The organism is Algoriphagus aestuariicola (assembly GCF_017254835.1).
In the GTDB taxonomy this organism is placed as follows: Bacteria; Bacteroidota; Bacteroidia; order Cytophagales; family Cyclobacteriaceae; genus Algoriphagus; species Algoriphagus aestuariicola.
Map to the genome: position 1 here is coordinate 572999 of NZ_JAFKCW010000003.1, position 115343 is coordinate 688341.

At 48.5% G+C, this 115343-nt stretch carries 103 protein-coding genes and 1 riboswitch (2 of these 104 running past the window's edge); of the genes, 44 read left to right on the top strand and 59 right to left on the bottom strand.

The genetic code is table 11. The features are described from left to right. Both J0A67_RS15180 and J0A67_RS15185 read left to right on the top strand, forming a co-directional pair. A protein-coding gene (locus tag J0A67_RS15180; RefSeq protein ID WP_206570214.1) for a sulfatase family protein crosses the window boundary here: on the top strand, positions 1–1151 show its 3' portion. It extends 400 nt beyond the left edge of the window; the window shows 1151 of its 1551 coding nt (coding positions 401–1551); the start codon falls outside the window, past its left edge; its stop codon occupies positions 1149–1151. A 98-nt stretch (positions 1152–1249) separates the two neighbouring features. Beyond that, positions 1250–2842: an arylsulfatase gene (locus J0A67_RS15185; protein WP_206570215.1), complete on the top strand. Its 1593-nt coding sequence runs from the start codon at positions 1250–1252 to the stop codon at positions 2840–2842. A gap of 60 nt (positions 2843–2902) precedes the next feature. On the opposite strand, the gene J0A67_RS15190 is transcribed toward J0A67_RS15185, so the two are convergent. From J0A67_RS15190 to J0A67_RS15230, 9 genes are all read right to left on the bottom strand, one after another. Continuing rightward, positions 2903–3559 (bottom strand): TetR/AcrR family transcriptional regulator, encoded by a 657-nt coding sequence (locus J0A67_RS15190; protein ID WP_206570216.1) that lies wholly within the window; start codon positions 3557–3559, stop codon positions 2903–2905. A gap of 161 nt (positions 3560–3720) precedes the next feature. Next, positions 3721–5436, bottom strand: a complete 1716-nt coding sequence (locus J0A67_RS15195) for a RagB/SusD family nutrient uptake outer membrane protein (protein WP_206570217.1) — start codon at positions 5434–5436, stop codon at positions 3721–3723. A gap of 20 nt (positions 5437–5456) precedes the next feature. Beyond that, positions 5457–8768, bottom strand: coding sequence for a SusC/RagA family TonB-linked outer membrane protein (locus J0A67_RS15200; RefSeq protein ID WP_206570218.1), 3312 nt, complete (start codon positions 8766–8768; stop codon positions 5457–5459). Between the two features lie 615 nt (positions 8769–9383). Next, on the bottom strand, positions 9384–9536 hold the full coding sequence (locus J0A67_RS15205; protein WP_206570219.1) for a hypothetical protein: 153 nt from the start codon (positions 9534–9536) through the stop codon (positions 9384–9386). Positions 9537–9646: 110 nt separating this feature from the next. Beyond that, a complete protein-coding gene (locus J0A67_RS15210) occupies positions 9647–10888 on the bottom strand; it encodes an enolase C-terminal domain-like protein (RefSeq protein WP_206570220.1) in 1242 nt (413 codons plus the stop codon). Between the two features lie 53 nt (positions 10889–10941). After that, on the bottom strand, positions 10942–12168 hold the full coding sequence (locus J0A67_RS15215; protein ID WP_206570221.1) for a glycoside hydrolase family protein: 1227 nt from the start codon (positions 12166–12168) through the stop codon (positions 10942–10944). Continuing rightward, positions 12165–13622, bottom strand: a complete 1458-nt coding sequence (locus tag J0A67_RS15220) for a sulfatase (RefSeq protein WP_206570222.1) — start codon at positions 13620–13622, stop codon at positions 12165–12167. The genes J0A67_RS15215 and J0A67_RS15220 overlap by 4 nt, the downstream gene beginning before the upstream one ends. A gap of 3 nt (positions 13623–13625) precedes the next feature. Continuing rightward, a complete protein-coding gene (locus J0A67_RS15225) occupies positions 13626–14672 on the bottom strand; it encodes a Gfo/Idh/MocA family protein (RefSeq protein ID WP_206570223.1) in 1047 nt (348 codons plus the stop codon). A 20-nt stretch (positions 14673–14692) separates the two neighbouring features. After that, the gene (locus J0A67_RS15230) at positions 14693–16288 is read right to left on the bottom strand and encodes a sodium:solute symporter family transporter (RefSeq protein WP_206570224.1); all 1596 of its coding nucleotides are present in this window, start codon (positions 16286–16288) and stop codon (positions 14693–14695) included. Between the two features lie 195 nt (positions 16289–16483). On the opposite strand from J0A67_RS15230, the gene J0A67_RS15235 reads away from it, so the two are divergent. Continuing rightward, positions 16484–18163 carry a sulfatase family protein gene (locus J0A67_RS15235; RefSeq protein ID WP_206570225.1) on the top strand — a complete coding sequence of 560 codons (1680 nt, stop codon included), beginning with the start codon at positions 16484–16486 and terminating at the stop codon, positions 18161–18163. A 93-nt stretch (positions 18164–18256) separates the two neighbouring features. Here the strand turns inward: J0A67_RS15235 and J0A67_RS15240 are convergent, their stop codons facing one another. The 4 genes from J0A67_RS15240 to J0A67_RS15255 all read right to left on the bottom strand — a co-directional run bounded on the left by J0A67_RS15240 (position 18257) and on the right by J0A67_RS15255 (position 24954). Further along, on the bottom strand, positions 18257–19057 hold the full coding sequence (locus J0A67_RS15240; RefSeq protein WP_206570226.1) for a universal stress protein: 801 nt from the start codon (positions 19055–19057) through the stop codon (positions 18257–18259). Positions 19058–19256: 199 nt separating this feature from the next. Continuing rightward, a complete protein-coding gene (locus J0A67_RS15245) occupies positions 19257–20789 on the bottom strand; it encodes a RagB/SusD family nutrient uptake outer membrane protein (protein WP_206570227.1) in 1533 nt (510 codons plus the stop codon). A gap of 27 nt (positions 20790–20816) precedes the next feature. Beyond that, positions 20817–23909, bottom strand: a complete 3093-nt coding sequence (locus J0A67_RS15250) for a SusC/RagA family TonB-linked outer membrane protein (RefSeq protein WP_206570228.1) — start codon at positions 23907–23909, stop codon at positions 20817–20819. 496 nt (positions 23910–24405) lie between these two features. Further along, entirely contained in the window at positions 24406–24954 is a 549-nt protein-coding gene (locus J0A67_RS15255) for a 2'-5' RNA ligase family protein (RefSeq protein ID WP_206570229.1), read from the bottom strand. Between the two features lie 220 nt (positions 24955–25174). Here J0A67_RS15255 and J0A67_RS15260 point away from each other — a divergent pair, with 220 nt between their 5' ends. Continuing rightward, positions 25175–26089 (top strand): universal stress protein, encoded by a 915-nt coding sequence (locus J0A67_RS15260; protein WP_206570230.1) that lies wholly within the window; start codon positions 25175–25177, stop codon positions 26087–26089. Positions 26090–26237: 148 nt separating this feature from the next. Here the strand turns inward: J0A67_RS15260 and J0A67_RS15265 are convergent, their stop codons facing one another. Next, positions 26238–27608, bottom strand: a complete 1371-nt coding sequence (locus J0A67_RS15265) for an exopolysaccharide biosynthesis polyprenyl glycosylphosphotransferase (protein WP_206570231.1) — start codon at positions 27606–27608, stop codon at positions 26238–26240. Positions 27609–27761: 153 nt separating this feature from the next. On the opposite strand from J0A67_RS15265, the gene J0A67_RS15270 reads away from it, so the two are divergent. Next, on the top strand, positions 27762–28433 hold the full coding sequence (locus J0A67_RS15270; protein WP_206570232.1) for a methyltransferase domain-containing protein: 672 nt from the start codon (positions 27762–27764) through the stop codon (positions 28431–28433). On the opposite strand, the gene J0A67_RS15275 is transcribed toward J0A67_RS15270, so the two are convergent. The 3 genes from J0A67_RS15275 to J0A67_RS15285 form a co-directional block, all read right to left on the bottom strand. After that, the gene (locus tag J0A67_RS15275) at positions 28430–30217 is read right to left on the bottom strand and encodes an ABC transporter ATP-binding protein (protein WP_206570233.1); all 1788 of its coding nucleotides are present in this window, start codon (positions 30215–30217) and stop codon (positions 28430–28432) included. The two genes, J0A67_RS15270 and J0A67_RS15275, sit on opposite strands and share 4 nt — an antisense overlap. Before the next feature lie 75 nt (positions 30218–30292). Then, positions 30293–31423 carry an N-methyl-L-tryptophan oxidase gene (gene solA, locus J0A67_RS15280; protein WP_206570234.1) on the bottom strand — a complete coding sequence of 377 codons (1131 nt, stop codon included), beginning with the start codon at positions 31421–31423 and terminating at the stop codon, positions 30293–30295. Between the two features lie 104 nt (positions 31424–31527). Then, positions 31528–32121 (bottom strand): hypothetical protein, encoded by a 594-nt coding sequence (locus tag J0A67_RS15285; RefSeq protein WP_206570235.1) that lies wholly within the window; start codon positions 32119–32121, stop codon positions 31528–31530. Between the two features lie 368 nt (positions 32122–32489). Here J0A67_RS15285 and J0A67_RS15290 point away from each other — a divergent pair, with 368 nt between their 5' ends. The 3 genes from J0A67_RS15290 (at position 32490) to J0A67_RS15300 (ending at position 34901) form a co-directional block, all read left to right on the top strand. Then, the gene (locus tag J0A67_RS15290; RefSeq protein WP_206570236.1) at positions 32490–32924 is read left to right on the top strand and encodes a hypothetical protein; all 435 of its coding nucleotides are present in this window, start codon (positions 32490–32492) and stop codon (positions 32922–32924) included. A gap of 33 nt (positions 32925–32957) precedes the next feature. Next, the gene (locus tag J0A67_RS15295; RefSeq protein ID WP_206570237.1) at positions 32958–33620 is read left to right on the top strand and encodes a hypothetical protein; all 663 of its coding nucleotides are present in this window, start codon (positions 32958–32960) and stop codon (positions 33618–33620) included. Between the two features lie 66 nt (positions 33621–33686). Next, positions 33687–34901 (top strand): tetratricopeptide repeat protein, encoded by a 1215-nt coding sequence (locus J0A67_RS15300; protein ID WP_206570238.1) that lies wholly within the window; start codon positions 33687–33689, stop codon positions 34899–34901. Here J0A67_RS15300 and J0A67_RS15305 read toward each other — a convergent pair. Further along, positions 34898–36124, bottom strand: a complete 1227-nt coding sequence (locus J0A67_RS15305; protein ID WP_241265203.1) for an FtsX-like permease family protein — start codon at positions 36122–36124, stop codon at positions 34898–34900. The genes J0A67_RS15300 and J0A67_RS15305 overlap by 4 nt on opposite strands. 12 nt (positions 36125–36136) lie before the next feature. After that, positions 36137–36514 (bottom strand): 30S ribosome-binding factor RbfA, encoded by a 378-nt coding sequence (rbfA, locus tag J0A67_RS15310; protein WP_206570239.1) that lies wholly within the window; start codon positions 36512–36514, stop codon positions 36137–36139. An 83-nt stretch (positions 36515–36597) separates the two neighbouring features. Between rbfA and J0A67_RS15315 the strand changes: the two genes are divergently transcribed. The 3 genes from J0A67_RS15315 (at position 36598) to J0A67_RS15325 (ending at position 40199) form a co-directional block, all read left to right on the top strand. Continuing rightward, a complete protein-coding gene (locus J0A67_RS15315) occupies positions 36598–37989 on the top strand; it encodes a hypothetical protein (protein WP_206570240.1) in 1392 nt (463 codons plus the stop codon). A gap of 176 nt (positions 37990–38165) precedes the next feature. Then, positions 38166–39800, top strand: coding sequence for a S8 family peptidase (locus J0A67_RS15320; protein WP_206570241.1), 1635 nt, complete (start codon positions 38166–38168; stop codon positions 39798–39800). 66 nt (positions 39801–39866) lie between these two features. Beyond that, positions 39867–40199 (top strand): hypothetical protein, encoded by a 333-nt coding sequence (locus J0A67_RS15325; RefSeq protein WP_206570242.1) that lies wholly within the window; start codon positions 39867–39869, stop codon positions 40197–40199. 126 nt (positions 40200–40325) lie between these two features. On the opposite strand, the gene J0A67_RS15330 is transcribed toward J0A67_RS15325, so the two are convergent. The 5 genes from J0A67_RS15330 to glyA form a co-directional block, all read right to left on the bottom strand. Further along, on the bottom strand, positions 40326–41396 hold the full coding sequence (locus J0A67_RS15330; protein ID WP_206570243.1) for an AI-2E family transporter: 1071 nt from the start codon (positions 41394–41396) through the stop codon (positions 40326–40328). Positions 41397–41709: 313 nt separating this feature from the next. After that, positions 41710–43113: an alkaline phosphatase PhoX gene (locus tag J0A67_RS15335; protein ID WP_206570244.1), complete on the bottom strand. Its 1404-nt coding sequence runs from the start codon at positions 43111–43113 to the stop codon at positions 41710–41712. 200 nt (positions 43114–43313) lie between these two features. Then, a complete protein-coding gene (gene rpiB / locus J0A67_RS15340; protein WP_206570245.1) occupies positions 43314–43751 on the bottom strand; it encodes a ribose 5-phosphate isomerase B in 438 nt (145 codons plus the stop codon). A gap of 4 nt (positions 43752–43755) precedes the next feature. Next, positions 43756–44625 carry a twin-arginine translocase subunit TatC gene (tatC, locus tag J0A67_RS15345; RefSeq protein ID WP_206570246.1) on the bottom strand — a complete coding sequence of 290 codons (870 nt, stop codon included), beginning with the start codon at positions 44623–44625 and terminating at the stop codon, positions 43756–43758. Between the two features lie 16 nt (positions 44626–44641). Next, positions 44642–45910 carry a serine hydroxymethyltransferase gene (gene glyA, locus J0A67_RS15350; protein ID WP_206570247.1) on the bottom strand — a complete coding sequence of 423 codons (1269 nt, stop codon included), beginning with the start codon at positions 45908–45910 and terminating at the stop codon, positions 44642–44644. A 295-nt stretch (positions 45911–46205) separates the two neighbouring features. Between glyA and J0A67_RS15355 the strand changes: the two genes are divergently transcribed. After that, a complete protein-coding gene (locus J0A67_RS15355; RefSeq protein WP_206570248.1) occupies positions 46206–46580 on the top strand; it encodes a UDP-glucuronosyltransferase in 375 nt (124 codons plus the stop codon). Here J0A67_RS15355 and J0A67_RS15360 read toward each other — a convergent pair. Next, on the bottom strand, positions 46577–46804 hold the full coding sequence (locus J0A67_RS15360; RefSeq protein ID WP_206570249.1) for a hypothetical protein: 228 nt from the start codon (positions 46802–46804) through the stop codon (positions 46577–46579). The two genes, J0A67_RS15355 and J0A67_RS15360, sit on opposite strands and share 4 nt — an antisense overlap. Positions 46805–46909: 105 nt before the next feature. On the opposite strand from J0A67_RS15360, the gene J0A67_RS15365 reads away from it, so the two are divergent. Continuing rightward, positions 46910–47818: an AEC family transporter gene (locus tag J0A67_RS15365; RefSeq protein WP_206570250.1), complete on the top strand. Its 909-nt coding sequence runs from the start codon at positions 46910–46912 to the stop codon at positions 47816–47818. On the opposite strand, the gene J0A67_RS15370 is transcribed toward J0A67_RS15365, so the two are convergent. The 11 genes from J0A67_RS15370 to J0A67_RS15420 all read right to left on the bottom strand — a co-directional run bounded on the left by J0A67_RS15370 (position 47819) and on the right by J0A67_RS15420 (position 57755). Continuing rightward, entirely contained in the window at positions 47819–48622 is an 804-nt protein-coding gene (locus J0A67_RS15370; protein ID WP_206570251.1) for an inositol monophosphatase family protein, read from the bottom strand. Positions 48623–48705: 83 nt separating this feature from the next. Continuing rightward, positions 48706–49452 carry a 16S rRNA (cytidine(1402)-2'-O)-methyltransferase gene (gene rsmI, locus J0A67_RS15375; RefSeq protein WP_206570252.1) on the bottom strand — a complete coding sequence of 249 codons (747 nt, stop codon included), beginning with the start codon at positions 49450–49452 and terminating at the stop codon, positions 48706–48708. Continuing rightward, complete coding sequence (locus tag J0A67_RS15380; protein ID WP_206570253.1) at positions 49449–49682, bottom strand: 4a-hydroxytetrahydrobiopterin dehydratase; 234 nt, start codon at positions 49680–49682, stop codon at positions 49449–49451. The genes rsmI and J0A67_RS15380 overlap by 4 nt, the downstream gene beginning before the upstream one ends. A 12-nt stretch (positions 49683–49694) precedes the next feature. Continuing rightward, positions 49695–49961, bottom strand: coding sequence for a DUF493 family protein (locus J0A67_RS15385; protein WP_206570254.1), 267 nt, complete (start codon positions 49959–49961; stop codon positions 49695–49697). A 90-nt stretch (positions 49962–50051) separates the two neighbouring features. Then, positions 50052–52160: a peptidylprolyl isomerase gene (locus tag J0A67_RS15390; protein WP_206570255.1), complete on the bottom strand. Its 2109-nt coding sequence runs from the start codon at positions 52158–52160 to the stop codon at positions 50052–50054. 85 nt (positions 52161–52245) lie between these two features. Next, complete coding sequence (locus J0A67_RS15395; protein ID WP_206570256.1) at positions 52246–53529, bottom strand: hemolysin family protein; 1284 nt, start codon at positions 53527–53529, stop codon at positions 52246–52248. Between the two features lie 2 nt (positions 53530–53531). Beyond that, the gene (locus J0A67_RS15400) at positions 53532–53744 is read right to left on the bottom strand and encodes a hypothetical protein (RefSeq protein WP_206570257.1); all 213 of its coding nucleotides are present in this window, start codon (positions 53742–53744) and stop codon (positions 53532–53534) included. Then, positions 53741–54280, bottom strand: coding sequence for an LPS export ABC transporter periplasmic protein LptC (lptC, locus tag J0A67_RS15405; protein ID WP_206570258.1), 540 nt, complete (start codon positions 54278–54280; stop codon positions 53741–53743). Before lptC ends, J0A67_RS15400 begins: the two co-directional genes overlap by 4 nt. An 87-nt stretch (positions 54281–54367) precedes the next feature. Then, entirely contained in the window at positions 54368–55672 is a 1305-nt protein-coding gene (locus J0A67_RS15410) for a tetratricopeptide repeat protein (RefSeq protein ID WP_206570259.1), read from the bottom strand. 93 nt (positions 55673–55765) lie between these two features. Beyond that, positions 55766–57049, bottom strand: a complete 1284-nt coding sequence (gene bamG, locus J0A67_RS15415) for a BamG family beta-barrel-assembly machinery protein (protein WP_206570260.1) — start codon at positions 57047–57049, stop codon at positions 55766–55768. Next, positions 57039–57755 (bottom strand): type III pantothenate kinase, encoded by a 717-nt coding sequence (locus J0A67_RS15420; protein WP_206570261.1) that lies wholly within the window; start codon positions 57753–57755, stop codon positions 57039–57041. The genes bamG and J0A67_RS15420 overlap by 11 nt, the downstream gene beginning before the upstream one ends. 92 nt (positions 57756–57847) lie before the next feature. On the opposite strand from J0A67_RS15420, the gene J0A67_RS15425 reads away from it, so the two are divergent. The 4 genes from J0A67_RS15425 to J0A67_RS15440 all read left to right on the top strand — a co-directional run bounded on the left by J0A67_RS15425 (position 57848) and on the right by J0A67_RS15440 (position 62712). After that, entirely contained in the window at positions 57848–58921 is a 1074-nt protein-coding gene (locus J0A67_RS15425; protein ID WP_206570262.1) for an anhydro-N-acetylmuramic acid kinase, read from the top strand. Between the two features lie 72 nt (positions 58922–58993). Then, positions 58994–60220 (top strand): Glu/Leu/Phe/Val dehydrogenase dimerization domain-containing protein, encoded by a 1227-nt coding sequence (locus tag J0A67_RS15430; RefSeq protein WP_206570263.1) that lies wholly within the window; start codon positions 58994–58996, stop codon positions 60218–60220. Between the two features lie 180 nt (positions 60221–60400). Then, the gene (locus J0A67_RS15435; RefSeq protein ID WP_206570264.1) at positions 60401–61915 is read left to right on the top strand and encodes a sodium:proton antiporter; all 1515 of its coding nucleotides are present in this window, start codon (positions 60401–60403) and stop codon (positions 61913–61915) included. A gap of 326 nt (positions 61916–62241) precedes the next feature. Next, positions 62242–62712, top strand: coding sequence for a hypothetical protein (locus J0A67_RS15440; protein ID WP_206570265.1), 471 nt, complete (start codon positions 62242–62244; stop codon positions 62710–62712). 54 nt (positions 62713–62766) lie between these two features. Here the strand turns inward: J0A67_RS15440 and J0A67_RS15445 are convergent, their stop codons facing one another. Next, a complete protein-coding gene (locus J0A67_RS15445; RefSeq protein WP_206570266.1) occupies positions 62767–63348 on the bottom strand; it encodes a DNA-3-methyladenine glycosylase I in 582 nt (193 codons plus the stop codon). A gap of 76 nt (positions 63349–63424) precedes the next feature. Between J0A67_RS15445 and alr the strand changes: the two genes are divergently transcribed. Further along, entirely contained in the window at positions 63425–64579 is a 1155-nt protein-coding gene (gene alr / locus J0A67_RS15450; protein ID WP_206570267.1) for an alanine racemase, read from the top strand. Here alr and purU read toward each other — a convergent pair. The 8 genes from purU to rfbC all read right to left on the bottom strand — a co-directional run bounded on the left by purU (position 64576) and on the right by rfbC (position 71873). Then, positions 64576–65430 carry a formyltetrahydrofolate deformylase gene (gene purU, locus J0A67_RS15455; protein ID WP_206570268.1) on the bottom strand — a complete coding sequence of 285 codons (855 nt, stop codon included), beginning with the start codon at positions 65428–65430 and terminating at the stop codon, positions 64576–64578. The genes alr and purU overlap by 4 nt on opposite strands. A gap of 9 nt (positions 65431–65439) precedes the next feature. Next, a complete protein-coding gene (locus J0A67_RS15460; RefSeq protein WP_206570269.1) occupies positions 65440–66177 on the bottom strand; it encodes a shikimate dehydrogenase family protein in 738 nt (245 codons plus the stop codon). Then, entirely contained in the window at positions 66177–67109 is a 933-nt protein-coding gene (locus J0A67_RS15465) for a DUF368 domain-containing protein (RefSeq protein ID WP_206570270.1), read from the bottom strand. The genes J0A67_RS15460 and J0A67_RS15465 overlap by 1 nt, the downstream gene beginning before the upstream one ends. 53 nt (positions 67110–67162) lie before the next feature. Then, positions 67163–67933, bottom strand: coding sequence for a phosphosulfolactate synthase (locus J0A67_RS15470; protein ID WP_206570271.1), 771 nt, complete (start codon positions 67931–67933; stop codon positions 67163–67165). A 109-nt stretch (positions 67934–68042) separates the two neighbouring features. Continuing rightward, positions 68043–69458, bottom strand: coding sequence for a tetratricopeptide repeat protein (locus tag J0A67_RS15475; RefSeq protein ID WP_206570272.1), 1416 nt, complete (start codon positions 69456–69458; stop codon positions 68043–68045). A gap of 141 nt (positions 69459–69599) precedes the next feature. After that, positions 69600–70559, bottom strand: a complete 960-nt coding sequence (locus J0A67_RS15480; protein WP_206570273.1) for an NAD-dependent epimerase/dehydratase family protein — start codon at positions 70557–70559, stop codon at positions 69600–69602. Between the two features lie 10 nt (positions 70560–70569). Continuing rightward, a complete protein-coding gene (locus J0A67_RS15485; RefSeq protein WP_206570274.1) occupies positions 70570–71319 on the bottom strand; it encodes a tyrosine-protein phosphatase in 750 nt (249 codons plus the stop codon). Beyond that, positions 71319–71873: a dTDP-4-dehydrorhamnose 3,5-epimerase gene (gene rfbC, locus J0A67_RS15490; RefSeq protein ID WP_206570275.1), complete on the bottom strand. Its 555-nt coding sequence runs from the start codon at positions 71871–71873 to the stop codon at positions 71319–71321. The genes J0A67_RS15485 and rfbC overlap by 1 nt, the downstream gene beginning before the upstream one ends. Before the next feature lie 203 nt (positions 71874–72076). Here rfbC and hflX point away from each other — a divergent pair, with 203 nt between their 5' ends. Both hflX and J0A67_RS15500 read left to right on the top strand, forming a co-directional pair. Then, positions 72077–73342 carry a GTPase HflX gene (gene hflX / locus J0A67_RS15495; protein ID WP_206570276.1) on the top strand — a complete coding sequence of 422 codons (1266 nt, stop codon included), beginning with the start codon at positions 72077–72079 and terminating at the stop codon, positions 73340–73342. 165 nt (positions 73343–73507) lie between these two features. Then, positions 73508–73714, top strand: a complete 207-nt coding sequence (locus J0A67_RS15500; RefSeq protein ID WP_206570277.1) for a hypothetical protein — start codon at positions 73508–73510, stop codon at positions 73712–73714. Positions 73715–73802: 88 nt separating this feature from the next. Here the strand turns inward: J0A67_RS15500 and dgt are convergent, their stop codons facing one another. Next, entirely contained in the window at positions 73803–75146 is a 1344-nt protein-coding gene (gene dgt / locus J0A67_RS15505) for a dGTP triphosphohydrolase (RefSeq protein ID WP_206570278.1), read from the bottom strand. A 109-nt stretch (positions 75147–75255) separates the two neighbouring features. Here dgt and J0A67_RS15510 point away from each other — a divergent pair, with 109 nt between their 5' ends. The 4 genes from J0A67_RS15510 (at position 75256) to J0A67_RS15525 (ending at position 78442) form a co-directional block, all read left to right on the top strand. After that, on the top strand, positions 75256–76068 hold the full coding sequence (locus J0A67_RS15510) for a DUF4382 domain-containing protein (RefSeq protein WP_206570279.1): 813 nt from the start codon (positions 75256–75258) through the stop codon (positions 76066–76068). Positions 76069–76153: 85 nt separating this feature from the next. Further along, positions 76154–76942: a DUF4382 domain-containing protein gene (locus J0A67_RS15515; RefSeq protein WP_206570280.1), complete on the top strand. Its 789-nt coding sequence runs from the start codon at positions 76154–76156 to the stop codon at positions 76940–76942. After that, on the top strand, positions 76939–77967 hold the full coding sequence (ribD, locus tag J0A67_RS15520) for a bifunctional diaminohydroxyphosphoribosylaminopyrimidine deaminase/5-amino-6-(5-phosphoribosylamino)uracil reductase RibD (protein WP_241265204.1): 1029 nt from the start codon (positions 76939–76941) through the stop codon (positions 77965–77967). Before J0A67_RS15515 ends, ribD begins: the two co-directional genes overlap by 4 nt. Then, on the top strand, positions 77960–78442 hold the full coding sequence (locus tag J0A67_RS15525) for a free L-methionine (R)-S-oxide reductase MsrC (protein WP_206570281.1): 483 nt from the start codon (positions 77960–77962) through the stop codon (positions 78440–78442). The genes ribD and J0A67_RS15525 overlap by 8 nt, the downstream gene beginning before the upstream one ends. Here the strand turns inward: J0A67_RS15525 and J0A67_RS15530 are convergent. Further along, positions 78439–79212: an alpha/beta fold hydrolase gene (locus tag J0A67_RS15530; protein ID WP_206570282.1), complete on the bottom strand. Its 774-nt coding sequence runs from the start codon at positions 79210–79212 to the stop codon at positions 78439–78441. The two genes, J0A67_RS15525 and J0A67_RS15530, sit on opposite strands and share 4 nt — an antisense overlap. Positions 79213–79223: 11 nt before the next feature. After that, positions 79224–81137 (bottom strand): 1-deoxy-D-xylulose-5-phosphate synthase, encoded by a 1914-nt coding sequence (dxs, locus tag J0A67_RS15535; RefSeq protein WP_206570283.1) that lies wholly within the window; start codon positions 81135–81137, stop codon positions 79224–79226. 176 nt (positions 81138–81313) lie between these two features. Between dxs and J0A67_RS15540 the strand changes: the two genes are divergently transcribed. The 4 genes from J0A67_RS15540 to J0A67_RS15555 all read left to right on the top strand — a co-directional run bounded on the left by J0A67_RS15540 (position 81314) and on the right by J0A67_RS15555 (position 86488). Next, complete coding sequence (locus J0A67_RS15540) at positions 81314–82060, top strand: segregation and condensation protein A (protein ID WP_206570284.1); 747 nt, start codon at positions 81314–81316, stop codon at positions 82058–82060. A gap of 2 nt (positions 82061–82062) precedes the next feature. Continuing rightward, positions 82063–83127 (top strand): lysylphosphatidylglycerol synthase transmembrane domain-containing protein, encoded by a 1065-nt coding sequence (locus J0A67_RS15545; RefSeq protein WP_206570438.1) that lies wholly within the window; start codon positions 82063–82065, stop codon positions 83125–83127. 1 nt (position 83128) lies between these two features. Then, positions 83129–85597 carry a bifunctional UDP-N-acetylmuramoyl-tripeptide:D-alanyl-D-alanine ligase/alanine racemase gene (locus tag J0A67_RS15550; RefSeq protein WP_206570285.1) on the top strand — a complete coding sequence of 823 codons (2469 nt, stop codon included), beginning with the start codon at positions 83129–83131 and terminating at the stop codon, positions 85595–85597. 69 nt (positions 85598–85666) lie between these two features. Then, on the top strand, positions 85667–86488 hold the full coding sequence (locus tag J0A67_RS15555; protein ID WP_206570286.1) for an ion transporter: 822 nt from the start codon (positions 85667–85669) through the stop codon (positions 86486–86488). On the opposite strand, the gene J0A67_RS15560 is transcribed toward J0A67_RS15555, so the two are convergent. From J0A67_RS15560 to J0A67_RS15570, 3 genes are all read right to left on the bottom strand, one after another. Further along, the gene (locus tag J0A67_RS15560) at positions 86472–87161 is read right to left on the bottom strand and encodes a potassium channel family protein (protein ID WP_206570287.1); all 690 of its coding nucleotides are present in this window, start codon (positions 87159–87161) and stop codon (positions 86472–86474) included. The two genes, J0A67_RS15555 and J0A67_RS15560, sit on opposite strands and share 17 nt — an antisense overlap. Positions 87162–87171: 10 nt before the next feature. Next, complete coding sequence (locus J0A67_RS15565; RefSeq protein ID WP_206570288.1) at positions 87172–88983, bottom strand: TrkH family potassium uptake protein; 1812 nt, start codon at positions 88981–88983, stop codon at positions 87172–87174. 69 nt (positions 88984–89052) lie between these two features. Continuing rightward, positions 89053–90270: a voltage-gated chloride channel family protein gene (locus J0A67_RS15570; RefSeq protein ID WP_317195065.1), complete on the bottom strand. Its 1218-nt coding sequence runs from the start codon at positions 90268–90270 to the stop codon at positions 89053–89055. 150 nt (positions 90271–90420) lie between these two features. Here J0A67_RS15570 and J0A67_RS15575 point away from each other — a divergent pair, with 150 nt between their 5' ends. Then, the gene (locus tag J0A67_RS15575) at positions 90421–91314 is read left to right on the top strand and encodes a TIGR01777 family oxidoreductase (protein ID WP_206570289.1); all 894 of its coding nucleotides are present in this window, start codon (positions 90421–90423) and stop codon (positions 91312–91314) included. Positions 91315–91316: 2 nt separating this feature from the next. Here J0A67_RS15575 and J0A67_RS15580 read toward each other — a convergent pair whose 3' ends face one another. Continuing rightward, a complete protein-coding gene (locus J0A67_RS15580) occupies positions 91317–91484 on the bottom strand; it encodes a PLD nuclease N-terminal domain-containing protein (RefSeq protein WP_206570290.1) in 168 nt (55 codons plus the stop codon). Continuing rightward, positions 91477–91701 carry a PLDc N-terminal domain-containing protein gene (locus J0A67_RS15585; protein ID WP_206570291.1) on the bottom strand — a complete coding sequence of 75 codons (225 nt, stop codon included), beginning with the start codon at positions 91699–91701 and terminating at the stop codon, positions 91477–91479. The genes J0A67_RS15580 and J0A67_RS15585 overlap by 8 nt, the downstream gene beginning before the upstream one ends. Positions 91702–91897: 196 nt before the next feature. On the opposite strand from J0A67_RS15585, the gene J0A67_RS15590 reads away from it, so the two are divergent. The 6 genes from J0A67_RS15590 to J0A67_RS15615 all read left to right on the top strand — a co-directional run bounded on the left by J0A67_RS15590 (position 91898) and on the right by J0A67_RS15615 (position 98437). Continuing rightward, the gene (locus J0A67_RS15590) at positions 91898–94450 is read left to right on the top strand and encodes a M14 metallopeptidase family protein (RefSeq protein WP_206570292.1); all 2553 of its coding nucleotides are present in this window, start codon (positions 91898–91900) and stop codon (positions 94448–94450) included. 92 nt (positions 94451–94542) lie between these two features. Further along, positions 94543–95667 carry an amidohydrolase family protein gene (locus tag J0A67_RS15595; protein WP_206570293.1) on the top strand — a complete coding sequence of 375 codons (1125 nt, stop codon included), beginning with the start codon at positions 94543–94545 and terminating at the stop codon, positions 95665–95667. 149 nt (positions 95668–95816) lie between these two features. Then, the gene (locus J0A67_RS15600; protein ID WP_206570294.1) at positions 95817–96590 is read left to right on the top strand and encodes a LytR/AlgR family response regulator transcription factor; all 774 of its coding nucleotides are present in this window, start codon (positions 95817–95819) and stop codon (positions 96588–96590) included. A 78-nt stretch (positions 96591–96668) separates the two neighbouring features. Further along, positions 96669–97292, top strand: coding sequence for a dioxygenase family protein (locus J0A67_RS15605; RefSeq protein ID WP_241265205.1), 624 nt, complete (start codon positions 96669–96671; stop codon positions 97290–97292). Then, on the top strand, positions 97285–97914 hold the full coding sequence (locus J0A67_RS15610; RefSeq protein WP_206570295.1) for a YceI family protein: 630 nt from the start codon (positions 97285–97287) through the stop codon (positions 97912–97914). The genes J0A67_RS15605 and J0A67_RS15610 overlap by 8 nt, the downstream gene beginning before the upstream one ends. A gap of 37 nt (positions 97915–97951) precedes the next feature. Further along, a complete protein-coding gene (locus tag J0A67_RS15615) occupies positions 97952–98437 on the top strand; it encodes a hypothetical protein (protein WP_206570296.1) in 486 nt (161 codons plus the stop codon). Between the two features lie 83 nt (positions 98438–98520). Here J0A67_RS15615 and J0A67_RS15620 read toward each other — a convergent pair whose 3' ends face one another. Next, positions 98521–100908 (bottom strand): TonB-dependent receptor, encoded by a 2388-nt coding sequence (locus tag J0A67_RS15620; protein ID WP_206570297.1) that lies wholly within the window; start codon positions 100906–100908, stop codon positions 98521–98523. 141 nt (positions 100909–101049) lie between these two features. Then, positions 101050–101146, bottom strand: a riboswitch (TPP riboswitch). Between the two features lie 221 nt (positions 101147–101367). Here J0A67_RS15620 and J0A67_RS15625 point away from each other — a divergent pair. The 4 genes from J0A67_RS15625 to J0A67_RS15640 all read left to right on the top strand — a co-directional run bounded on the left by J0A67_RS15625 (position 101368) and on the right by J0A67_RS15640 (position 105304). Then, entirely contained in the window at positions 101368–102213 is an 846-nt protein-coding gene (locus J0A67_RS15625; protein WP_206570298.1) for a fumarylacetoacetate hydrolase family protein, read from the top strand. A gap of 7 nt (positions 102214–102220) precedes the next feature. Continuing rightward, entirely contained in the window at positions 102221–102577 is a 357-nt protein-coding gene (locus tag J0A67_RS15630) for a TfoX/Sxy family protein (protein ID WP_206570299.1), read from the top strand. Beyond that, entirely contained in the window at positions 102574–103005 is a 432-nt protein-coding gene (locus J0A67_RS15635; protein ID WP_206570300.1) for a secondary thiamine-phosphate synthase enzyme YjbQ, read from the top strand. Before J0A67_RS15630 ends, J0A67_RS15635 begins: the two co-directional genes overlap by 4 nt. 85 nt (positions 103006–103090) lie before the next feature. Beyond that, complete coding sequence (locus J0A67_RS15640) at positions 103091–105304, top strand: carbohydrate binding family 9 domain-containing protein (RefSeq protein ID WP_206570301.1); 2214 nt, start codon at positions 103091–103093, stop codon at positions 105302–105304. Between the two features lie 52 nt (positions 105305–105356). Here J0A67_RS15640 and J0A67_RS15645 read toward each other — a convergent pair whose 3' ends face one another. The 4 genes from J0A67_RS15645 to J0A67_RS15660 all read right to left on the bottom strand — a co-directional run bounded on the left by J0A67_RS15645 (position 105357) and on the right by J0A67_RS15660 (position 110909). Beyond that, the gene (locus J0A67_RS15645; protein ID WP_206570302.1) at positions 105357–107762 is read right to left on the bottom strand and encodes an alpha-L-rhamnosidase-related protein; all 2406 of its coding nucleotides are present in this window, start codon (positions 107760–107762) and stop codon (positions 105357–105359) included. 423 nt (positions 107763–108185) lie between these two features. Then, the gene (locus J0A67_RS15650; protein WP_206570303.1) at positions 108186–109418 is read right to left on the bottom strand and encodes a serine hydrolase; all 1233 of its coding nucleotides are present in this window, start codon (positions 109416–109418) and stop codon (positions 108186–108188) included. After that, a complete protein-coding gene (locus J0A67_RS15655; RefSeq protein WP_206570304.1) occupies positions 109415–110476 on the bottom strand; it encodes an aminotransferase class I/II-fold pyridoxal phosphate-dependent enzyme in 1062 nt (353 codons plus the stop codon). The genes J0A67_RS15650 and J0A67_RS15655 overlap by 4 nt, the downstream gene beginning before the upstream one ends. A 10-nt stretch (positions 110477–110486) precedes the next feature. Continuing rightward, positions 110487–110909, bottom strand: coding sequence for a VOC family protein (locus tag J0A67_RS15660; protein WP_206570305.1), 423 nt, complete (start codon positions 110907–110909; stop codon positions 110487–110489). A 59-nt stretch (positions 110910–110968) separates the two neighbouring features. Between J0A67_RS15660 and J0A67_RS15665 the strand changes: the two genes are divergently transcribed. From J0A67_RS15665 to J0A67_RS15685, 5 genes are all read left to right on the top strand, one after another. Continuing rightward, positions 110969–111871, top strand: a complete 903-nt coding sequence (locus tag J0A67_RS15665; RefSeq protein WP_206570306.1) for a patatin-like phospholipase family protein — start codon at positions 110969–110971, stop codon at positions 111869–111871. Next, positions 111858–112472, top strand: a complete 615-nt coding sequence (locus tag J0A67_RS15670; RefSeq protein WP_206570307.1) for a class I SAM-dependent methyltransferase — start codon at positions 111858–111860, stop codon at positions 112470–112472. Before J0A67_RS15665 ends, J0A67_RS15670 begins: the two co-directional genes overlap by 14 nt. 10 nt (positions 112473–112482) lie before the next feature. Then, on the top strand, positions 112483–113085 hold the full coding sequence (locus J0A67_RS15675; RefSeq protein ID WP_206570308.1) for a trimeric intracellular cation channel family protein: 603 nt from the start codon (positions 112483–112485) through the stop codon (positions 113083–113085). A gap of 144 nt (positions 113086–113229) precedes the next feature. Further along, the gene (locus tag J0A67_RS15680; RefSeq protein WP_206570309.1) at positions 113230–114135 is read left to right on the top strand and encodes a YitT family protein; all 906 of its coding nucleotides are present in this window, start codon (positions 113230–113232) and stop codon (positions 114133–114135) included. Then, entirely contained in the window at positions 114135–114716 is a 582-nt protein-coding gene (locus tag J0A67_RS15685; RefSeq protein ID WP_206570310.1) for an HD domain-containing protein, read from the top strand. The genes J0A67_RS15680 and J0A67_RS15685 overlap by 1 nt, the downstream gene beginning before the upstream one ends. On the opposite strand, the gene J0A67_RS15690 is transcribed toward J0A67_RS15685, so the two are convergent. Next, positions 114717–115343: the 3' portion of a DUF4221 family protein gene (locus tag J0A67_RS15690; protein ID WP_206570311.1), read on the bottom strand. Its footprint extends 483 nt past the window's final position; 627 of the gene's 1110 nt are visible here — the last part of the coding sequence; its start codon lies off the right edge, out of view; the stop codon is at positions 114717–114719. It lies immediately after the preceding gene.

The window sequence follows — 115343 nt, forward strand, 5'->3', positions numbered from 1 at the left end:
GAAAATGGCATTTGGGTCTTGGCTCTGGGCAGACAGACTGGAATGGCAGCATCAGCCCCGGTCCTAACCAAGTGGGCTTTGACTACAGCTACATTCTGGCGGCGACCCAGGATCGGGTACCGACCGTGTATATCCACAATGACCGGGTGGACAAGCTGGACCCAACTGATCCAATCGAGGTAGATTACCAGAAAAACTTCGAAGGAGAACCCACCGGCAAAGACAATCCCGAGCTGACTACGATGAAATGGCATCACGGGCACAACAACAGCATCGTGAATGGGATCCCGAGAATCGGTTTTATGAAGGGAGGAAAGGCTGCCTTATGGAATGATACCACCATGGTTGATCATTTTCTCACAAAAGCCCAGGCCTTTGTCAAGTCCAATAAGGAAAAACCCTTTTTCCTGTACTATGCCCTGCAGGAGCCACACGTACCGCGTACGCCCAACCCTAGATTTGTCGGTAAATCCGGACTCGGTCCAAGAGGAGACGTGATCTTGGAAGCCGACTGGGCAATCGGAGAATTCATAAAAACGCTGGAAGAGGAAGGCATCCTGAAAAATACCTTGGTCATCTTCAGCAGTGACAATGGCCCGGTGCTGAATGATGGCTATTACGACGATGCGGTGGAGAAAAACGGAACTCATACTCCCGCAGGACCGCTGCGAGGCGGAAAATACAGCCTACTCGAAGCTGGAACCCGGGTACCCTTTATGGTTTATTGGAAAGGAACCGTACAGCCGCAGGTCTCTGATGCACTGGTTTGCCAGGTGGACTTTTTGAGTTCTCTTGCGGCTCTGACCGGCAGTAGCATAAAAGGCCAAGACAGCGAAAACATGTTGGATGCCTTCCTTGGAAAAAGCCACCAAGGCCGCGAAAGCCTGATTTTGGAGGCGACCGGACGGACTGCCCTGAGAAAAGGCGATTGGGTGATGATTCCTCCACACAAAGGCAACGCTGTTCTTCAGCCTGTCAATATCGAAACTGGAAATCTGGACGAGTATCAGCTTTACCAAGTGACTGCTGACATTTCCCAATCCAATAATTTAGCTGATTCCGAGCCGGAAAAACTGAAGGAAATGGTTCAGTTCTATGAGGGGATTGTTGGCAAAAAAGTCCCGGAAGCCCAAGAGATCGAGTTGAAGTGAGTTGGAAAGAAAACCGAACTAAAGCGTCATTGGGACTGAGGCAAGGACGAAGCAGACTTTGTTTATTCCTGCTGGAAAAAAAAATTAGAATCTAAAATATGATAAAATCAATCGCATCGAAATTTCCCCTGTTGGGCATTTGCTTGGCTTTTGCCTGCAATCCTTCCCAAGGAAGCAACACGCAAATAGGTCAAGATCCGACCAAACCCAACATCATCTACATCCTAGCGGACGATCTGGGCTATGGTGACTTGGGGGCATTTGGCAGCACCAAGATAGAAACCCCAAACCTCGATGCCTTGGCCAAGGGCGGCATGTTGTTTACCCAGCACTACTCCGGAGCACCGGTTTGCGCCCCGGCTCGATATATGCTCATGACCGGCCAGCACTCGGGCCATGCCTATATCCGTGGCAACGATGAATGGCGGGAGCGGGATTCTCCATCGGGTGGTGACGTCTGGAATTTTGCCGACATGGAAAAGGATTCTACTTTGGAGGGACAACGCCCGCTACCGGAAGGAACCGTTCTTTTCCCCAAACGACTCCAGTCTGTAGGCTATACTACCGGCAGCGTAGGAAAATGGGGACTCGGAGCTCCCCAGACCAATTCAATCCCGACTAAAATGGGATTTGATTTCTTCTATGGCTACAATTGCCAACGGCAAGCCCATACCTACTATCCGGTTCATTTGTATAAAAATGAAAACCGGGTACCGCTCCGCAATAAGCTGGTCGCGCCCAGCACCAAGCTACCGGATGGAGCCGACCCCAAGAAGGCAGATAGCTATTCAGATTTTACCCAGCAAGACTACGCCCCAGACCTGATGTTTGCAGAGATGATCAATTTCATTTCCGAGAACAAAGACAAGCCATTTTATTTCTACTGGGCGACGCCGATCCCACACGTGGCGCTACAGGCTCCTCAGCGATGGGTGGACTACTATGAGAAAAAATTTGGCGAGGAGACCCCATATTTGGGAAACAAGGGCTACTTCCCCCACAAAAATCCACGAGCTGCCTATGCTGCTATGGTCTCCTATTTGGACGAAAACGTGGGCAAGCTGATCGAGCATCTGAAAAAGGAAGGCTTGTACGAAAACACGCTGATCATCTTTACCTCAGACAATGGTCCGACCTTCAATGGTGGCACCGACTCTGAGTGGTTTAACTCCGCCGGGCCTTTCACCGAGGATCCCGCCAAGATCAAAGGCCACGTACACGAAGGAGGCATCCGCGTGCCAATGATCGCCAGCTGGCCAGGAAAGATAGCGCCAGGCACCAAATCGGACCTGCTTTCCTCACATATCGATATGATGGCGACTTTTGGGGAAATCGCTGGCTACGAGGTCCCACAAAATGACGGGATCAGCATCCTCCCAACCCTCCTTGGCAAAGGAGAACAAAAACAACATGAATACCTGTATTGGGAGTTTCCCGAGTATGGGGGACAGGTCGCCGTCCGCTTTGGGGATTGGAAGCTGATCCGTCAGCATCTCAGCGATAACCAAACGCCTACTTTGGAACTCTACAACCTGGCCCAAGATCCTCTTGAAACCACTAACCTTGCCAAGACACATCCTGAAATCTTAGCCCAGGCAGAATCCATATTCAATCAAGCGCACCAGCCATCGGAACTTGAAAAATTCCGCATTCCATTGTTGGAAAAGGGTCTGTTGGGTATAGAGAAGTAGCCAGAAAACAAATGGCCCAGAGTCCTAACCCTGGGCCATTTGTATTGCCGAAACCATCTGCTAAGAATTGCTTGCGACCTGCGATGCCGCCAAATCCAGGACCCTTTCGTATTCTTCCTTGCCGGCAGGGGTAAGGTAAGGCAGGATGGTATTCCAGACCAGGCGCACCATCTCGCCTTTTTGCTGGAACTTGTAGGGAGAAATGACCTCCAACTGGGAGAGCCAGAATGTGATGACCATGCGGATGGTATGGAGGATACGCTCCATCACGTCCTCCTCGGGGAAACTGACAAAGCCATCCCTCAAAAACTCTTCAAACAACTGCTGGGACTGCTGTTTTCTCAGGATCAGGGTTTCCTGGATCTTTTTGTTCACCAGAGGAAAAGACCGGCTGATCTCCAGTACATCCAGATTGAAAAAACGGTAGCGGTACTGGAATTCCTCCAGCTCAGATATCATCCGGTGGAAATGTTCAAAAGAAGAAGTGTGCGGCTTTCTGGTGCCATAGGATTCGGACGCTTCCAGCCTCATCTTCTCATAGATGGCCAAAATCAGGTCTTCTTTGGTATGGTAGTGGTAGTCCAAATTCCCGTGACTGATCCCCATTTCAGCAGCGATGTGGCGACTCGTGATGCCTTGAACTCCAGCCTCATTAAACATCCGGATTGCGACGGAAAGAATCTTGTCTTTGGTTTTTGGTTTATTTGGCTTTGTCATTTGTCAATAATTGAGAAATCACCTTTGAAATTAATGGGATTAAAATCAAGTAGAAGCCAAGTACACATTTTTTTAGGTTAAAAAAAAAGGCTAGTCTCGAAAGACTAGCCTGGGTATTGGTATGGATCTAGAGTTAATCCTCGATTAATCGATCCGGTTAATTACCAGTTCGGGTTCTGAGTCAAAGCAGGATTCAAGACCAGCTCATCCGATGGGATTGAGGTCAGATAGTCTTGATCTTTTCTAAATCCATAGCCCGCTGGCATCTGGGTTTGAAAATAATCGATACGGCCATCTTCGGAGAGCTTGGGCGTGAAGCCAGGAAACTCCGCAGGATCGAATGGATAGCCCAGCGGTCTTTTGCCGGTCACAAGTTTATGTGCAGCCCATCGCTTGAAATCATCCGACCGGTGACCTTCTAGTGCAAGCTCCACTCTTCTTTCGTTTCTGATCGCATAGAGCGCATCGTCTATGGTATAGCCATAGTCAACAAGGTTGTCCCCATACTCGGCTTGTGGAATGACCGTAAAATTGGGCATACCCACCCGAGCTCTCAGGGGGTTCAATGCCTCAAAAGCAATGGTTCCGTCCAGTTCATATTTCGCTTCGGCGTAGTTGAGCAGTACTTCCGCGTACCGGAAGTAGATTCTTCCTGTCTGGCTTAGCCCACCAAAGTCAGCTCCAGCGGCAGTAGAGTAAGGGTTTGAAAATTTTTTCACTTGAAATCCAGTCGCGGCAAGCTCCTCGGAGCCACCGTTGAGAAAAGGCTTACTGAAAGTAGTGCCTGAGCTTGCTACACGGAGATCGCCGGGTATCCACACGGTAGCAGAGAGTCGCGGATCGCAATCGGCTGCGATCTTGGCCAAAAACGCATTTCCCTTGGCTGATTTGGCCAACTCGGTGAAGTTGTATGGCATCCCATCTTTTCCCAGATAAGAGGAAACCAATGACCAGGTCAAAGACATATCTCGGGTCCGTCGTGTGGTGTAGAACTGCAATTCGTGCCCCATTTGCTCAGATGTGCTTGCAATCTTGTAGAAGAGTACTTCATTGACCGAAGACATATTGTCCAAGCCAAACAGGGTATAATAGTCAGAAGCAGGCTTGCCTGTGGAATAGAGTCCCTTGGTATAGCTGCCGGTGATCAGCTGCTGAGAGGCATCCACTGCGAGTTGAAAATACTTCTTGGGGTCAGCACCGGAAGTACCAAAGGCAGTACCTGCGTGGTATTTCTGCCAAGATCCTTCATAGAGCGCTACTTGAGATTTAAAAGCCAATACGGCTTCTTTGTTAATTTTCGCATTCCCAGTCTGCGCTCTCGCACCCACATATTGAAATGCCTTGTCCAGCTCCGCGATGATAAAATCTGCAACGGCCGTCCTGGAATCTCGGCCTTTGTATAGGTCCTCGTCTCCTGGGAAAAGCTCATGCTCGTAGATCGGAGCATCCCCATAGGTCTGAAGCATCTCGTAGTAAAACCAGGCTCTGAAGAAATGAGCTTCTCCCAAAAACTGGGCATACTGACTCACATCTGCCTGCACATTGTCCAAGTTGTCAAAAAGGATGTTGATGCTTCGGATGTTTGCCCATTCCGTGGTCCACTGTCCATTTCGCGGAGCACGGGTACCGTGCATGACCGAATTGGGGATCGCCACGATTAGATTGTCAGAGTTGTCGTCCTGTAGGGGAAGATTGGCCGAACCGTGAACTGGGAGGCTAGCATAGTACTTCTTGACGTAGTTCTCGATGTCGTTAGAAGTCTTGAAGTAGTCGTTGACGGAAATCTGGTCTTCAGGGGAGTTGTCTATAAAGCCTTCGCAGGATACAGCTCCAAAAAGAACCGCTAACAACCCGAGCTTAAATATGGATTTTTTCATAGTCGTCTAAAATTGATGGGTTAATAGGATACCTGAAGTCCAAAGGTCAACATTCGGTCAGCACCATAGGTTTTTCCGATACCCCAAGAGCTAGAGACCGCAACCGGGTCGATACCAGGGGATAGACTACTGAAAGTCAGGAGATTTTCTCCTGAAAAATACATGCGGAGATTGCTCAAGTGCATTTTGGTGAGGAGGGGATCAGGAAGCGTATACCCGACCTGCAGGTTTTGGATCCTCATATAGGCACCACTTTGAAGATAGCGGGTACTGGTCAATCTGTTTTTTGCGTTCTCATTATTGTTGAGATACGGTCTTGGGAAATAAGCATCCAAATTAATATTGGCATCTCCCTCATACAAGCCAGTATAGGTGTCACCCGGCGTATCCCGGAAGTAATCCAAATGCTCTGGGAAGAGTGAAGTTTGATTGCCTGTTCTAAAGCCCCAGAAGATGTTTTGGTTTTCGTCAAACCACAGATCGCGCTTGCCTACACCCCTAATGATCATTGAAAGGTCAAAACCCTTATAGCCTGCATTTAGGTTTAGACCATATTGATAGCGGGGAGTGCTGTTACCGATGATTCGCAAATCTCCATGGTCTTCCAGCGTATTGGTGCCGTTGTCTACTTTGCCGTCTCCATTGACGTCGATGTATTTCACGTCACCAGGTCTCCAAGCCAAGCCAGTGATGTCTCTCAGATCCACTTCGGAAGTATAGGTATCCACTTCTTCTTGGGTTCTGTAGAGATCATGCGCGGTATAGCCCCAGATTTCGCCCTGTTCTCTTCCCTCGTACCAAGTAGAAAGCACTCCGGTCGGGTTGAGGTATTTGGTGATGTGGGACCTGCTATCGTACATATTGACTCCGAGTGTGAAAAAGAGTCCATTATCAAAGGTTTGATTCCAAGTAATAGTACCTTCCCAACCCCTTGTTCTAAGTGATGCATTATTTGACTGGGGGACAGTAGAGCCCAAAACGCCCGGAGCAGGATCCACTGGACCGATCATATCCAGCGTGGTACGCTCAAACCAGTCGAAAACCAGCTTAAGTCTTCTATCCAAGAAACTCGCATCCAAGCCAATATCCGTAGAACGTGCCGTCTCCCAGGTCAGATCCGGACTGATCAGTGCCGGAGTACCCGCAAAGCCGATAGGTCTCGTACCATTTGGAGTGAAAATCCAGTTCACGGCGTTACCGGACAAGGGGATAAGGGACAAATCCTGATAGGGATCTACGTTTTGGTTGCCCAGCTCACCCCAAGATCCTCTAATCTTCAAAGTGTTGACCGCTTTGCTGATAGGCTGCCAAAAGCCCTCTTTGTCCAGATTCCAACCCGCAGAGAAAGACGGGAAAAAACCCCATCTCTTACCATCTCGGAATCGGGAAGTCCCATCGTATCTACCGTTTAGCTCGATCAGGTACTTGTCGTTGTAGTCGTAGTTGAATCGGCCAAAATAGCCCTGTGTGCTGATCGTGAGCAGCTGCTCTGTCATCTGGATTTCTCCATCGGCGGTGTTCAATGAAGGCACGTCAGGCACAAGTAGGTTCGTTCTGAATCCGCTCAAGCTACGGGTTTGGAATTTCTCAAATTGGGTACCCCCCATCACTCGGAAGTTGTTTTTCTCACCAGCTTTGAATTCATACGAGCTATAAATGTTGGAAGTCCAGTATGGATTGCTGTAATGTGTCCTTCTGGTGTTGCTCGGGACGGTGTTTCCATTTGCCAAGAGACTACCGTTGACCAAGTGATCATAGACAGTCAATTCATTGCTTTGGTAGAATTGATCCACGTTTCTCATCGCGAAGTCGGCATGGATGCTCCAGCCTTCGATAGGACGGATATCGGTGGCAAAGTTGTGCCAGTTTTCCACCGTCTCTGTCACGTCCGTACCTGCGTCGTTTACCCAAGGAATCTTCGACTGGATCATGATGTTACCAAATCCGTCGTACAAGGCATTGGTAGGCATGGTCCGGGCGATTTGGTGAAAGATCAAATCATAACTTCCCTGTCTGTCCATGTTGGGAATCTCTCTCGCCTGCTTTGAAAAGCGTGGCTGATAAGTGAAATCCCACTTGTCGGTGATCATGGTCGTGATTTTACCCATGATGTTGTATCGGTCAAAGGTATCCGTGCCATAGTTCAACACGCCCGACTGGCCATACAGCCCAGCAGAGAAGTAGTAAGATGTTCGATCCGAACCTCCTGAGATACTCAGGTCATGCTTCTGGATGAAGCCTGTTCCAAAATATTCGTCAAACCAATCTCTGTTGCCATTCCCATTCTGGTCAAATCCCCATTGGTTAAGGTTGTTTGGATTAGGAGTAGTCTCAAAGTGCGTCGCATCCGCAGGAAAATTTGCATTGCCGCGGATAAAGTCGTAGTCGCCCCGCTGATAGGCCAAGATATTGTCTATCGTCCTATTTGCGAAAAATCGTCCCCCGGCACCAAAGACCCCGGCTTCATTCACCGCTTTGGCATGGTCGTAGGAATTGAGCATTTGGGGAAGATTGGTTGGGCTTGACGAGCCCACGCTGCCTGAATAGCTGGCGGTAAGCTTACCTTTTCCTTTTTTGGTCGTGATTACGATCACGCCGTAGGGCGCTCTAGCTCCGAAAATAGCGGAAGCAGCCGCATCCTTCAATACCGAGATCGACTCAATATCGTTGGGATTCAGCCGGTTCATGTCTCCCGGTATTCCGTCAATGACCACATAGGGCTCTCCTCCATTAAGCGAGCCCATGCCCCGGATCTGAATGTTCATATTGGCACCCGGCTCGAAACCATTGTTTCCCACACTGAAGGTCAAGCCTGGGGAGGTTCCTTGGAGAAGTTGTGAGACGGAGGGAGAAGGGCGATCAGCAATCGTTTTCCCATCCACCACGTCGACGGCACCGGTAAGATTAGTCACTTTTTGGGTGCCGTAGCCTACCACCACTACTTCTTGCAAAGACGAGATGTCGGGACCCATGGCCACGTTGATAGTTGTCTGATTGCCGACAAGGATCTCCTGACTGGCATATCCAACATAGCTGAACACCAAAATGGCATCAGTACTGGGCACCGTGATCGTGTATCTTCCGTCAGCGTCCGTGACAGTTCCACTCGTTCCACCTTTCAATATGACGGTAAGTCCCGGCAGCGGCAGTCCTTCTTCCTGATCAGTCACTACCCCTGAAACGGTGATGGTTGCGGCTTGCTGGGCCTCAACCCCCAAAAAGGAGCACAAGAAGACCAGAAGAAAAAAGCACGCCCTCATTCCCAAATAGGGGGATGGTTTTCCGTTGAGGAAACTTGCTTTCCTCGGTAGCTTGCTAGTAAAGTTTTTCATGCAATGGCGTTTTATTAACTTAATTCTTTTCTAAAACCTTTCCCACATAAAGGAATTTTTAGAATAATGGCAGGAAGATATATAAAATAGTGCAATTGCTCTAAAAACTAGTCAAAAAATTTGACCATTTGGCCTATTTCTGTGTATAATTACTTGATTATGTGATGTATAAAATATCAAAAATCTTTATTGCAAATCACTAAACGACATCGTCCTCCTTGTTTCCACTGTTCTTTTTCTACCTGAATGCAAGCCACTTAGCCTTTCTTCCTACAGCAGGGTATCGGCTAGTTCAATACTCCCGGCTCACTGGGAGCTTTGCCAGTGAAAAGGTAAGGGTGGAAGCGATCTTAGGTCTTCCTGAGCCTCGACCAAAGGGAATTTGGATTGTGACCCAACTGCGGATAGTCAGATTGAATAACAGGAAGCACTCACTTTCCCTAGTTCCGGCCGAGATCTTTTCCAAACAAATGCAGGCCTCCTAGATCAGGCGACCGGAATGCAAGGTTGCTGAAATCTGTCTTTTCAAACAGGTACCTCTGAAGTATATGCCTTGTCCCGGATCAGTTCGGATAAAATAGTCATAGGTGAATCCCTTCTCCGGGGGGAAAAATCTTACCAAAACACTTCGTCAGCGAAGCTCCGGCATCGATCGGAGAAAATTCCGATTTTGCCATGAACTGTCGCTTGGAAAGCAATCTCCCAGAAGCTGGAAAGCAGTAGAAAAAGTAGTCTTCCTCTCAGTTGGGCAATTCGGATTTCTTTCATGAGGCATTCATGTTAGGTAAAATTAAGAGCAGGGATAAGTCCTTTAATTTGACTACAGTTATAATTAAATACCAATTGGAAGCTTTCGGCCAAAGGATCGGCTAATAAGACTAGTCGTGTTGCAAAAGATCCGCACTCATTCCAGGCTCCTGGGGTGTCAGGTATTTCCCGTCCACTATCGTCACCGGAAACTTGAAATAATCCCGCAAATGCGGAATATGCTCCAGAAGTAAAGCCGGATGCCCAACGGAGATATGGTTGAACAACACCAAGTGCTGGTGGATCTGCCCCATGTCTCCCACGTGTGGTACGACCGGTACATTCATTTTCTTGGACAAAAGGCTGATGAGGATAAACTCAGACACTCCGCCGACACGCACTGCGTCCACCTGATTGAAGGACATGCAGCCGGACTGGAGGAAGTTTTTGAAAATAATTTTGTTGGGTACATGTTCGCCAAGGGCAAGTGGCACATCGACCGCCTCAGCCAATCTGACGTGAGCCAAGACATCATCCGGATGGGTAGGCTCTTCGATCCAAAAGGGGTTGAGGTCTTTTAGTTGTTTACAAATCTCAATCGCCTGCGGCAGCGTCCATTGCTGATTGGCGTCAAACATGAGCGTGGCGTCATCGCCGGCTGCCTCCCGAACGATGCGGGCCCGGCGAATATCCCTTTCCGCGTTTTTGGAACCGACTTTGAGCTTCATCGCCGTGAATCCTTGCTCCATGGCTTCCTGCACATTGCGCAGTACCTGCGCATCGGAGTAGTTAAACCAACCTACCGAGGTGTCATAACCCGGATAGCCTGTCTGCACGATAAGCTCCCGCTCCAGACGGGTTTCTTTTTGGCTCTGTAGGAGTTGCATCGCCTCGGATCGGGTCAGGATATCTTCGTAATAGGAAAAATCCAAGGTATTAACGAGAGCCTCTGGACTCAGGTCCGTTAAGAGTTTCCACAATGGCATTTCCTCGACTTTTGCCCAGAGGTCGTAGCAAGCGTTGACCACGGCAGCAAGAGCAAGCTGCACTACACCCTTGTGGGGGCCCAGCCAGCGGAAGTTTGGATCATCGGCCATCTTCTTATAGACCGAGCCGAAGTCCGCCATGAGTTCATGGATTTCCCGCCCTTCTATATGCTTGACGAGGTAGTCGATGGCATCACAAACTATCCGGTTTCCCGCTCCAAGTGTAAAAGCCAGGCCGATGCCTTCCAAAGTAGAGTTCGTTTGGAGTTTGCAGACGGCGTAGGCATAGACTGGATTGACATGGACAGCGTCAGAGCCGGCACCGTTTTTCAGGTCAAAACGCATGTCACTAGACAGCCCTCTTTTGATTACCAGTATTTTTCTCATTCTTGGTTAATAGGTTTTGTAGCAAGCGTCAGCGCTTGGTAGGATTTGATTGATCAGTCTATTTTCAAGGGGATATGGACATTGAAAGAACTTCCGTCCTTTTTGCCATTGACATTGTCCACCGAAGCCGCGGCGTAGAGGTAGCGTGGAAGGCCCTTTTTGTCCAGCAGGAGCTGAGGACGCTCGAATCGATTTAACTTCTGTTGCGATCCATCGGCCAGGATGACTTCCGGCTTGAGAAACTGCGGATTTTCGCCCAGCTTCCAGTCGATCCCGTCTTCGGACTCCAGGATTGCCAAATCCTTGGGATTTCCTCCGGAGATCCTTCCGGTGAAGTCCTTAACCACGGCAAAAAAGCGTCCGTAGGCTTTGGAATACCAGACATAGGGATCCTCAGCGCTGGCAATTGAGCCATCGGGCATCCTGACGTCGAAGATAAATTGGTCTTTGGCGACAAAAGGCCCGGTAGGTGTAGGCCCAGTGGCGACTCCATGCACGCCTTTCCAATTGGGTTCATAGATATTGCCCTTGAAAAAAAGCATGTATTCCCCCGTATTCGGATTGTAGTCCACCGATGGGTTGACCACGATGAGATTGTCAGGCTTCACCTCGGTACCCGGAGGGGAAGGAAGCAACACCTGATTGGCCTTGACCCGTGTGCGGGGACTCAGCAAAGGCTTGGAGGGTCTGTCAAATTTTCCGTCCAACAAATCCTGAAACGAAGAAAACTCCAATACCCCAATCTGCTGATTCTGCTGGACCCTTGTCCGTTTGTCAAGGTCAGGAGCCATTTTTTCACCGAGATCCCTACCACCGATATAGTAGAGGTAGTACTTGTCACCAAACTTTTTCAGGTGCGGATTGTGTACGCCTTGAGCATCCCATGCCTCCGGATTTCCGTCGTAGCGGGCTCCTTTGAGAAAGATTTTTTGGAATTTAAAATCCCGATCGGGGTAATCGGATACCGCATACCCCAGCTTGCTCTCCAGCACCCATCCGTTGTTGAAAACATCCCTATCAGGACCGCTTTCCCAAAGGGAAAAAACCATGTGATACTTATCGTCGTCGCCTTGCACTACCGTTGCACCCCAGACGAAGTAGCCATCCAGCTTAAGCACCGAGGGGCCTTGGAGGTAATTGCTTTCTTCCGTGACAAGCTTTGCATCCACTGGCTTAGGCACCACACGAAGGACATTGTTGGGAACACTCGCGCCCATGCAGGCCAGCACAAGTGCTGTCAAAACGAGTTGAAGCGATATTTTGGTAGGGCGGAAGTTCATTTTTCAGTTAGATAAGTTTTGTTCAAGTCATTTTTTCTCACCTCGGTCAGCTTTTCACGAAGACGTTTTTGCATTTCTGCCACAACATTCGCATACTCCGGCAGTTGGGCCAGATTGCTGTACTGCTTGGGGTCCTGATACATGTCATAGAGCTCCATGCCCGATTTGGCGTCTTCGTCGTATTGGATGTAAGCCCAGCGATCCGTCCGTACGAGATAGGTATTTCCATTTTGACTTACAGAGAATGCCATATCCCGCACCTGGGCCTGTTTGTCTTTCAGGACAGGTACCAGACTCTTGCCTTGGAGATTGCGCGGGATTTTTCCCCCTACCAGATCCACCAGTGTAGGATAGAGGTCCAGGAGCTCTGCAAAAGAACTTGAACTCCCAGATTTGACTCCCGGGGCTTTGATCAGGAAAGGCACCTGAACGGACTCCTCATGAAGACTTACTTTCATCCAGAAGTCATGCTCTCCCAAGTGAAAACCGTGGTCGGACACAAACACGACGATCGTATTTTCTTCCAGGCCTTCCTCCTTGAGTGTTTGGAGGAGCTTGCCTACCTGCGCATCCATAAAAGAAACCGAGGCATAGTAAGCCGCAATTGCTTTTTGCTTTTGGGCATAGGACATCTGTCCATTTTTGGTAGTCACGTAGTTGATGCCGCGGGCGGGAATGTCAGCCCAATCATCCTGCACCACCGGAGGAGGCACCATTTGCTGCCAAGGGTAGGGGATAAAATACTTCTCCGGCGCGACAAATGGCACGTGAGGACGAACCAAACCCACTGCCAAAAAGAAAGGATCTTTCTTGTGAGCCCGGATCAACTCAGCGGCCTTTTCTGCCGCCATCCCATCCGCATGATCCAGCTCTGAGTCGGAAGCCTGCACGATGGTCATTACGTTGCCTCCCTTGCGGACAATGCTGCCATCGGGATTGTTTTGCACGAGTTCCGCTTTGCCAGGCGCCTGCCATTCAGGCGCTTTCACGTTGAATTTTTCTGTCCAGGAGGCGGCATCGTCCGTACCGTCAGCGCCTTTTTCAATATCTCCAGGTATTCCCATGTGGTAGATCTTACTCACGCGGGCGGTATAGTAGCCTTGGTTTTTGAACCATTGCGCCAGCGAAAGACGATCCGTCCCCACCTGCTCCCGGCCGCTCACGTAGCCATAGGTCTCCGTCGCGCTGGGATAGTACCCAAACATAAAAGAAGCCCGGGACGGCCCACAGACCGGAAACTGGCTATAGGCCCTGTCAAATTGAACTCCCTCCCTGGCCAACTGGTCAATATGGGGAGTCTGTGTGATCCGATTGCCGTAGGTACCCAAGGCAGTGGTAGTCAGGTCATCCGAGATGATCAGCAGGACGTTGGGTTTTGATTTTTTCTCCTGGGAAAAAGAAAAAAGCGGGCTAATTGCCAGCAGGAAAAATAGAAGAAGTCGGGTGCTTTTCATGTACTAAATTCTTGAGTTTTGGTAGACGAGCTCGACCAGCTCCATGGTCTGGAGGGCGTCCCCTACGGAATGAATTAGGGGTAAACTGGGATCTTGGAGGTGATTTTGGAGTACGGCCATGCTGCCCACGAAGGCCTCCGGAAACCAGTCCCCTTGCAGCGGAATCTCCTGCCAGCCGAGCTCGGAATCATTTTCAAAATATTCCATGTAGGAAGGCCGACCTTTGGGATAGTCCAAGGATAGTCCCAATTGAATAAATGCCGCCCCTTGGGTACCTTCAACTTTCAGGTAGGATTGCTGATGCTTGCCTCCAAAGGAATGGCCATGGTTGGTGAGGATGCGGGCCTGCTTTGATTCGGGATAGTCCAGCAGGATACTGCTGCGGGCATCGGCCAAGTCCGGTGACTTGGGATGTCGGGCAAGCGACGCGCTGACTCTGCTTGGGTTTCCCGCCAAAGCCCGGATGAGATCCAGGTAATGAACGCTGTGGTAAAGGACTTCCATGCGGGGCTTGGTTTTGAGAAAATCCCAGAGCTCCCAGGGTGTATGTACGCAGACCTTCAGCTCGATATCGTAGACTTCGCCAAGTATGCCCCGCTCCATCAAATCCTGAAGAGCCAGCATATAGGGAGCAAACTTTAGCTGGAAGTTGACCGCGGCAACCAGGTTTTTCTCTTGGCAAACGGCAAGGATCTTTTGGGCTTCCTCCAGCGTTTCACCCATTGGCTTTTGGATCAAAACCGCCGAGTGATCTGGGATTTTCTCCAAAACTGAAAGAATCTGATCCGCCGGGACGGCTAGGTCAAAGACTGCATTTTCTTTAAACCCCACCTGTACCAAGTCATCCAGGATAGAGAATGTCTGGCTTACAAATGGAAATCGCACTTTGGCGGCCTTCGCCTTTTCCAAATCCCGGTCGTATATCCCCAGTACTTTCCAACCAGCCTTGCTGTATGCCGGTAAGTGCGCATCAGTCACAATTCCTCCCGCTCCGATGATGACTATCGGCGATGGATTGTTGAGAAGAGGGATGGATTGCCGGAGTTGCATGGGATTTATTGTTTTTGCGATCAAAAGAAAATGAAATAAACTACACTCATACAAGCCATGAGCAAAACGCTTAGGCCTATCACTATTCGGGAACTCCCCGAAAAGCTCAAGCTGGACACTTGGACATTGAGAGCGGGCTTAGCACCCATGGTACTGGTTGCCCAGTAGATCGCCGTGGATAGCAGAAAGAAATAGACCGTCTGGCTCATCCAGTTGATGCCAAGTCCCTCGGCCGACGAGACAAAGTTTCGGACACCATTGACAGTCAAGTACTTTTCAGTCAAAAAGACTCCAGCAGCGATCCCACTCCCTAAAAGCAAGGTGAGGAAAGAGGCTTGGGATGTGCCTCTCGAAGAGACAATTCCAAAAAGAAAAACCACTACAATGGAAGGGGCGAAGATGGAAAACATCTGGTTGATCAGCTCGAAGATGGCGCCGAGATTGCCCAAAAATGGAGACCAAATCACTGCTAGAACTAGCACAAGTCCCGCAGTGATGCGTCCGATCCGGATCTTTTTCCCGTCAGTCAGACCTGGCTTCAGCCTGTCAAACACATCATAGACTACCAATGTCGAGCAGCTGGTCAGAGCTGCCGCGACACTGCTCATCACCGCTGCCAGCAGTGCGGCTACCATCAGCCCTTTCAAGCCAATGGGCAATAGCTCCATGATCAGCACTGGCAGGACACTCTTGGTATCCTCACCGATCTCACTGCGAAACAAGGCAAAAGCCAAGATCCCCGGCAGAATCATGATAAACGGCGGCAAAATCTTTAGAAATCCAGCGAAAACCGCTCCCAGGCGGGCTTGGTTTTCATCTTTGGCCCCGAGGATACGCTGCACGATCGTCTGGTCGGTACACCAATACCAAATACCCAAAATCAGATGGCTAAACAACATATCCCGAAAAGAAAATCCCTTGGCCGCCGAATCAAAGTTCACCGCGCTCAGCCGGTCAGGAGTCACGGCAGTCTTCAACTCCGCAAAAGAATGAATCCCAACTTCCGGCAGGGCGAAGAGTGCCAGCAGGGTGATCAGCAGTGAGCCGAGGATCAAGATGACGGTCTGTATGGACTCGGTCAGCACCACGGAAGAAAGCCCTCCGATGATGGTATATAGGCCGGTAGCTACCGCGATCAAGCATACAGAAAACCAAATATTCCAGCCAAAGATGGCCTCAAAGACCACTGCACCGGCATAGAAGCTAATGCCGATGTGCATAAACAAGGCCGCCAGTATGCTAAACAACGCCAGGATCATCCGAGACCGGGAGTCATATCTTTTTTCCAAAAATTCCGGAAGGGTGACCACCTTGCTCTTAAGGAAAAAGGGCACAAAGACAAAAGCCAGGATCAGCAGCTCAACCGTGGAAAACCACTCGAAATTCCCCCATAGGATTCCATCCTTGAATCCGGACTCCGCCAGCCCCACCAGGTGAACTGTAGAGATGTTGGAAGCAAAGAGCGAGGCACCGATGACCTTCCAGTCCAAGGATTTCCCCGCTAGGAAGTAACCCTCACTTGTCACTCGCTTCTTTTGCGCATACGCAATCCCTATCCAGACTATGCCGATGAGATAAGCAAAAATGGCGACTGCGTCGAGCAAATGGAGCTTCATAGGGTCTTTAAAACTAGCCAAAAATGACTTTGCAGGAGCCAAATTAAAATTATTAGGGCAAAGGCACTAAATTAGTAGCAAATTATTTTCATTTGTTCCTTCAATCGGCAAGATCTCTGGCCGTTTGACGGAAAACCTTGGCTTGAAAAGCGGCAAAAGGCTAATTTCAACCACGAATACCCTAACCAATAAACCATGCGCAAGACTCTTGTCTTTATTTTGATCTGTCTCTGCTCTGCCCAATCGGGATTCTCGCAGGCGGGCAAACAGACCTCCGGGAGGCCAAACATCATCTTCATCATGTCCGATGACCATGCCTACCAGGCCATATCTGCCTATGACGACCGCCTCATCGCGACGCCCAACATCGATCGTATCGCCGATATGGGGATTCTTTTTACCCAAGCCAGCGTAACCAACTCCATCTGCGCCCCTTCCCGGGCGACCATCTTGACGGGAAAGCACTCCCATCTTAATGGCAAGGTGGACAACCATTTTGCCTTTGACACGACCAATGTGACCTTCCCGCAACTCCTGCAGGATGCGGGCTACCAGACGGCGATGTTTGGCAAGCTGCACTTTGGCAACAATCCCAAAGGGTTTGACGAATTCAAGATCTTGCCAGGACAGGGCTCCTACTACAACCCGGAATTTATTACCAAAAAGGAAGGCAATATCAAAGTCGAGGGCTATGTCACGGACATCGTGACAGATATGACCCTAGACTGGCTGGAGAAAGACCGGGAAGAGGAAAAGCCCTTTATGCTCATGTACCTGCACAAGTCTCCGCATCGTCCCTGGCTGATGGCCGAGCGCCACATGGAAGAATATACCAACAAAAGCTTTCCCGAGCCCAAAACGCTTTTCGACGACTATGCCGAACGTCCCGCCGCTGCGGAAGCAGAGATGAATATACTGGAGCACATGAGCTGGGCCGGGGACAACAAGCTTTTCCCCGAAACCATGGATGAGCTGGGTCTTAGCGAGATCGGCCCGGACAAAGGAAGATTCAAGGGCGAACTGGCACGCTTCACCCCCTCGCAGCGGGAGACTTTCCTGAAGTACTATAGCAAGGTCAACGAGGATTTCAAGAAAAAATACCCTACCATGTCCCAAGAGGACATCATGAAGTGGAAATACCAACGCTACATGCAGGACTACCTCGGCACCATCAAGGCGGTCGATGAAAATGTGGGCCGATTGCTGGACTATCTAGAGGCCAATGAGCTGATGGAGAATACCATCATTGTATACACCTCAGATCAGGGCTTCTATCTAGGCGAGCACGGATGGTATGACAAGCGTTTCGTTTACGACGAATCTTTCAAAACTCCCCTGCTAGTGGCTTGGCCTGGACGGACCAAAGCTGGAAGCACCTCGGATGCGCTGGTACAAAACCTGGATTTTGCTCAGACCTTCTTGGACGCTGCAGGAGTAAAAGCACCAAAAGACATGCAGGGAGAAAGCATGGTGCCCTTGCTAACCGGAAATGAAAAGAAATGGACTCGTGACGAAGTGTATTACCACTACTACGAATATCCCGCCGAACACATGGTACAGCGCCATTATGCCATCATTACCCAAGAGTATAAGCTCGTCCATTTTTATTTTCCCGAGGACAGATGGGAACTTATAGACCGCAAGAAAGACCCGCTCGAGCTGCACAATTACTATGATGATCCGGCCCATGCCCAGATCCGAAAAGACCTGCACGCCCAACTGGACAAGATGCGTAAAAAATACAAGGACAGCTCGGAGATCAGTCAGAGCTACATCGACCGACTGATCGACGATGCTGAGAAAGGAAAAGTCTATGGCGCATCGAAGGAAAAAGTAGATGCCGTCATCCGACGTAGCCGTGAAAACAAGGACTAGCGAAGTAGCAGTTTTTGACAACAGAAAGCGCGGTCAGGTTTAGCTCACCTGACCGCACCTGATAATTGCAATCCAGACTAGCACCAGCTCTTGTCACGCATGCATGACCAAGAGGGGATAATGGGTAACAGAAGCCATCTCGTGGGTGAAGTGGCGTTGGAATAACCCTCCAGAATCTCGGGCGATCATCGCAACCAAGCCCGTGTCGTCATTCTTGTCAAGGTAAAAATTGATTCCGTCCATCACATTGTTATCAAAAACGGTGATGCGCTCGGTTTCGATGTTTTCCCGGAATCTTGACACCAAGGCGCTGCGCTCCATTTCTTGGGTGAATCCCAAGCTGGTGTTTTTGGGCCGGACATTGAGTATTCTTAGCCTGGGTTCGATCATCAGGGAGGTGATGTCTGCCAGTACATCGAAGGTTTTTTCCTGCCCAACTTCCATCAAATCGGTTGCCAGCACCACACGGTTTTTGCCGGCTCGATTGAAGGCTTCAAAACGTGCTGTTTCCGGAACGACGAGAACCGGGGACTTGATATGGGCTAGCACCTTCACGGTATTACTTCCGATGAAAATCCTTTTCAGGCCCGTAGCCCCTTTTGTCCCCATCACGACCAAATCGGCGTTTTGGCTCTTTATTTGGGATTCCAAAGAAGGAATCAAAGCGTCCCATAACGCGAGGGAAGAACATTGAAGTTCTTCTCCAAAGGTGTGTTTGAGGCGACTCTCCAACAGTCCCAGTCGCATTTTGGCGTCCGCTTCGCTGTCGTCTTCAGAAAGGACATGGAGGATTCGAAGCTGGCCTTGCGTCCTTTTGCACAGCTCCGCTGCAAACAGCAAAGCATTATCAACTTCGTCAGAAAAGTCCACGGGGACAATAATAGTTTTTAGCATAAAAATATTTTGGATAGGTCTAGCCTTAAGATATGCATTTTGACTAAAGATTCGAACGCTTGAGAATAAGGCCAGCCAGAATCTTTTTTTCAAAATGAGGAAAGGATATCGAGCCCTAAACAACAAAGGTGCGCCTATGATGATCAAAAAAAAGTCCGACCCTTGCGAGTCGGACTTTATCATTTAAATCAATTTGGAATTAATATCCAGGATTTTGCTCGATAGGAGCGGAGGTGTTGTTCTGAATTTCGTCCAAAGGAATAGGCCATATAAAGCGATGGTCGGTATAGAGAAGGTCATGGCTGGTAACAACCGCACGGCTCGTTGTATAGAAATCCAAGTTGTTGACAGTACGTGTTTGGGCCTTCAATGGGATACCATTCATTACTCCTGCACCCGAAAGTCTGTGGATATCAGCCCATCTGCGACCTTCCGCCAAGAATTCGATTCTGCGCTCGTTGTAGATTGCAGTCAAAACACCAGCCTGACCGCCCAAACCAGCAGCAGTGAAGGAAGGAACAGTATCAGGAAGCGCACGGTCTCTTACTGAGTTCAAAAGGGTCACAGCAGCATCCAGGTTACCCAATTGTGCATTAGCTTCAGCAGCATTCAATACTACTTCAGAGAATCTCAAGATCACGTTTGGATCAGTACGGGTCACCGGATCTATGTATTTAGCACTGTATATACCGGCTGCATTTCTGCTAGTCAAATCCACTCGTCGGGTATCTTCCGCATGCCAAAATTCCGACTTCCAGATGAGAGGAGAGATCTTTACCAGGCCACGGCCACCATTGGCAGGGTTGCCATACATAGAAGGCAGCGCACCGTTTACGGTACCGTTAGAGGCTTCCGAGTTAAGGAAAGAGAAGATGTTGTCAGAGCTGGTTCCGCCTCTGAAAGGAGTGGCGGGGTTAGGAGTCACTGCGTACAGAGACTTGATTTTCTCATACTCTGCCAGTACGCCAGCCCAATCTTCTTTGTGAAGAAGGACACGGGTCTTGAGGGCGACTACCGCACCGTAGCTCACTCTGGATACGGTGCCTTTACCTGAACCCAAGGCAGTAGCGGCAGCATCCAAGTCAGCCAGAAGTTGAGTGTAGCCTTCAGCGACCGTACCTCGACGAACTGCCTCTCCGTCTGGAACTTTAGGCACATCGTTGATGGCGAATGTTCTGTAAGGAACACCAGCAGTAGCAGGATCGTCAGAGTAAGGTCTGGCGAAGTGAATCAGGAGCTCATGGTGAGCCAAAGCTCTCATGAACAGCATTTCACCTTTGTAGGCATTGCCTTCTTCTGCCGTCAGCACACCGCCTACTACAGCAGGATCGATGTTTTCAAGAACGATATTCGCCCGGTTGATCAATCGATACAGGGAGATCCACATTCCGTTGTTGTTTGCAGACTGTGGAGTATAGGAGTTGTTGTAGGTGATTTCGTAGAAGGCCTGGTCATTGTACATGTCCTCGCCTCTCATGTCACCCTGCTCCACGTTGGCAGCCCCGAAAGGATAGCCACGACCGTTGGTCACGGAACCGTTGTAGTACCCGCGCTGGGCAGCTTCATACACACCCAGTACCGCAGACTCGATTCGAGCGGCAGTAGCAAATGCTTCCTGATCTGGGATCAAGTTGGCAGGGGTCAGTTCAGTTACCTCGCAGGCACTGACCACTCCCATCATAGCCGCACCGGCTAGGATAAGCTTGAAGTTTTTTATCGAAAATTTTGTCATTGTAATGCTTCGTTTAGGAGTTTGAAATTAGAATCCTACGTTCAGACCCAAAGTGTAAGTGCGGATCACAGGAGCTACGTTCCAGTCCACGCCAAACTGCTGCTGGCCAGAGTACTGGTTAGCCTCAGGGTCCAATCCGCTGTATCCGGTGAACGTGAACGGATTCTGAACCTGGGCAAAGAATCTGGCATTGGTGATCGCGCCGTTAAACGCTGAGGTCAAAGCCGCAGCTGGTATAGTGTAACCCACCACGATATTTTGGATTCTTACGAAATCTCCCTTCTCAATGAATCTGCTGTTGGCAGCAGAGTTCTGCCAAGTATTCTGATCCTGTCCAGAGTAAAGCTTAGGAACGTCAGTTACCTGGCCGCTTTCAGTCCATCTGTTGAGGATAGAAGCATGGTTGTTGGAGAAACCAAGCCCCATTAAACCTCTCAAAGATTCGTTCATGATGTAGTTGCCACCAGAGAATCTGGTAAAGATTTCAGCATCCCAGTTGCCGAATTTGAAGCTGTTGCTCCATCCACCCTGCCACTTGGGAAGGGTGTTCCCCAACAGTTCCGGAGTTGGGCCTGATGCAGTTGTTGAGACATCAGCAGGGTTGGAAGGATCGTAGTTCTTAAACAACAAGCCACCCTGATTTGAAGGTCTTAAGTCATACTGAACTATTTGTTCGCCTCTATAATACATCGGGTTACCGTTGGCTGAGTTCACCCCGGCCCACTTGAAGCCGTACAGTTGGGCGATCGGGCCCCCTACTACGGTCCTGTTGTAGGTAGACGTCAAGGTCTGAACCAATTCAGTTACCTCATTTTGGATAAAGGTAATGTTGAAATCGGTATTCCAAGAGAATTTACCTCTATTGATCACATTGGCAAAAGCTCTCAACTCAAAACCTTTGTTGACCATCGCACCCACGTTTTGGTTGATCTCGTTATTTGGGATACCCAAAGAAGGAGCAGTAGGGGCAGCCAAGATCAAACCATCTACGTCGTTGGAGAAGTAGTCGGCAGATACAGTTACACGACCAATAGTCATGTCAAAACCAAAGTTCATTTTCTTGGAGGTCTCCCACTGGAGGTTACCGTTTGCCACTTTGGAATAGCCGATACCTGCACCGGCACCACCCAATACTGGAGAATAACCTCCGAATGCCGCAAAGGTATCAATCCCAGTATTTCCAACTTCCGCATAGGAAGCTCTCACTTTCAGGTCAGAGATCAGCTCAGAGTTGAAGAAGGCTTCGTCAGACAGTCTCCATCCCACGGATCCTCCGAAGAAGGTACCGCGCTGATTTTCAGAAACAAGATCAGAGATCCCATCATTTCTTACGGTGAACGAAGCTAGATATCTGCCTTGATAGCTGTAGTTCAATCTACCGAAATAAGAATCGAATCCTTGATCAGCATAGCCGCCGCCAGAGAACTGGTTGTTGTAAGAACCAGAGATCAGGTTTTGAAATCTGTAGAAATTGTCAGAAAAATCAGTGCCCTCGGCACTATAGTTATAATAGTTAGTTAACTGATACTCCATACCTGCAGTCACGTTCAAGTTGTGGTCATCAGCGATCACGGTCTGGTAGTTCAGCGTATTCTGCCAGTTCCAGCGAGTTGCCGGTCTAAACGACTGGTAGACGTAGCCGTTTGTGCCACGGCCGTCACCGTGTCTTGGGTCCAAAGACTGGAAGTCATCTGCCAAGGTCAAGTCGATGCCGATTTGGGTTCTAGCAGTCAAGCCAGTGATGATATCCACTTCTCCATAGGCAGCACCCAAAATCCTATGCGCACGGCTTCTGTAGATGTTGTTGTCCAGTACAAAGGCAATATTTGGAATATTGTTGTCGGGACCTGCTAGGTTGTTGCCCCAACCAGTAGTAGAGCCATCAGGCTGCACATTGTATCCGTCAAATGCGGTGTTTTCCGGATCGTATATCAATACGTTTGGAAGCGCACGTGTGGCGTTGTAGATGGCGCCGGAGAGAGAGTTTGCACCGTTATTCAAACCATTGATCTCTGTCATAGAGTAGGAAAGGGAAGTGCCGATTCTTACCGCTTTGGAGATGCTGTGATCCACGTTAGTTCTAAAGGAATAGCGCTTCAGGTCGTTGGCTACAATAGCTGCCTCCTGATCGGTGAAGCCCAGAGAGAAGAAATATTTGGTAGCCTCAGATCCACCAGCAATGGATAGGTTGTGCTGTTGGGTAAAACCGTTTCTGAAAACGGCATCCTGCCAGTTAGTGTTTTCGCCTGGTCTTGCGTTACCGGTAGCATTCGGGTTGGTGTTGGTCACTTTCTCATTTGCGATAGTAACAAACTCGTCTCCAGTCAACAAATCAAATCGGTCTACCTCCTGATTAAGACCCATCGCCATGCTGTAGCTCACTTTTGCCTTACCAGTAGAACCTCTTTTGGTAGTAATCAAGATTACACCGTTGGCGGCTCTTGAACCGTAGATTGCAGTCGCGGAACCATCCTTCAGCACTTCGTAAGACTGGATGTCAGCCGGGTTGATGTTGGCAAGAGGGTTGGAAGCGTTGACGGCAGATCTGTCGTCATCCACTACAGGAACTCCGTCAATGATGATCAATGGGCTCGCACTGGAGCTGATGGAGTTTACCCCACGGATACGGATGATTGGTCTGGTACCCAAGACCCCACTTGGAGTGGTCACCTGTACACCAGGAGCTCGGCCTGCCAATTGGGATTCAAAAGAAGGGGTGACCAAGTTTTCGATGTCCGCGGAATTGATAGAAGTCACCGAGCCGGTGATCTCTCTTCTCTCCTGCGTACCGTAACCTGTAACAACCACTTCGTTCAAGGTCTTAACGTCAGTGTCCAACAATACGTCGATTACGCTGCTGGATCCGATAGGCATTTCTTTGGTCAAATAACCGACAAAGCTGAACACGAGCGTGGTCGCATTGTCCGGAACGGAGATCGAGTATGATCCGTCCAGGTCGGTGATTGTACCCTGGGTGGTGCCTTTGACCACCACACTGGCTCCAGGTACTCCTTCTGGCTCTTCAGCCGAAGTAACCCTACCAGTGATCGTTTTGGACTGCGCGAGTACTGACACGATGGTCAGGAAACTCAATGCAAAGCCTAATAAAACTTTCTTCATAGGTGTTTGATTTAGTTTTTTTAACATTCAGGACGCTAATATGAGATGTTCCGATGCTAGTAAACAAATCCTTAAAAATGGCCTCTTTTCTGCGAAAGGAGTATTTTATTCTGCCTATATGTGTTTTTAACAAATTTTAATAATTTAAAAAACTCGTAGATAGTCGCTAAGCCGATAAACTATGGCTTTGATTGAAAAGAGTAGAATAAAATTTTTTTATTGAATCCGTTGTATTATTTAAATTCTGAGTATCCAAAAAGTCCAATTTTTACTCAGAGTGTCTTTAGATTTAAAATTGAAATAATATTTGGATAATCTACGTCATTTCGAGACAATACAATCTATTATTCTGAATTACAAAAACTCCACCCTCGAGATTCCGAAATGTTTATAACAGGAACTGCAAATTCCCCAAATTTCCTAAATCTTGATTTTTTTTGAAAAATCTTCATTTTTTGACTTGGATTGGGTACCAAAAATAGGATATCCCTAAAAATCAGCGTTTAAACGGAATGTTCCGATGCAAATTCCAAGCTCCTCCAATCCGCTTGAGCAAGGTTAAATCCCCGGTAGAATATTCCGCTACGAAAGCCTGCTCCCTTACTCTTGACAACACTTCCGCAAAATGCACCGCTTTTAGATCTTTGAAGGCTACTGTCATGTGGGGGTGAAAGTTTCGGTCGCTTAGCTCATCCACCAAGTGAAGCCGCTTTTTGCAAAACTCTTTCACTTGTCGCTGCAATCGCAAGAGTGGCTCAGACTTCTCAATGGACAAAAAGACCACCCTGTTTCCAAAGGCCCCAACCCCCGAGATCTTTACAACAAAGGGCTCCTGTTCCCTCAATTGCTCACTCAATCTTTCTACCAACACATCCTCTTTGGCCTCATTGTAGTCAAAAGGCATCTTGACCGTGATATGGGGTGGGGACTTGAGTGCATATTTGATCCCAAATTCCTCCCGGATGCTCAATTTGATTTGATGGGCTTTCTCGAGAATCTCGGGTGGCGGTACCAAGGCCAAAAAGTATTTTTGGATGACTTTCATGGATAGGCAATTATTTTCATTCAATGCAGAGTCAGGGTGTGCCAACTTCAACTTGGGAGAATCCCGCTTGGCGGACCTACATCCGGCAATGCCGTCTGTGCGATGTCCTGATTCATCTCTACAAAAGTACCCTGAAAACATTCTCTTTGCTCCATTCTAAAAAATCTGTTCGCATTACTCGATCTATCTTTTAACTTAAGGCTGAATTAACCTAAAAACTATGAAATTCTTTTCAAAGGCTATGGTTGGCCTGGATCTTACCGAAATGGATGACAACCTCATCAAAAAAACGGCTGTTTTTATCAAGTTTCTAGGAATCGAAAAATGCTATTTTCTCCATGTCGCCAAAAACCTGGAAATCCCAAAGGAAGTTCTCGACCAGTACCCAGACTTGATCGCCCCAACGGACGAATCCGTAGAGAAGATCATCAAAGACAAGCTGAAGGAATACAATTTCCCGGAGGACATCGAGACGGAAGTGTTTGTGGAAGAGGGCAACCATCCCTTGGACACGTTCCTACGTTGGGCAAAGCTCAAAGACGTAGACCTGGTGATCATGGGGAGGAAGGACTCCCTCCCCGGCAATGGAGTGCTCGCGGACGGAGTAGCCAAAAAAGCCCCTTGCTCCGTGCTATTGATCCAGGAAAAACGCCCCGTCAAGTTTCCGAAGAAAATCCTCATTCCTACCGACTTTTCGGCACACAACCACATGATCTATGATTTTGCCGAACGAATTGCGGAAAAACTGGATGCTGAACTGATACCGATGCATATCTATGAAGTCCCGCATGGCTATTCAAAAACCGGAAAATCCTTTGAGGAATTTTCGGAAATCATGAAGGAAAATGCTCAAGCCGACTTCAAAAAATTCGTCAGCAAACACAACCATACTGATCTGGAGTGTAGCCTCGTACTAAATGAAGGCAAAAACCCAGCTCAACTCATCTTGGATTTTGCGCAGGAGATCGACGCCGATATGATCCTATTGGGATCCAGGGGTCGAACCCGATCAGCGGCAATCCTACTGGGAAGCACCGCCGAGAAGCTCATCCATGTGAACAAGTACCTTCCCATGCTGATCTTCAAGAAAAAAGGCGAAACCATGGGATTTTTCGATGCGCTTTTCCGCATCTGAGGCATTCCGCCGGACTTAACAAGCTCTTGTTCTAGACCCTCCATTATCCTTTGGAGGGCTTTTTCATGTCAAATCAGTGATGTTGTTTTCCGGCTTGGACTGTTATGTGTTCGGAGGCGCAAACTTTCCTGTAGTCAGAATTTCCCGATCAATAAGCTTTCTCTCGATTATACAGGAGTTCATACACGGTCTTGACCATGATATCCAAGTCAAGGAGAAACGACCAGTTGTTGATATAAAAATAGTCGAGCCTCACCCGTGATCGGATTTGGAAAGAACTCTCTATCTCCCCCCTATAGCCCTTTACTTGAGCCAAGCCAGTGATCCCAGGACGGATTTTGTGCCTGGAATTGTAGCGATCCATCTGGTTTCTAAAGGTCTGATTCATTGGTACCGTATGGGGTCTGGGGCCTACGATAGACATATCACCAGCAAGGACGTTGAGAAATTGGGGCATCTCATCCAAGGAAGTATTCCGCAAAAAAGCACCTATACGCGTCACCCTAGGATCGTTTTTGCTTGCCTGCAGCGTATCGGAGTAGTCGTTGGGCGTCATTGACCTGAACTTAAGGCAATCAAACACCCGATTGTTAACCCCATTTCTCTTTTGGACAAAAAATACCGGCCCACGCGATTCGATTTTGATCAGTAAGCCTACCAATGGAATCAGCCAAGACAAAATAAAGACCGTCACCAATCCAGCAAAAATGACATCAAAGGCCCGCTTCACAAAACTGTTCAGGGCGTTGTCCAGCGGGATTTCGTTCACATTGATCACGTACAACTCACCATACTTGGAAAAGGAAAGCTTCTTTTCGAGCTGGAGGCTACTTCCTGGAATTAGCTTCACCTTTATGTAATTTTCGTCGGCAAAGTCGATAATCCGCTTCACCAAAGTCGGCTCAAGCTGGTCATGCAGATAGACGATGTCCAGCGACAACTTCGGAGCTTCTTCAAAAAAATCGCCAATTCCTCCGCGGGTTTCGCTGCAGTCCGATCGGTCATCAAAATATCCGAGGAAATTGATTCCAAAGTCTTTTCGCAAACGAAAAACGTCAGCCAGTTTGGGGCTTGTTCCACCCTTGCCAACGATGATGGCATTTTGGTAGTTTTTCCCCTTGGTACGGTATTTCCTCAGCAGCAGATGGACCACCACCCGGTAGATTCCCATCGAAAATCCCATAAACAAGCCTAGTCCGACCAATTGCCCCCAGTCCAAAGACTTCCCAAGCAAGGGAGTCCATAGAACAGCCGCCGCTGCCAAAAAAGCAAGAAGGGTGATGGAAAGACGCTTCAAGGTGAAATCATACTCATCGGTCCGCCCTATCATATGGTCTTTTCTCAGCGTAGAAAGCATCAACCACAGCGCGGAAAGTACCAGCAAATCCGGAAGTCCAAGCTCGGGAAATAAGCCCGTTGGCTCAAAGAGTAGGCTGAATATCAAAAGCGAAAGCAGAGAAGCCGTAAAATCACCAGCCGCAAACAACCAGGGGAAAAAGGTGTCGAATCTTCTCTTCATAAAAATTTTTCTGCCCGAATTTTGTCTTTAATTGCAAAAACCGGACAATTTTGGCATTGAGCAGAAAGTTTTGCGGCTTAAAATTAAGAAAGAAATCCTGTAGGCTGTTTACTTTTGAATTTATTTGTATCCCCAATTGCCTCAAGGCTTCTAATGAGTATTATAAACGATCTTTTTGCACCATCAGACAATCCCAAATCAATAGGTGCCAAATTCAGAGCAAGACGATTAAAAAAGTTCGAAAAGCTGTTTTTCAGAAATTTCAATCCGGAAAAGCCGATCCAAATCCTGGATGTGGGTGGCACGGACTATTTTTGGAAGTCTAGCCAAGTCCCCAATATTCCCGGTGTGACCATCACCCTGCTCAACCTCCACCTCGAAAAAACTAGCCATCCCCACATCCGCTCGCAAGTTGGAGATGCCACGGCTATGCCGGAATTCGAAGACAAAAAGTTTGACCTGGTGTTTTCAAACTCGGTGATCGAGCACGTGTACACGTTTGAAAACCAGCGGAAGATGGCGGAAGAGATCCGGCGTGTGGGCAAGCGGCATTTTATCCAAACGCCCAACAAATACTTTCCCGTCGAAGCCCATTACGCCATTCCTTTTGCACAGTATCTGCCTAAGGGCCTTCTTCTTTTCTTTCTGACCCAGACCAGAATAAGCCGAATGACCAAATGGCAAAAAGCAGATGCACAGCAATACCTGGATGAAATCCGCCTCCTCAACGAGAAGGAAATGAAGTGTCTTTTTCCCGGTTCAAAAATTCTGAGGGAAAAAACACTGGGGATGACGAAGTCGCTGACCGCCCACAACCTCCGTTAGTCTGCAAATTGCAGGCGCACCAGATTGGCGTAGAATCCCCCTTGGTTTTCCAGCAGTTCCCTGTGGCTGCCTTGCTCCACGATTTTTCCTTCACTGAGTGCGTAGATGCGATCCACCTTGCGGATCGTCGCCAGTCTGTGGGCAATGATCAGTGTGGTACGTCCTTTCATGAGCTCATCCAGAGCCTGCTGCACTAAGGACTCGGACTCTGCATCCAAAGAGGAAGTAGCCTCATCCAAAATCAGGATCGCAGGATCCTTGAGAATGGCTCTAGCTATGGCGACGCGCTGTCGCTGACCCCCTGAGAGCTTCACGCCTCGCTCGCCGACTAGGGTGTCCAGGCCTTCGGGAAACTGTGAGATAAACTGCCAAGCGTTTGCTTTCTGGGCCGCCAAAATGATCTCTTCTTCAGTCGCTTCAGGTTTTGCATAGGAGATGTTTTCGCGGATCGATCCGCCAAAAAGCAACACTTCCTGCGGGACAATGCCGATCTTGCTTCGCAAAGCCTTAAGATCCCATTCCCTGACATCACGTCCGTCTATCCGAATGTTTCCTTTTTGGCTTTCGTAAAAGCGCAGCAAAAGCTGTATTACCGTTGACTTGCCGGCCCCAGAATGCCCCGCAAGTGCGACTTTCTCTCCTGGCTGAATTTGGAAAGAAACCTGTTTCAAAACCTCCACCTCCGGGCGCGTCGGGTACGAAAATCCAACCTGATCGAACTCGATTTTTCCGAAAAACCTATCCGCCACTGCACCAGTCTCGGCTTCCGCCTCTTCGTCCAAGATTTCGAGCACACGCTCCGAACTACCGATTGCCTTTTGTACTTGGCTATAGATGTCTCCGAGACCCGCGATTGATCCACCGATAAATGTGGTATAAAGCACAAAAGACACCAATTCGCCAACGCTCATGCTGCCCTCAGCAACCAGACTGGCCCCATACCACATCACGGCCACGATCCCGCCAAACAACGCGAAAATGATAAATGAAATAAAAGCCCCGCGATATTTAGCGGTAGTCAGCGCTACAGCGACCACGCCATGAAGGCCTTTGCCGTATCTCGCTGACTCGTATGCCTCTCCCACAAAGGACTTTACGGTACTGATAGACTGGAGCGTCTCCTCTACAATGACATTTGCCGCAGCGAGTTCATCTTGGGTTTTCTTGGAAAGATTCCTGATAAATCGCCCGAATACCATCGCAATCAATACCAACACCGGAAAAGTAGCCAGCATGAACAGCGTCAACTTTGGGGTATTGAAGAGCAAGAAACCTATCCCAGCCACCAAGGTGACTACCTGCCGGAAGAGTTCGGCTAAGGTCGTAGAAAATGTATCCTGCAGCTGGCTGACGTCTGCAGTGATCCTGCTGATCAGCTCGCCAGTTCTGCGCTTGTCAAAAAACGACATCGGGAGTCGAACAAGCTTGGAATACACGGCCAATCGGATGTCCCGCATAGATCGCTCCGAGACCAAAGCGAAAAGCCAAACCCTGAAAAACGAGAAGATGCTCTGCACCGCCAGAATACCGATTAAAATCCAGGCGATGGAATTGACATCGCTTACGATCCAGCTGCTTCCCTGGGCCGTGTCAATCAGCTTGCCCGCAACAAACGGAAAAGTAAGCAAGGTGAGGGAGGAAAAAAGCAAAAACACCAACCCCAAAACAAATGCCCATTTATAAGGAAGCAAAAACCTGAAAATCCCTCCAAGCTTACTGAGATTTTGCTTGTTTAATTTTCTTCTCTCTTCCGGATCTAGAGCACTTCCTCTTTTCTTGGCCATTTTCGGTTCTTGGTAGACAGTCGGCAAAAGTAGGCGTTTAGACAGAAAAATGACAGGAAAAAAGATAACCGGAATCTATCCCTGCATTGACAGAGTTTTCGCAAGCATTTCGCCCAGCGCAGCTGAATGTTTAAATCCGTGACCAGAACAGGCCGACACCATCAGTGCGCGAGGCATCGCCGGCAAGGGCTTGACGACGAAGCGCGCATCTTGCGTGACGGTGTAAAAACAGACTTCTGATTTGGCAAAACGAGGCCGTACGCCCAAAATCCTCCCGGCGACCTTTTCTTTCCAAAACCGAGCTTGCTCCTCTTCAGTCACCAGCCGATCCAGAAAATCCGGATGCTTGGCGTCTACGAAGGATTCTGTCGCCATCTTCACCGTCTTACCGTTCAGCGAAGGAAACCCATAAATAAAGTCCTCCGCTCTCGCCCCGAAACCCCACATCCAAACAGGATACCTCTCCCAGTCCGTATAGTCTGGATCTATCTCCAGCCAATGCAGAACTTGCCTGCAAATCTTAAATTCGGACTGCTCAGCCTCGGGCAAAAAGTCCTTTATCCAACCACCTGCGCTGAGCAAGACTTTTTCTGCCATCACCTCACCAATGGACGTACGGATCAGGATGGCATCGCCTTTTTGGCGCAACTCCTCCACTTGGCTATTCGTCACAATCTCTGCCCCATTTTTCCTCGCCAGCTCCAGCTGTGCTTGGATGCACAGCTCCGGTCTGAGAAAACCGGCCTGCTCTTCTAGATAAACTTTGCCAGAACTCTCCAGCTGAAATGCCGGAAATATTTTCCTGAGAAAATCAGATCCAAAGACCTGATGGCTGATCTGATGTCGCTTAGCAAAGGCTAGCGTCTGATCCCAAAAAGCCATTGAGCCATGTTTTCCCCATGCGTTCACTCCAGAGTCCATCAAGATCCCCGACGTAATGGTCATGAGCTTCATCCCAGTTTCGGACTCGATCTCCCTCCATAATTCATGTGATCGCTTGGCGAGTGCGATGTAGTCTTCCCCCTCGCCTACAGCCAGACGGGTAATGCGGGATTCACCGTGGCTCGACCCCAAGCTATGGGGAGGAGAGAATCGGTCGATTCCCAAAACTCTGCACCCACTTTTGCTCAGTTGATAAAGTGTCGCGCTTCCCACGGCTCCAAGACCAACTACGGCGACGTCATATTTTGAAAGGGATGCTGTCATGTCCCCAAGATAGCTTGGACATCAAAAAAGCCGAAGAGTTTCTTCGGCTGTATTCTATTTTCCCATTCTGCCCCAGTAAGCAGGGGACAAATTTCCATCGCAACTCAATTTCTACCCATTTGGGCATCGATCAATTCCCGCTTTAGTTTGCGCTCACGATCCAGTGTATTTTTGCGGTGTTGATCAAACTCCTCCTGCACTTCCAGAAAGTCTTTCTCGGCTTTTTTGATCCTTCCAAAGCTCTTGAAGTATTGCATAGCAAAAAAGGCAAGAGCGCCGGATAGGATCGCAACCAAGGTCCACATTAGTGTGGAATAGAGTGTCTTTTGTATCCCTATACCCAGAAAATTGAAATTATCCCTGTCGGCAATCGCTTGGTTTTTTTCTTCCATCTCCGCAGACAGGCGTTCCTTTACAATGCTGACGGAGTCATTGAGACTGGACATTTGGAGGTTCAGATCGGATACTTTCTTGCTCAGCGTCTGTACGGAGTCCAATACATTGGATTTGAGCTGTTCCAAATAGGCCTTTTTGACCACCTCATATTCCTGAAAGCCATTGGAGACCCGATAGATGTAGTCAAACTGACTGGTAATAGTCCCTGATCGAAGGGAATTTTGAGTGGAGGTGGTGTCTTGGGCAAAGCCTATGGAAACAACGGAAAAAAGGAAAAATACAAAAAGGGCATACTCTTTCATCGGCATTGGTTTTTTTGTTTTCGCTAGCTTTCAATAAACGTGCCTTAAATCAAACCGAATATAATTTTTTATCCAAAAAAATCAATCACAGAAGCGATCTTTTTCTAATTGATAATCAACCGATTAATCTTATATTTATTTGCTGTCCAAACAGAATTTTCTCTTGCGGCTGCTGTCATTGCCTCAATCGAGATGGTTCCGACGTTTGTCTTCGCATTTGCCAAAAGAACTCTTAGCAAGGGTCTTAAGGCTGCCAATACAGATTTCGGTCGGTACCGATTAAGCCCGAAAGTGTAGACCGAGGCACTTGAGACAAGCCAGCGCTAGATCCGTTTTAAGCGTGCTGGAGTTAAGTATTCTTTTTTACCATGAAACTCAAGACTTTTAGAATCTGGCTTTTTCTCCTGCCTCTCGTTGCAGTCATCGGAGTAATGCTCTTCGTCCAATCTACCAACAATCAGAAAGAACTGGAGCAACAGCGTATACGGATTATAACTAGCCTAAGTCGGGACGTACAATCTGCCCTCTCGGACTACGTCGCGCGCTCGGAGGCCTATATTCTGCGAAAAGGATTTGCAGAGGAAGACGGTTCGTTGGGAGAAGCTGCTGGTGATGTAAACGAATTTCAGAAGGGATTTGCTCCGGAGCTGATCCAGCTCCGATATCATCAAAAAGAGTCACTGCCGGAAGAAACCCTTTTTCTGGACAAGGGTAAAGTGAAAGTACGATTCAAAAGAATCCAATTCCCTTCTGAAATCAAAGAAAGGTTTTATGAGGCAGTCGAGAGTGCGGATTGGATATAAGGTTCGGCAGCGGACGGCGACACGCCCCTGCTGATGGATCTGGATATCCCGCTTGCCGTACTGCTTCGCAAGGTCGAGACCCAGGATTTTATATTCGGGAAATTCTTTTTGACCAATGCCAAGGGGTATGTGGTATACGCAGATACGGATCTGGGCACGCAGATATTTGATCCGGTAGGGGCAGCTGAGGATACTTCCGAATATTTCAAAACGGGTATTTCCCTCCATTCTATCCAATACAACCAGCTTCACTACCAGGCCTACGCCAGTTCCCTGATGCTGGGCAATTTGAAGCTCTACTTTCTGGGAATCTACGAGGATGCCTATTTTCAAAAAGTGGGCTTACGGGTAGACTATGGATTGCTCAGCATACTCCTATTTATGCTGGTAGCCTTGGTGTGCTCCATTCCCATATTAGCTGTAGTATCCATGTGTAAAGGCGACGTGCTGACCCAATCCAGGGTGATCCAGGTCGGTGTATCCCTGATGGCGCTGGCCGTGGTGGTGGGTTTTACCTTTTCGTATGTTAAAAATGTCCCCGATCCAAAAACCATCCTGAGTGGGGACATCGAGCAGGTCAATTCGGAATTTACCGACAACCTAGCCCAATATTACCAGCTAAAAGAGTGGGATCCCGGCGCCAAGCAGCAAGAATCCCGTTACCACAACACCAACGAGCTCTTGACGGTAGGCTAACCGAAAAAACCAGGATAAGCCTTCTCGCAAACCGACTAAATCAATAAATTGGAAACCTGTACCCGTTTGACACCTCTCTCCACATTGAAAACACTCTATCTATTCCTGATCCTTTTTTCCTGTGGCTTTCACGCTTTTTCGCAAAAAGCCAACCTTAGCCCGCTTCAATTGGCGCAAGAGGCTTTTGAGCAGCAGCGCTGGGAGAAGGCGCTGTCCATGCTCGATCTTTGGATCCAGGACAACCCCGCCGACCGGGAGGCTTATTGGATGCGTGGGCAGGCCCACCAATACGTAAACAAACTGGAAGAAGCCCTGGGCGATTTCAGCAGCCTGCTCACCCTTGACCCTCAGTTTGCCGAGGCATACTTTGAGCGGGGTAGGGTGCGCTACCTGCTGGGACACTACGAGTCTGCAATCGAGGACTTCGAAAACTTCCTCAAAATGCCGCCTGGAGAAACAAACCGCGTCCTCTACAAAGTCGCTCCCGGCTCCAATGGCGTATCCGAAGTCACTACACTTCAAACCGCAAGCGCAGAGCAAGCCTATTACCATCTGGGCCTGTGCAGCATAGAGCTGGGAGAGTATGATTTTGCCATACTTTACCTGGACGAAGCCCTCAGTCTAAACCCGGAAGAAGCGGATTTCTATACGGAAAAAGGCCGAGCTCTTGCCAGGCTGGGAGACAATGTGCCGGCGATGGAGGCTTTTGAGCTCGCCCTGGAGTTGAATCCCAATCACCTTCCCGCTAAGGAAGGTTTGGCACTGGTAAAAACCGGGGGAGACGAAGTGCTGCTGAGCCAGCTGGATCAGGTCGTCGCCGAGGGCTCCGGCAATTCCCAGACCTACAAGCAACGTGGGTTTTACAGGATGAGCCACGGACAAGACGATGGCGCAATTGAAGATTTTGGCCTGGCCATAAGCCTCGATCCAGAGGACTCCGAATCCTACTTCTACAGGGGAAAGACCTACTCCCGGCAGAAAAAATGGAAAGATGCAGAAGCCGACTATTCCGCCGCAATCTCTCTAGATCCGGAAAATCCCGAATACCTGCTGTCGCGGGGCCAGTCTAGATATGTCAGTGGGCAACTTGAGGAGGCATTGGCGGATTTTACCCAGACCATAGCGCTCGATCCGGACTTCGCTTCCGGCTACTATCATCGCGGCATCACCTACCAGCGCATGAACCGAAAGTCCGAGGCATGCTCGGAGCTGCAAAAAGCAATCGACCTGGGAATGGAAGCGGCTGTGGGTGTTTGGGAAAAAGTGTGCAAGCAAGACTAAAGCTCCCGCACTGTATCCACCTGTGAGGCAATGATAGCTGGCCTCCACGAAGCCAAAAGCGTAATTGAAATCACCGCGGCGCTGATCCAAAGAAAATCCGACCAAACGATCCTAACCGGATAAGCATCTACGACTGCCGAAGAAATACCCAAGGAAACCAATCCAAAGGAATCCTGCGCCAAGACAGTCAGGTAGCCCAAAATCAGTCCTATCACGGCACCGCTCAGTGCGATCAAAGCTCCCTGTTTCAAAAAAATCCTTCGGATCGTTCTATCACGAGCACCCATGGCCTTGAGCACGGCGATGTCTTTTTTCTTTTCGATCGCCAACATACTCAGTGAAAAAAAGATGTTGAAAGAAGCGATGGCCAGGATAAAAGTCAGCGTCAGGAAAACGAACAACTTCTCCAATTTCACCGTCCGGATCAGGCCCGCGTGCTGCTCGTCGGCGTTTTTTACCAAAAAGTCCGGCCCGAGGTGCTTTTTCAAGCGCTGCTGCACCTCCGCGATCGAGCTACCTTCCTCCACTTTGATTTCGAGCGCGGTTCTTTTCTCCCCATAATTCAGCAGATCGCGGGTAAAATGCAACGGAGCGATGACGTATTGATCATCAAACTGCTGCTCAATGCTGAAGAACGCCCGAGGCTCCAATTGGGCGGAAGAGTAGAGCTGATTAGGGTCTAGGCTTGCAGCAGATCGAGGAGCCTTGGGATAGAAAACCTTTAGCGCGGATTGGGGCTGGTTGAGATGGACCGAAAGAAAGAAGCCCACGCCTCTTCCTAAAATCGCTCCTGGCCGAATGTCGGTGCCCAGTGTCGTGTCACCCCAAAAATATCCGTTTGAAAACCTGCCTTGATCCAGAAAGTTATCCGAAACCCCCTTGATCTTGGCGACGAGCTGATTGCCATCATGCTCGTACAGGACATTGTCCTCGATGACTTCCGTCAAGACCTCCACACCCTGGATATTTCGTATTTCGGCAAGCCAATCTTCGGGAGCCACAAAGCTTTTGCCCTTAGCTGCCTCGACTTTCAGCTCTGCATCGAAGCTGGCAAACAAGCTTCGGATCAAATCCTCAAGTCCATTAAACACCGACATGACCACTACCAATGCAATCGTCCCCACTGCGACTCCCACCATGGAGATGACGGAGAGCACAGTGATGAAATTCCGCTTTTTCTTACTTCGGAAATATCTGCCGGCAATAAAGGAGCTTGTGTTCAAAATCTAAACGGATTAGTCTTCTTCCTCCTCTTCTTCAGGCGCGGGCGGAATGTTGAGATCCGAGATCACCTTATCCATGTGCTGGGCGTAGGTGGCTGAATCGTCTGGAAAAAAGGCTATCTCGGGGATGATTCGCACGGACTTACCGATTCGTTTGGACAGATGGTGGCGGATCTCTCTTTTATGCTCATTGATCAGTTCGTAGGTGGCTTTGGGATCGGTGAGCAAAAAACTCACATATACCTTCGCAAAACCTAAATCAGGGCTCACAGCCACCCGAGTGATGGTAATCATGGATTTTCCGACCAAGTTCTTCGCCTCCTTTTGGAAAATATCCCCAAGCTCTTTTTGAAGCAGCTTGGCATGTTTTTGTTGTCTTTTGCTTTCCATGTGAAGTATTTGTGGTACAAATTTAGCGAAATACTTGGGCATGCTTTAATTTCGAGCCAATCCAACCCAATCCTTCCCTCGCCTTGTTAAGTTTTTTCAAAGTAAACGATCCCTTTCGACTCCTTGGGATAGCAATTTACCTGATTCTGCTCGCGATCTTGTTGCTGGGAGTATTCTCCTTTCCTCTCACAGAACCCAGACTGGTTTGGATGGTTTTGGGCGAACGCTTGAGTGAAGGATACTTCCTTTATCAGGACGTGATCGATGATACGGGCCCCTTGTCCGCTGGCTTTTTCACGTTCGTCCACGCAGTTTTTGGCAGGAGCGAAATGGCCTACGAGATCATCGGACGAATTCTGGTGTTTTCGCAGATTGTTTACTGGAACTCTGTCTTGATCCGATACCGCGTCTTCGAAGAAAACACCTATCTGCCGGCAATCATCATGGCGGCGCTATTTCACCTTTCTTTTGACATGGTCGGCTTATCCCCGGCCCTGTTGGGAAGTACGTTTTTGGTATTGGCACTGGGCCAGCTTTTTTCCCAGACTATGCTCCAAAAGGAAACCAGTGAATCCACCTTATTGATCGGGATTTACGGAGGTATTGCGACCGGATTTCACCTAAACTTCGGCATTTTCTTGCCCTACATGATCTTTGCCGGGATTGCGATTAGCGGATTTTCGTTCCGGCAGTTGATTCTGTCCCTAGTTGGATTTTTCCTGCCTATCCTGTTGGTGTTGATTTTTTACTTTTGGAACAATGGCCTGACCGAGACACTGGAGATTTGGCCCCTGATATTTGCATACGAAAAGTACAACTACCAGTCCTTGTTTGTCTGGTCACTGTTGGGAGCCTTTCCTTTGATCCTTGCTTTAGTGGGTTATTTCTACAGTGCGGTGCTGAGAGGTTCCACCATCAATCAGCAGAAGCAGAGGCAATTGATTCTGGTATGGCTGCTGTTCTCTCTTTTCGAATTCGTGCTCATCAAAAGGCAGGCGACTTTCCAGCTACTGATCTTTATTCCGGGTCTGACCTACCTGATCACCCAGTTTTTTCTAAATACCGGAAAGGGACTAGTTGGCAAAACCGCTTTTTTGATTCTCCTGTTCGGTCTTCCTGCTGCAGGGTGGTGGTATTGGCAAGATCAGGCAGAGTCGAAATCACCTTACTTTATCGACGGGGTTTTGCCAATTACACTCAATCCCAACGAAACGGTGATGGTGATGTCGAAGGACTCTTCTCCCTATCTCGATAACCCGCTCGGAGGTCCTTTCCTCAACTTCAACCTGAGCAAAACCTACCTAGAGTCAGAAAAAACGCTGGAACAAAAGGCCAAAATCTATCAAAACCTCCATACCCAAAAACCCCAGGTAGTGGTCGATCCCGAGGGCGTTTTTAAGAACTTACTGCAAGAACTACCCGCCCTTAAAAACCTTTACTCAGAGTCGGAACCGGGGGTTTTTAGGTTGAAATAGTTTCTCATTTTCCTTGGCCTCACACCGTTCTTAAGCTATTAGAGCTTGAGCTGATTTCCCAAGACAGCAAAAAGGCTAGGAACGAAAATCTTGTTTCTGCCGTAGACGTCTAGTCTTCACCATTTTTAACACCGCTTTTTATCCCCTTATTTTGGATTGATCGTTACTTTTGACTTATGAATAAATCCCTCTATAACTCACTGGCGGGCCTGAGTGTTGGGCTGCTGGTCATGGGTTGCAGCTCCACTGCTGTGATTACCGCACCTCCGATTTCTTATACTGGCAGTTCCCCGAGAGTATTAGAATTGTCAGATTCGCAAACCAAGCACTGGAGTCATCTGGATCTGGTCAATGATACCGTTCCGGGCATGAGTGTGGACCGTACCTACGAAGAACTCCTCAAAAAAAGGAAAGGTAAGCCGATAGTGGTCGCCGTAGTGGACTCGGGAATTGACCTAGACCATGAAGATATCAGAGATATCCTGTGGGTAAACAAGGGCGAAACCCCTGGAGATGGCATCGACAACGACGGCAACGGCTACATCGATGACGTACACGGCTATAATTTCCTCGGAGAATCCTACCATGAGCAGATGGAGATGACAAGGATCATTCGATTAAAACTCGGAGATGAAGCCTTGCAGGCCGCAGCAAAAGAAGCCCTGGACGCTGAGCTCCCCGAGGCCAAGGAAGCACTTCCACAGCTTGAACAAATCGAGCAATTTGTGGGCATGGCACATCGAAACATCCAAAAAGAACTAGGAAAGGAGTATTACTCTCTCGCCGACTTGGAGAAATTTCAGCCTAAAAGTCCCCAACAGGAGCAGCAAGTAGGCCTGTTGAAACAAGTGATAGGGATGGGACAGGATGTGCCCACAGCGCTCAAAGACCTCAATGATGGCATCACCTATTACAAAGGCCAGCTGGAGTATCATCTGAACGTCGACTTCAACGGGCGTACTCCCGTAGGAGACGATCCCTACAACTTTGATGACCAAAACTACGGGAACGGAAATCCCAACATCCGGGACAAGGAAGAAAGCCATGGCACACATGTGGCAGGCATCATAGCCGCTACACGAGGGAACAAGAAAGGCATAGATGGAGTGGCCAAAAACGTGTCCATTATGAGCGTTCGTACTGTACCCGATGGAGACGAATACGACAAAGACGTGGCGCTGGCTATCCGATATGCTGTGGACAACGGGGCAAAAGTAATCAATGCCAGCTTTGGAAAAGCATTCTCCCCAAATGCGGAATGGGTCTATGAGGCCCTGGAATATGCGGCTTCCAAGGATGTACTTTTCGTGCAGGCGGCTGGAAATGATGGGTTAAATCTGGATGACACCGAAAACAAAAACTTTCCGAATGACAACAAGCTTCAAAATACGCCTGAATTCGTAGACAACTTGATCACGGTGGGGGCACTCACCTCTAGCTTCGACAATGGCCTTATCGCGTCGTTTTCCAACTATGGGAAGGAAAATGTGGACATCTTCGCACCAGGCGATGAGATTTATTCGACGATGCCAGATGACTCTTATGAATTTCAGGGAGGCACTTCCATGGCAGCCCCGGCCGTGGCGGGAATGGCTGCCTTGATCCGATCCTATTATCCTGAGTTGACAGCTGTCCAAGTAAAACAGATCATCATGCAGTCTGGTATCGCGCCCCAAATCAAGGTAAACGTAGGGGGCGAAGAGGGAGAAGAAAAGTCACTTTCGGAAATCTCGAAGACTGGAAAGATCGCCAACCTCTATAATGCGATCATTCTAGCGGATCAGGTGTCCAAGGGCAGTGCAAGCCTCTAAATCAGAAAAAAGCGCAATGATATCCGATCAAGGTTATAATTTTCCCATTTGCTAAGAATCCCTGCTATGAAAAAAGCCCTTATTCCAGTACTTGCGCTATTGGTGCCAATCTTTCTGAAAAGCTGTACCATTGAGACCTCCAAGAAATCTGATGGCATCAAGATCGAGATCACGACAAGTGATGACCTTGTGATCAATGGGGAAAAGATCAATGACAAAAAACTCGACAGGGAAATCAAAAAACTAATCCGTGATCTTGAAAAGGAAGGCCTGAGTAAAGAAGAGATCCGACAGTCCATCAGTGAAGGGAAGTCCTCTGTCAAAGAGGCTATTGAGGAAATGAAAAAAGAGCTCAAGGAAATCAAGTCCCATTCCAAACATCGGGAAGAGGCGAATTAAGCTGATAAGCCAGGTCCTTTGATCCTGGTATTTTCATTTCCCCTCCGAACGAGAAGAAAGAATTTACTTTTTAGAACCACCCTCCGGGGATTTGGGTATCTCAGGGATACATGCCAATTGCTTTCCCTATTTCGTTGAATTTATCCAGGCCACACCAAACTTATAGCCGACTGTCAAGACTATGGCCCCAGTGAAAAGTCCGATAAATCCAGCATGTAAAAAGCCTCCAATCGCCCCCAAGAAGACCACTAACATAGGCACTGAGGCGCCTTTTCCCAAAAAAATCGGCTTTAGTACGTTGTCTAGCAAGCCCACGAGAATCATCCAGATCGTCAATATCACGGCGGTGGTGCCTCCGGCGGTGCTCCAGATATAGATGATCACTCCGATGGATATGGGCAGGATACCGATCTGCACGATAGCCAAGATCAACGAAAGAATGATCCAAAGACCAGCAAATGGAATCCCAGCTAGAATCAGTCCGATACCTACGAGGGTTGTTTGGATAGCAGCCACCCCAAGTATGCCCTTTACCACATTTTGCACGGTTTGCTTCGCTACTCCTGCCAGCTCTTCTCCTTGCTTACCACCTAGCTTTCCAAACAACTTTCTGGCAAAATCACTTTCCTCGCGCTCGTATGCCAACATCACTCCGCTGATGATGATCGAGATCATGAGCAGCAAAATCCCCGTTGCCGTATTCCTCAGCAATGCGACGAGCTTAAGCAAGATCGGCTTCAGTTGATCCTGATGCTCCTGAATCGTCAAGGTAAGATTGGTCGAGGCGTTCGCCCAAAAATCGTAAAGTCTCTCGCCGACGATCGGCCACTCTTTTACTTTCTCATTGGGATTGGGGATTTCCAGCTCGTGATCCCGGATATTCTGAAAGAGCTCTTTGAGTTCCCCGGCCCCAGCGATCATAAAAAATACTGCGGGCACGATCAGGATCAACAGAGCAGCAAGCGTGATAAAGGTTGCCGAAAGACCGTTTTTCCACCCGTATTTTTCAGTGAGCTTTTCATGGATGGGAAAAAAAGTCGAGGCAAATACGGCTGCCCAAATCATCGGAATCAAGAAGGGTTCGAGAATATAAAAACACCAAACCAGCAAAATTGCCAAAGCCAAAAGCTGCATGGCATAGTGGATAACTTGGTTGGAGCCAGGAGATGGAGGATTAGAGTCTGGGTAAAGCGACATGGGATTTTGGCTAGGGTGCTAAGATTTAAGCCATAATTTCCAGCTATATATGCGCTAAAACCCTGATATAAGTCAGGAAAAATCCCTTGGCGGAAACAACAACAGATCAAATTCACCGGAAAGAGTTGTGAGAGCAGCTATCCTTATGAAGAGGAACTCATATCCCCTACTCAATATCGCAGCACGAAATCAACAATCTGCCTTGCTAAGCCTGTAGGCGAATTGCAATCGTCGGTGCTCAGTCCGACAGCAAAGGGATAAGCTGCAGCATATCCCCTTGTGTAGAATTTTTTTGCGCTTCCAGTGGGATTACTTAGGCCTTTTGCGCCCAAGGTCCCATAATGGCCAAGGTGAGTCCAGCCCCCTGAATGTTTACAAAATAGGTACTCCCGTCTGGCGAGAATACACCTCCTGCAAATTCACTGGGGAAGCCCACATTTTCTGCTAGCTTGTAGTATTCCCCATCCGGGCTGATGCCAACTACGAAAGGATGTTTGTCGTCTTCGCAGAGCAAGAGGTCGCCCCAAGGAGCAATGGCAAGATTGTCACAGCTCTTCAGAATCTCACGGTCATTGGGCTCTGCGAAAAGCTCCAGCTTGCCAGGCGAGGTCGCTTCGTCTTTTTTGCCTTCCTTCGCCCCAGGTATGTACTTGAAGATCTGTCCTGCTGAGATTTCTCCTCCGTTGGTACAGGCGAAGTAGAGTTCCCCTTCCCCAAACCATATTCCCTCACCCCTGGCAAAAACTGCCGCCCCACTTTCAAAACCCCGATGCCTCAGATCGTCTTTGGGAGCATCGATCTCATCCAAATCGACCCATTCTACCTCCAAACCTTCGTTGATCGGGAATTTCGGTCCAGTCAGGTCTTTCCAGTTTCGGGTATCCCTACTCTTCTGTCCTTTGATCGCCAAAGCTTGGAGCTTGCCTCCTTTGTGCAGCTTTCCAGGGACTGTAGGAATAAATCTGTAAAAAAGCCCATCTCCTCTATCCTCGGTGAGGTAGACGATGCTGGTCTTGGGATCAACGGCCACTGCTTCATGGTTAAACCTCCCCATCTCTTTGATTGGCTTAGCCTCCACTAGCTTGGCTACCTCAGAGGCAGGAACTTCGAAAACGTACCCGTGATCCTGCTCAAGCTGACCTTCCAGATCACCTGCGTTCAGGGTAGTTTCTTCACACGTCAGCCAGCTGCCCCATGGCGTAATGCCCCCGGCACAATTTCGAAGTGTTCCGCCTAGACTGAGAAATTCGTTTTCGACTTCTCCAGTAGCCGGATTGTAAACCAAAGTCGTCGTGCCTCCCAAGCTAGGTAAAGTCCCCTTGCCTTGATCGTAGAAAGCCCGTTTTGCCACTTTTTCGAAAAGCTGGTTTCCCTCTCCGAATGGTCCTTTGTCGAAACTGTCTGCACTGAGTTCATGGTTTCGGACAATGATCACCCGGCCGTTCTTTCCGGCGAAAGTACCCATGCCGTCTGGGTTGCCGGGAACGAGAAATCCGTCCTTCATCGGCTGACCGGATCTGGAAATGATTTTATAGCTAAATCCTCTGGGGAGATTGAGGATTCCTTCGGGATCGGGAAGTAAGTCCCCGTAACCCCTGCCTAGCCTCAAATTTCCCGCTTGCGCTACTGGCTGCACAAACTGGTACAGTCCCATAAAACCCAAGGCTACCAATCCGCCTTGTTTTAGGAATGTTCTTCTCGAATTGCTTTGATTCATCAGTCGAAATTTTTGTTGGGTCAATTTACTCCCAAAATCCCCTGCGAACTTTAGGACAGTTTTGCCTTTGCATGAAGTTATGCATAGGATCTACTTTAATTTACCCCAATTCACCCTTAATGGGCTAGGGATTTCGAATATTTCAGCGAAGCAAATGGCAAAAAAAAGCCCCGGAATTCCGAGGCCAATAAAAGCTTTGATTAACTACAGGCTATTTTATTCACCCGATTCTGGTGTCTTCCCCCCTCAAAATCAGTGGTCAGGAAGATCTCCGTCATTCGCTCAGCAGCTTCATAGGAGACGAAGCGGGCTGGAAGTGCAATGACGTTGGAGTTGTTGTGCTGGCGAGCCAGTGCTGCCAGGTCTAAGTTCCAGCACAGGGCTGCACGGATACCCTGGTGCTTGTTGGCGGTGATGGCCACGCCGTTGCCACTGCCGCAGATCACGATTCCCTGCTCATACTCACCGGATTCGATGGCGCTGCATAGGGGATGGACATAATCAGGATAGTCGACCGATGCGGTGGAAAAAGGACCAAAGTCCTTTACCTCATAGCCAAGGCTAGTCAGCTTCTCGATCAATTGCCCCTTGTATTCAAAGCCAGCATGATCTCCTCCAATTGCGATTTTCTTTGCCATAATCTTAGTCTTCAAATTCTGCCCTGCGTTGATCTTCTTTTTCTTCCTCGGCCCGCTTTACCGCACGCTTCTTCTCTAGTCGCTTAGCAATGCCGATTCCTACTTCATACAGCACTAAGATAGGCATTGCAATCAAAAGCTGGCTGATCACATCTGGCGGAGTGATAATAGCAGAGAGGACCAAGATCACGACCACGGAGTGCCTTCTGTAGTCTTTCAGCATCTTGGACGTCACCAAGCCCGACATGGACAGGAAGTACACTACCACCGGCAGCTGGAACATAATCGCCGAAGCCAATACCAGCATAGTCAGCGTAGTGACGTAGGAGGTAATATCAAACTCGTTGAGAATCGAGGGATCCAGCTGGTAGTTTGCCAGAAAGTTGATGGAAAGTGGAGAAAGGACATAGTAGCCAAAAGCCGCACCCAACAAGAATAGTAAACTCACGAAAGCCACAGCTCCGCGGGCGGCATTCTTCTCCTTGTCATAGAGGCCAGGGCTGATAAATCTCCATACCTCCCAAAAGACGTAGGGAAAAGCAGCAATAAAGCCTACCACGATGCTGGAGGTCATATGCATGGTAAACTGACCGGTCATCTGCCTACTCTGGATCGTGAAGGGAAGTTCGTCGATACAAAGTGCGGAAATGCCCATCAGGTTACCCAGCTTGCACAGCATCCGGTACGTGAAGAAATCCACCTTGGAAGGGCCGAGAATGATCTCGCCGAACACGATGCTTTTAGCCAGAAAGGCGATGACGGAAAGGACCAGAATTGCGGCGATGGATCGAAGCAAATGAAAGCGCAGCGCCTCCAAATGATCCAAAAACGACATGCCTTCTTCTTCCTCGTCTTGATGTTGGTCTAGAGCCACTTTGGGAAATCAATAATTAGTACAATGGAAATTGAACCATCCAAGCATTGACCTCTGACTTGATCTTGGCAAGCTCAGCATCGTCGGAATGGTTGGTCAGTGCGCGGTTGATCAGGGTGACGATTTTTTTCATGTCGTCCTCTTTCAGTCCACGGGTAGTCACCGCTGCGGTACCCACTCGCATCCCAGACGTCACAAAAGGTGACTTGGTATCGAATGGCACCATGTTTTTGTTGATTGTAATGTCCACTTTTCCGAGTGTTTCCTCGGCAAGCTTTCCAGTCAAGTCTTTGTTTCGAAGATCTATCAGCATCAGGTGATTGTCAGTACCTCCAGAAATAATCTGGTATCCAAGACTTACGAACTCTTCCGCCATTACGGATGCATTCTTTTTTACCTGCAGCACATATTCCATGTATTCGTCCGAGAGAGCTTCTTCAAAGGCTACTGCTTTGGCAGCGATGATATGCTCCAATGGACCTCCTTGGGTACCTGGAAACACACCCATATCCAGAAGGGAAGACATTTTTCTGACTTCTCCTTTTGGAGTAGTAAGCCCCCAAGGGTTGTCAAAATCTTCCCTCATGACGATCAAGCCGCCTCTAGGACCTCTCAGGGTCTTGTGAGTGGTAGTGGTCACAATGTGGCAATGCTCCAGCGGATCGTTCAACAGTCCTCTAGCGATGAGGCCGGATGGGTGGGAAATATCAGCCAACAAAATCGCTCCAACTTCGTCTGCGATTTCTCTCAGTCTTTCGTAATCCCAGTCTCGGGAATAAGCAGAAGCCCCGCAGATGATCATCTTAGGCTTCACTTCCAAGGCCTTCTCTTCGACCTTGTCATAGTCGATCATGCCTGTTTCTTCTTCCACACCGTAGAAATGCGGCTGGTACAGTTTACCTGAAAAGTTTACCGGAGAACCGTGGGTCAGGTGCCCGCCGTGTGAAAGATCAAATCCAAGAATTGGATCGCCTGCTTTCAGGCAAGCTAACATGACGGCAGCGTTGGCTTGTGCTCCGGAGTGCGGCTGAACATTTGCCCAAGTTGCTCCAAAAAGTTCCTTGGCACGATCGATGGCGATTTGCTCGATTTCGTCTACCACTTCGCAGCCACCATAGTAGCGCTTGCCGGGAAGACCTTCTGCATATTTGTTGGTCAGGACGCTGCCAGCAGCCTCCATCACTTGTTTGCTAGTGAAGTTTTCCGAAGCGATCAGCTCGATGCCTCTTTTTTGTCTGTCTTCTTCCTTGGCGATAAGGTCGAAAACAAGCGAATCTCTTTTCATGATCAGGGGTTTGAAAGCAAAGAAATATTCCCGGCAAAATTCCGGTCGTTTTGAAAACGAGCCCAAAAATAGCCTTAAAGTCCTTATTTTCCAATGTGAAAAAGGACAGGAAATGGAGTATAATGTTAAAGTTGGCAGGCAGTTTAGGCCAAACAGAAAAGCGGCTGCAGATTGGCAATCTCGCCCCTTGCCTAGAAGCAACCTAACTGCGGCAAGGTACATCAGATTTTGGAAGTCTCTCCAAAAATCATGGCCTCTGCCATCATTCGCGCTTCTCACTTGCTAACTTTGGCCTATGCCTGATTTCAAGTTCCAGCCGGAGACCTACTTTGTCGGGGAGACTACTTCTGCGCTAGTGGTGCGCCTTCACTATCCCGAAAGTACTTGGGGGGAGCAGATCAGTGTTTATGCGCATCAGTTTGGTGGGAAAATCCAGTTTGAAGCCGTGGACTTCTACGGAAACGAATACCTACTCTATCCGTCCAGCAGCTGGGAACCGCTGGTTTTTGAAGACATGGTCTATCTGATCGAAGGGATGCAGGTCAACCAAGACACCTTTGAGGGAAACATCGAGCTGGTGCTTGACGGCATTCCAGAAGCCGAAAGCCTTTTTTACCCAGAGTTGGCGGAGTATTTTGCGGAAAAAAGAAAAAGTTTTGGCCTGGATTAAAAATCCAGCAAGGCTTCTCCCTGACTTGGAATTTGCTGGCTTCTGAACCAATATTCGTAGGTGTCAAAATCCAGACAGTCATTGAGCTCTATCCCTTGGAAAAAGATTTTCTTCAGATGCAAAACCGGCAGGCAGGACTTGAGGGAGCGGACTTGGTCCGTGGAGAGTTGTGAAATCTGTATCCATTTTTTGCCCTCAATAAAAATCGGTATAAGTTTCGTCATGGTAAAAGCCTTGGTTCGGCACAAAAGTATCCTGATATTCAAAGCCATACAAGGAGGAGGAATTATTTTTATGTTAACTGAAAACAAGTTTTAACATATTCGGGAATGACAGGAGCAATCATCGCCACGTGCTGTCTTTTTTTGGGCCTCATCTTTCAGAAAATTCCCGGCTTCCCCGTCGAAAAACTGAGCACCTGGGTACAAGCCTACCTGATCAAAATCGTCCTGCCAGCCTTGGCTCTTCTCTATATTCCCGAGATCAAGCCCACTTGGGGACTGCTGATCCCGATTTCCTCAGCCTGGTTGACCTTTCTCTTATCCTGGCTGATTTTCGGATTGCTCGGCAAAAAATTCAACTGGGGAAAAAACACCACCGGCTGCCTTATCATTGTCTCGGGATTGGCGAATACGTCTTTCCTTGGATTTCCCGTGATTGAGGGTCTCTATGGAAAAGAAGGCCTGCCCACGGCTTTGTTGATCGACCAGGGAGGGTCGTTTCTGATCGTCTCTTCACTTTCCATTTTGGTAGGCTCGCTTTACGGCAACCACAGTGAAAGCCTCAGCAAAGTGCCGATGAAGATCCTCAAATTCCCCCCATTTGGTTTTTTGGTAGGCTCGCTGATCATGAGCTTATTTCAGCTCAAAACTCCAGAATTTCTCATTCCCGTATTGCAGCTAGTCGGAAAGACCATGCCGCCCATGGCATTGCTAGCTATAGGATTGAAGTTTTCGGTCGACATGGACTCGCTGGCTTCGAGATTTTTTTGGTATGGACTGGCCTACCGTCTGATCCTCGCTCCAGCCTTGGTATGGATGATCTATCGAAACTGGCTCCCCACAGACTCACTGGATCTGAAAGTGACCGTGCTGGAAAGCGGCATGGCTCCGATGATTACCGGCTCCATCGTGGCGATGCAATTTGGACTCCAACCAAAGCTGGCTTCGCTGCTCTCCGGCTTGGGGATGCCGATCTCCGCGGGGAGCTTGGTAGTGTGGTACTACCTGCTGGGCTGATCAGCGCCAAAATTCGTCCAGCACCGCCAGAAATTCTCCATGAATTTGGCCGTTGCTTGCGACGATCCTCCTGCCAAAGACAAAGTCATTTCCCCCCTCAAAATCGGTAACGGTCCCTCCAGCTTCCCGCACGATGAGTGCACCGGCGGCCACATCATAAGAGTTTAGGTTGTATTCAAAAAAACCCTCAGTCCTCCCAGATGCGACATAGCACAGATCCACAGCCGCGGACCCCATCCTTCTCAGGCCGTGGGTTTTCTGCATCAGCGACTTCATCGAGTTAAGATAGCGGTCGATCAGCTCAAAGTTGTAATAGGGGAAGCCGGTAGAAATCAGGGAAGCCGACAGGTCGGGAGCCGCGCTTACGGTGATTTTGGTATCATTGCAAAACGCTCCGCCACCCTTCATCGCATAAAAGCATTCGTGGCGATTGACCTCATAAACTACGCCCAAAATAAGCTCTTCCCGCTCCATCAGAGCTATGCTGACTGCGAAAACGGGAATTCCATGAACAAAATTGGTAGTCCCGTCCAAGGGATCTATGACCCAGTTGTACACCTCGGCCTTCGTCGAATTGGTCCCTTCCTCGGTGATAAAGCCGGCTTCCGGAAAGACCTTGGAAAGGCGGTCTACGATTTGAATCTCGGCTTCCTTGTCCACATAGGAGACCAAATCGTTGAATCCTTTGTGTTCGATCTTTCGGACATCGAAATGCTGCCTCTCCTTACGGATAAACGCACCGACTTTTTTGGCGACCTGCTGAGTTTGCTCTAAGAGTGAATTGAGTTGTTCGTTGGAAAGCATGAATTAGGTAAGGGTTAATTGGCAATTATAGAAAAAGTATGGAATATATATTCGGAAATTAGAGCTAGTCTGGCGGATGGAACCTAGTCATCGGTGTTCCATTTTTCCCTTTTTGTTGCTTGCCTCTCCTCACGGGTCTCTCGCTTCTCTGGCTTGCCCGCCACCACCAAAACGATTTCGCCTTTCAGCGGATTGGTTTCGTAGTAGGCGATCAGCTCGGCTAGTGTGCCGCGCACGTTTTCCTCGTGCAACTTCGTCAACTCACGGGAGACACATGCTTGCCGGTCAGCGCCGAAACTTTCCGACAACTGCTCCAGGGTTTTGGTGAGTCTATGGGGTGATTCGTAGAAGATGATCGTGCGGCTCTCTTCCTCCAGTGCATCGATCCGGGTTTTCCGTCCCTTTTTATGCGGCAAAAAACCCTCAAACACAAAGCGATCATTAGGGAGGCCGCTGTTGACCAGCGCGGGAACAAATGCCGTGGGCCCTGGGAGACACTGCACCTCCAGACCTGCCGCTATCACCTCCCTCACAAGCAAAAAGCCGGGATCCGAGATAGCCGGAGTTCCCGCATCGCTGACCAAGGCAAAGACTTCGCCCTTTTTCATGCGCTCCACCAGCTTTTCTGCTGCTTTGTGCTCGTTGAAAATATGATAGCTCTGCAGAGGGCGGGTGATCTCCAGATGCTTGAGCAAGGTGCCGCTTGTGCGGGTATCTTCCGCAAGGATGACATCCACACTCTTCAGCACCTCGACGGACCGCAAGGTAATGTCTTTGAGATTGCCGATAGGGGTAGGAACCAAAAAAAGGCTGACTGGCTTTTGGATCATTTCAAAAGCTTGTCAATCGCTTTGGCTAGCCTATGGTCCTTGTCTGTGACCACATCACCGGCATCATGGGTGGAAAGCTCGATCTCCACGGTATTGTACACATTTGACCAGTTGGGATGGTGGTTTTGCTTCTCAGCCAAAAACGCCACCCGGGTCATAAATGCAAAGGCCTCCTGAAAATCGGAAAACTCAAAAGTCCTCTTCAGTCGATTATTTTCTTCTTTCCACATAGCTTCTTGGGGTTAAAATGAAATGACACCTTCGATCTGGGCTGCCTTCTCATAAATTTCGATAATCTGGTCTGCGCTGTCCATCATAGCCTGGATGGTAGTACTCACATATTTGCCTCCCGAACTGGGCTTGAGAACCATCTCATTCTTCGGGAAAAGAACTCCCACTTCATTCTCGCGTCCCATGGGTACAATGAACTTGAACATGTATAGCATTGGAAACTGCCCAACGGCCTCCAGCTTTTCTTTAAACGCAGCTTTGTCAAACTTCTTTTCCATTAGGTAAACTTACTCCTTTCTCTTCAGAGTTTAAACCAAAAAAACCCATGCCTTATGACATGGGTTCCTTTAAGTCGGTGGCTTTTCCGATTAATAATATTTATATCTGAAATCCTTCACATCAGCAAGATCCTGAAGCGCCATCATGATCGTGTAGGTCATTCGCTGGGCTCCAGCCATGGTCAACTGGGCTTGGTACGAGGTGTAGTCGCCAATCTCAGCAGCCGGAGTGAGGTTGTTCAATCTGCCTACGACCACTCCAATGTCTTCCTGCACAGGCTTGGTGATCTGCCCAGAGCTTTGCAGTCCAAAGATGGACCCGATCGCTTTCGGAGCAAAGCCAATTCCTGCGATCACTGAAGAATTCAACTTCAGGTCCGGAATTTCATTGATCGCAGCGTCAGTGAATACCGCTTTCATCTCTTCCAAAGTAGTCTTGCCAGCTAGCTTCTCAGCAATCATAGCCGCTTTTTTGTCATTTCGTACTTGCTGCTCCACTTGCTCTCTCACGTCTTCCAGCTTCGCTTCGCCTTCTTCTTTTTTGCTTACCAAACTTGCCACCACATAGGAATTGTCAAGCTCATACACTTCTGACACCTCTCCAGGTGAAGCCTCGCTAAACGCCCAAATGATCACTTGACGGGCATTCTGAAGATTGTTTAGATTTCTTGAAGTCGCATCGACATTGTTTGCCTGCAACACTCTGTAACCATTTTCTGTGGCGTTCTCAGTAAACTCGTTCCTGTTTCCGCTTTCTGCTGCGAAGGAATCCGCATTTCTGAATGCCTCATTTCTGGTAGCGTCAGAAGCGACCAACTCCAACTCCAAGGTCGCAAGCTTGGTGTAGGTAGACTTGGGAAGCTCAGTCACATCGATGATATGGTATCCGTACTCTGTCTCAACCAATCCAGGCAATAAGCCGGTGGATTTGGCAGCATAAACAGCATTGGCAAAAGGCTCGACAAAGTCTTCTTTGGCAAACCAGCCCAAGTCACCGCCATTCTGCGCGGTACCATCCTGTCCGTATTGTCTTGCTGCCAAAGCAAAGTTTCCATTGGCCTTGAGGTCTGAAAGAACAGTTTCGGCCTGAGCCTTCACTGCAGCCTTGCCTGTTTCGTCCATCCCTTCGGTGCTGAATAGGATGTGGGAAGCTCTCATCCTCGGTGTGCCTTCATACTGATCAGACACTTTATAAGTGACATAGGTAGAGTTTGCGGTCACGTAAGGGCCATAGGTCTGTCCTTCTACTATCTCACCTGCGTTGCTGGTAAGGCTAGTTGGCAATTGGTCGCCAGGTCGGTAGGTAACGAATGGATTTTGAAGATCGGAGTTTTGGCTTACCAAAACCGAGTCGTTGTCAGCGCTTCTCAACTCTTCAGTCAATCCGTTGATCCTTTCGATCACCGTTGAAGAATCCTGTCCACTTGGCAAAATGCTGAATGATACATATTCCAGATTCGCGGTGTTTCCCACTTTGAATTTTTCCTGGTTTTTGTTCAGGTAAGCAGTCAGCTCGCTCTCCTCAATCTTGACGTCGCCGTCAGGGATCACGTAGTAGGGAATGAAAAGAACTGATGCATCGGCGATGGTATTTGCCGCTTTGTGTTCCAGCTTCGCTTCAGCCGTAGTGGCATATTCGGATGTTGCGAGAAGGTTGTCGTATTTGATTCTCAGTCGAGACTGTGCAAACAACTTCTCCTGCTGCGCCCAAGCAGCCTGCTGCGCTGGGTCGGCAGTCTCCAAAGTTTGGAGGAAAGAAATCAACTGATTTTTATCAAACTGTCCGGTCTGGGGATTGACCAACTGAGCCCTTAGCTCAGGGACGATGTTTTTGCCCTGAACCATATCCACAAGCTCCGCATTGGATACGGTGAGTCCGAGCTTTTCGTATTCTTCGTCGAATACCTGCTCGACGATCATTGCCTGCCAAGCCTGCTCTCTCACGGAGACCATTTCAGATTCGGAGGGAACACGTCCAGTCCTCTGTTGAAACATGGATTTGAATTCCTCGACCTTGAGGGAATATTCTTCAAGCGTGATTTCCTCGCCTGCGATCTCACCAACAATGTTTTGGTTGGAATTGAGAAGGGAAGAATTTGGACTCAAAAGGTCCCCACCGAGAAGAAACAAAATCAACCCGCCGGCGATTACACCGATTGCGAGACCTGTCCGCTGTCTTATTTGCTTAATTAACGCCATTATTGTTACTACGCTTTTTTAGAAGTGTCGCAAAATAATAGCATTGGGGGCGAAATTCAAAATTTCCCCCAGAACAAAGTCTGTGTTAAAAATTCCCTGATTCGCTGATTTTCAGTCGGACAGTCTCAATTCGGTGCGCCTGTTTGCTCACTACGGTAAAGGTATATTTTCCAAAAGTGACGTTATCTCCTTTGCTTGGCAGATTCTCGGTCAGTGACAAGATCAATCCGGAGAGAGTTTCAAAATCTCCGTAGGGCAGATCCCATCCATATTTATCGTTGAGATAATCGATTTCATGTCGGGCGCTGAGCAGGTACTCGTCCCCATCCACCTTCTGCTCCATGAGATCGTCTTGGTCGTATTCGTCGTCGATCTCCCCGAAGATTTCCTCGATGATATCCTCCATCGAAACAATCCCACTCGTGCCCCCAAACTCATCCACTACCAAAGCGAGACTTTTTCTCTCTTGGATAAACTGGATCAAAAGCTCGTTGGCTAGAGCCGATTCCGGAGCGATGATGATGGGAGTCAAAATTTCCCCAATCGTTTTCGGCTTGCGAAAAAGCTCCAGCTGATGACAATAGCCAATCACCTCGTCAATGGTCTCCCGATACACGATGATCTTGGAATGGCCGCTTTCTTCAAAGACGCTTTTCAGATCCTCGATGGTATCATCAACCTCCACCGCCACGATATCCGTACGCGGAATCATGCATTCCCTGATCCGGACTGTCTTAAATTCTATCGCATTGTCAAAGATCTTCGAATCAATCTCCATCTTTTTGTTGCTTGAATTCGCCTGCCGGAAGTGCTCCTTGATGAAGGAATTGAGATCCGTGATGGTAAATGCTGGCTTCTCCTCATTGTATTCCAAACGGAGAACTTTGGTGATAAAAAGCCTCGAAAGCCCGACGATCAGCCACACCACCGGATACATCAAATAGTAGATCGCCGAAAATGGCAAGGCAAAAAATGTCAGCATACTGTTGGGATTCAGCATGAAAAAGCTCTTGGGAAGGAATTCTCCGGTGATCAGGACGATGATCGTAGACAGGACGGTCTGGCTCACCAATATCACCGCTTCATTGTTGATCGGCTCCGGCAGAAGATTCCTCAGGGGTTGGTCAAGCAAAAACGCCATAAAAGTGCCGTAGAGCACCAGCATGATCGTATTGCCGATCAGGGTAGTCCCGATGAACTGGCCAGGCTTCTGGACAAACTTGCTCAGAATGCTACCGCTCAAAAGCCCCTGTTTGTTTTGTAGCTCGATCTGCAGCTTGTTTGCGGATATGTAGGCGATCTCCATGCCCGAGAAAAAGGCGGAAAAAACCAGGGTAATGATGACATAAATCAAATAGCCAGTCTCCATGCTCAGTTTTTCTTTTTCTTTTTAGGGACTTTGAGAGCTTCCGCTTCCTCCTTTGCCTTTGCCTTGTTTCGCCTGAGTTGAAACCAAAACAACAAGCCTACAGCAAACATAAAGATCGGATAGGAAGCGCCTATTCCGGCCACAAGGCTTTGGTGAATCCCGATGATGACCATGGCCAAGGCCAAGGAAAGAATCAACACGTCTCCTAGTTTCATATTCCTTCGCCGGGTAGCTCCGTCTTCCCCTTTGCTGATTTCAGCCTATAGTTCGAAAAGCTGTCGTCAGACTCCAATCCGTTTCCGCTAAACACCGTTCCCTTATCTTGAATAGTCACAAACTTTTCGGTATAGATTTTCTTTTTCGCCTTGTCCCAAAAGATTTCCTCAGATTTTAGGCTTTGGTCTTTGATGAGGTTCTTGATCTGCACATCACCTTCGCCTCGGTAGAGGTTTTCATTTTTGATAAAATACCCCCGGTCTGCCACCAGAGTCGTCTCCAACTCACCATTCTTCGTGTAGAACTTGATATCGATACCCTCTGGAAACTCCTGGTCGCCGTTTAGGAACTCCAGCTGCTTCGCAGCACGAATCTCTGTACGGACGATAGCCGAATCACTGTGAATCAGAAAGATATTGGTCGCCGAATTGACAGGGCCATCATAGACTCTGAGCGCATCCGGATCCACACTTTCCCGGCAGGAAAAGGAAAAAGAACCCAAAACGATCAATAGAAGCAAGAATCGATTCTTCATTGGGGCCAAAGATAAGTGAATAGTCTCAAATCAATCCAACGAAAAAAGGCAGCCTTGTGGACTGCCTTTTTACAATTCGGGGGAAAATCAATCTCTTGTCGCCAAAGTCACAGTCTCTCCGATCCAGCAACCGGTGCTCATGGACGCTCCAGCTTGAAGACCTTCTGTGAAAAGCTCCTCCTTAGATGGGAATCTCGCTCTCGCTTCTCCCATACCTTTGGAATCACCGGCTTTCTGGTATGCGCCGTAGGCGGCAATGTAGACGGAATGGTCTTTCGCCCGGCTCTCACCACCTTTACACTCGTTGAACGAAGACATATACAAATCTCCAATCAAGCTGTAAGCAGAGGCGGTCAATTCCGGATTTAGACCAGCTGCCTCCTTAGCGGAATTCCTTGCTTGGCTTTTTCTTCCGGCTTTAGTATGAACCTTAGCCAGTTCCATGTGGATTTCGCCTTTTTGCTTATCATTTTCCGCAAGGGTCAAAGCCTTCTCCAGTACCGGCTGCGCCTTCTCAAAATCTCCGCCAGACATGTATCTCATTGCCCTTACCTGAGAGGTCGCAAAAGTGGGGTTATTGGAATCAATCAGTTCCAAAGCAGCCAAGAAGGAATTGGAAGAGTAGCACTTGTACTGTACAGAATACTTGAAGATTTGATTGGCAACGTCAATATTGGTCGGATCTGCAGCCAGTTTTGGCCCCATGGTATTTTCGATGAAGTCGCAATCAATCAGTTCCATGTTGACCAAAATCTGCTCCAATGTACTTCTAGGGCTTGAAACGTCCTTGCCCTCTGCCTCTGCTTTGTTCAAAAGGCCGTTTGCCATCTCATATTTTGCCAAAACCTGTTCTCCGGTATAGGCTTGATTATAGGCGTTGTTACGATATATTAGGTCGAAATATGCACCGACCAACGTGGGAAGGCTAACATTGCCATTCAGCTCGAAAGCTTTCTCAAAATCCTCAATTACGCCAGGGATCTTGTCTTTGTCGGATTTGAAAAACAGATATCCGAAATAGGCTTTATTTTCGATCCACTTCGCCTCGTTGTTATACAGTGATCCTCTTTTTTCATAAATAGACATCACGCTGTCCTGATAGACCGCTTTCTTGGCCTCATCGGCCGTCTTGTCTGCGGCTCCTTTGTACACGGTGACTCCATTGATGTAAATGGACTCATTCAGCTCAGGTGTGTTTACCAATAGCCAATTGAGCGGCTTGGTGGCTTCCACAAACTGTTCAGACTTCATGTAGTCCACATAGGCGGCATTGAGCTCTCTAGCTTTTGCTTCTTGGGCAGCGTCCGCAGGCCAATTCCAGCCATCCTGCGCCTGAACCAAGCCGGCCAGAAGCATCGCCCCCAATCCCAGAAGTGTTGATTTGATTTTCATATTCAGTAAGGTTTTATTTCAGTTTATTTGGTTTGATCCAGTTTTGCCATTGCAAGATTTGGGCCTCGATGGGCTCGCAATTCTTAAATTTTGTTATTCAAATACTCTTTTGTAGAACCAGCTGTTGTCATTCAGAGAGAAGCCAAGCGTAAAATTAATATAGTTTTCTCTGATAAGACCATTGTCCAAGGTTCCTCTTCTACCAGCTTTAAAAGCCATATTGACCAGAGACAACTGATTCACAGGAATGGATGCACCCAGTGTAAAACCGATATCATCGATATTGGTTTGGTTCAGGTAATAAGGGGTTTGCATCCATTCTATCCCAAATCGATAGGTCCCTCTCAGGAGCAAATTGTCAAAGTTGAGATAGTCTGGTACTATCTGGAATCCCAAGGCCACCTTTTTGGTTTCTTGCAGATCCAGCTCTTCGCCAAAGAAATTTTGGTACTTGGCAAAGTCCTGTAACTGCCCCTCAAGGGCAATGGCAAATTTATTCATTTTCTCATATGTCACGCCGAATCCATATCGATTGGGTATATAAATACTCCCCTTAACGTCATCGGCGATCAGGTCTCCGTCTGTTTCCGGATCGCTAGCTTGACCAATCGCTGCTAGTTTTGCAAATCCAGTTCCACTAACATTCCCTAATTTCTGATAGATGGCTCCGAAATGCAGATTTCCCTTTTCAGAAAGCTTTAACTGGTAGTGCCCACCAACTTTGAATCCCACATCGGACACGGTCAGGCGCTCATAGTATTCCGAGGCGCTTCCCACGGTCATGCCGTCCTCATCCGTCACAATCAACTGATTGGATCGGATGGTGGAGCCGAAGAGATAGGAGCCGTGAAATCCTATGCTTAGATTTTTCGCCAGTAGATATCCGAAGTTGATATAAGCCTCCGAAATCCCTCCGTCTCCGCGTAGAAAATTGTTGGCCTTAAAATCCGAGTTGGCTACTTCGCTTTCTACCCTAAGGCGATAATTGACGCTGGTGATCTGCCCCAGCCCCATTCCGGAGGTAAATTTGCCTGCCTTAATCGGGAAGGAAAGAGCGATGTAGGAGAGACCACCCCCATCTACTTTGGACGTTTCGGTCCCATTGTCCACGTTGATGGTCTTGTAGTTCAGTGCAGCCTGAAAATTGAATATAGTGTTCCTGGTAGTAATGGCAGGGTTCACGTTGTTGGCCTGCCAGCCGGTGCCATAGCTAATGCCCATTCCACCCATACCTTGGTTTTGGGTAAGACCGGAATAGTTGAACTCTCCGATGCCCAAGGCACTGTAAGTGGATGAGCTGGTCTGTGCTCCGACCTCCGTAAATAATAAAAGGGTGCACAGCACACCCATCGATTTCAACCAGTTTTTACTCGACATTGTGGTTTAGAATACAATTCAGTCCATGAAGGACCAAATTTGGGACTACAAATATGTGGTCTTTTGCCAATGATTCAAAAGATTGAGAATCACCTCCGCAGATATAGGCCTTTATTTCAGGAATTTTAAGACGATAGGATTCTATTTGGCCGGCCAATTCAAATTCCACCCCATACCAGATTCCCGCCTGCATGCAGCTGACTGTGGAATCCCCCGTGAGGCTATCCGGTTTTGTTTTCAGTTCTACCAAAGGGAGTCTTGCGGTAAAAGAATTCATGGCACTCGCGCGCATCTTGAGGCCCGGACTGATTGCCCCGCCTCGATAGACAGACGCTTCATCCACAAACTCGAAAGTAATACAACTTCCCATATCTACGGCAAGCACGGGATTTCTATCCGCCATATGCCAAGCTCCCACCGCGGCAGCGATTCTATCCAGCCCAAGAGTCTTGGGAGTAGCATAGCCGTTACCGATTGGCAGTGGAGTATCTGAGTCTAGAAAACGAAATGGAAAACGAATCTTCTGGGCCAATTCCATCGGGCTGAACCTAACCGAACTGACCAAGCAATCAGTGAAACGCAGGGAGTTCCATACAGCAAGCGCCGCATCCAGCTCCTCAAAGCTGTGCTCAGCAATCAGCTCGCTGCCTTCAAAAAGCGCTGACTTGATTCTCGTATTCCCGATGTCTACGACCAGATTCCCCATTTAGGTCGGCAAATTAGACATTATTAAAAAATGGACTTTTAAGCCACTAAAATTATCTTTGAGACTAGTGCCCACTTAACAATCTTTAACCCATGAGCCCCGAGAAATACAGTTTGATCGGATTGATGTCCGGAACTTCAGGCGACGGACTTGATGTCGCCTATGTCCATTTTGATCATCAATCAGATTGGGCTTTTGAGATCGTCCAAGCCAAAACTTTCGCTTTTCCTAGTGAACTGGGATCGATGCTATTGCGCGCCCACACGCTTTCTGGGTTGGAACTGTCACAGCTAGATGTGGATTTTGGGAAATGGATGGGAGCGAAAGTCCGGGATTTTTGCAGGGAATTCCAGATCAAGCCGTTGGCCATTGCTTCCCACGGACATACTGTCTTTCACCAACCCTCCAAAGGGCTCAGTTTGCAGATCGGTAACGGCTGGGCGCTACACCAGGCTTGCGGCCAAAAGGTCATCAACGACTTCCGCATGCTGGATGTACAGCTGGGAGGACAGGGCGCTCCCCTAGTACCGATAGGTGACCGGCTGCTTTTTCCACAAGTGGATTTTTGCCTCAACTTGGGCGGAATTGCCAATATCTCTATGGAGCAAGATGGCCGGCGCATCGCCTTTGACACCTGTCCCTTCAACCTCCTCCTCAACGCAGAGGCAATGCACCTTGGCAAGCCCTTCGACTCGGGAGGAGAGATTGCCCGTTCGGGGGAAGTCAACCTCACGCTCTTTGAAGCGTTGAACCAGCTGCCCTTTTATCAAGTCAGCTCCGCAAAGTCGCTAGGAAGGGAGGAGATGGAAGGTGATTTTATACCCCTTATCAATCAGTATAATCTGGCTCCAAAAGACATTCTGAGAACTTTGGTAGAGCATTATGCCTACCAGATTGCCTCAGTGATCAGAAACTCCACCAATAATGAAGCACCGTCCGTGCTCATCACTGGAGGAGGAGCGTACAACGGTTTCTTTGTCGAGCGCTTGGAACACTATCTCGGCAAAAAGTGGCAGATGTTCGATGCCAATCCCGAGCTCATCGAATTCAAAGAGGCTATCATTTTCGCCTTTTTGGGCGTATTGCGTCTTCGCGGCGAGACGAATTGCCTTGCCTCGGTCACCGGTGCCTCCAGAGACAGCTGTGGTGGGACGATCTATGGCTAGCCGACCATCTTACGTCCCTTGCTTCCTGATCCGTAATTTTTCTATTTTTGGGCCCATATAAACCCAAAAAAAATGCTGGATCTGCTTAAGAAATTTGAGAACAAAAAGCCCGAAATCGTCTTTGAATGGAGTGATTCGGAAACCGAAGCTGAAGGCTGGGTGGTGATCAATTCCCTGAGGGGAGGTGCCGCTGGAGGTGGCACGCGGATGCGCAAAGGATTGGACAAGAGAGAAGTAGAGTCGCTAGCCAAAACCATGGAGGTCAAATTCACGGTCTCCGGCCCCAGCATCGGAGGAGCAAAATCCGGAATCAACTTTGACCCAGCCGACCCCAGAAAATCCGGGGTACTGGAGCGCTGGTACAAAGCGGTCATGCCTCTTTTGAAGAATTACTATGGTACAGGTGGAGACCTCAATGTCGACGAAATCCACGAGGTCATACCGATCACGGAAGCCTACGGGCTTTGGCATCCACAGGAAGGCATCGTAAACGGGCATTTTCATGCCAACGAACCACAAAAAATCAGAAAGATCGGCCAGCTGAGACAAGGCGTATCCAAAGTTCTGGAGGACCCTAAGTTTACTCCCAATGGCCCAAAAAAATATACCGTTGCGGACATGATCACCGGCTACGGAGTCGCGCAAGCTGTTTGCCATTTCTATTCTATTTGGGGTGGAGAGATCCAAAACAAACGCGCGATCATCCAAGGCTGGGGCAATGTTGGGGCAGCTGCGGCTTGTTTTCTGGCGGTAGCCGGCGTGAAGGTCGTGGGTATCATAGATCGGGACGGAGGATTGATCAAGGAAGATGGTTTTGGACTCGACGAGATCCGGGAGCTTTTTCTCAAAAGAGACGGCAATAGACTGGTAGCTGAGGGGCTTTTGTCCTTTGATGAGATCAATGCTAGGATATGGGATGTGCGCCATGAGATTTTCATACCCGCTGCTGCGTCGCGGCTGGTCACCCAAGACCAGGTATCCCGAATGGTGGAAGCAGGACTGGAAGTCATCTCCTGCGGAGCCAACGTGCCTTTTGCGGATCCGGAAATATTCTTTGGACCGACAGGAGTTTGGGCCGATGAGAAAGTCGCATTAATCCCGGATTTCATCGCCAACTGTGGGATGGCCCGCGTATTTGCCTATCTGATGAGCGAGGACGCAGAAGTCACTGACCAGGCCATTTTCGCGGATGTATCTCAGACCATCAAGACAGCCATGGAAAAAACATTTTCCGAAAATCCCAGCAAAACGAAACTGGCTGAAATCTCCTTTAAAATAGCTTTGACACAACTCGTGTAAAACCGCACTTGCGGATTGAAGCGCTGAATTAATTTTTGGTGAAATCCTGTTCCGGCCCGTTTATTAGTTGGACAGTTTGCATCAAAATCAGTAGTTTAGCGACAGGCGAACTCCAAAGAACCCCGATTAATATTTGCTTAAAATTCCGAGAAGCAGGCCCAATTCTACCAAATCGACCAAATGAAGAAATATCTTATAAGTTTATCCATACTTTTCGGAATATTATTTCTTGGCCTTTTTAACCTGTCGGATTCCTATGCCTTTTCCGTAGAAAATACTGCGGAATTTGTAGCCCAAGCTGACACCTCCCACGAGCAATTGGACGGAGGATCCGACCATGCTGGGGCGGAAGTTCACCATTCGGCTCCCACTTGGCTGGTCATTCCCTTTGTCACTTTGCTTCTGATGATAGCCACAGGTCCGCTCTTTTACGAGCACTTCTGGCATCACAACTATCCCAAAGTCGCTATTGGCTTTTCCGTAGTGGTAGTTCTGTACTATTTGTTCGTCTTGGACAATGTACACGCGCCAGTCCACGCCCTCGCGGAGTATATACAATTTATTGCACTGCTCGCGTCGCTATTTGTGGCGTCAGGCGGTATCCTCATCGAGATAGACAAGAAAGCTACCCCGCTTGCCAATGTCTCCCTGCTCCTCATCGGCGCCGTGGTTTCCAACCTGATCGGGACTACCGGGGCATCCATGCTGCTGATTCGTCCATTTATCCGTCTAAACAAAGGCAATATACAGCCTTACCACATCGTGTTTTTCATCCTGATGGTCAGCAACGTGGGCGGCTCGCTGACTCCGATCGGAGACCCTCCGTTGTTCTTGGGATTTCTGAAAGGAGTGCCTTTTTTCTGGACGATTGAGCACAACTGGCCCGCATGGGCGATGGCTCTAGCCCTTTTGGCTGTTGGATTCTATTTTGTTGACCGAAAGCTGGGTAAGGCGAACGAGGACGAGTACACGGAAGAAATCACCTATTCCAACAAGTTTACCATGGTGGGTGCCAAAAATTTTGGCTGGCTTCTAGTGATCATCTGTGCGGTATTTCTGGATCCGAATGTGATCGACGGCGTTCCGGCCATTGTCTATGACGGCCAAAAATTTTCCTATCTGAGAGAAATCATCATGCTTTCAGTCGCCTTCTTTTCCTACAAGTTTGCAGACCAGCGCGCCATCAAGGGGAACGAGTTTAACTTCGAACCTATCCGCGAGGTGGCCTTTATATTCGTGGGGATCTTCGGCACCATGATGCCGGCTTTGGAGCTGGTTGGAAACTTCGCGAAATCACCCGAAGGCGCGGAAATGATTACTGTCAATACCCTTTATTGGGGTACCGGGACCCTGTCGGCGGTACTAGACAACGCCCCTACTTATCTTAATTTCCTAGCTGCGGCTATGGCCTCCGAAGGAGCAAATATTGGCAGTATTGCCGAGGTGAGGGAGTTTGCCGACAATTCAATGAACAATTCGGATACGACGTTCCAGCTGCTGGCGATCTCGATTGCCTCGGTATTCTTTGGAGCAATGACCTACATCGGAAATGGACCAAACTTCATGGTGAAATCCATTGCCGAGCAAAGCGGTATTAAGATGCCTTCTTTCTTTGGCTACATCATCCGGTTTACGGTGCCAATCCTGCTTCCGATTCTGTTTTTGGTTTGGCTGGCATTCTTTGCCTTTGTTTAAGCCTTTTCCGGATTGGATCAAGAAAAGGCTACAAGGCCATCGTTTCCTTGAACCACAAACTTACGCTTGCCAGGGTAAATATTGATTGGGCGAGAAGGTGATTTTTTCTAATAGCGCTCTTGCCCTTCTACAGCTTGCCGATCTTAAAATCAGTTTTAAGTAGTTAGCGTAGTTCAATCCAAAAAAAAAACTATTAAATTAGATTTTGTTGAAATTGACCTACTTAACTCAGGAATATGTTCAGGAAATCGATTTATCATTTGTTCCTCTTCTCGATTCTAATATCGTGCTCTGAAGAGGATACCCTCCCGAAGGGAAGCCAACTCATGTTAAATCCCAATCTTTCCCTGTACCCTGACTCGGTAGATCCCTGGACACCTTCAAATTCGAAAGGGATTCTACACGGGGCGAGCCGAGAAATATTCATGAGCGGAAACCGGTCTCTATTTATTGAAAACCAAGACAGTACCGTTGTTACCCAATCCAACTGGTCACAAACCTATACCGGGCCGATGCCTGCGCCGGGATCTACGGTAGAACTAGCCGCATTTGTAAAGGGAGAAAACATTCGGGATCTGACTGCCGGCGGAAGAATTTTTATTGCCTTTAAAGTACTTCCAATCAATCGGTCCGCTTATGCTGTATTTGATTTTCAGGGGGATGTTGACTGGGTTCTTTTGAAAGCTACCTTGGAAAATTTTCCAGAAGAGGCAGAAAGCATCCAAGTTACCCTAAACGTGCCGACGCTGACCTTGGGCAAGGTTTATTTTGACGAAATCAACCTGACAGCAAAATGAATTTATCCCGCTCAGATATTGCGATTACCTTATCTCTCCGATAAGTCCAATCCATTAATTTCTAAGCTCCTCATAGCGAAAACATCCAACCAAATGGTCGTTGACCAATCCTGTGGCCTGCATGTGCGCATAGACTGTGGTGGATCCCAAAAATTTGAACCCACGCTTTTTGAGGTCCTTGGCCAAACGATCTGACTCTGGCGTTGTCGCCATTGCTTCCTTGGTGGAGACTAGGTAATTTTGGATTGGCTTACCCCCGACAAATCCCCAGATGTAATTGGAAAAGGAACCGAACTCCTGCTGCACTTCCATGAATCGCCGGGCATTGTTGATCGCTGCTCGGATCTTTTGGGCATTCCTGATGATCCCTGGATCCTGTAGCAATTCTTGGACATAGCTTTCCGGAAACTCGGCAACCGCCTTATAGTCAAAGTCCGCAAATGCCCTGCGATAGCCCTCTCTTTTCTTCAAGATTGTCGCCCAGCTCAGCCCTGCTTGGGCACTCTCCAAGACCAAAAATTCGAAGTGGGTGTTATCGTCATAGACTGGCACACCCCATTCGGTATCGTGGTAGGCTACGTATTCCGGAAACCCCAGACACCAGGGACAGCGAGATTTTTCTTCAGTATTATTCATTGCATTAAAAATAGGCAAGAACTGGGAAAAGATTCCGGCTGTCTTTAAATTTTGGGTTTTGACATTTCTCCATTCAATGCTCCACACTTCTCGCCTGGAAATCAGCACCGCCGCCTACCAAAAAAACATCACCTTCATTCGAAGCCTGATTGGCCCGAAGCCAACGATTTCTGCGGTCGTGAAAGGCAATGCCTACGGCCACGGAATAGCGCAGCTGGTTTCCATTGCTGAAAAAACAGGAATCCGCCATTTTAGTACCTTCAGCTCAGACGAGGCTCGTGAAGTATTTGCGAGCGCTAGGGATACTTCCGAAATCATGATCATGGGTATGCTTCACCTCGCAGAGCTCGCCGATTTGATCAAGAAGGGCATCCAGTTCTATGCATTTGACCTGCAGCGCCTAGAAGCTGCGTCTAACATTTCCAAGGAACTCGGAATCAAGGCTCAGGTTCATATCGAGGTGGAAACCGGCTTTAACCGAACCGGGTTTGAATGGGAGGAAAGAAAGACAGTATTGGAAATGCTCCGACAAAATGTTCCGTTTCTCGAATTGAAGGGACTTTGTACCCATTTTGCCGGAGCCGAAAGTGCGCAAAACCACTCTCGAATTCAGGAACAAATTAGGCGCTTCGAGGATTTCTCTGAGTATTTCAGGCGAAATGGAATTGCTTTCGAAAGGCGCCATGCAGCCTGCTCGGCCGCAACGCTTCTTTTTCCCGAAACGCGCCTTGATTTGGTCAGAATCGGTATTGCCGGGTACGGATTTTGGCCAACTCGGGAGACCTTTGAAATGGTTAAAGCCGAGCTTTCTGTCGAAAATCCCAATCCACTAAGACGGCTTCTGACTTGGAAAACCGAGGTGATGAGTTTTAAAAAAATCAAATCAGGTTCTTTCGTGGGGTACGGAAAAGGCTTCAAAGCGTCCAAAGACATGAGTCTGGCAATCATCCCCGTGGGATATGCCCATGGCTATGGGCGCAATCTGAGCAATATTGGGAAAGTACTGATTTCAGGGGAATTCTGTCCAGTAATCGGCATGGTGAATATGAATGCCATTGCAGTCGATATCAGCAAGCTATCCGGGATAACGCTCGGAGAGGAAGTGGTATTGATCGGAAACCAAGGCGATAACGAGATTACCGTGGCCTCTTTCGCGGAGACCTCAGACCTGATCAACTACGAGATGCTTACTCGACTACCATCCCAGATTCCCAGAATCATAGTGGACTAGTAAAAGATAATGGTCTTATTTCTGAATGCTAATACCTTCCGGTCAAGGTGGTATTTGATCGCCTTGGACAAGGTCACTTTTTCCACGTCTTGGCCGATCTGCACCAGTTCGGCTATGGTATTGTGATGGCGTACGCGCGCCACTTCTTGCTCAATGATCGGCCCGGCGTCCAGCTCCTCCGTGACATAGTGTGCCGTTGCTCCGATGATCTTTACCCCGCGCTCAAATGCCGCATGATAGGGTCTTGCACCTACAAACGCCGGCAAAAACGAGTGGTGGATGTTGATGATGCGATTGGGAAAATGACGGATAAAGTCCCCCGATAGAATCTGCATGTACCGGGCAAGGACAACGAAGTCCACCCGGTGTTCTTCCAAGAGCTGTAGCTGAAGAGCTTCGGCTGACTCTTTGTTGGAAGAGCTCACCGGAATAATAAAAAAAGGGATGCCAAAGGCCTCCACAATTGGTTTCAAATCGGAATGATTGGAGACCACAACCGGAATATCCACCTCCAGCTGTCCTGCATGATGCCTGCCCAGAATGTCAAACAGACAATGGGAAAGCTTGCTGACAAAGATTGCCATCCTTGGCCGAGGAAAATCAAAATGAAGTTTGATCTCCATTTTGAATCTCTTCCCTACTTCCTCTTCAAAGCGGGGAAGAATCTCATCTTTTCCAAGGAAAAAAGAATCAAGCTCCCAAGCCGCCCGCATGAAAAACATGCCCATTTCTACATCAACGTGCTGATCAACCTCGAGGATGTTGCCATTATAGGAATAAAGAAAGCGGGAGACTTCCGCGACGATTCCTTTTTGGTCGGAACACTGGACAATCAAAATGGCCTTTTTCATAGCATTTAGTTACGAATTCCAAATCACCCAATTGGCTTCTGCTTGCAAGGCCAGCATATCCATCCCATTTTTGGCCTTCCCTCCTTTGGACACGCATGCCTTCATCAGCGTGGTCTCGGCCGGATTGTACACGAGGTCATAGACCAGATGCCTTTCTCCCAGCTGATTGGTGGGGATGGCGGGCATACCCTCTGTGTTGGGATAGGTGCCGAGGGGAGTGGTATTGATGATCAGTGGAAAATCACGTAGATAATGGGAATCGGAGGCAAGTTCTGCATAGGTAACTTGGCCCTCTCCAGCCGATCGGGATACCGAAAGAAATGAAATTTCCAAGTCCCGCAAAGCTATTTTCACAGCTTTCGAAGCACCGCCCGTTCCCAAGACCAATGCCTTTGGCCGTGCATTTCCAAGCCAGTTTTCCAGTGAATGCTTGAATCCAAGGTAATCCGTATTAAAGCCTTTTCGGTTTCCGCCACGGATCTGTATGCAATTTACTGCACCAATTTCGCGGCAAGCGGGGTCCAATTCGTGCAAAAAAGGTATGACTTGTTCCTTGTAGGGAATGGTTACCGCCATGCCTTCCAACTCGGGATTTTCTCGCAAAACAAGCTCAAAATCGCCGATCTGGGGAATCTCATAAGAGTCAAACTGACAACCCTGGATGCCTTCCTTTTCAAACTTCTCCGTAAAGTACTTTTTGGAAAAAGAGTGCGTCAAAGGGTAGCCTATCAGTCCAAATTTTCTCATTAATCCAAAAGTTTAGCTGCCAGCCATTCAATCAAAAGAACCAGGATAATCCCAAAGGCAAAGGCCGTAATCGCTGCCAGTACTTGTGGCTCCTGGCCGACAAGCTCCATGTAGTTTCCCGGGAGCACATTTTCATCCAGAAAGGGCTTTTGCTCTCCAGTGGAGCTCGTCCTCCAGGCTGTGACCAGCTTCCAAGGCCAGAGCTCATTGACTGAGCCCAGCATAAATCCGGAAAGCAGCCCGATAGTGACGGAATGGTATTTTTTCAAAAGCCAGGAAACAACCCGGCTAAAGGTCAATATTCCTACAGCGCAGCCTGCAGCAAAAACGGCGAGTTTCAAAACGTTGCGGTCTTTTACAGCCTGGAGAATAGATTCATACTGCCCGAGGATAAGTAGGATAAAACTGCCGCTGATCCCGGGTAAAATCATTGCGCAGATGGCAATGGATCCGGACAAAAAGGTAAACCAAATCGCATCCGGAGTAGTGGTCGGAGGAAGATTGGTTACCCACCAAGCGATCAATGCTCCTACCAGTACAGCCAGCACAACACCCAAATGCCATCTTCTAATATCTTTCAAAATCAAGAAAGCGCTGACCAGAATCAGTCCTGAAAAAAAGGACCACAAGGGGATGGGATGGTTCGCCATCAGGTAGGTGATGACGCTCGAAAGTGCAAAGACGCTGGTCAGGATCCCCAACAGCAAGCTGAGCAAAAACTTGCCGTTGACCGCCTTGAAGAATTTCGTGAGTTCGAATCGCGTCAGAAGCTTGAGGTTGTCGACCGAAAAGGAATTTATACTGTTTAACAATTCCTGGTAGATTCCGGCAATCAGGGCGATTGATCCGCCTGACACTCCAGGCACAATGTCCGCAGCCCCCATGGCCATTCCCTTGAGGTAGGTGAGCGCGTACTTTTTTATAGATCTCATAGAAAAAAAAGGCTGACCAATGAATCGATCAGCCTGTTATGGAAATGTTTGTTTCAAAGTTTGATTTCGCCTAGGAAGTGGTCGAACGTATCGCCTCTCAGTCCGAGTCGGATGGTTTCCAAGGGAATCACCTCCGAAGGACTGATATTACCTAGATTCACGTTGGCACCGAGCAGCTTGATAAACCAAACCTGCTGGGATTTTTGGGGAGCTTCCCAAATGATTCTTTCTTCTGGTACTTGCGTTAAAATCTCCTCGACAAGCCCTTGGCGCACTTCTCCAGAATCGCGGAACAGGCCTACATTTCCGCCTTCACGAGCCTCTCCGATCACTTTCCATGCTCCGGCGCTTAGCTCGGTTTGCATTTGCTCAATCCATTTATAAGGAGGTATGATCTTGGCAGCGTCTTTGGACCCCACTTCCGATAGCACAGTCACCTGCTGCGAAAGGGTGGAGATGAATTCACACTTTTTGTCGTGGTTGAGCGAAATGGAGCCATCGGATACTTCTGCGAACTCCAGCTCGTATTTGTCTAGGACGCGTCTGTAATCTTCGAATTGTCCTCTGACAATAAAGGCTTCAAAAAGGGTTCCCCCAAAATAAACGGGGATGCCTGCGGACTTGTAAACGGCAATTTTCTCGGTGAGATGTTTGGTAACGAAGGAAGTAGCCCATCCCAATTTGACTATATCCACGTAATCTGAGCAACTATCAACAAAATCTTCGGTTTCCCGAAGGCTAAGACCCTTGTCCATAGCCATAGTGAATCCCGTGGTACGTGGCTTCTCAGTCCGTACAGGAATATTCTTCAGCACATAATTCATGTGTTTGTAATTTGATTTTTGATGGCCACATGGAATCTCGCACAAGGGATAATCATCACAGGGTGTGATTTTTTTGTCATGCTTGATTTCATTTGCCAGGTTTTAAAGTTTAGAGCTGGGAATGGTCATCCCGGTATTGGGCGATGATCTTGTAGATGGCCTGTTGTTGCTTCAGCTCCGGCATCAGTTCGTACAAGATGGTATGCCTATCAAAGTCCAAAGTTAACGCATTTTCCAAATATGAAAACGCTTCCTTGTATTTGCCCATCTTGACGAGGTAAACTACCATGCGATAATATAATTCAGGCTCCTCAGGAGCCTCTTCGATTCCTTCTTTGACTACATCGATTGCCTCTTCAAAGCGGTTTTGCTCAAAATAAATCACCGAGAGATTGACGTAAGTCTCCATGATCCCCGGCTCTAGGTTGATGGCTTCTTCATAGGCCTCCGAACTGGCTTGCATATTACCCAGATTGAACTCCGCGTCTGCCAAGCCCACCCAGTAGTTTGGATTGTCCTTGTTCAGGTTCAGTGCTTTCTTGAAATAGTGGATCGCCTCAAAAAACTTCTCGTTCTTCAGCATGCACATTCCCAGCCCAAACCAGGCATCGTCGTATTCCTCGTCCAGTTTGGCCGACTTTTTAAAATACTTAAATGCCTCGTCTATCCTGCCCAGTTTCTCATAAGCGGCTCCCATGTAGCAGCAGTTTTCCGCATTTACCCCCTCACAGTTGATTGTGTTTTGGTAAGCTTCCAGTGCGGCTTCATAATTCTGGGTATTCATCAGGGAATTGCCCATGTTGAAATAAGCTGAAGCAAACGCATCATCGATGATCAGCGCATATTCATAGGCGGAAATGGCATCCTCAAATCTCCCAAGTCGATTGTAGACCACGCCGAGATTATACCAAGCGCCTGCAGAATAGGGATCTTGATCGATGAATTCTTGGTAAAACTGCAGTATCTCGTCAAAGGAGCCTTCTTCCTCGGTGATCATCGCCAGTTGGAACAGGGCATCCTCGTGGTTGATTCGGTTTTTTACCGCTTCTTTGAAATAGTCGCTGGCTTTGGTGTTGTCGCCCTTGGCACGATAAAGATTACCCAAGGAGTAAAAAACCTCCGCTTTGTCCTCCGCCATGGGCAAGTAGTTCTCCAAGAGCTCGATACCTTCCTGATGATTTCCCGCTAGAATCTGCGCATTGGCAAGTGCCAGCACGATGTCTTCATTGTTTGGAGACAGATTGTTCAGATTTTCGAGGATACTCAGCCCCTCGTCCAGCTCATCGTTGAAGATGAGGCACTGCGCCTTAAGCAGACGGATCTCCACCGAAAAAGGAAACTTTTCCAGGGAGTACTCGGAGGCTCTAAGCGCTTTGAGGAATTTTTGCTGATCAAAGTAAAAGCGGATAATATCTTCCAGCTCTTCTTCTTCGAAATAGAGGTCCAGGTTTGATTTCAGGGAGTTTTCAAATCGCTCAACAAGCTTTTTGTCTTCTTCCCAGTCGTGATCGTGATCTCCGGTCATTCGATGGTGTTATGGTTTATTTAAGATACCAATAAAACAGGGATCTCAAAATTCGCTTTTGTTAAATTTTCCCCTCTTGAAAAAGGGAGGATTTTCGGGCATATCAATTTCTAAACGCTTCCTCAAAAAAATAAGTTTGGATCAAGACGATTTGGCCCACTCCAAACTTTCCCGCAGGGAATAGAACTGATAATCCAGTAAGCTCTGGATCTTGGAGTTGTCAAAGCTGATATTCTGTTGGGAGAGCATGGCGCTCCTTCTATTAAGGGGGACGTTTTTGAAGCCAAACAGCTTCGCAATGGACACGAGCGTAGAGAATAAACTGATCTGCCAGCTGCTCAAGGGAATGGACGGAGCTCTCTTTCCGAAGACTGCCGCTATTTCAGAAAAGAATTCCCGGAAGGGAAGCGACTCCCTGTTCAGTACAAAACGGTCACCCCAAGTGCTTTTTTCCACCAAAAGTCTGGTAATCCGCGCGGCATCCCTGACGTCGATGTAATTGAGACTTCCCTTTGGAAAAAACCTGTTTTCGTCCAAGACATAGGAATAAATGGAAGTACTGCTTTTTCCATAGCTGACTTTGCCCAGCAATACCGATGGGTTTACCACGATCAGCTCCAAGCCTTCCTGTTCACCTCGCCAGGCTTCAAGTTCAGCCCAGTATTTTGAGACGGCGTACTCGGTATTCAGGTTAGACTCTATCCATTTGGACTTTTCGTCTAGCTTTCTTTTTTCCGGATTTCGGCCGATCGCTGCTACAGAACTCACATGGACCAGCTTCTTCACGCCGACACTAAGCATCGCATCGACTACGTTGGCCGTCCCGCGAGTATTCACCTCATAGAGTAGATCCTTGTCTTTTGATAGAAAAGACACCATTCCCGCAGCATGAACCACCAAATCGATTCCCTGCATCGCATCCAGCAAGGATTCAAAATCCGAAAGTTCGCCCTGATGCCAGTGAACAGGAAAATCGAAGTCCGACAGCAGCCCAAGTTGGGACTCGTTCCGTCTGAGACCATGGATGTTGCCGATTTGGCTAAATTCCCTCGCTAGCTGGTTTCCGAACAGTCCTGTGATTCCTGTGATCAGAATATTCATAAACCGGAAGCTATAGTCTGGTATTGATTAGTTCTAGGGTCTGGATTTTTTCGTAAATCTTTTGGTATTTGGGCAGCGTCTCCAGCATGTCAAGGTAGCGCGCATTGTGGCAATCGGTACCCAGAAGTGCGACCACTCCCTTTTCCACGAGCATCTCAGCAAAATCCTTTACTTGCCTAGAATAAAATCCAGTCAGGGACAGCAGATTCACCTGAAAGAGCAGCTTCCGGTCGATCAGCTCCTCCTGCAATTTTTTGTCTGCTATGAGATATTGATAACGCTCCGGATGCGCCAAGATTGGCTTGTAGCCGGCCATTTCCAGATTAAAAATGATGTCAAGCAACATCTGGGGCTTATTGATAAATCCGGTTTCCACCAGAATGTGTCTATCCCCAAAGGTCAGCATCTTCTCCTCAGCCTTTACTTTTTCGAGAAAAATCTCGTCCATATAGTATTCCGCAGCCGCATCGATCTCGATCTCGATCCCTTCATTCTTCACAGCCTTGCGGAGATCCTCCAGCCCCATTCCAATGATTTCAGGGGTATTTCGGTAGTACTCGGCCATGATATGCGGAGTAGTGATGATTTTTCTGAGGCCAAATTCGGCCAGCCTCCTGACCAATGCAAGCGATTCCTCCATGGTTTTGCTGCCGTCATCGATGCCGGGAATCAAATGCGAATGCATATCTACCTCTAGCCAGGACAGATCTAGCGGGACCACCTCTTCCGGCTTTCTCTTGAACAAATCACGCCATCCCATCACAATCCCCCTCCACTTTGAGTTTTAAATTCTTCAAGGCTTATCCATTGTTTGTCCTTGTCCGAAACGATCGGCTCTTCTACCTGCCAATCAATTCCTAGAGCAGGATCGTTCCATAGAATGCCTCCCTCCGCAGGTTTGTTGTAATAATTCGAGCATTTGTAGACAAAAACTGCGTCCTCCAGCACGGAGAATCCATGCGCAAAACCAACCGGAACATAAAGTAAATTGTTCCTCTCGGCATCCAGAATTGTGGAAAAATGACTGCCAAATGTGGGAGAGTCCTTTCTCAGGTCAAGAACGACATCCAGCACTTTCCCGGAGACTACGCGCACGAGCTTGGCCTGGGCGAAAGGAGCATGCTGAAAATGCAATCCACGAACGGTTCCCTTTTGGGAAAAAGACTGATTGTCCTGAATCCAGTCTACGTCGATACCTTCGTTCTCCAACCAGTCTCGCCGAAAAGACTCAAAGAAATAGCCTCTGCTGTCAGGAAATATTTTGGGGAAAATTTCAAGAAGACCTGAAATCGGCGTGCTTCGCAGTTCTGGCATTTTTGGGGATAATTTCTACTACTTGAACCGGTAAAATAACCACTCCGTCCTTGACTATCCTAATCTATTCTAAGGAATTATGCCCAAATTTGCAGCGCGAGCCCGCTAAACCACTGGTTCAGCGTGCCAACCTTTGCCAAGTATTCTCCAAAGCGGAACAAATTTCGCTGATTTGGGCTTAGTCTATCCGAATACAAACCGCTATGAACAAATTTTCAAGGAAGCTTCAAAAACTACACGATACCGCACCCAAGCAGGAAACGGCCGTTTTGGTCACCTTGATCCGGCAATACCAAAGCGAGCAGTCGGTAGAGGAGCACCTGGATGAGTTGGCCTTCCTCGCCGAGACGCTCGGCGCGAAGACAGTCTACAGATTTACCCAAAGGATGGAAAAACCCGACATCCGGACCTTTGTCGGATCTGGAAAGCTGGACGAGATCAAAGCCTACGTCGAGCATTTCGAGGTGGATATGGTGATTTTTGACGACGACCTTTCTCCCTCACAGATGCGGAATCTGGAAAACGAGATCAAAGTCAAAATCTACGATCGCTCCTTGCTGATTCTTGATATCTTCCTCCAAAGAGCCCAGACTGCCCAGGCCAAAACCCAAGTCGAACTTGCCCGCTTCCAGTATCTCTTGCCCCGCCTGACCAACATGTGGACCCACTTGGAGCGGCAGCGAGGTGGAACAGGAACACGGGGAGGCGCTGGTGAAAAGGAAATAGAAACTGATAAGCGGGACATCCGCGCCAAGATCACGCTACTGAAAGACAAGCTCCTCGAAATCGAAAAACAGGGAATCACGCAGCGAAAGGGCCGAAAAGGAATCGTCAGGGTGGCCTTGGTGGGATATACCAATGTAGGCAAGTCAACCTTAATGAACCTGATCACGAAGACCGATATACTAGCCGAAAACAAGCTATTCGCCACGGTGGACTCCACAGTGCGAAAGGTCGTGCTGGACACGATTCCCTTTTTGCTCTCGGACACCGTCGGATTTATCCGAAAATTGCCCACCCACCTGATCGAGTCGTTTAAGTCAACCTTGGATGAAATCCGTGAAGCAGACCTCCTCGTCCATGTGGTCGACATTTCGCACCATGCCTTTGAGGACCACATCGCAGTGGTCACTCAGACACTCAACGAGATCAAGGCAGGAGACAAGCCTGTACTGCTGGTTTTCAACAAGATAGACCTAGTACAACAGATGCCATCGGAAGAAGAATCCCAACACATCAGCGAGCATGAGCTCCAGGAAACGCGCTATGTGGAATTCAAGGCCCTCAGCGACGCCTACGAAAAGAAAAACGGGATCAAACCGGTCTTCATGGCTGCCGCCTCAGCCGAAAATGTGGAGGAATTTCGGGAGTCGCTTTTGGCCGAGGTGAAAAAACAACATCGCAAAATATATCCCCACTATCTGGAAGACGAGGTGATCGACTGGACAGAAAAAGGCGAATCCACCTAATCTTCCGGATTTTGTCCAGCCAAAAATAGGCTGGTTTGACAACCCAACTTTTCAAAAAAACCATTAAAGGATTGAAAATAAGTTTGTTTTCAATCCATTTTTTTTAATTTTATCTAGTGTTTTGACCATTTGGTCAAAAAAAATTCAATCAAACCAACTTTCACCATGATCACAAAAACATTAAAAACATTATCCTTGGCGGTATTTGCAGCTGGCTTTGCCGTAGCAACCATGGTCTCTTGCGGACCCAAAAAAGAGGAGGTTGTAGAGGAAGAAGAAACCATCGAAGAAGTCGCACCACCCGTTGAGGAGATTCCGGCGGATACCACGATGATGGACTCTACCGTAGTGGACAGCGTTGCGTCCAATTAAAAAAGTAATCAAAAGAATGAAGCCGGTGCGGGGTGACTTGCACCGGCTTTTTTGTCTATTCAGCTTTCCTCGCTGTGTTCAGGTACGATTAAATTCCGGGAAAGGAAATCCCGTTGACTTTGCGGTAGAGATTCAGCGCATATTTGTCGGTCATGCCTGAAATGTGGTCTACCAAGGCCCTCAACATCGGGTAGGGATTAACCTCAGCACCCCAGCCTTTCATCGGAAAATCCTCCGGAAGCAGACGAAGGACGCTCTTGTCTTGGCCGGAAAACAACTCCGACTGGTAGAAATGGTGATACAGCGCTCTCGAAAAAATGGACAGTAAGCCCTCCAATACCTGAAATCCCGCAGCTTCTTTTTCCAAGACAACTTTGCTACGATAGATTTTCTGAATTGACACCGTGGAAATGTCCGCCAACGCTTGGGCCGAGGGAATGATGTCCGTCAGGGCCTTGTCGAAGTTTCCCTTGCGCATGTTCTCCTCATATTGCCCAAAAAGCCCCACGGTTTCCCGGATGAGCTGCCCGATTGCCATAGCCCGAAACGCCCCAAGATTCTGGGTATTCGTACGGTTTTTGAGTTTTTCCGGGTCAAACTTCCCTTTCAGAATGGGCTTTAGCAATTCCATCGTCTCTTCAAAGCTCACCAAACCCAAGGTGCAGCCGTCCTCGAGGTCGATGATACTGTAGCAGATATCATCGGCGGCCTCCACCAAAAACGCCAACGGATGCCGCATCCAAGAATCCGAGCTTGTCTTCTCAATCCCTAGCACTCCGCACATCTGCTCAAAATCTGTGAGTTGGTTGATGAAAAATCCGTATTTCTTCTGGCTTTTCCGGGCAATGTCCCGCTGTACAATCAGGCTTGGCCGCGGATATTTGGTAAAAGCTGCCAAAGTCGCATAGGTGAGCTTCAACCCAAACTGCTTGGAAACCAGCATCCTAAAACCTTGGGCATTACCCTCAAAATTGACCAAATCTGCCCACTGGTCCATCCTGACGTGCTTTTCCCACAGCCGGCCGTCGGGGTGGAGTCTGAAAAAATCAGAAATCGCCTCTTCGCCGGAATGTCCAAATGGGGGATTTCCTATATCGTGAGCCAAGGCCGCAGCAGCGACTATGGAGCCGATGGCCGACGCCGTAACACCCTGGTTTTGAAGAATTGGGAATTTGTCTAGGAGAATTTCCCCGGCACCCTTTCCAAGGGAGCGACCTACGCTAGACACTTCAAGACTATGGGTAAGGCGCGTGTGGACAAAAGCCTGATCGGGAAGGGGAAAAACCTGGGTTTTGTCCTGTAGGTTTCGAAAGGGGGCCGAAAAAATGACCCTGTCGTAATCAATTTCAAATTCGCTTCTGGCTTTGTCCGAAGTTGCAGCTTTCTGGCTTTCTCCAAATCTTCCGTCTGCCAGAAGGTTTTCCCATTTCATCATCCCCAAAATTAGAAATCTCCTCACAATTTCTTTTGGGAAAATTTCAATCCCTGATTTGGCATAGTTGTGGTTTAAGTTGTGGCCCAAACCAAACTATTATTACCATATGAAATTATTCAAGACCATTTTAGGACTTTTCGCCATTCTAATGTTCGCCGCTGGCTGCGAAGTATTCAACGATAGCCCTACTTCATCAGAAGCACAAGTAAATTTCCGCTTGGTAGACGCGCCTGCCGAATACGATGAAGTTTGGGTAGAAGTATTGGCCCTTAGGGTAAAATTGGATCATGAGGGTGGAGAGATGGACGAGGATGACGACTCCTGGACGGAAATCACCTACAATGGGCCTCAAATGGTAAACCTCCTGGATCTCACCGGCGGCAATTCTATCTTGCTGGGCTCTGGGGATTTCCATGAAGGAGAAATCGATCAAATCCGATTGATTTTGGGTGACAATAACTACCTCGTGCAGGACGGCGATGAAATCGACCTAAAGACTCCCAGCGCGCAGCAAAGCGGCTTAAAAATCAAAGTTGACCAAGAAATAAACGGAGGAGAATCCTATGATTTAGTTATCGATTTTGATGTAGCAAAATCCATCGTCACCGCGGGGAATTCAGGAAATGTGATCCTCAAACCCGTCTTGAGAGCATACCTTGATGAATCTCAGGGAATCCAAGGGCAAGTCTTCCCTCTTGAAGCCCATCCAATCCAGATTACCATCGAAGGACAGGGCGTCCAGATTAATACCTTTGCCGATGAAGCAGGAAACTACTCTGTGATGGGCTTAGCTCCCGGCAGCTACTCTATGACTTTCAATCCACAGGCACCCTACGTGGTAGAAACCGTCACCAACGTCCTGGTACTGGACGACGAAGTGACGACACCTGACGTGCTCACGCTGGAAGCAAAGCCATAATCAAATTGCCGGTATATCCGGCAATTTTTCTTTCGCCTCCTTGCTATCGGAGAGGCTATGAAAAGTTTTGGGCTAAATTTAGGCCGTGAAGCGATTTTATTTTCTCCTACCTGTTCTTTTTGCAGTCCTAATCCTCTCCTGCAAAAGCTTTGACGAAAGTCCAAAAGCATTGGTCAACGTGCTGCTGATCGACGCGCCAGCCACCTGGGATTCGGTTATTGTCGAAATCCAGGGCGTTGAATTGGATTTTGTCCCGGACGGTCGGGACGGAACCGTCGAAAAAATCTTTCTTCCCTATGAACCAGGCGATAAGGAAGTCGACGTGTCCCAATTGGTCGGCGGCGTCGCGCTACCCGTGGCCCGGTCGGAGATTCAAATGGGAAAAATAACCGGAATCACACTCCGCTTGGGTACCGAAAATGCACTTTTTTTGGACGAGGATCGCTATCCCCTTAGCCTCCCCGGGGGCAATGCCGATTATTCCCTTCCGCTTAGCGTTGACTTGGAGCAGGGCATATCCTACGACTTGATTTTGGATTTTGACTTGGAAAAATCCATCCAAGTCGTGAATGCCAGCCCCTTGGAATTGGATTTCAACCCTACGCTCAGCGCCTTTTCCGGTGTGGGCAGAGGGGATATCTCCGGGACCACCAGCCCCACGAGCCTAAAGCCGGTAATCTATGCCATTCAAGCAGGCGATTCGACCAGCACCCATACCAATAGCTCCGGTGGCTTTCTCTTTCGCTTGGAACCCGGTACCTACACGCTCTATCTCGATCCCAAAAACACCAGCTACGCTGACACCGTGCTCAACGTCGAAGTAAAATCCGGGAGCACAACGACCCTCGAACGAATCACCTTTGCCAGAAAATGAGCGACCGATACCAATCCTTTATGCGCCGGGCTTTGGAGCTAGCCTCTTGGGGGAAGGGCCAGGTCAGTCCCAATCCCATGGTCGGATGCGTAATAGTCCACGGGGAAAAAATCATCGGTGAGGGATATCATCAAGCTTACGGTGGACCACATGCTGAAGTCCATGCCATTAATTCGGTGCAAGATCCTCGACTACTCTCCGAGGCGACAGCCTATGTCACGCTTGAGCCTTGTGCACATTGGGGAAAAACTCCGCCCTGCGCAAATCTTTTGGTGGAAATGGGGCTGAAAAAGGTGGTAATCGCCGCTGTGGACTCCAATCCTTTAGTCGGTGGAAAAGGAATTGAGATTCTCAAAAATGCTGGCATTTCTGTCGAAACCGGCTTGCTTGAAAAAGAGGCAAGATGGCAAAACCGTCGATTTTTTACTCAAATGGAGAAGAAAAGGCCCTATGTGATCCTGAAATGGGCGCAGACCCAAGATGGTTTTGTCGCCAGAAAGGACTACAGCTCCAAGTGGATTTCTGGTTCCCTCAGCAGGCAATTGGTTCACAAGTGGAGGGCAGAGGAAGATTCCATCTTTGTGGGAAAAAACACGGCGCTACACGATGACCCCCGGCTGGACGTTAGGGACTGGGTGGGCAAAAACCCGATCCGTATTGTGCTGGACTTGCGACTCGAACTACCCCAAAACCTTCATCTATTTGACCAATCCACTCCTACGATCTGTTTCAACAGCAAGGAGTCCAAGGTGGAAAAAAACCTGGAACTGATAAAAGTAGAAACGGAATTTACAGTTTCCGCCCTGCTTGGAGAGCTGCACTCGCGGAAGATCCAAAGTCTGATCGTGGAGGGAGGCAACCGCGTATTGAGTCAGTTCATTTGTGCTGGTCTCTGGGATGAGGCACGGGTATTCACCAGCAAAACTAAATTTGGAGATGGTATTCCAGCCCCACATTTGAACCAAAATCCTTCTGAAACGCTTACCATCGGCGAAAACCTTCTAAACATCTACTACAATGGCTGAGTCTCTGTATATACCAGAAGCCGCGACCAAAGCTGAAAAATACGAAGCCGTCATCCCCCAGATCGAGGCATTGATCTCAGGCGAGCCTGACCTCTACGCCAACCTGTCCAATATCGCTGCGGCATTGCGTGAAGGATTTGGTTTTTTTTGGGTGGGATTTTACTTGGTAAAGGGTGAGCAGCTCGTATTGGGACCCTTTCAGGGGCCTATTGCCTGCACTCGGATAAATTTCGGAAAAGGCGTCTGTGGTGCCGCGTGGAAGGAAGCCAAAACCCAACTCGTGCCCGACGTGGATGCTTTTCCAGGTCACATCGCCTGTAGCTCCTCCTCGAAGTCAGAGATCGTCGTTCCTGTTTTCAAGGAAAATGAGGTGGCAATGGTCTTGGATGTGGACAGCGATCAGCTCGCAGACTTTGACCAGACAGACCAGAAATATCTCGAGGAGCTAATGCAAATCCTGTCTAAAACACTTTAATGTTTTGTGGAAGATAGGGCGAACTCGCGTATCAGTTCTAGTGTCTCCTCTCTTTTTTCGACCATTCCCATATGTCCCACGCCTTGAAGTTCGAAGTAGTGTGTAAATACATCTTTTTGTTTCCGACTGGCCTCTATTTTAACGGCACCATCCTCGGTACCGGCAATCAGAAGTTTAGGTCCTGAAAAATCCCTAAGCACATCCAAGCGCTCTTTTCTACCCCGCATCGCCCCAGTAAAAGCGATCAAGCCGCTTAAAGTCGAGCGTTTTCCGTCCTCTATGGCCCATGCGATTTCTTCCTTGAATTCTTCGCTACTTCCTTCCGGGAAAAGAGGCGGAACAAAGGAGGAAACAAATTTGTCCACTCCGTGCTTTTTTAGGAAAAGGATAGCCTTATTGCGGGTCGCCTTTTTGTCGGGGGAATCGGCATAGCTTGAGGAATGGAATAGCCCGACAGCCTTTAACCTACTTCCCATCAATTCCAAAAGTGCCAATGTGACGTAACCGCCAAGCGAATGGCCGATTACGATCGGTTGATGAATTTCGTTAGCATCCATCCATTCTTCCAGGATGACGGCAACTTCCTCCAGGGAAATCTGTTCTCCGGAGATTGGCGAATCGCCAATTCCAGGCAAGTCGGGACAAATTACCCGAAAATCTTTGGCCAATTTCTCCGCAAAATCCGTCCACATTCTCGACGTTTCGCAAAACCCGTGGATGAGCACCAAAGGCTGACCCTCTCCTTTTTCGAAAAAATGTATACTAGACATTGGGAACCGAGTTAGATTGTTCGAGCTACTTCTGAAAGGCTTCTAACTGTCGCGGCAATTCCCTCGGGATCAAAACCACACTCTCGGTGCAGCTCAAGCTGCTCACCATGCTCAATCACCTCATCGGGGATACCCAGGCGCTTCACTTGGGCGGAATAGCCATTATCCATCATCCACTCCAGTACGGCAGAGCCAAAGCCACCCATAAGGCAGCCGTCTTCTACCGTCACGACCTTCTTGAATTTGCCGAAAACCTCATGAAGAAGCTCTTCGTCAAGTGGCTTTACAAACCGCATGTCATAATGTGCCGGATTGAGTCCTTCTTTTGCCAAGACATTGCAAGCATCTACCGCATAGTTGCCGATATGGCCGATGGTAAGAATGGCAACATCTTCTCCTTCCCTCACGATTCTACCCTGTCCGACAGGAATCTCGCGTAGCGGAGTCTTCCACTCTGGCATCACTCCCGCACCCCTTGGATAGCGAATGGAAAATGGCCCATTGTAAATGCTACCCGTGTACATCAGGTTTCTCAGCTCTTCCTCATTCATAGGAGCGGAAACGACAAGATTGGGCACGCAACGGAAATACGCAATGTCATAAGCTCCGTGGTGTGTAGGTCCATCCGCTCCAGCAAATCCGGCTCGGTCCAGACATAACACCACAGGAAGATTTTGCAAGCAGACATCATGAACGACCTGATCATAAGCCCGCTGCATAAAAGTTGAGTAGATATTGCAAAATGGCACCAAGCCCTGAGTAGCTAATCCCGCTGAGAACGTGACAGCATGCTGTTCGGCGATTCCCACATCAAAAGCCCGCTCAGGCATCGCCTTCATCATGATATTCATGGACGATCCCGACGGCATCGCGGGAGTCACTCCCATGATGCGGCTGTCTCGCTCGGCCAGCTCTACCAAAGTATGCCCAAACACATCCTGGTATTTTGGAGCTTGGGGACTTGTAGGCACCTTTTTGAAGATCTCCCCGGTCACCTTGTCGAAGGTTCCCGGCGCATGCCAAGTGGTTTTATTTCCTTTCTCGGCGGGCTCATATCCCTTGCCTTTCACCGTAATGCAATGAAGGATTTTTGGGCCTGGGATATCTTTGAGATCCCTGAGGATTTCGACCAAATGGTCTACGTCATGCCCATCTACAGGTCCGAAATAGCGCAGATTGAGGGATTCAAAAAGATTGCTCTGCTTCAGCACGGCAGACTTGATTGCTCCCTCTACTTTGGAGATGACCTCTTGGGCACTCGAGCCAAATTTACTCAACTTGCCGAGCATTTTCCACACTTCATCCTTCACCTTGTTGTAGGTGTGGGAGGTGGTGATGTCAGTCAGATAGTCCTTCAGAGCCCCTACGTTGGGGTCGATTGACATGCAATTGTCGTTAAGGATGATCAGCAAGTTTGAGTCGCTAACGCCTGCATGGTTCATGGCCTCAAACGCCATCCCGCCAGTCATCGACCCATCCCCGATCACCGCCACGTGCTGGATCTTGGAGCCCTTATATTTAGAGGCAACTGCCATCCCCAGCGCAGCGGAAATGGAGGTACTGGAATGCCCTACGCCAAAGGTGTCGTATTCGCTCTCTTTTCTTTTTGGGAAACCTGAAATGCCTCCGTATACCCTGTTTGTATGAAAATCCTTTTTTCTCCCAGTCAAGATCTTATGCCCATAAGCCTGATGTCCCACATCCCAAACGAGCTGGTCGGCAGGGGTATTGAGCACGTAATGCAAGGCCACCGTCAGCTCTACCACTCCCAGACTTGCCCCAAAGTGCCCACCATAGACGGAGACATTATCCACGATAAACTGTCTCAGCTCTTCGCAGATCTGGACCAATTTGTCTTTGGGAAATTTCTTGAGATCCTTGGGAGTATCTATCTGGGCTAGGAGCGGACCGGGCGTGATTTGCATTTTCTAAAGTATTGGTGTCAAAGTGGAATAACCCAAAGCGGATCAGTTTGTTTGCTCATGCTAGAAATGAGCCAGATTTACGCATTTGCTTTATTTCCAAGCATTCCCATTAAATTGCTTAATTGAATATCTTTGGCTACGAAAAGGCAAAGTTAACCAATAAATTCCGCTAACCGTTGAGTTTCGAGATCAAATTACCATTGTTTGAAGGCCCCTTTGATCTGATGTTGTTTTTCATCGAGCGGGACGAGCTGGACATCTATGACATTCCCATCTCCAAGATTACCAAGGACTTCCTTGACTATATCCATCAGCTGGAAAAAATGGAGATCGAGGTTGCGAGTGATTTCATTCTCTTTGTGGCCACGCTCATGAAGATCAAGTCGCGCATGCTTTTGCCGCGTCCCGAGCTGAACGAAAAAGGAGAAGAGATCGACCCAAGAGAGGAGCTGGTCAGGAATCTTCTGGAATACAAAAAATACAAGTCGGTAGTCGAGGAGCTAGCCCAGATGGAGTCAGATCGACTCTCAAAGGAAAAAAGGGGCAACCTCGCAAAGGAACTAATCGAACTTAGCAAGACGGAGGACGTAGATGCAGAGATGCAGCACGTGGATCTCTACAAGCTGCTCAAGGTGTTCCAAAAATGCATTGCCAAAATGGCTTCGCGATCCGAGGAAACCAAGCACACGGTCATCCAATATCCCTACACCATCGAGCAGCAGAAAGACTTCGTCTTGGAAAAGATCAGCTTCAAAAAACAAGTGCCTTTTACTGAGTTCATCGAATACAAACCAGACAAAATTTTCGTGATTTATACCTTTTTGGCAATTTTAGAACTTCTTCAGCTCTCTCAGGTCACGATCTTGATCGGCGAGGGATATAACAATTTTTGGGTAGAAAAGACGGAGCCAATCGCCGCCTGACGATGAAGCTGGACAACAAAAAAATCTTCCAAACCCTCAATCCAAACAAGGTTTGGGTGCCAATCCTGATCGGGCTCGGCATCATTGTCGCCATGTTTTACATGGATCCCAATGTCTCGATCGAAAACCTCAAAGTCGTCTCAGACGCCTCTTTGCCTTGGCTGTTTTTTGCTGTCCTGGTACTTTTTTTCCGCGATTTCGGGTATGTCTACCGGATCCGGGAGCTTACCGACCGGCATCTCAGTTGGACACGCGCCATCTATGTGATCATCCTTTGGGAGTTTGCCTCCGCAGTCACTCCCTCTGTAGTAGGCGGCACGGCGGTGGCCATGTTTATCCTCAACAAAGAGGGGATGAAGATGGGCAAAGCCATCGCGATCGTGATGGTGACGGCCATCATGGACAACCTATTTTTCGTCATCGGAGCACCAGTCATCCTATTTCTGGCCAAAGGGAATATTTTCCCCGATAGCAAACTGCTCGAAAGCCAACTGGAAAATAGCCTTCAGGCCATATTTTGGATCAGCTATAGTCTCTACGCTACCTATAGCCTAGTGATGGCCCTGGCACTGTTCTACCGCCCAAGGGTGTTCAAGTGGATCTTGATCAAAATTTGCTCCATCAAGTTTTTGAGAAAATGGAAACACAATGCCCAGGAATTTGGCGACCAGATCATCGTGGCATCCCGGCAACTGTCGGGAAAGAGCCTTTCCTTTTGGTTAAAGATCGTCGCGGTCACGATCTTCATCTGGACTTCGCGGTACCTCATGCTCAATGCGCTCGTGTCGGCCTTTGTCCCCCTTAGCCTTGAGCAGGAGATCATCGTATTTGCCCGGCAAGTGATCATGTGGATCGTGATGATGCTATCCCCGACACCGGGCAGCAGTGGCACGGCCGAGTTTTTTTATGGACAGTTTTTCGCCCAGTTTCTGGGACAGTACACCTTTGTCACCAGCATCATCTGGAGATTGTTCTCCTATTATCCTTATCTGTTTTTGGGAGCGATATTCCTTCCAAGGTGGATCAAGCAGGTTTTTTTCAAAAAGAAACAGCTAGCCGAGGAGTAAGATGCTCAGTCCACTTTCCATAGACCAGCTCCTCGCTGTCACGGCTGGGGAAGTACGAGGCAGGAGATTTTCCGGTACGATCTCAAAAGTTACTATAGATTCCCGGCAAGTGGTCCAAGCCGAGCAGACGCTTTTCGTCGCGCTCCGCGGAGCCAAAGCGGACGGAGCTGCTTATATCCCCAAGCTGGTCGAGGAGGGAGTTTGCTGCTTTCTGGTGCAAAGGGATTGGGAAATACCCGAAGGGTTGGAGGAAAAAGCAAGTTTTATCCTAGTAAATGACACCCGCCTCGCGCTGCAGGCAATTGCTGCCTACGAGCGAAAGCTTTTCGCTAAACCTGTGGTAGGAATCACCGGAAGCAATGGAAAAACCATCGTCAAGGAGTGGCTCGGACAGGTGCTCAGCCAAAGCTACGCAGTCGCCAAAAGTCCCAAAAGCTATAATTCCCAAATCGGCGTGCCACTGTCCATTTTTGGCATAGAGTCTTATCATCAGGTCGCTATCCTAGAGGCCGGCATCTCAAAGGCCGGTGAAATGGACTCGCTCCAGCAAATGATCCTTCCTGACTTGGGCATTTTCACAAACATCGGGAACGCTCACCAAGAAGGATTTGAGGACATAATTGAAAAAATCAAGGAAAAGCTACTTCTGTTTTCCAACGCCAAGCTGCTGGTCTATTGCCGCGACCATGAGTTGCTGCGGGATGAGATTGAGCGCTCCGTTGACGGGCAAAAGCTGGTCTCTTGGTCTACCCTTCCCGGTGCGGATTTTTCGGTTTCTGTGAAAAGGCTGGAAGTCCAGTCCAAGATCATCCTGCTGAAAAGTGACCTGAGCACTTTTACCTTTTCAGTACCTTTCACTGACAGCGCCTCTCTAGAAAATATCACCCATGTGATCGTAGCCGCGCTGTCCTTGGGGCAGGACTTTCCGGCTATCCAGGAAGGTCTCGGCCAGCTCAAGCCAGTGGACATGCGGCTCACGCTGAAACCCGGCCTCAACGAGTCGCTGCTCATCGACGACACGTACAACAATGATCTGGCTGGACTGAAGGTAGCGCTGGAGTTCCTCAGCCATCAACGGCCCAAGCGATCCAAAATCCTGATCCTATCCGACCTTCTCCAGCAGGGTTTGCCCGAGAAAGTCTATACTGAAGTGGCCGAGTTGATCCGTTCGTATGGCTTGGACAAAATCATCGGGGTAGGCACTGAGATCAGTCGTTTGGCGGAGCATTTTGGCGCCGCTTTCGAAAATTACGCTTCTACTGATCTTCTGCTCCACGCTTTGGATCCTGACACTTTTCAAAACGACCTGATCCTGATCACCGGAGCGAGATCCTTCGCCTTTGAGCGGGTGGTCAACCGTCTCCAGCTCCGCGTTCACGGCACCACACTGGAAATCAACCTGAATGCACTGACCCACAACTTCAATTTTTACAAACGCCTTGTAAAACCGGAAACCAAAATGATGGTCATGGTGAAGGCCTTTGCTTATGGAGGCGGAGCCGCCGAAATCGCCAACCACCTCCAAACTATCGGCGCGGACTACCTTGCCGTGGCCTTTTCCGACGAAGGAATCTCCCTGAGAAAACAAGGAATCAAACTCCCGATCATGGTGCTCAATCCGGTGGAAGAATCATTCGATTTGTTACGCGAGTATCAGCTGGAACCGGTGGTATTCAGTCCGGAATTTTTCAGAAAACTTGGCAAATACGCACAAAACCACGCGGTTAAACTGGCCATACATCTCGATCTGGACACTGGCATGCATCGCCTTGGATTTGAAAAGCAACAGCTTTCGGAACTGAAAGACCTGATTTGCGCATTTCCTGAGTTGAGAATTGCCAGCCTATACACACACCTCGTAGGTGCAGATGAAGAAATGCACGAGGAGTTTTCAAGACTACAACTGCAAGAATTCACCGAAATGAAGACCGAGATTGAGGCAGTCTTGGCCTATCAGCCGCTGATCCACGCATTGAATTCCGCCGGAATCGTACACTTCCCCGAGTTTCAGATGGATATGGTCCGACTCGGAATAGGACTGTATGGAGTAGAAGTAACCGGAAAACACGACTCAGCCCTCAAGGCCGTAAGCATACTGAAAACTTCCGTTTCCCAGATAAAAACGCTCGCTCCCGGGGCTACGGTCGGCTACTCAAGAAAAGGCCTCCTTCCCGAAGGAGGAAAAATCGCCACATTGGCAATAGGCTACGCGGATGGCTATGACCGGAGGTTTTCGCAGGGAAAGGGATACGTCCTAATCCACGGAAAAAAAGCCCCCGTGATCGGCAACGTCTGCATGGACATGGTGATGGTGGATGTGGGCGCAATCGAAGTCAAGGAAGGGGATGAGGCCATCATCTACGGGGAGCAGATTTCGCTCAAGGAATTAGCTGATCGAATTGGCACCATTCCCTACGAGCTCCTGACCAACATCAGCACCCGGGTAAAGAGGGTCTACTACTTGGATTGAAATCGGGTTCCCTTCCTTCCCATGTTCCAGCAAGGCCGCGAGTAAGCGGATTTTTCTTTAAATTCCTGCATGCTTTTATCCAAAAAAAGACTGGCCCACATCGTTTTTGAATCAGATGATCGGGCATCGAAGGCCTTCGACCTCGTCCTGCTTTTACTGATCTTCGGATCGATCATCGTCGCGATTTTAGACTCGGTTGCTGAGCTGCACTTGAAGTATGGCCGGATTTTTCTCGTGCTGGAATTGGCCTTCACACTGCTCTTTACCTTGGAATATGTTCTTCGGGTATGGCTTACGAGCAAGACCCTCAAATATGTAATCAGTTTCTACGGTATCGTGGATTTGCTCGCGATCCTACCGGTCTACCTGAGTTTTTTCATTGCCAATACCCATTTGCTCTCCGTAGTCCGGGCGCTGAGACTGCTTCGGGTGATCCGCATACTGAAACTTGGACGCTACCTGGCGGAGGCTGAATTCCTGAGAGAATCACTAAAGGCAAGCGCCGCAAAAATCCAAATCTTCCTTTTTATGGTCCTTACTATCGTGCTGATTATGGGCACGCTGATGTTTGTGGTCGAGGGGCCCGAGCATGGCTTTACGAGTATACCAGTCGGGATGTATTGGGCGATAGTCACCTTGACCACCGTGGGATTTGGCGATATCACGCCCGTGACGGCATTGGGGCAGCTCATGGCCTCATTGATCATGCTGATGGGCTATGCTATCATCGCCGTACCCACCGGGATCGTGACCTCCGAAATGGCAAGACGTAGAAAATCGGAAAGCCTCGAAGATCTCAAATCCTGCACCTTTTGCGGATTTGACCGGCTAGATCGGGGAGATAGGTACTGTAGAAACTGTGGGGAAAAAAGAGTCAATTCTCCAGATTGAGAAAATCCTGAATGTTTTTGATCTTTCCAAAGATCAAAAGAATGTCCTCCTCTTCGAAAACATAATCTGCCGAAATCACCCCAGCCACCTCCCGATGGGGCAGCTTCAGGCCCAAGAGGTTGGTCTTTTCCTTTTCTTTTATTGTCGTCATGATGTTCAGGGAAAATTCCCTTCGGATATTGGCTTCAGCGACCGTCATCCCCACATAGCGTTTTGGGACTTTCACCTCAACGATATTGTAGTCATCCGAGATTTCAAGCGAGTCTATTACTCCCTTGAGTTGTAACCGTTTCGCAAGACGCTCAGCCGTTTCTTCTTCCGGATGGATGATTTCGTCCACTCCAATAGCCCGGATCACCGTCTCGTGCAGTGCATTGATGGCCCGGCCGATGATACGTTTTGCTTTGAGCTGTTTGAAAATCGCCGTCGCAAGGATCGATGCTCCCACATCCTCACCGATCGCGATCACGATCACATCGGAGTCCTTCATGGGCAAGGTATTCACCGCATGCTGATCGGTGGCATTCAGCACCACGGCAAAGGTCACGTGGTCCTTGATCTGGTCTATCTTGGTTTCACTGTTGTCCACACCCACTACCTCGTGTCCGAGATCTGTCAGTCTTTTGGCCAAGTAGGAGCCAAAATTTCCCATTCCTACAATGATGTATTTCATAGCTAAAGCATTAAGTAATGAAGACGGTTTCTTCGGGGTACTTGTATCGCAGCTCGGCTGCTTTTCTGGTGATCGCCACTAAGATGGTCAGCGTACCTACCCTCCCAAGGAACATCACCACCGCCACGACCACTTTGCTTGCCGTAGTCAGGCTTGAAGTGATGCCCAAACTCAGCCCTACAGTGGAAAATGCGGAGAAAATCTCAAAAGCGACGTCGATCAAGGCCAGTTCGGGATTGAAAAGCGTCACCAGAAAAACGCCTAAGCCAATGGTCAGGAAAGAAAGGGCGATTACCGCAAAGGCCTTTCTGAGGGTTTCGGCAGTGAGCTGCCTTCCAAAAACCTCCACCCGCATCTTGCCCGTTGCCACGCTCCACGTGTTGAGGATGGCAACCGCAAAGGTCGTGGTCTTCAGCCCCCCGCCCGTAGAGCCCGGAGAAGCACCGATCCACATCAAAATCAGGTAGATCAGGATGGTGGGCACCGAGAGAGCCGTCATATCCACCGAATTGAACCCGGCCGTCCTCGGGGTAACCGCGCCAAAAAAGGCAGTCACAACCTTGCCATAGGAGCTGAGTCCACTCAGGGTATGATTTCCTTCAAAATGCCAATAACATACAAATCCTACGACCAAAAGAGCCGCAGTCGTGTAGACCGCCAGTCTTGTGTTAATATTGGATACCCGCGGCGTGTGCTTGTATTTCTCTCCATAAAGGGCCGATCGGACGATGCCCTTCAGCAAACGATAGACGTAATTGTAATAGTTGATAAATACCGGAAACCCGATTCCTCCCAAGATGATCGTGATCGCCACCACTAGATGCATGTCGTACAGGTAGCGGAATCCGGGCTCGTACAGTCCCGAACTGAGCGTGGAAAATCCAGCATTGCAAAACGCCGAAATGGCATGGAAGCCGGCAAAAAACCATCGTCCGCCATCATTGGGAAAGAGTGCAGGCTCTGTCAGGACAAAAATTAGAACAGCCGCCGCAAACTCCACCAAAACCGTAAAGATGATGATCTTGATCAGCGTGGAGGTGATTTCCCCTACGTTGCTCTCATTGATATAGTCCCGGAGGAAGAGGCTGTTTTCGATAGAAAGGCTTCCCTTGAAAAAGAAACCGAAGAAGGTCGTGAAGGTCATCATTCCCAATCCCCCAATCTGAAAAAGGGTCATGATGATGATCTGGCCAAAATGGGTAAACGCCACCGAAGTATCCACCACGATCAGTCCTGTCACACATACGGCCGAGGTCGCGGTGAAGAAGGCATCGATGAGACTGATCCCCGAGGTCGTCGCCGAGGGCAGGTACAAAAGTGCAGTCCCGATCATGATCAGGATGGAAAAACTCAGGATAAAAACCAGCGAGGGACTGAGCTTGAGACGGTTGACCAAAAGACTGAACTTTCCCAGTTCCTGCACGAAAATCAAGAAGACCAAAACGTTAAGGACAAAGTACTTCCGGGTGAAGAGCAAGGCTTCTTCGGAGAAATCGCCAAAAGCCTTCCACCTCAGCAACGCAGAAAGAATCAGGAAAACAGCCACGAGCAGCTCAAATACCAGTCTCTTGTTTTTCCGGGAAAGATTCGAGAGCAAGTTTCTCATAATGATCGCCAAACCCAGGAAAAACACCATAATCTCAAATAACCTCGAAGTAAAAAGGATCTTTGAGGGGTCGGTCGTGTAGCCCATCTGATAGATGAGTACACCAAAAGTCCCAAAACTTAGATAGCGAATCGTCCGTCCGAGTACCAAAACCAATTTCTTGATAAACTGGAGGTTCTGGTCTGGATTGGAAAAAAACTGGAAGTTAAACCTCATATTTTGCCCTTAGATCTGGATCAAAATGATTTTTCGATGATTCCAAAACAAATTGAAAGGTACTCGATTTTACAATCGCCAGAGATATTTTGCCTCTAAATTTTGGGAAGCGTAGATACTTCCCTTGCCGCTGAAAAAATAAGCCACAAGACAGGCAATCCCCAAAAATACCCCAGCCTCGTATCCAAATAGCTCCATCCCCATTACCGTGCAAGCCATGGGGGTATTGGTAGCTCCAGAAAAAACTCCCACAAATCCCATCCCCGCCAAGAGGGCTAGAGGCAGCGGAATCCAAGCAGAAAGTGCGTTGCCCAGCGTGGCGCCGGTAAAGAAGAGCGGGGTCACTTCTCCGCCTTTGAAGCCGGATCCCAGCGTCAGCCCGGTCAGTCCGGTTTTAGCCAGCCAGTCATACCAAGGTAGCGGAGTCTCAAAGGCCTCCACGATCCTCGGCACCCCCAAACCAATATAGGTTGTGGTACCCGACAGGTATACCAGCAGGGCGATCAGGACTCCACCTACAAGCGGCCTAAGCGGTGGGTAGGCAAAGGTCTTTTTGAAAACAGCCGACACTACATGGGCTGTCTCCGCAAAAAGCCTGGCCGAAAAGCCAAAGGCTATCCCAGCGGGGATCACCCAGGCCAAATTTGCCTGAGAATGGCTCGGAATCTCGGGAATAAAGTAGTGAGTATGTCCCACACCCCAACCAAACTCGCATATCCAGTCCGCTACAAATGCAGCAAAAAATGCCGGAGGGATGGATCGCCAGCGCAGCTTCCTTACCAACATCCACTCCAGGGAAAATACCGCACCGGCCAGGGGCGTGCCAAAAACCGACGCAAAACCGCCAGAGACTCCACAGATGATGACGATTCTTCGGTCGGCTTTGTGGAGGGAAAACCACTTGGTCAGCTGGTCCGCCAGCGATCCTCCCATCTGTACAGCCGTGCCTTCCCGTCCTGCCGAGCCTCCAAAAAGGTGGGTGAAAATCGTCCCAAAAAGTACCAATGGAGTCATTCTCAGTGGAATGGGATCCTTTCCGTGGTACAAGGCTTCGAGCAAAAGGTTGTTGCCTTGAGAGGATTTGGCCCCATAATGGTGATATACATAGCCTATGGCAAAACCAGCGAGAGGCAGGAAAGCAATCAACCAAAGGTGGGAATCTCTCAGCTCGGTGGCAAAATCCAGGGATAGGAGAAATACAGCGGAGGCGGAACCGGATAGAAGGCCCACCAATGCCGCCAAAAAGAGCCATCGGCCTATGTTTGAAGCTATTTCTCCTGGAGTCACGAGCTGGGTTTGAAGCAAAACTAAGCGGAGAATCTAGAAAATTAATTGTTGATTGGATAAATTAAGCGAAACAAATTGCTCGGTCGATTGTCTTGAAACCGTACATTCGGCCAAATGAGAGTGAGAAGAAGCGAGTAGAAATTATCATCCATGCAGAATATATTAATCACAGGAGGGTCAGGATTGATAGGTCAGCGAATCACTGGACTATTGGAAAAGAAGGGCTACCAAGTCGCTTGGCTAGGTCGAAGTGCACATCCTGAACAAAGAACGTTTCTTTGGGACATTGAAAAGGATAAAATCGATGCCAATGCGCTGGAATGGGCGGACGCCGTGGTGCATCTAGCCGGTGCGGGTGTAGCCGAAAAACGTTGGACACCCGAACGCAAAAAACTGATCCTCGAATCCAGAACCAAAAGCACGCAACTCCTCTACTCGGCTTTGGAGAAGACCGAAAAACGACCCAGCACCTTCATCTCAGCTTCCGCAGTGGGGTTTTATGGCTTCGATACCGGCACCGCCTTGGTCGAAGAAAACAGCCCAGCCGGATCGGATTTTCTCGCCGAGGTAGTACAAGCTTGGGAAAACGAAGTCAAACGAATGGAGAGCCTCGACATTCGAACCGTGATCCTCAGGACGGGCATCGTCTTGGATGCTGATGGGGGAGCCTTGAAAGAGATGCTGAAGACTCCGGTAGCGGCACCCTTAGGCTCCGGAGACCAGTGGATGAGCTGGATTCATATCGACGATTTGGCGCGGATGTATGCTTATGCTTTGGAAAAAACTACCCTCCAAGGCATTTTCAATGCAGTAGGCCCCAATCCAGCGACCAACCAACAAGTAACCCGCGAGGCGGCTCAAGCAAAGGGAAAACCCTTTTTGAACATAGGAGTGCCGGGCTTCCTTCTCAAATTGATATTGGGAGAAATGGCCGCGATGGTGCTGGGCGGCAACCGTGTGTCCTGCCAAAAAATCCAAAAAGCGGGTTTTCAATTTGAGTTTTTCGAGCTGTCAGCTGCGCTGAGAGAACTCTACCACAGGTGAATTCAAAGCCTTTTGTTTCTCCCCACCAAAAACCACAACAGCGTACCCAAAAACGGCAGCAGCACCACGATGATGATCCAAATCAATTTGTCGTTTTGATTTGTAAAGCGACTAGTGACCACATCGTATATGGTAAACGCGTAAACGGCAAGTCCGAGAAATTTAAGCATTGGCGCTTCTTTTGGTTCCCCTTCCCAAAATCAGGTAAATAAGCGGCCCGACCCCTTGACCGAGTAGAAGGACGACAATCCAAATCAACTTCATGTTTGGATCGCGAAAGTCTGACCGGATGATGTCCACCAAGCAATAGACCCACAGTACAAAATAGATAAGCGCAAAAAGGAGTATTGTGCCTCCACTTACATTATAGATAAAAGTTAAGTTCATGGATAAGAATTGTTTATACACTTAGGCAAAATATCGGCTGTTTTTTAGTTTTTTTGGCACAAAAGTTTCGGATAAGTGGACTCTGTCGTTCAATCAATTATTCTGAGTCACCTGTTCCGTTAATTTTACCACCAGTACAAAATAGCTTTTTTTCTTAGAAGTAAGTAAGAAATTAGGTCTAGAAAAACCCCAACCTATGACGAAGTACACGCTTGCAGTGCTTTTAGCCCTATCAACTACACTCACGTTCGCACAGGATCTGAGTTATTATCTTCCCAAAGGCTACACCTACAATCCCGATATCCCCACTCCCAAGCAGATCTTGGGCTATGAAGTGGGGGAATGGCATGTGACCCACGACCAGCTCGTTATGTACATGAAAGCTGTTGCCGAAGCCTCTGATCGGGTGATCTTCGAAGAAACCGGAAGATCCTATGAGAAGCGTCCCCAAACTCTCTTGACCATCACTTCGCCCGCTAACCTCGGCAAACTCGATCAGATCAAGGCGGAACGGCATAAGCTCCGAACTCCGGGCGCCTCGGTCAATATCCAGAATATGCCCGTGGTCATGTACATGGGCTATTCCGTCCATGGCAACGAGCCCAGCGGAGCCAATGCCTCTCTGATCGCCGCTTACCATTTCGCAGCCGCCAATGAGGTAGCTGCCGACTTGGAAAACATTGTCCTACTGCTCGATCCGGCTATCAACCCCGACGGGCTGAACCGATTTGCCTCCTGGGTCAACTCCCACAAAGCATATATCTTAAACGGCGATCCTGCCCAGCGAGAGCTAAATGAAGCTTGGCCGCGTGGACGAACCAATCACTATTGGTTTGACCTGAACCGCGACTGGCTGCCGGTGCAGCATCCGGAATCCAGAAACCGCGTAAAAGTCTTCCAAACTTGGCTTCCAAACATCCATTTGGACTTCCATGAGATGGGCACCAACAGCACTTTTTTCTTTCAGCCCGGCGTGCCGGCACGTATGCACCCACTCACCCCCGCCAAAAACTTTGAGCTGACGGCAAAAATCGGCACCTACCACGCCAAAGCTTTGGACCAGATCGGATCGCTCTACTACAATCAGGAAAACTACGACGACTTCTATTACGGCAAGGGTTCTACCTATCCGGATGTGCAGGGCTCGATTGGGATTCTCTTTGAGCAGGCAAGCTCCAGAGGACACTTGCAGGAAAGCGCCAATGGCATGTTGAGCTTCCCTTTCACGATCAGAAACCAGTTTACGGCCAACCTTTCCTCCTTCCAGGCGGCGAAAGAAATGCGCGTCGAGCTCAACCAGTGGATGAAGGATTTCTACACTGAAATCAAAACCGAAACCACCGCGGATGTCAACAAAGCCTACATCTTCGGAGACAAAGAGGACGATGCCAAAAGCTTCCACTTAGCGGACCTGATCCTTCAGCACGACATCGAGGTATTTTCGTTGAACGAGGACATCACGGTCAATGGCAAGCAGTTCAAAAAAGAATCCTCCTACATCGTACCCGTCGATCAGCCCCAATATCGTTTGATCAAGGCGATGTTTGAGACTAGGACTACCTTTCAGGACAGCCTATTCTACGACATTTCTGCTTGGACCTATCCAATGGCTTTCCACTTGGACTTCATGGCCCTCAACAGCAAAATCCTAAACCTGGCAAGCGTTTCCAAGGTCGATCGCGAAAATTTTGCCTTGGCTCCAGGCAAGGTGGTAGGAGAGGCTGGCGCCTATCAATATGCTTTGGAATGGTCCGACTATTATTCTCCAAAAGCTACCTATCAGCTCATGAAAGTGGGCTTTCTCGTTCGCGTGGCCAATGCGGAGTTTACCACGCCCGAAGGGAAGACTTTCAAAAGAGGTACGATCCTGATCGACAAGGGAGAATCCGGACTGGACAACACCGCATTTTTTGCGAAGCTCCAAGAAATAGCCTCATCGGCCCATGTGGATATCCATGCGATTAGCACAGGCTATACTACCGGAGCAAATATGGGCTCAACCTTTATGGTCCCTTTGAAAACTCCCCAAATTGCCCTGCTCGTAGACGGAGGGGTGGATAGCGGGGAGGCTGGAGAAATCTGGCACTTACTGGACCAGCGCATGAAAATGCCCGTGACCTTACTGCCGGTCGGCTCTGTCAACATGGCAAATCTGGATCGCTACAACGTCATCCTGATGGCGGATGGCAATTATGGATTACTCGGAAAATCCGGTGCGGAAAAAATAAAAGACTGGACTTCCAAAGGCGGCACGCTGGTGGCCAAAGGCGGTGCAATCCGCTGGCTGGCGCAAAATGAAATCGGAAACTTCTCTTTCCGATCTGTCGACAATGCTGAAAAAGGTGTACAAAAAAGCTATGCAAACTACGAAAACGCCACGGGTGCAAAAGGTACCTTCGGCGCGATCTTCAAAGCCAATCTGGATACCACCCATCCTATCGGCTATGGCTACGCCGAAAAGGAAATCTATACCTTTAGAAATGATAACTTTTTCATGGAAGTATCTCCAAATCCCTATGCCAACCCCGTGGTCTATACCGCCGATCCATTGGCTTCGGGCTACCTCCATCCGAGCAACCTACCGGGCATACAAAATGGCAGCGTGATCCGTGTCTCCGGGGTAGGCCGTGGAAGAATCATCGGTTTTGCCGACAATCCCAACTTCCGGGCCTTTTGGTTTGGCACCAACAAACTGTACATGAATTCGATATTCTTCGGCCAAGTCATCGACGGAGGCACCGCCAGATAGCAATTTGAAATCCCGATTTCCCATCGGGATTTCTTTTTTTCCGCTCAAAGAATTTTCCAACCCATTTGCCGACAATTTCAGTTTAATCGCTCATGAAGAAATCACTACTCCAAATTTTCCTTGTCGTTTTTGCCTTTGGCTTACCTTTGGCCAACTCAGTCGCTCAGGAGATGAGCTTTGAAAACTACAATCCACCCTCCACACTAAAGGTACCTGAGCATCCCGTGACCCGCGCCAAGTTTCCCTTCATCGATATCCACAGCCATCAAGGTGGGGTCAACGAGGAAAAAATCGACCGACTAACTTCCGAGATGGACGAGATCAACATGGCGATCATGATCAACCTGAGCGGGAGGGGATTTGGCCAAGGCAACAGCAATGCCCAGCAGGAGTACATCAAGGGTATGATGAACGAATTCAAAACCCATGCGCCGGGCAGATTTATGGTGTTCACCAATCTAAATTTTAATGGGTTTGGGGATCCAAATTGGACGGCCTTGGCGATAAAGGAACTGGAAGAGGATGTACAGGCTGGGGCAGTCGGACTGAAGATCTACAAAAGCCTAGGACTAAACAGCAAAGACAAAGACGGAAATCGCATCCCTGTTGACCATCCTGATCTGGACCCTGTTTGGAAAAAGGCTGGCGAGCTGGGTATCCCCGTCTTGATCCATTCGGCGGATCCCGCACAGTTCTGGCAGCCAATGGATTCCACCAACGAGCGATGGCTGGAACTCAAGCTCAACCCGAACCGAAAAAGATCCGACACTGATCCGGCTCCATTTGGCCAAATCATCGCTGAGCAGCACAATGTCTTTGCGAAGCATCCAAAGACGACATTCATAAATGCCCACATGGGCTGGATGGCAAACGACCTGGACGCGGCCGGCGCGCACTTGGACAAATACCCAAATGTGAACTATGAAATCGGCGCAATCATTGCCGAACTTGGCCGCCAGCCTCGACGTGCTAAGGAGTTTTTTACCAAGTATCAGGATCGTATTCTCTTTGGCAAGGACGCCTACAATAAGGAGGAGTTTTATACCTATTTCCGGGTGCTGGAAACCGAGGATGAATACTTCCCTTATTACAAAAAATACCATGCCTACTGGAAAATGTACGGCCTAGGACTTCCGGACGAGGTTCTGAAAAAAGTGTATTACAAAAATGCCCTGCGAATCGTGCCGGGATTGGATAAGACGCTGTTTCCGGAGTAAAATAGGATTGGGTTTTCCTGGCTAAAAATGGCCTCATCGGAGCAGATGAGGCCATTTTTGTTTTCAAAATCATCAGGAAGCTGATAACTTCATCCAAGTCGTTGTTCTATACTCCCGTGGATACACATCGTGCAATTTTCCAAAGACGGATGTCGAAACTAAAAAAAGCAAGAAACCTAATCCTGCTTTTGATAGCCTTGTTGGGGATCACAATTCTTCAGGACTATCTCCAGTCCAACTATCAGGACTATGCATTCTATCTTTCAGAATCGCTTCTTTTCAATCTGTATTGGCCACTGATCATACCTGTCACATTGATCCTGAGGGCAGCTTTCAGACGCTCAAAAATCGAATCCAAATGGACCAAAAGAGCGCTTTTTGTGCTCTTGGCTTCGACCCTCCATCTTTTGATTTTTGCTTTTCTGGTGTATGCAGTTTCTGGATTATTCTATAGTCACACCTTTGGATTTTATGACAATCTCATTTATTCCATTTCCAATGATTTATACAAATACCTGCTAATCTACACGGCGATTTCACTGATTCCAGATCAAGCTTCGAAAGCTCAAAAAGAGACAGAACGCCTTGATTTTTTGCTTTTCCAGTCTGGAAAAAAGACAGAGAAAGTTTCCGCAGAATCCATTATTTACCTGAGCGCTGCCACGCCCTACGTTGAGTTTTTTACTGCCGAAAAGAAATACCTGCAACAGGGATCGCTTAAATCATTTTCGGAAAAACTGGACCCTGCGGTCTTTGTACGAATCCATAAAACCACCCTGGTAAATGTCCGGAAAGTAGATTCGCTCCATTCCCGAGGCAATGGAGATTATGATTTGCTGCTTTCCAATGGACAGCAGCTTAGGCTGAGCAGAAATTACGTCTCCGAATTCAGAAGCAGATTTGAGAAAGCTCCCACAGCTTGATTTAGAATCTACACAGGACAGGCTATTCGGTTTTCAAGCGTCCAATTCTTTCGTTCCCTTTGTGGAAAAAAGAAAGCGATGAACCGAGTTATGATCCAATGCCTGATCTTTTGTTGCATTTTTCTGAGCGTCAACTGCTCCGGCCAGTCCCGCAATTTAGTTGGAGGTGGTTGTGAAGGCTGCGAAGCCATCTTTGAGTTTGGGAAAAAAACCTTAGCACCTGTTGACACGCTTCCGGGATTTGAACCTAACGAACCCAAGCTAAAACTTTTCGGCACGGTCTTTCAAAAAGACGGCAAAACCCCAGCAGGCGACGTAATCCTCTACATCTACCATACCGACCGAACCGGAATCTATCCCAAGAAAGGAACTGAAACAGGCTGGGCAAAACGTCATGGATACCTGCGGGGTTGGATCAAAACAGATCAAAGCGGGCGCTATACTTTTTACACCTTCCGTCCGGCGGCATATCCCGACCGATCCGAACCAGAACACATTCACCTGACGGTAAAAGAGCCGGGCAAAAACGAATATTATCTGGATGATTATTTGTTTGAGGATGACGCGATTTTGACCGATCAAAAAAGAAAACTTCTCGGAAATCGGGGAGGATCAGGGATTGGAAATCCACAACTGGAAAACGGAATGCTCACTTTTCACCGAGATATCATTTTGGGTTTAAATATTCCGGATTATGAGTAAAATAGGATTGCTGGCTTTGCTTTTACTGGGATCTGGCTGTGTGGATAAGTCAAATTCTGAAGTTCAAAAGGCGATGATCAAAGAGCACCAAAGTATTCCGGAAGAGCTGGAGGCAGATACACTAAAACTTGATCTGAACCAATCCAAACTTTATTGGAAAGGGACCAAAATGCGTGGAAACGGAAGTCACGAAGGAGAAGTAAGCATCAGCCAAGGATATTTGCTCAGGGACGAAAGCGGACTGTCCGGGGGAAAATTTGAAATCGACATGAAGTCCATTTCCATCACTGACATCCCTGAAACCGATCCGAATCCGATAAAAAACCTGACAGAACACCTGATGGGTTCGGACTTCTTTGATGTGGATAACTTTCCTGTTTCAGCTTTTGAAATCACTAAAATCAAGACTCATTCCCCTGAAAACGTGGAAGTCTCCGGAAATCTGACCATTCGGGGAATTACCAAAAACATCACTTTTTCTGCCAATCAAAAAGAGAATTCCATCACTGCTCGATTTCTCATCGATCGGTTTGACTGGAGTATTGCCTACGAAGGCTCTTGGGCAGATCGGACTTTGGTGGATCGGGAGATTGAGTTTCGGGTAAAACTGGAGTTGAAGTGACGCTTTTGATTATATTGAAAAATATCGCAGCAAAGTCATGAAGCACTTCAATCATACAAATCGGAACTACGGCATTAACGGATCGAGAGTGCTGGGTGTTTCCTTAGTGATTGCGGGACTGATTGTTTTGCTTGTTCCCATGTTTGTTGAAGTGGATACTGATCCCCAAAAAATTGGCTTGGTGGGTGGTGGTGCCATTTTGCTTGGGGCGGTATTGATTACCATGTTCGCTGGCACGGAGCTGGACTATGAAAGCAGCCAATTCAGAAAATATCATAGTATCCTCTGGTTCAAATTTGGACAATGGCATGATCTTCCAAAGATCGAAGCGGCGAAAATCATCATCCACAGCTTTCGCAGCCAACACATTCCCAACGGAATCACACCCACGATGTCGGGCCCCGTCACGCTATACAAATGCGTGCTGCTCACCAACGGCTCCCAGTTTTTGGTCTTTGATTATTCCAAAGAGGAAGACGCAGTTGCTGCGTTTTTGGAGATCAAAGCCGGTGTGGGGATTTGAAAGGAAATCAAAAATCGTGGTCTGTGCGGACACAGACCACGGAAATTAAATCGTCAGCTTCGGTCTCCCGCCATCAGTCATTCTTAAAACTTTAAACTCAATCCCAGTAAGAAATTAGTCCCGGCCTGTGGATAGTAAAAGTTTTCAGTCACGAGGTCTTTTCCAGCATCACCCGGCACAAAGTAGCTGAAGGTGTAGCCATTGGGCTCGTACATTTCATTGAAGACATTGTTCACCAGCAAATTGAGCTCAAGACCCTTGAAGAATCGCGGCTGGGCGGCATAGCTGACCCGGAAGTCACTGGTAAAGAAAGCGTCCAAGGCGCGGCCGTTATTTCCGGTATTGTCGAGGTACTGCTTACCTACATATTTGTTGAGCAAGTTGAGGGACAGGCTTTTCACCGGCTTCCACTCGACGATAGCGGAGCCCACGACATTGGGGGAAAAGGCGATATCCGTATTGGTGTAGGAGAATGTCTCTTGCTGAAATTCCTCCCCGCTATAGTCATCCACATACTCGGTAAATTCCTTGATTTTGTTTTGGCTGAAAGCAATATTTCCTCCCAAAGTCCAAGCCTTGCTCAGCTGAAATGTCCCGTCCAATTCGATTCCAGCTCGATAAGACGATTCCACATTTTCCCGGATGTAGGCTCCCACATCGTTGATTTGGCCAGTCAGTATCAACTGGTCCTTGTAATCCATGTAGTAGAAGTTGGCATTGTAGCTCAGGCGACCGGTACGTGCGCGAAGGCCCGCTTCGATATTGTTCAGACGCTCTGGGCGCGGAACTTCAGTGATCGGGTTATCCGTAAAATCCGAACGTGTTGGCTCTCGATTGGCCACCGCGTAGCTCGCGTACCAAGTCTGGCTCCCCTGCTCGTAGGAGAATCCAAATTTGGGATTGAAGAAAGTATAGCTTTCCTGACCATCGACAACCCGCTGATCGTCATTGACCCCTGCAAAAGAATAATCGATCCCTCGGACTTGAAGGTCTCCAAACAGATTCAGGCCCTGGGTGATTTCATAGGTCGCCTTTGCATAGATATTCCGGTCGTCCTTGATGGCATTGTTATCGTAGTATCGGTCGCGGATCTCGGTGTCACCGGCGACTCCTGCCCAAATGATCTCCCCAAAGTGATCTCCGTCGTATCGGTTGGCTCCGCCGCCTAAAACAAGGTCCATTTTCCCGTTGTCGGAAATGTAGCTGACGGAACCGACGAAACCGAAGAAGTCATTGTCCAGCCATCGCCTACGGATAATGTCGATACTCTCTATCGTTTCCTCTCCAATAGTCACAGGAGGCAAGCCATAGCTGGCAAAGTCATCGTCTTCGCGGTACTGCTCGTAGTATCCGCGCCCATAGGTGTAGTGAAGGGCCAGATTGGTCTTCCAGTTCCTTCCAACTTCACCTGTATAGATCAGCTGATAGTGGTCCTGCTGATAGTTGTCCGTCTCGTTGTCGTAGGTGTAATAATTCCAAGTACGGTCATCTTCGAGTTTCGATTCCGGAAGTCCCCACCAGCTTTGGTAGGTTTGCTCTTTTCCTGAAAATGCCACCAGTTTGATCACATTCTTTTCCCCATAATATCCACCGGAAACAAACCAGCTGCTCAGATCCGAAAATGCTCTGTCCACATACCCGTCGGAGGTGATTTTTGAAAGGCGGGCATCCACCGCAAATCGGTTATTGAGCAAGCCAGTTCCCGCCTTTACCGTATGCCTCCAAGTATTGAAAGAGCCAAAGCTGTTGTCGATCTGAGCATAGGGATCATCCTGCCGGGTGTCCGTCTGGAAGTTGAGGCTGGCACCAAAGGTTGCGGCACCGTTGGTCGATGTGCCGACTCCACGCTGTATCTGCACGTTATCCACCGAGGAGGCAAAGTCCGGCATATTCACCCAGAATACACCGTGCGACTCTGCGTCATTCATCGGTATGCCGTTTACAGTCGCATTGATACGCGTCTGATCCGAACCCCGAATCCGCAAACCGGTGTAGCCAACTCCTGCTCCAGCATCCGAATAGCTTACCACAGATGGTGTGTATTGGAGGAGAATGGGGATATCTTGTCCCAAATTTCGTTTGGCGATTTCGGACTTATCCACATTGGTGAAAGTCGTGGGCGTATGTGACGACGCTCTGGTGGCCGAGACGACAAACTCCTCGGAGAGGAATTCCCTGGGAACCATTCTGAAAACCAACTCTCCACTGTAGGGCAGGGAAATGGTTTCGTTGACGCTTTCAAAACCGAGATACGATACGCTAAGCTCGACTGAGCCAGCGGGTAATTTATCAAAGGAAAATTGCCCACTGGCATCCGTGACAGTTCCTTTTCCTATTTTGGTAGTCCAAACGGAAGCTCCCACCAGAGCCTCTCCGGTATCGGCATCGATGACTTTCCCACTCAGGCTCTGCTGTGCCCAGCCGGAAATGGTGGCAAGGCAAAGAGCCAGGCTAAATATTAACTTTTTCATGTGTGCGTAACCCTCTCGGGTCATTGAGTGAAACATGGGAAAACCCAGGGGAGGTTTTCTGTGACAGTTTACCCGTTTTGCAAAACGAAAATTCGGAGATAGCCCGAAGGGTACCACTTCAGGCAGACTACTGTTCAGTCTCGTTTTACTTTCTCATTTCCCTTCGCCGGCATTACCCGGATCAGGTCTTATGGGTATGATCTCAGCCCGTTTTGTTAAGGCACCCCTTATGATCTTACACAAAGGTAGGAGGGAAAAATTTGTATCAAATTATTCCATGCAAAATTAATAAGCCCTTATTGGCCCTATTCCCGGCGTATGCAGTAGGATAATTGGTAGATCTGGCATGTTCTTGAGCTTGCCGACGAATTTTTGACTTTCTTGTTTTCATCGGCATCTCTTCCTAGTCCTGCAGGAATATTTCCATAAATTCACCAAGGCAAAAAACCCTTTAAACCTATGAAACTCTACAAACTCACAGCGGCTACACTTCTTGAATCGGACAATGGTATTTTTTTGGGACCTGAACTCGACTGGGATCAACTCCTAGGACGAGAGCACTTACCGCAATTGCTAAGGTCCGAATCTTCGCACTGGGAAAAAATCGACTCCGAAAAAGCTGAAGAGCTAAAGGCCGAGGGACTCCTGTCTCCAATGGGCAACCAAGAAATCTGGGCGGCGGGAGTGACCTACTACCGCAGCCGGACCGCTCGGATGGAAGAATCCCAGGATGCCGGTGGAGCGGATTTTTACGATAAAGTCTACGGAGCCGACCGACCAGAGCTATTCTTCAAAGCGACCGCGAGCCGGGTCTCCAACCCCGGGGAAACAGTCAATATCCGTAAGGACTCGACTTGGGATGTGCCTGAGCCAGAGTTAACCCTGCTGATCTGCCCTTCGGGGAAAGTACAGGGATTCACTGTCGGCAACGACATGAGCAGCCGGAGCATAGAGGGGGAAAATCCGCTCTATCTGCCCCAAGCCAAAGTCTATCAAGGCTGCGCGGCCATCGGTCCCTGCATTTTGGTACAGGAAGAGCCGCTCTCGGACGACACCAAAATCAGCCTGGAAATTATCAGAAACGACAAAAGCGAAGCAGGAGGTGAGACGACTCTCGCTCAGATGAAGCGGAAGCCCCAAGAGTTGGCAGATTGGCTTTTCCGCGCAAATACCTTTCCCATTGGCTGTTTTATGATGACCGGCACAGGCATCGTGCCGGACAATTTCACCTTGGCCAAAGGCGATATCGTCAGAATCAGCATCGAGGGTATAGGCACGTTGGAAAACAAAGTAGGCATGATTTAGCTTCAAGATGGCTTTTGATCCCTATCAGTCCGATCGAATCTCCCGGACCCTAAAAGACAAAGGAGTCACCTCTTCCTCCAAAAAAATGATGGGTGGTCTATGTTTCCTCGTGGATGACAAAATGCTGCTTGGCTTGGATCAGGACAAGAAAACCCTAGAAAACCGTCTGATGGTTAGGGTCGGACCGGCCGCTTACCCGCAGGCTCTGGAAAAACTTGGCTGCTGTCCCATGGATTTTACCGGAAAGCCCATGAAAGGATATGTTTTTGTATATCCTGAGGGATTTGACTTGGACGAGCAGCTGGAGGAATGGATCGATCTCGCGATGACATTTAATCCTCTTGCCAAGAAAAGTAAAAAATGAGTACCGTCTTTTACCAGAAGTCGCTAAAGCTACCTGCATATTCCCAAGGCTATCATCTGATCACGGAGGAAATCCAAGGAGCAATCCCAGATATCAGACAAATCCGCATCGGGTTTTTGCAGGTATTCCTGCAGCATACCTCAGCAGGACTCTGTATCAATGAAAATGCCGATCCTACCGTCCGAAAAGATTTTCAAACCTTTGTAAACGAACTGATTCCGGAAAATTATCCACGGTTTATCCACACTTACGAAGGCCCGGATGATATGCCTGCGCACATTAAAAGCGCTTTTTTCGGAAACAGTCTCCAAATCCCCATTTCTGGTGGAAAACTTGCACTAGGAATTTGGCAGGGGATTTACCTCTGTGAATTTCGGAAGAGAGGGGGGAATAGGAGCCTGATTCTTACCGCTTTCGGCACGGAATGATGAATTCCAAAATGACTTCTTGCCATTGATAAAATTCCGTGTCTGATCCCGGCGCTGTCCTTTACATTTGTGACAACGACCTTACATGAAACTTCGCTTACTCCTCCCAGCAGTCCTTTGCCTCGCATTGCCAGTGTTGGCTATTGGCCAATCCGGTCTGGAAAGCAACGCCTTTGCATTTAAACTCAAAGAGCCAGTGATCCTCGACGGCGAACTCAGCGAGACTATCTGGACAGATTCAGAGGGCTGGAATGGCAACTTCCGACAATACTTTCCATCGGACACCTCCGAGTCTCGGATTCGCACTCGGGTAAAGATCGCCTTTGACGACCAAAACCTCTACATCGCCGCGGTGATGGAAAACCTCGGCCCACGCAACTATGTGTCCACCTCGCTGCGGCGGGATTTCAGGGGCGAGCAAAACGACGCCATCGTCTTTGTTCTGGACACCTTTAACGACAAAACCAACGCTTTTTCCTTCGGCATCAATCCCTACGGCGTACAGCGAGAGGGTCTGATTTCCAACGGAGGGTCAAAGTCCGAAGACCTCAGTCTTGCTTGGGACAACAAGTGGTTTTCGGAGGCAAAAATCTTTGAAAATCACTGGCAAGCAGAAATGATCATTCCCCTGTCCACGATTCGGTTTAGCGACGGGGCGCAAAACTGGAACGTCAACTTCTACCGCATCGACAGTGAATATGGAGAGCGAAGCACTTGGACGCCGATACCGAGAAATTTCCCCATCCTGACTTTGGCCTACAGCCGAAAACTCATCTTTGAGGAACCCCTGAAAAAAAACTCCGCCAATATTTCCCTCATTCCCTATACTGCGGCACGTACCTCCAAAAACTTCATCGAAGGAACTGAGGAGGAGCTGACACCTTCATTCGGTGGTGATGCCAAGATCGGAATCGGACCTGCCCTAAACCTCGATCTTACCTTCAACCCTGACTTTTCCCAAGTGGAAGTGGACCAACAGGTGACCAATTTGGATCGTTTCGAAATCTTTTTCCCCGAGAGAAGACAGTTCTTTCTGGAAAACGCCGACCTGTTTGACAGCTTTGGACAAATGCGCTCTCGGCCATTTTTCTCGAGAAGGATAGGCGTGGATATCGACTCTGCCACCGGTCAAAATGTGCAGAGCAAGATCATCTACGGCGCAAGGCTAAGCGGCAAAATCACCGAAGATTGGCGAATAGGCCTGATGAACATGCAGACGGCGACGGACGAAGAGGCAGGCATTTCCGGAAAAAACTTCACGGTGATGGCACTGCAAAAGAAGGTCTTTACCCGATCCAATATAGGCTTGATCTTCGTCGATCGTGAGTCCTTGGCCGTGGACGAGTTTCAGCAGCTATTTGACCCAAGTGCGTACAATCGGCTCATCGGAGTGGACTACAACCTCAACTCTGCCGACGGCAAATGGACCGGCAAAGTCTTCTATCACCGAACATTTGAATCCCGCGAGACGGTTTCACCCTATTCCTTCAATGCCTACATGCTCTACAGCGATGTACACTGGGCGTGGAGCTTTAGCTATCAGGACATCGGTCAAGATTTTAATCCGCTTGTGGGCTTTGTTCCAAGGGTAAACTTCAAGCGGCTCAATCCAGATCTGGCCTACCTTTTCTACCCAAAATCCAAGCTCATCAACCGCCACGGGCCCAAGGTAGAGTTTGAGGGCTATTGGAACGAAGATATAGGGCAGACCGACCGCGACATCAACCTGGGCTACCTGATTCGTTTCAATTCCTTTTCGGAGTTGGCCGTGACCCAGAAAAACCGCTACATCTACCTCTTCCAAGACTTTGACCCCACCCGCACTGGCGGCGTGCCCCTCGCAGCAGGATCGGACTACTACAACAAAACTGTGCAGCTGGAGTACAAAAGCAACCCCAGGAACCGGGTCAACCTCGAACTGGACGCCGAAGCTGGCCAATATTATACCGGAAATTTCCAAAGAGTCACCGGACAGATGGGCCTGAGGATGGGCTATCTGGCAAATGTGTCCATGAACTTCAACTACGCTAGGATCCGCCTTCCTGAGCCACAAAGCGATGCAGATCTGATCCTTGTAGGTCCGAGGATAGATCTCACCGTCACCAAAAAACTGTTTTGGACCACTTTTGTCCAGTACAACAACCAAATCGACAACATCAACATCAACACCCGCTTTCAGTGGAGATACGCCCCAGTCTCAGACTTCTTTCTGGTATACACCGACAACTACTTCCCGGGTGACTTTGTCCCAAAGCAACGCTCACTGGTACTTAAGCTGAACTATTGGTTGAATCTCTAGAAATCGAAGAAAGTCCTGCCAGGTTTTGCAAACCTAGCAGGACTAAAAAAAATCAATTACTCGCCTCCACTCTTAATTTTTTCCCTGTCATCAAAATCCTGTGATAACCGTCATGGGTATCCGCGCTGACCTCTTTTCCCAGAACTTTTACTTTAGAAAATTCTTCGGGTATCTCGATCGAAATACCCCATTTGGACTGAGTTTGCTCCACTTCAACAGTCCTTACGCCTGACTTATCCACATAGCTTATCCGGATTTCATTGTCTCCAATCACCACATTTTGAATGGACGCTTCTTCCCAGGTTGTCGGCATTTGCGGTCTGATGTGGATCACTTTGTTGCCGGCATCCGGCTGAATCCCAAAAAACTGAGTGATGATCGGCACGGCAAAACTGTACATGTTCCAAGCTTGGGTAAACATCCCATAATCTGGAGAAACCTCATAAATGGATCCCGGTAAAGCAAATCCAAAACTCCGGGTCATTCGCTTCAGGTAGTCTAAGGCTTGATCAGGATTCCCATACTTGTTTTCTCCGATCGCCAAAACGCCTGTCGGCAAAGTCATCACAGCACCGGTATAGGAAAACATTTTGCTTCCTGAAAAAGACCCATCTTCATTCGCCGCGCTTTCGTCCCGGTCGATACCTGTCACAAAAACCCCAAAAGGATTAGTGTATTTTCTTCCGGTCTCCAAAGCAATTTTGGCTTTCTCCGGATCGGCAATTCCGGTCTCCATCGGGGTATTGACTACCCAATTATGGTAAAGCACAAAGCCTTGTTTCTGACCTTTAGGCAATGTGGATAACTTCTCTTTGGTCGCCTCCAATTCTGCAACTGCCCAAGGCTTTTTCAAGGTGTCTGCCCGAATAATCGCCCCATCGATCAAATGCAAGGCATCCTCTGCCGTCCCGATAAAATCTGCATAACTGCCAAATTCCTCCACCCAAAAATCTGAATTGATCTTTTCTGCCAAAGCATCAGCTGTTTGTTGATAACTCTTTGATAGTTCTGTTTTTCCCAGGATTTCGGCCATTTTTGCCGCATCGGCAAAGGCCTTCTGACTGTATACCGCCACATCGATCATCTCCGATTCCAACCCATGAATCTCCATCATGCCATAGCCGTCTGCGAGGAGGTTACCGTCTTTGTCATTTTCATTGAGCAACCAATCCAGTCCCTTTTCGATGGAGGAAAAGTACTTTTCCAAAAGTTCCCGATCCCCTGTCCACCGGTATACTTCCCAAATCAAAGAAGCCCACTGCGGCGTTTCGTTGATATTTCCGGGATTGAAAACGGCCCCGTTTGTACTGACTTCGTGTACAATTCTTCCATTTCCGTTGGCTTTTTCAGAAAGAGAGTGAATCAATTCTATCGTGGAGTAAACCAAATCCTTCCGGCCTGTGGTGATCAAACCTTGAATAGTGTATTCACTATCCACCCCAAACCACCAAGGGTAATCCTGCAATCCTGCTCCAAATCCGCGGCCCTGGTCCGGCACTTCCCTAATCAGCCAATCCGTATTGTACTTGACCCATTCAAAAGCCTTTTCCAATTCTTTGTCAGGAATGGAGATTTCAGACATTCGCGCCAATGACTCGAATCGTTCCTTCTTGTTAAACCAATCCTTGCCCAGATTTTGCCTCAGGTCTGCCAAAGTTTCCATCGCCTTTAATTCAGTTTCATTGGAGCCGGCAATAAAAACCGGAATAATCTGCTCCGATCCTGCCGGAAGTAAAATATCCAATCCGAAGGAAGCGGCTGATCCTTTTCCTTGGGGGTCCATTCCGCAGCCGCGGATTTCCTGCTGGTTCAGAGGTATGGATTCCCCGCTTCCCCAGACCACAAACCAGTCATTTCCCTGGTCCTTGCCGGTAAACGTGTTGGTTAGCTCATCAAAAGAAATCTCATCCGGATGGTCCACCATACCCGTGCGTTCTCCCAGCCATACAGGCATCAAATCCACGTAAGCATTGAAGTCAAAGCGGAAAGTTTTGTTAGAGTTATCCACATTTTTCACTTTGAACAAAATAATCACGCCTTCTTTTCCGTCTGGGACAAAGTGCAGCCGCTCCACTTCAACTCCCGCCTCTTGCTGGGCAAATTTCAGCACATTGGAAAAGGGATAATTGGTAAATGACTCTGCTTGGTCCAGACAAAAAGTATTTTCTCCCAAAGAGACTGAAGCGGTAAAGCCATCCATCAGCTTAATCGGATGCAGCCATATTCCTCCCATTTCACCCTCGACATGCCATCCCAAATCCGGAAAGGTGCCGTTTTGGTGACCGATCAGATAAACCCGATCTCCAGCAGCCACAAACGGAGAATTGAGGTATTCGGCATTTCCTGCCAAGGAGGAATGACTTTCCAAATCGGAAAAAACCGCATGTTCTTCAGGCTGCTGAGTACAGGCAAAAATTCCGAAAAATTCAAAAAGTAAAATTGCTTTAATTGCTCTCATGAGAGGGGAAACTGAGAAGAAAATTTAGCCTTTTGTCAGGACTTTCTTAATAATTTGAATCCACTACCTCCTTGGAAAAAAATCTGGCAAATTTCCCATTCTGAAAAAAGACCCGTTTTGTAGGAGCCTAATCCTCTCTAGGCTTCTTTTCTATCAGCTTTCTACGGTTAGGTATCCAAAAAACAAAGTAAAAAGCAGCTGCAAACCAAACTTGACTTGACAATAGCTTTACCCAAGTTGAAACTTTGAGTGTCACAGAAAAATCAAAGCTCAGGTTAGGATAAACGTAGGCCTGAACAAACAGGAAATAGAACAGCGCACCGAGGGAGAAAATCCACCAGTTTGATTTTAGGAATGCCAGAAAATCTTTCAAGAGAAATTCGGATAGATGAACAAACTAGCATCAAATTAACTCCCCAGAAGTTAATATTCAAACTTAAAACCACTCAAATCAGCGGGAATCTGTTTTTCCCGCTTCAATTCCAGCTGGTACAGGTATTCGCCAAGTTCCGCAAAAAAAGGCTTGGCGATTTCCTCTGTCTCGTACACTCCGTCATTGAGCGTCTGGTTCTCGTTGGTATAAACGACTGCCGATACAAAAAACTCCACCCTATTTTCTAGATCAACGAAATAGCTCCCGTCAATCAGGTATCCGTAGGACCAGCCCGTTTTGTTGAAAATCCGAAAATGCTTAGGAATAGGCTTTTTGCTAGCGCCAAATTTGAAAAATTTCGAGTAGCTGTCGTAATACTCCGTCGTGTCGTATCTGGGATAGTCGCTTTCTCCGGGAAGCATGCACATGTATTTCAGGATAAATTCCCGATGCTCGGACGAAAGATTAAAGCGCTCGTTTTCAAAAAAAGCTTGGGGAAAAACAATCCGCTGCACCACGCCATGCAGATCCGACAAGGCAAATTTGCTCTTGAATGAAAAATCCATAGCTCCCTGATACAGACTATCGTTGCGATAATGGGCTTTGCCAAGCTTGGGTTCACCTGGGACTATGTAGATACTATCAGTATGCCGAGCCGGGAGCTCCAAGATCACTTCGCCCGCCTTATCCACAAACCGAACCGGATTAAACTGGCGGTTCTCTTCCGGAGAGATTGGAAAACTGAGACGCTGCGTGATCACGGTATGATCCAAGCCCTTTTCCCTCAGTTTTCCGTTGATGTAGTTCAAGCCCAAAAGTTCGTAAAGTCTATTCGCGGCGTCGTTGTCTGACACCAAGAGGATCTTTTTGATATAGTGCCCAATACTGGGAAGGCCATTCTCAGCCGTTGAATCCAGATATGCGGGAATCTGGGAAGGCCTGACCGAGTCCGTCAGCATGGTCGTCTCCAGAGTTAGTCCCTCTACGTCCTGCTCTTCCAGCCACTCCAAGGCCAAAAGCGCGATAGGCAACTTCACTGTCGAAGCCGGGTAAAAATAGCGCTCGTCGTCTAGATTAAAACTAATGTCCTGGAATAGTGGATTGCCGTGCTCGTTGCGGTCGATCCGGGTGAAAAGGATCTGTACCTGGTACTTATCCACATCTCCCATGACCTGCCTCATTACGGGATAGTTGGCCAACCCGTCCTGAAAAGGCTGTTTTTCTTGTTCCTTACATGCCGACAAGCAAAGTAAAGAAATCAATAAGTACGTTAAATTTCTCATCCTCTTTTTAGATTGTGGATAATATCAAGGAGGTACATCAAGTCTCCCAACTCGTGAAATCCAGAAATGACGATCCGGTTGACAGTAGGGCTGCCCGGAGTAGGGTATGGAAAAGACGAAGTGATGATTCCCGCTTTTTCAAATTCGCGGAGCCAGGCATTTTCAGTGTAACGAAACACCGGGAAATGCCTGCTTCCATTGATCTGCTTTATCCTCTCTACCTCTTGAGCAAAAATCCCGCAAGCATCTTCCAGCCAGCTTTTTTTCTCCAAATACCTATCCTCCATTTGTAGAAAGGTGCAAAGATGGGCAGGAGACCCAGGAGACGCACCGCCAAAAAGCGGAGTCGTTTTGATTCGACCAATCTCTGCCAAGCTCCCCAATACTATGCCGGCTGGTAAGCCGAGTCCTTTGCCCAATGAGCCGCTGACCAAAAGGTTCACATCGGGAGAATTCCACTGTTGATAAGTACCGTAAATGCTGTTGCCTACCGTTCCGAAGGCATGGCTGTCGTCAAGCAATTGGCTGATACGATGCTTTTGTCCGAGATCTTTCACCCAAGAATAATCGTGAATTTGTCCCGAAAGCGAGTCCAAAGCATTTCCGATGATAAGAATCCGGCGAGACGAAAGCTCCTCAGCGCGCTCCAGACAATGCTTTTTCCATTGTGTAAAATTAAATTTAATCATAGGAACCAAACCGTCGGGGATGATCGCGGGATGAGCGTCTGGAGCAATCCAAACTTCATCGGTATTGCCTACAAGAGATTTCCATGCAGCAATACCGGCCAGATATCCAGAGCTGAACACCGCTGCCGACTCAGCTCCTGCCGACTCAGCAAAGGCATCCTCAAACTCGTCAAAGACACGAAGACGGGTATTATTTATCCTACTCTGCCCGTGACTGGCCCCAAATTCAAAAAGATTGTTGGCCAGCAAGTCTAAAAAATCCCGGTCTTGGCCAATCCCCAAATAGGAAGTTCCGCTGAAGTATAGATAGTCCTTTCCTTCAATTTGGACCATTCGGCCGATTCCGGAATCTAGGTAATGCGTTTTCACGGTTTGGGGATTATTTGGCAAAAATCTGGCTGGGATCCTGAAAGGACTTGAATTCGAGTGCATTACCGCAGGGATCCAGAAAAAACATCGTGGCCTGCTCTCCCACTTCGCCCTTGAACCGGATGTAGGGCTCAATCACGAACTCAATCCCGTAAGACTTAAGTTTGTCGGCCAGCTGATGCCACTCTTCCCAATCCAAAATCGCCCCAAAATGCCGAACAGGCACATTCTTGCCGTCGACGGCGTTGGTTTTGGCGTTTGCGAGCTCCTCAGGCTTGATATGTGCGGAAAGCTGGTGTCCGAAAAAGTTGAAATCTATCCACTTGTCCGTGCTACGACCGATGTCGCAACCCAACAAATCTCCGTAGAATGCACGGGTTTCCTCAATATCCCGAATGGGAAAAGCGAGGTGAAAAGGCTTAAATTGGCTCATATTGCTTAATTTCGTCGGTGATGTGAGTCCATTGGATGTACTTGGACCTCCCTAAATATATGTCAAAAAAGAAAACAGTTTCATTGGTTTTGAGCAGCGGTGGAGCGAGGGGATTGGCGCATGTGGGAGTGATCGAAGAGTTGGAGCGCCGCGGCTATGAAATCGGGGAAATCGCCGGCTGCTCTATTGGGGCCTTGGTCGGTGGCATGTATGCAGCTGGGCAAATGCAAGTCTTCAAAGACTGGATCTGCAACCTGGATCGCGTGGATGTTTTTTCATTGATGGATTTTACCTTCTCCAGTCGGGGATTTATCAAGGGCGACAAAGTTTACAATTCACTGAAGAATGTGATCAAAGACTGCCAAATCGAGGACTTGCCAATACCTTTTTCCTGCAATGCCGTGGACTATAGAAGTGGAAAGGAATATGTATTTCGCGAGGGGAGCCTCTACTCGGCAATCCGCGCCTCTGGCAGTATACCGACGGTTTTTCAGCCAGCCCAGCATCCTGGTCATGAATTCATTGATGGAGGCGTGCTGAATCCAGTGCCAATCTCTCTTATTTCCAACCATGAAGACCGACTGTTGGTCGTGGTAGAGGTCAACGGCCCCCAACACTTGTATGTACCTCCAGCCAGACGTGACCAAAAAGGACGGACTCTGATCTCCATACCCAAGTGGCTCCAAGATTACCGCAGAAAGATGACCCAATACTTTCCCGAGGAATCGAAAGAAGAAAAACCTGCCACTCTAAGCGCATTTAGCCTTATCACCCGTTCATTTGACCTGCTTCAGGACAAGTTTTGTGAGCTGCTGATCGAAAAATATCCAGTGGATGTGACGGTGAGGATATCGAGAAAGCAAGCCGGCACACTCGAATTTCACCGGGCAGCGGAAATGATTGAGATCGGAAGACGCAAGGCCGCGGACTCGCTTGACCTTTTGGAAGATGGAAATAACTGAGCTCAACCGCTTGCTAGGCAATGTGGATATCTACCTGCTGGATCAGATTCTCAAGGGCCGATTCACCAAAGAGATGAAGATCCTAGACGCTGGATGCGGGGAAGGCAGAAATGCTGTCTACTTCATCCAGAAAAACTATCAGCTCTTTGGAATAGATCCCAACGAGACCGCCATCCAATATTGCCGCTATCTCGCTAAAAGTCTGAATTCAGCCTACGACAGCCACCGCTTCCAGGCAGGCAGACTGGAGGAAATTCCCTTTCACGCCGGAGCCTTCGATGCAATCGTGTGTTCGGCCGTCCTCCACTTCGCCAAGGATGTGGATAACTTCATGGAAATGGCCCGCGAAATTCATCGAGTGCTCAAGCCGGGTGGAATGTTTTGGTTTCGGACCTGCACCGCCTTTGGAGAAATTTTAGGCCAAAGCAAAGCGCTAGGTGGTGGTAGATTTCTTCTTCCGGATGGATCGGATCGTTTTTTAGTCATGAGCCAAGATGTGGATAACTTGGAAAAAATCGGATTCCGATTCCTCGACACCCCCAAAACTGTCTTGGTTTTGGGACAACGGGAAATGGGTGTCTTTTTAATGGAAAAAGTCTAATATCGCTGAAATGGATCTTCAATACGCTTTCGAACTTATTGGCACTTTTGTTTTTGCGATATCCGGCGCGCTTGCCATTCGTGAAAAAGAGCATGACCTTTTTGGTGCCGGCTTCACTGGATTCATCACCGCTATCGGAGGAGGCACACTCCGCGACATCTTGCTGGACAGCTATCCCCTAGTCTGGATAGGAGACATCTATTTTCTATACGCCATCCTCTCGGGCATATTGGCGGCCTTTGTCTTTCCCAACCTGCTGAGCAAGTTGCGACGCACATTCTTTCTCTTTGACACGATCGGCATTGGATTCTTCACCGTTTTGGGTGTGGAAAAATCCCTGAGTCTGGGAGTCCGCCCGGAGATCGCGGCCATCATGGGGATGTTTTCGGCAGTCATGGGCGGAGTGATCCGTGATACCCTCACCAATGAGATACCCATCCTTTTCCGCAAAGAAATCTATGCCTCGGCATGTCTCGCTGGAGCGATCTTCTATGCCACGATGGACTATCTCGGCCTGGAGCGGAACTACAATTTGTTGATCTCTATGTCTCTGATCATTGCTATCCGAATGATTGCGATGAGATATAAACTCAGCCTCCCCAGACTGGATTGAAGCCTTGTTAATTTCAAACGGTATCAGCTCAATACTGCATTCCCTTAAGAATTCGAAGTTCTATGGTTGGGCACCTTGGCTTTTTGCTTAAATTTTAAAAAAAATTTACTTGCCCTTTCACCTTACCTTTTTAATAGCACCTAGATGAGCACTTATAAACAAGAAATAGACTGGAGAGCTGTTTTCGATCCTGTCTCCATCTTTTACATTGTTGCCGGCGTCATTTGTGCTGCTCTCTCGTTGAAGGGATTTATGCTCCCAAACAAATTCCTGGATGGTGGAGTGACTGGCATCGCCATAATCGTAAACCTCCACTACGGGATTAACCTAAACGTATTGTTGGTGGTAATCAACATTCCGTTTTTATATCTGGGATGGAAAAAGATCGGGAAGACTTTTGCCGTCCAATCGACCTTCTCGGTTTTTTTGCTGGTAGTGGTGCTTGAGCTACTTGGGCTGATGAACATCGAAGATGGCGTCACGGCAGATCTTGTGCTGAGTGCTGTTTTTGGAGGGGTTTTGATGGGTGTGGGGATTGGCCTGATTATACGGGGAGGAGGATTGATCGATGGTTTTGAGGTGATCACCGAGTTTGTCCAGAAAAATTCTCCTCTTTCTGCGGGAGAGATTACAGTCTTTTTAAACTCGCTTATCATGCTCTTCGCCGCCATATTTTTTGGCATTGAGCCCGCCATGTACTCTATCCTGACCTATTATACTGCCATCAAGATGACCGACTATGTAGTGGAGGGCTTTGAGGAATACACTGCCCTGACGGTCATTTCCCGTGAGGAAGAAAAGGTGAAAGAGCTCATCGTGAAGGAATTTGGCAAGGCAATCTCTGTATATAAGGGCGAAAGGGGTTATCTTCCCGAGACGTTCCACATCAAGCATCCCTGCGACATCATCATGACGGTGGTCACCAGGCTGGAAGTACACCGAATGAAAGAAGCTATCCAACACATAGACCCTAAGGCCTTCTTTTATGTGCAGACAATTAAGGAAGTGAAAGGGGGGATCATCAAGAGGGTCGGTAAAAAGCACAGCTGATGGTTTTTGAAGAAATCCAACACAAGGTCTATCGGGACATCCTGGCGAAACTGCCACAATACCTCACGTACCACAATCTGGGACATACTGCCTACGTGCTGGATCAGGCAATCTTCCTTGCTCGGCAGTCCCATGTTTCTGAACAGGAAGTGGAGCTCCTGAAGCTGGCTGCGCTCTTTCATGATACCGGGTTCATAGACAATCCTAAAGATCACGAAGAAAAAGGCTGCAAAATCGCCGAATCCTATCTCTCCCAAGACTATGGAAGGGATCAGCTGGAGGAAATCTACGGCATGATCTTAGCCACCAAAATCCCCCAGAACCCCAAAACCCATCTGGAAAATATCCTGGCCGATGCCGATCTGGAGTATTTGGGCACCGAGCTTTTTGACCAGGTAGGGCAGACACTCTTCCAAGAGTTGAAGCATTTCAACCCTGACTTTACGGAGCAAGCCTGGGACGAGCTACAGCTAGTCTTTATGCAAAAGCACCATTATCATACTGACTTCTGCCGCATCCACCGCGAGCCTAAAAAGCAGGAAAACCTGCTGAAAGTGAAAAAAAGGCTGGGATTGGTTTGATCAAAACTTAAAATCCATCACCGCAAAGCCCAGCTCATCGTCCACGTTGACATAGGACCAGAGCTTGCCGTCTTTGAAGAATTTTTTCGAAAAAGGATCGACTGGAACGACCATCTCTCCCTGCTGGTTTAGATCCTCGTCAAAGACGGTTAGTACATTTTTGAAAATCAGGGAATCTCCGATTTCTCTGTCGAGCTCTCTGGAAAACCTCCAGAACTGGCTATTTTCTCTATCGAAATAGAAGGGGCCAAATTTGACTCCTTTATCCCCTTCGCGGATCAAATCTTGGAGTTCGTTGATGGTTTCCGCGGATGTAAGATCCGGAAGTGGTCTTTTGTCCTGGGTCAGCGAGGAATGAAAGGTTTTCACCCTCACCGAGTCACTCGCCAGATCAATTATTATCGCCTCGTTTGTAAAGGCGGTGGAAACGATCAGTTCGTTATCGACTAACATAAGGCTGATTGGCTCATAAGACTTGTTGCTCAGTCTTCCTTGAACAAACAGTGAATAGGTAAATGGAACAATTCTATCCGCGATTTCCAAGGGAATCTTTTTGGCGATCCGGTCTTCCAATGAGACAATCGCCAAACCCTGAGGAACCTGCTCGTATGTCTCGTAGATCGCATA

Bases quoted from the DNA above. Each gene is read 5' to 3' on its own strand.
- J0A67_RS15255 (WP_206570229.1), bottom strand. From the start codon at position 24,954: ATGAAAGTCATCCAAAAATACTTTTTGGCCTTGGTACCGCCACCCGAG.
- J0A67_RS15290 (WP_206570236.1), top strand. From the start codon at position 32,490: ATGAAACTCAAGACTTTTAGAATCTGGCTTTTTCTCCTGCCTCTCGTT.
- J0A67_RS15465 (WP_206570270.1), bottom strand. From the start codon at position 67,109: ATGAGATCTATAAAAAAGTACGCGCTCACCTACCTCAAGGGAATGGCC.
- J0A67_RS15525 (WP_206570281.1), top strand. From the start codon at position 77,960: ATGGCTGAGTCTCTGTATATACCAGAAGCCGCGACCAAAGCTGAAAAA.
- J0A67_RS15625 (WP_206570298.1), top strand. From the start codon at position 101,368: ATGAAACTCTACAAACTCACAGCGGCTACACTTCTTGAATCGGACAAT.
- J0A67_RS15425 (WP_206570262.1), top strand. From the start codon at position 57,848: ATGAGCCCCGAGAAATACAGTTTGATCGGATTGATGTCCGGAACTTCA.
- J0A67_RS15355 (WP_206570248.1), top strand. From the start codon at position 46,206: ATGCCTGATTTCAAGTTCCAGCCGGAGACCTACTTTGTCGGGGAGACT.
- purU (WP_206570268.1), bottom strand. From the start codon at position 65,430: ATGAAAAAGGCCATTTTGATTGTCCAGTGTTCCGACCAAAAAGGAATC.
- J0A67_RS15200 (WP_206570218.1), bottom strand. From the start codon at position 8,768: ATGAAAAACTTTACTAGCAAGCTACCGAGGAAAGCAAGTTTCCTCAAC.
- alr (WP_206570267.1), top strand. From the start codon at position 63,425: ATGCTCCACACTTCTCGCCTGGAAATCAGCACCGCCGCCTACCAAAAA.
- J0A67_RS15420 (WP_206570261.1), bottom strand. From the start codon at position 57,755: ATGGGGAATCTGGTCGTAGACATCGGGAATACGAGAATCAAGTCAGCG.
- rpiB (WP_206570245.1), bottom strand. From the start codon at position 43,751: ATGGCAAAGAAAATCGCAATTGGAGGAGATCATGCTGGCTTTGAATAC.
- J0A67_RS15620 (WP_206570297.1), bottom strand. From the start codon at position 100,908: ATGAAAAAGTTAATATTTAGCCTGGCTCTTTGCCTTGCCACCATTTCC.
- J0A67_RS15225 (WP_206570223.1), bottom strand. From the start codon at position 14,672: ATGCAACTCCGGCAATCCATCCCTCTTCTCAACAATCCATCGCCGATA.
- J0A67_RS15185 (WP_206570215.1), top strand. From the start codon at position 1,250: ATGATAAAATCAATCGCATCGAAATTTCCCCTGTTGGGCATTTGCTTG.
- J0A67_RS15205 (WP_206570219.1), bottom strand. From the start codon at position 9,536: ATGAAAGAAATCCGAATTGCCCAACTGAGAGGAAGACTACTTTTTCTA.
- J0A67_RS15510 (WP_206570279.1), top strand. From the start codon at position 75,256: ATGAAATTATTCAAGACCATTTTAGGACTTTTCGCCATTCTAATGTTC.
- J0A67_RS15595 (WP_206570293.1), top strand. From the start codon at position 94,543: ATGAAGAAATCACTACTCCAAATTTTCCTTGTCGTTTTTGCCTTTGGC.
- J0A67_RS15385 (WP_206570254.1), bottom strand. From the start codon at position 49,961: ATGGAAAAGAAGTTTGACAAAGCTGCGTTTAAAGAAAAGCTGGAGGCC.
- J0A67_RS15605 (WP_241265205.1), top strand. From the start codon at position 96,669: ATGAACCGAGTTATGATCCAATGCCTGATCTTTTGTTGCATTTTTCTG.
- J0A67_RS15685 (WP_206570310.1), top strand. From the start codon at position 114,135: ATGGTTTTTGAAGAAATCCAACACAAGGTCTATCGGGACATCCTGGCG.
- J0A67_RS15665 (WP_206570306.1), top strand. From the start codon at position 110,969: ATGTCAAAAAAGAAAACAGTTTCATTGGTTTTGAGCAGCGGTGGAGCG.
- J0A67_RS15230 (WP_206570224.1), bottom strand. From the start codon at position 16,288: ATGAAGCTCCATTTGCTCGACGCAGTCGCCATTTTTGCTTATCTCATC.
- J0A67_RS15565 (WP_206570288.1), bottom strand. From the start codon at position 88,983: ATGAGGTTTAACTTCCAGTTTTTTTCCAATCCAGACCAGAACCTCCAG.
- rsmI (WP_206570252.1), bottom strand. From the start codon at position 49,452: ATGATCCAAAAGCCAGTCAGCCTTTTTTTGGTTCCTACCCCTATCGGC.
- J0A67_RS15265 (WP_206570231.1), bottom strand. From the start codon at position 27,608: ATGAAGAGAAGATTCGACACCTTTTTCCCCTGGTTGTTTGCGGCTGGT.
- J0A67_RS15235 (WP_206570225.1), top strand. From the start codon at position 16,484: ATGCGCAAGACTCTTGTCTTTATTTTGATCTGTCTCTGCTCTGCCCAA.
- J0A67_RS15640 (WP_206570301.1), top strand. From the start codon at position 103,091: ATGAAACTTCGCTTACTCCTCCCAGCAGTCCTTTGCCTCGCATTGCCA.
- J0A67_RS15530 (WP_206570282.1), bottom strand. From the start codon at position 79,212: ATGTCTAGTATACATTTTTTCGAAAAAGGAGAGGGTCAGCCTTTGGTG.
- J0A67_RS15435 (WP_206570264.1), top strand. From the start codon at position 60,401: ATGAAGAAATATCTTATAAGTTTATCCATACTTTTCGGAATATTATTT.
- J0A67_RS15650 (WP_206570303.1), bottom strand. From the start codon at position 109,418: ATGAGAAATTTAACGTACTTATTGATTTCTTTACTTTGCTTGTCGGCA.
- J0A67_RS15210 (WP_206570220.1), bottom strand. From the start codon at position 10,888: ATGAGAAAAATACTGGTAATCAAAAGAGGGCTGTCTAGTGACATGCGT.
- J0A67_RS15245 (WP_206570227.1), bottom strand. From the start codon at position 20,789: ATGACAAAATTTTCGATAAAAAACTTCAAGCTTATCCTAGCCGGTGCG.
- J0A67_RS15335 (WP_206570244.1), bottom strand. From the start codon at position 43,113: ATGAATCAAAGCAATTCGAGAAGAACATTCCTAAAACAAGGCGGATTG.
- J0A67_RS15295 (WP_206570237.1), top strand. From the start codon at position 32,958: ATGGATCTGGATATCCCGCTTGCCGTACTGCTTCGCAAGGTCGAGACC.
- J0A67_RS15270 (WP_206570232.1), top strand. From the start codon at position 27,762: ATGAGTATTATAAACGATCTTTTTGCACCATCAGACAATCCCAAATCA.
- J0A67_RS15560 (WP_206570287.1), bottom strand. From the start codon at position 87,161: ATGAAATACATCATTGTAGGAATGGGAAATTTTGGCTCCTACTTGGCC.
- hflX (WP_206570276.1), top strand. From the start codon at position 72,077: ATGAACAAATTTTCAAGGAAGCTTCAAAAACTACACGATACCGCACCC.
- J0A67_RS15370 (WP_206570251.1), bottom strand. From the start codon at position 48,622: ATGCTTTCCAACGAACAACTCAATTCACTCTTAGAGCAAACTCAGCAG.
- J0A67_RS15325 (WP_206570242.1), top strand. From the start codon at position 39,867: ATGAAAAAAGCCCTTATTCCAGTACTTGCGCTATTGGTGCCAATCTTT.
- solA (WP_206570234.1), bottom strand. From the start codon at position 31,423: ATGACAGCATCCCTTTCAAAATATGACGTCGCCGTAGTTGGTCTTGGA.
- J0A67_RS15680 (WP_206570309.1), top strand. From the start codon at position 113,230: ATGAGCACTTATAAACAAGAAATAGACTGGAGAGCTGTTTTCGATCCT.
- J0A67_RS15660 (WP_206570305.1), bottom strand. From the start codon at position 110,909: ATGAGCCAATTTAAGCCTTTTCACCTCGCTTTTCCCATTCGGGATATT.
- rbfA (WP_206570239.1), bottom strand. From the start codon at position 36,514: ATGGAAAGCAAAAGACAACAAAAACATGCCAAGCTGCTTCAAAAAGAG.
- J0A67_RS15610 (WP_206570295.1), top strand. From the start codon at position 97,285: ATGAGTAAAATAGGATTGCTGGCTTTGCTTTTACTGGGATCTGGCTGT.
- J0A67_RS15575 (WP_206570289.1), top strand. From the start codon at position 90,421: ATGCAGAATATATTAATCACAGGAGGGTCAGGATTGATAGGTCAGCGA.
- J0A67_RS15500 (WP_206570277.1), top strand. From the start codon at position 73,508: ATGATCACAAAAACATTAAAAACATTATCCTTGGCGGTATTTGCAGCT.
- J0A67_RS15395 (WP_206570256.1), bottom strand. From the start codon at position 53,529: ATGGAGACTGGCTATTTGATTTATGTCATCATTACCCTGGTTTTTTCC.
- J0A67_RS15360 (WP_206570249.1), bottom strand. From the start codon at position 46,804: ATGACGAAACTTATACCGATTTTTATTGAGGGCAAAAAATGGATACAG.
- J0A67_RS15215 (WP_206570221.1), bottom strand. From the start codon at position 12,168: ATGAACTTCCGCCCTACCAAAATATCGCTTCAACTCGTTTTGACAGCA.
- J0A67_RS15440 (WP_206570265.1), top strand. From the start codon at position 62,242: ATGTTAAATCCCAATCTTTCCCTGTACCCTGACTCGGTAGATCCCTGG.
- J0A67_RS15485 (WP_206570274.1), bottom strand. From the start codon at position 71,319: ATGGGATGGCGTGATTTGTTCAAGAGAAAGCCGGAAGAGGTGGTCCCG.
- ribD (WP_241265204.1), top strand. From the start codon at position 76,939: ATGAGCGACCGATACCAATCCTTTATGCGCCGGGCTTTGGAGCTAGCC.
- J0A67_RS15380 (WP_206570253.1), bottom strand. From the start codon at position 49,682: ATGTGGAAAGAAGAAAATAATCGACTGAAGAGGACTTTTGAGTTTTCC.
- J0A67_RS15550 (WP_206570285.1), top strand. From the start codon at position 83,129: ATGCTCAGTCCACTTTCCATAGACCAGCTCCTCGCTGTCACGGCTGGG.
- dgt (WP_206570278.1), bottom strand. From the start codon at position 75,146: ATGAAATGGGAAAACCTTCTGGCAGACGGAAGATTTGGAGAAAGCCAG.
- J0A67_RS15670 (WP_206570307.1), top strand. From the start codon at position 111,858: ATGGAAATAACTGAGCTCAACCGCTTGCTAGGCAATGTGGATATCTAC.
- J0A67_RS15470 (WP_206570271.1), bottom strand. From the start codon at position 67,933: ATGAATTATGTGCTGAAGAATATTCCTGTACGGACTGAGAAGCCACGT.
- J0A67_RS15645 (WP_206570302.1), bottom strand. From the start codon at position 107,762: ATGAGAGCAATTAAAGCAATTTTACTTTTTGAATTTTTCGGAATTTTT.
- J0A67_RS15585 (WP_206570291.1), bottom strand. From the start codon at position 91,701: ATGAACTTAACTTTTATCTATAATGTAAGTGGAGGCACAATACTCCTT.
- J0A67_RS15220 (WP_206570222.1), bottom strand. From the start codon at position 13,622: ATGAAAAGCACCCGACTTCTTCTATTTTTCCTGCTGGCAATTAGCCCG.
- J0A67_RS15445 (WP_206570266.1), bottom strand. From the start codon at position 63,348: ATGAATAATACTGAAGAAAAATCTCGCTGTCCCTGGTGTCTGGGGTTT.
- J0A67_RS15330 (WP_206570243.1), bottom strand. From the start codon at position 41,396: ATGTCGCTTTACCCAGACTCTAATCCTCCATCTCCTGGCTCCAACCAA.
- bamG (WP_206570260.1), bottom strand. From the start codon at position 57,049: ATGTCGAGTAAAAACTGGTTGAAATCGATGGGTGTGCTGTGCACCCTT.
- J0A67_RS15630 (WP_206570299.1), top strand. From the start codon at position 102,221: ATGGCTTTTGATCCCTATCAGTCCGATCGAATCTCCCGGACCCTAAAA.
- J0A67_RS15675 (WP_206570308.1), top strand. From the start codon at position 112,483: ATGGATCTTCAATACGCTTTCGAACTTATTGGCACTTTTGTTTTTGCG.
- rfbC (WP_206570275.1), bottom strand. From the start codon at position 71,873: ATGCCAGAACTGCGAAGCACGCCGATTTCAGGTCTTCTTGAAATTTTC.
- J0A67_RS15240 (WP_206570226.1), bottom strand. From the start codon at position 19,057: ATGCTAAAAACTATTATTGTCCCCGTGGACTTTTCTGACGAAGTTGAT.
- J0A67_RS15390 (WP_206570255.1), bottom strand. From the start codon at position 52,160: ATGGCGTTAATTAAGCAAATAAGACAGCGGACAGGTCTCGCAATCGGT.
- J0A67_RS15600 (WP_206570294.1), top strand. From the start codon at position 95,817: ATGTCGAAACTAAAAAAAGCAAGAAACCTAATCCTGCTTTTGATAGCC.
- J0A67_RS15615 (WP_206570296.1), top strand. From the start codon at position 97,952: ATGAAGCACTTCAATCATACAAATCGGAACTACGGCATTAACGGATCG.
- glyA (WP_206570247.1), bottom strand. From the start codon at position 45,910: ATGAAAAGAGATTCGCTTGTTTTCGACCTTATCGCCAAGGAAGAAGAC.
- J0A67_RS15580 (WP_206570290.1), bottom strand. From the start codon at position 91,484: ATGCTTAAATTTCTCGGACTTGCCGTTTACGCGTTTACCATATACGAT.
- J0A67_RS15555 (WP_206570286.1), top strand. From the start codon at position 85,667: ATGCTTTTATCCAAAAAAAGACTGGCCCACATCGTTTTTGAATCAGAT.
- J0A67_RS15285 (WP_206570235.1), bottom strand. From the start codon at position 32,121: ATGAAAGAGTATGCCCTTTTTGTATTTTTCCTTTTTTCCGTTGTTTCC.
- J0A67_RS15545 (WP_206570438.1), top strand. From the start codon at position 82,063: ATGAAGCTGGACAACAAAAAAATCTTCCAAACCCTCAATCCAAACAAG.
- J0A67_RS15480 (WP_206570273.1), bottom strand. From the start codon at position 70,559: ATGAATATTCTGATCACAGGAATCACAGGACTGTTCGGAAACCAGCTA.
- J0A67_RS15320 (WP_206570241.1), top strand. From the start codon at position 38,166: ATGAATAAATCCCTCTATAACTCACTGGCGGGCCTGAGTGTTGGGCTG.
- dxs (WP_206570283.1), bottom strand. From the start codon at position 81,137: ATGCAAATCACGCCCGGTCCGCTCCTAGCCCAGATAGATACTCCCAAG.
- J0A67_RS15460 (WP_206570269.1), bottom strand. From the start codon at position 66,177: ATGAGAAAATTTGGACTGATAGGCTACCCTTTGACGCACTCTTTTTCC.
- J0A67_RS15250 (WP_206570228.1), bottom strand. From the start codon at position 23,909: ATGAAGAAAGTTTTATTAGGCTTTGCATTGAGTTTCCTGACCATCGTG.
- J0A67_RS15475 (WP_206570272.1), bottom strand. From the start codon at position 69,458: ATGACCGGAGATCACGATCACGACTGGGAAGAAGACAAAAAGCTTGTT.
- J0A67_RS15400 (WP_206570257.1), bottom strand. From the start codon at position 53,744: ATGAAACTAGGAGACGTGTTGATTCTTTCCTTGGCCTTGGCCATGGTC.
- J0A67_RS15275 (WP_206570233.1), bottom strand. From the start codon at position 30,217: ATGGCCAAGAAAAGAGGAAGTGCTCTAGATCCGGAAGAGAGAAGAAAA.
- lptC (WP_206570258.1), bottom strand. From the start codon at position 54,280: ATGAAGAATCGATTCTTGCTTCTATTGATCGTTTTGGGTTCTTTTTCC.
- J0A67_RS15195 (WP_206570217.1), bottom strand. From the start codon at position 5,436: ATGAAAAAATCCATATTTAAGCTCGGGTTGTTAGCGGTTCTTTTTGGA.
- J0A67_RS15635 (WP_206570300.1), top strand. From the start codon at position 102,574: ATGAGTACCGTCTTTTACCAGAAGTCGCTAAAGCTACCTGCATATTCC.
- J0A67_RS15430 (WP_206570263.1), top strand. From the start codon at position 58,994: ATGCTGGATCTGCTTAAGAAATTTGAGAACAAAAAGCCCGAAATCGTC.
- J0A67_RS15260 (WP_206570230.1), top strand. From the start codon at position 25,175: ATGAAATTCTTTTCAAAGGCTATGGTTGGCCTGGATCTTACCGAAATG.
- J0A67_RS15365 (WP_206570250.1), top strand. From the start codon at position 46,910: ATGACAGGAGCAATCATCGCCACGTGCTGTCTTTTTTTGGGCCTCATC.
- J0A67_RS15410 (WP_206570259.1), bottom strand. From the start codon at position 55,672: ATGAAAATCAAATCAACACTTCTGGGATTGGGGGCGATGCTTCTGGCC.
- J0A67_RS15190 (WP_206570216.1), bottom strand. From the start codon at position 3,559: ATGACAAAGCCAAATAAACCAAAAACCAAAGACAAGATTCTTTCCGTC.
- J0A67_RS15590 (WP_206570292.1), top strand. From the start codon at position 91,898: ATGACGAAGTACACGCTTGCAGTGCTTTTAGCCCTATCAACTACACTC.